General features: G+C 56.1%; 101 protein-coding genes, 1 tRNA gene and 2 pseudogenes (2 of these 104 running past the window's edge). 66 read left to right on the top strand and 38 right to left on the bottom strand.

Going from position 1 to position 115,343, the window contains the following annotated elements:
- On the bottom strand, positions 1–491 hold the 5' portion of the coding sequence (locus RCA23_RS11195) for a TerC family protein (protein WP_044050391.1). It extends 178 nt beyond the left edge of the window; the window shows 491 of its 669 coding nt (coding positions 1–491); it begins with the start codon at positions 489–491; the stop codon falls past the left edge of the window.
- A 33-nt stretch (positions 492–524) separates the two neighbouring features.
- Complete coding sequence (locus RCA23_RS11190) at positions 525–2,126, bottom strand: GMC family oxidoreductase (RefSeq protein WP_044050390.1); 1,602 nt, start codon at positions 2,124–2,126, stop codon at positions 525–527.
- Positions 2,127–2,270: 144 nt separating this feature from the next.
- On the opposite strand from RCA23_RS11190, the gene RCA23_RS11185 reads away from it, so the two are divergent.
- Complete coding sequence (locus RCA23_RS11185) at positions 2,271–3,026, top strand: IclR family transcriptional regulator (RefSeq protein WP_044050389.1); 756 nt, start codon at positions 2,271–2,273, stop codon at positions 3,024–3,026.
- A gap of 37 nt (positions 3,027–3,063) precedes the next feature.
- Here RCA23_RS11185 and RCA23_RS11180 read toward each other — a convergent pair whose 3' ends face one another.
- On the bottom strand, positions 3,064–4,122 hold the full coding sequence (locus tag RCA23_RS11180) for a LacI family DNA-binding transcriptional regulator (protein WP_236631353.1): 1,059 nt from the start codon (positions 4,120–4,122) through the stop codon (positions 3,064–3,066).
- Between the two features lie 62 nt (positions 4,123–4,184).
- On the opposite strand from RCA23_RS11180, the gene hisD reads away from it, so the two are divergent.
- Genes hisD through comE form a run of 5 tightly spaced genes read left to right on the top strand, consistent with a single transcriptional unit; the run spans position 4,185 to position 8,319 of the window.
- Positions 4,185–5,492, top strand: coding sequence for a histidinol dehydrogenase (gene hisD / locus RCA23_RS11175; protein ID WP_044050388.1), 1,308 nt, complete (start codon positions 4,185–4,187; stop codon positions 5,490–5,492).
- A 3-nt stretch (positions 5,493–5,495) separates the two neighbouring features.
- On the top strand, positions 5,496–6,254 hold the full coding sequence (locus tag RCA23_RS11170; RefSeq protein WP_044050387.1) for an SDR family NAD(P)-dependent oxidoreductase: 759 nt from the start codon (positions 5,496–5,498) through the stop codon (positions 6,252–6,254).
- On the top strand, positions 6,251–7,246 hold the full coding sequence (locus tag RCA23_RS11165; protein ID WP_044050386.1) for an alcohol dehydrogenase catalytic domain-containing protein: 996 nt from the start codon (positions 6,251–6,253) through the stop codon (positions 7,244–7,246). Before RCA23_RS11170 ends, RCA23_RS11165 begins: the two co-directional genes overlap by 4 nt.
- 10 nt (positions 7,247–7,256) lie before the next feature.
- Positions 7,257–7,754 carry a sulfopyruvate decarboxylase subunit alpha gene (gene comD, locus RCA23_RS11160; RefSeq protein WP_044050385.1) on the top strand — a complete coding sequence of 166 codons (498 nt, stop codon included), beginning with the start codon at positions 7,257–7,259 and terminating at the stop codon, positions 7,752–7,754.
- Between the two features lies 1 nt (position 7,755).
- Positions 7,756–8,319, top strand: coding sequence for a sulfopyruvate decarboxylase subunit beta (gene comE, locus RCA23_RS11155; RefSeq protein ID WP_044050384.1), 564 nt, complete (start codon positions 7,756–7,758; stop codon positions 8,317–8,319).
- Between the two features lie 235 nt (positions 8,320–8,554).
- Here comE and RCA23_RS11150 read toward each other — a convergent pair.
- From RCA23_RS11150 to RCA23_RS11130, 5 genes are all read right to left on the bottom strand, one after another.
- A tRNA-Glu gene (locus RCA23_RS11150) sits at positions 8,555–8,629 on the bottom strand.
- A gap of 98 nt (positions 8,630–8,727) precedes the next feature.
- Positions 8,728–10,464, bottom strand: coding sequence for a single-stranded-DNA-specific exonuclease RecJ (recJ, locus tag RCA23_RS11145; protein WP_044050383.1), 1,737 nt, complete (start codon positions 10,462–10,464; stop codon positions 8,728–8,730).
- 1 nt (position 10,465) lies between these two features.
- Positions 10,466–11,431: a class II fructose-bisphosphatase gene (gene glpX, locus RCA23_RS11140; protein WP_044050382.1), complete on the bottom strand. Its 966-nt coding sequence runs from the start codon at positions 11,429–11,431 to the stop codon at positions 10,466–10,468.
- 132 nt (positions 11,432–11,563) lie between these two features.
- Complete coding sequence (locus tag RCA23_RS11135) at positions 11,564–12,853, bottom strand: homoserine dehydrogenase (protein WP_044050381.1); 1,290 nt, start codon at positions 12,851–12,853, stop codon at positions 11,564–11,566.
- Between the two features lie 119 nt (positions 12,854–12,972).
- The gene (locus RCA23_RS11130) at positions 12,973–13,227 is read right to left on the bottom strand and encodes a hypothetical protein (protein WP_044050380.1); all 255 of its coding nucleotides are present in this window, start codon (positions 13,225–13,227) and stop codon (positions 12,973–12,975) included.
- Positions 13,228–13,306: 79 nt separating this feature from the next.
- On the opposite strand from RCA23_RS11130, the gene RCA23_RS11125 reads away from it, so the two are divergent.
- Positions 13,307–13,906, top strand: coding sequence for a TetR/AcrR family transcriptional regulator (locus tag RCA23_RS11125; RefSeq protein ID WP_044050379.1), 600 nt, complete (start codon positions 13,307–13,309; stop codon positions 13,904–13,906).
- On the opposite strand, the gene RCA23_RS11120 is transcribed toward RCA23_RS11125, so the two are convergent.
- Together RCA23_RS11120 and RCA23_RS11115 are read right to left on the bottom strand one after the other, a co-directional pair.
- Positions 13,890–14,801 (bottom strand): pirin family protein, encoded by a 912-nt coding sequence (locus tag RCA23_RS11120; protein ID WP_044050378.1) that lies wholly within the window; start codon positions 14,799–14,801, stop codon positions 13,890–13,892. The genes RCA23_RS11125 and RCA23_RS11120 overlap by 17 nt on opposite strands.
- A gap of 56 nt (positions 14,802–14,857) precedes the next feature.
- Positions 14,858–16,003 (bottom strand): reductive dehalogenase, encoded by a 1,146-nt coding sequence (locus tag RCA23_RS11115; protein ID WP_044051509.1) that lies wholly within the window; start codon positions 16,001–16,003, stop codon positions 14,858–14,860.
- 107 nt (positions 16,004–16,110) lie between these two features.
- Between RCA23_RS11115 and RCA23_RS11110 the strand changes: the two genes are divergently transcribed.
- The 18 genes and pseudogenes from RCA23_RS11110 to ribD all read left to right on the top strand — a co-directional run bounded on the left by RCA23_RS11110 (position 16,111) and on the right by ribD (position 35,881).
- Positions 16,111–17,055, top strand: coding sequence for an NAD(P)-dependent oxidoreductase (locus tag RCA23_RS11110; protein WP_044050377.1), 945 nt, complete (start codon positions 16,111–16,113; stop codon positions 17,053–17,055).
- Between the two features lie 89 nt (positions 17,056–17,144).
- On the top strand, positions 17,145–17,642 hold the full coding sequence (locus RCA23_RS11105; RefSeq protein ID WP_044050376.1) for a hypothetical protein: 498 nt from the start codon (positions 17,145–17,147) through the stop codon (positions 17,640–17,642).
- A 78-nt stretch (positions 17,643–17,720) separates the two neighbouring features.
- Positions 17,721–19,157 carry a Glu/Leu/Phe/Val family dehydrogenase gene (locus RCA23_RS11100; RefSeq protein ID WP_044050375.1) on the top strand — a complete coding sequence of 479 codons (1,437 nt, stop codon included), beginning with the start codon at positions 17,721–17,723 and terminating at the stop codon, positions 19,155–19,157.
- Positions 19,158–19,241: 84 nt separating this feature from the next.
- Complete coding sequence (locus RCA23_RS16045; protein ID WP_052377146.1) at positions 19,242–20,099, top strand: phosphoethanolamine transferase domain-containing protein; 858 nt, start codon at positions 19,242–19,244, stop codon at positions 20,097–20,099.
- Positions 20,039–20,743 (top strand): annotated as a pseudogene (locus RCA23_RS16040) (sulfatase-like hydrolase/transferase); the annotation flags it as partial. The gene RCA23_RS16045 and the pseudogene RCA23_RS16040, both read left to right, overlap by 61 nt.
- 112 nt (positions 20,744–20,855) lie before the next feature.
- Positions 20,856–21,386 (top strand): phosphatase PAP2 family protein, encoded by a 531-nt coding sequence (locus RCA23_RS11090; RefSeq protein ID WP_052377144.1) that lies wholly within the window; start codon positions 20,856–20,858, stop codon positions 21,384–21,386.
- Between the two features lie 89 nt (positions 21,387–21,475).
- The gene (locus RCA23_RS11085) at positions 21,476–22,219 is read left to right on the top strand and encodes a CDP-alcohol phosphatidyltransferase family protein (protein WP_044050374.1); all 744 of its coding nucleotides are present in this window, start codon (positions 21,476–21,478) and stop codon (positions 22,217–22,219) included.
- Between the two features lie 3 nt (positions 22,220–22,222).
- Positions 22,223–23,833: a phosphoethanolamine transferase gene (locus tag RCA23_RS11080; RefSeq protein WP_236631352.1), complete on the top strand. Its 1,611-nt coding sequence runs from the start codon at positions 22,223–22,225 to the stop codon at positions 23,831–23,833.
- Complete coding sequence (locus RCA23_RS11075) at positions 23,830–24,219, top strand: diacylglycerol kinase (protein WP_044050373.1); 390 nt, start codon at positions 23,830–23,832, stop codon at positions 24,217–24,219. Before RCA23_RS11080 ends, RCA23_RS11075 begins: the two co-directional genes overlap by 4 nt.
- Before the next feature lie 4 nt (positions 24,220–24,223).
- The gene (locus RCA23_RS11070) at positions 24,224–24,916 is read left to right on the top strand and encodes a phosphatidylserine decarboxylase (RefSeq protein WP_044050372.1); all 693 of its coding nucleotides are present in this window, start codon (positions 24,224–24,226) and stop codon (positions 24,914–24,916) included.
- A 112-nt stretch (positions 24,917–25,028) separates the two neighbouring features.
- Complete coding sequence (locus RCA23_RS11065) at positions 25,029–26,282, top strand: sarcosine oxidase subunit beta family protein (protein WP_044050371.1); 1,254 nt, start codon at positions 25,029–25,031, stop codon at positions 26,280–26,282.
- Positions 26,283–26,342: 60 nt separating this feature from the next.
- A complete protein-coding gene (locus RCA23_RS11060) occupies positions 26,343–26,606 on the top strand; it encodes a sarcosine oxidase subunit delta (protein WP_044050370.1) in 264 nt (87 codons plus the stop codon).
- The gene (locus tag RCA23_RS11055) at positions 26,603–29,539 is read left to right on the top strand and encodes a sarcosine oxidase subunit alpha family protein (RefSeq protein ID WP_044050369.1); all 2,937 of its coding nucleotides are present in this window, start codon (positions 26,603–26,605) and stop codon (positions 29,537–29,539) included. The genes RCA23_RS11060 and RCA23_RS11055 overlap by 4 nt, the downstream gene beginning before the upstream one ends.
- Complete coding sequence (locus RCA23_RS11050) at positions 29,532–30,083, top strand: sarcosine oxidase subunit gamma (RefSeq protein ID WP_044050368.1); 552 nt, start codon at positions 29,532–29,534, stop codon at positions 30,081–30,083. The genes RCA23_RS11055 and RCA23_RS11050 overlap by 8 nt, the downstream gene beginning before the upstream one ends.
- 8 nt (positions 30,084–30,091) lie before the next feature.
- The gene (dnaG, locus tag RCA23_RS11045; protein WP_044050367.1) at positions 30,092–32,038 is read left to right on the top strand and encodes a DNA primase; all 1,947 of its coding nucleotides are present in this window, start codon (positions 30,092–30,094) and stop codon (positions 32,036–32,038) included.
- A gap of 116 nt (positions 32,039–32,154) precedes the next feature.
- Positions 32,155–34,125 carry an RNA polymerase sigma factor RpoD gene (gene rpoD, locus RCA23_RS11040; RefSeq protein WP_044050366.1) on the top strand — a complete coding sequence of 657 codons (1,971 nt, stop codon included), beginning with the start codon at positions 32,155–32,157 and terminating at the stop codon, positions 34,123–34,125.
- A 197-nt stretch (positions 34,126–34,322) separates the two neighbouring features.
- Positions 34,323–34,790, top strand: coding sequence for a transcriptional regulator NrdR (nrdR, locus tag RCA23_RS11035; protein ID WP_044050365.1), 468 nt, complete (start codon positions 34,323–34,325; stop codon positions 34,788–34,790).
- 23 nt (positions 34,791–34,813) lie between these two features.
- Entirely contained in the window at positions 34,814–35,881 is a 1,068-nt protein-coding gene (gene ribD / locus RCA23_RS11030) for a bifunctional diaminohydroxyphosphoribosylaminopyrimidine deaminase/5-amino-6-(5-phosphoribosylamino)uracil reductase RibD (RefSeq protein ID WP_044051507.1), read from the top strand.
- Here ribD and RCA23_RS11025 read toward each other — a convergent pair.
- The 3 genes from RCA23_RS11025 to RCA23_RS11015 form a co-directional block, all read right to left on the bottom strand.
- Positions 35,878–37,890: a capsule polysaccharide biogenesis protein gene (locus RCA23_RS11025; protein WP_044050364.1), complete on the bottom strand. Its 2,013-nt coding sequence runs from the start codon at positions 37,888–37,890 to the stop codon at positions 35,878–35,880. The two genes, ribD and RCA23_RS11025, sit on opposite strands and share 4 nt — an antisense overlap.
- A 1-nt stretch (position 37,891) precedes the next feature.
- Positions 37,892–39,028 (bottom strand): polysaccharide biosynthesis/export family protein, encoded by a 1,137-nt coding sequence (locus RCA23_RS11020; RefSeq protein WP_169701397.1) that lies wholly within the window; start codon positions 39,026–39,028, stop codon positions 37,892–37,894.
- A gap of 100 nt (positions 39,029–39,128) precedes the next feature.
- Positions 39,129–40,430 (bottom strand): capsule polysaccharide biogenesis protein, encoded by a 1,302-nt coding sequence (locus tag RCA23_RS11015; protein WP_052377142.1) that lies wholly within the window; start codon positions 40,428–40,430, stop codon positions 39,129–39,131.
- Between the two features lie 158 nt (positions 40,431–40,588).
- Between RCA23_RS11015 and RCA23_RS11010 the strand changes: the two genes are divergently transcribed.
- Genes RCA23_RS11010 through RCA23_RS16035 form a run of 5 tightly spaced genes read left to right on the top strand, consistent with a single transcriptional unit; the run spans position 40,589 to position 44,137 of the window.
- Positions 40,589–41,176, top strand: coding sequence for a riboflavin synthase (locus RCA23_RS11010; RefSeq protein WP_044050363.1), 588 nt, complete (start codon positions 40,589–40,591; stop codon positions 41,174–41,176).
- Positions 41,177–41,179: 3 nt separating this feature from the next.
- Positions 41,180–42,316, top strand: coding sequence for a 3,4-dihydroxy-2-butanone-4-phosphate synthase (gene ribB, locus RCA23_RS11005; RefSeq protein WP_044050362.1), 1,137 nt, complete (start codon positions 41,180–41,182; stop codon positions 42,314–42,316).
- Positions 42,316–42,837, top strand: a complete 522-nt coding sequence (locus RCA23_RS11000) for a 6,7-dimethyl-8-ribityllumazine synthase (protein WP_044050361.1) — start codon at positions 42,316–42,318, stop codon at positions 42,835–42,837. Before ribB ends, RCA23_RS11000 begins: the two co-directional genes overlap by 1 nt.
- The gene (gene nusB / locus RCA23_RS10995) at positions 42,834–43,313 is read left to right on the top strand and encodes a transcription antitermination factor NusB (RefSeq protein WP_044050360.1); all 480 of its coding nucleotides are present in this window, start codon (positions 42,834–42,836) and stop codon (positions 43,311–43,313) included. Before RCA23_RS11000 ends, nusB begins: the two co-directional genes overlap by 4 nt.
- The gene (locus tag RCA23_RS16035) at positions 43,310–44,137 is read left to right on the top strand and encodes an alpha/beta hydrolase (protein WP_052377141.1); all 828 of its coding nucleotides are present in this window, start codon (positions 43,310–43,312) and stop codon (positions 44,135–44,137) included. Before nusB ends, RCA23_RS16035 begins: the two co-directional genes overlap by 4 nt.
- A gap of 17 nt (positions 44,138–44,154) precedes the next feature.
- On the opposite strand, the gene gshB is transcribed toward RCA23_RS16035, so the two are convergent.
- The 3 genes from gshB to rsmI form a co-directional block, all read right to left on the bottom strand.
- A complete protein-coding gene (gene gshB / locus RCA23_RS10985) occupies positions 44,155–45,093 on the bottom strand; it encodes a glutathione synthase (RefSeq protein WP_044050359.1) in 939 nt (312 codons plus the stop codon).
- A gap of 98 nt (positions 45,094–45,191) precedes the next feature.
- Positions 45,192–45,560 (bottom strand): YraN family protein, encoded by a 369-nt coding sequence (locus tag RCA23_RS10980; RefSeq protein WP_044050358.1) that lies wholly within the window; start codon positions 45,558–45,560, stop codon positions 45,192–45,194.
- A 4-nt stretch (positions 45,561–45,564) separates the two neighbouring features.
- Positions 45,565–46,434: a 16S rRNA (cytidine(1402)-2'-O)-methyltransferase gene (rsmI, locus tag RCA23_RS10975; RefSeq protein ID WP_044050357.1), complete on the bottom strand. Its 870-nt coding sequence runs from the start codon at positions 46,432–46,434 to the stop codon at positions 45,565–45,567.
- A gap of 74 nt (positions 46,435–46,508) precedes the next feature.
- Here rsmI and RCA23_RS10970 point away from each other — a divergent pair, with 74 nt between their 5' ends.
- The 3 genes from RCA23_RS10970 to murJ are packed head-to-tail and all read left to right on the top strand — an operon-like array spanning position 46,509 to position 52,002.
- Positions 46,509–47,699 carry a penicillin-binding protein activator gene (locus tag RCA23_RS10970; protein WP_044050356.1) on the top strand — a complete coding sequence of 397 codons (1,191 nt, stop codon included), beginning with the start codon at positions 46,509–46,511 and terminating at the stop codon, positions 47,697–47,699.
- 2 nt (positions 47,700–47,701) lie between these two features.
- Positions 47,702–50,470 (top strand): [protein-PII] uridylyltransferase, encoded by a 2,769-nt coding sequence (locus tag RCA23_RS10965; RefSeq protein ID WP_236631351.1) that lies wholly within the window; start codon positions 47,702–47,704, stop codon positions 50,468–50,470.
- A complete protein-coding gene (gene murJ / locus RCA23_RS10960) occupies positions 50,467–52,002 on the top strand; it encodes a murein biosynthesis integral membrane protein MurJ (protein WP_044050354.1) in 1,536 nt (511 codons plus the stop codon). The genes RCA23_RS10965 and murJ overlap by 4 nt, the downstream gene beginning before the upstream one ends.
- Positions 52,003–52,013: 11 nt before the next feature.
- Here murJ and RCA23_RS10955 read toward each other — a convergent pair whose 3' ends face one another.
- Entirely contained in the window at positions 52,014–52,688 is a 675-nt protein-coding gene (locus RCA23_RS10955) for a rhomboid family intramembrane serine protease (protein ID WP_044050353.1), read from the bottom strand.
- Between the two features lie 73 nt (positions 52,689–52,761).
- Between RCA23_RS10955 and trpS the strand changes: the two genes are divergently transcribed.
- From trpS to RCA23_RS10905, 10 genes are all read left to right on the top strand, one after another.
- Entirely contained in the window at positions 52,762–53,778 is a 1,017-nt protein-coding gene (gene trpS, locus RCA23_RS10950) for a tryptophan--tRNA ligase (protein WP_044050352.1), read from the top strand.
- Positions 53,779–53,934: 156 nt separating this feature from the next.
- Positions 53,935–54,390: a universal stress protein gene (locus tag RCA23_RS10945; protein WP_044050351.1), complete on the top strand. Its 456-nt coding sequence runs from the start codon at positions 53,935–53,937 to the stop codon at positions 54,388–54,390.
- A gap of 88 nt (positions 54,391–54,478) precedes the next feature.
- Entirely contained in the window at positions 54,479–55,042 is a 564-nt protein-coding gene (locus RCA23_RS10940) for a NifU family protein (RefSeq protein ID WP_044050350.1), read from the top strand.
- Positions 55,032–55,463 carry a GNAT family N-acetyltransferase gene (locus RCA23_RS10935; RefSeq protein WP_169701396.1) on the top strand — a complete coding sequence of 144 codons (432 nt, stop codon included), beginning with the start codon at positions 55,032–55,034 and terminating at the stop codon, positions 55,461–55,463. The genes RCA23_RS10940 and RCA23_RS10935 overlap by 11 nt, the downstream gene beginning before the upstream one ends.
- 186 nt (positions 55,464–55,649) lie before the next feature.
- On the top strand, positions 55,650–56,648 hold the full coding sequence (locus RCA23_RS10930; protein WP_044050348.1) for a BMP family lipoprotein: 999 nt from the start codon (positions 55,650–55,652) through the stop codon (positions 56,646–56,648).
- A 75-nt stretch (positions 56,649–56,723) separates the two neighbouring features.
- Positions 56,724–58,259: an ABC transporter ATP-binding protein gene (locus RCA23_RS10925; RefSeq protein ID WP_044050347.1), complete on the top strand. Its 1,536-nt coding sequence runs from the start codon at positions 56,724–56,726 to the stop codon at positions 58,257–58,259.
- 40 nt (positions 58,260–58,299) lie between these two features.
- A complete protein-coding gene (locus RCA23_RS10920) occupies positions 58,300–59,361 on the top strand; it encodes an ABC transporter permease (RefSeq protein WP_044050346.1) in 1,062 nt (353 codons plus the stop codon).
- Positions 59,362–59,365: 4 nt separating this feature from the next.
- Positions 59,366–60,505 carry an ABC transporter permease gene (locus RCA23_RS10915; protein ID WP_044050345.1) on the top strand — a complete coding sequence of 380 codons (1,140 nt, stop codon included), beginning with the start codon at positions 59,366–59,368 and terminating at the stop codon, positions 60,503–60,505.
- A 108-nt stretch (positions 60,506–60,613) separates the two neighbouring features.
- Positions 60,614–61,531 carry a sulfite exporter TauE/SafE family protein gene (locus RCA23_RS10910; RefSeq protein WP_044050344.1) on the top strand — a complete coding sequence of 306 codons (918 nt, stop codon included), beginning with the start codon at positions 60,614–60,616 and terminating at the stop codon, positions 61,529–61,531.
- Complete coding sequence (locus RCA23_RS10905; protein ID WP_044050343.1) at positions 61,531–62,298, top strand: TIGR02186 family protein; 768 nt, start codon at positions 61,531–61,533, stop codon at positions 62,296–62,298. Before RCA23_RS10910 ends, RCA23_RS10905 begins: the two co-directional genes overlap by 1 nt.
- A 20-nt stretch (positions 62,299–62,318) precedes the next feature.
- Here RCA23_RS10905 and RCA23_RS10900 read toward each other — a convergent pair.
- The 5 genes and pseudogenes from RCA23_RS10900 to cobU all read right to left on the bottom strand — a co-directional run.
- Positions 62,319–63,811 (bottom strand): annotated as a pseudogene (locus tag RCA23_RS10900) (YifB family Mg chelatase-like AAA ATPase); the annotation flags it as partial.
- Positions 63,812–63,882: 71 nt separating this feature from the next.
- Entirely contained in the window at positions 63,883–64,317 is a 435-nt protein-coding gene (locus RCA23_RS16920; protein ID WP_347721359.1) for a glutathione S-transferase family protein, read from the bottom strand.
- A gap of 15 nt (positions 64,318–64,332) precedes the next feature.
- Positions 64,333–64,758 (bottom strand): glutathione S-transferase N-terminal domain-containing protein, encoded by a 426-nt coding sequence (locus RCA23_RS16915; RefSeq protein WP_347721358.1) that lies wholly within the window; start codon positions 64,756–64,758, stop codon positions 64,333–64,335.
- Positions 64,759–64,821: 63 nt separating this feature from the next.
- On the bottom strand, positions 64,822–65,394 hold the full coding sequence (locus RCA23_RS10890) for a histidine phosphatase family protein (RefSeq protein ID WP_044050342.1): 573 nt from the start codon (positions 65,392–65,394) through the stop codon (positions 64,822–64,824).
- On the bottom strand, positions 65,391–65,924 hold the full coding sequence (cobU, locus tag RCA23_RS10885; RefSeq protein ID WP_044050341.1) for a bifunctional adenosylcobinamide kinase/adenosylcobinamide-phosphate guanylyltransferase: 534 nt from the start codon (positions 65,922–65,924) through the stop codon (positions 65,391–65,393). Before cobU ends, RCA23_RS10890 begins: the two co-directional genes overlap by 4 nt.
- 89 nt (positions 65,925–66,013) lie before the next feature.
- Between cobU and RCA23_RS10880 the strand changes: the two genes are divergently transcribed.
- Genes RCA23_RS10880 through RCA23_RS10860 form a run of 5 tightly spaced genes read left to right on the top strand, consistent with a single transcriptional unit; the run spans position 66,014 to position 71,654 of the window.
- Entirely contained in the window at positions 66,014–66,892 is an 879-nt protein-coding gene (locus RCA23_RS10880; RefSeq protein WP_044050340.1) for an RNA polymerase factor sigma-32, read from the top strand.
- 56 nt (positions 66,893–66,948) lie between these two features.
- Positions 66,949–68,139, top strand: a complete 1,191-nt coding sequence (coaBC, locus tag RCA23_RS10875) for a bifunctional phosphopantothenoylcysteine decarboxylase/phosphopantothenate--cysteine ligase CoaBC (protein ID WP_044050339.1) — start codon at positions 66,949–66,951, stop codon at positions 68,137–68,139.
- A 14-nt stretch (positions 68,140–68,153) separates the two neighbouring features.
- On the top strand, positions 68,154–68,597 hold the full coding sequence (dut, locus tag RCA23_RS10870) for a dUTP diphosphatase (RefSeq protein WP_044051503.1): 444 nt from the start codon (positions 68,154–68,156) through the stop codon (positions 68,595–68,597).
- On the top strand, positions 68,594–69,643 hold the full coding sequence (locus RCA23_RS10865; protein ID WP_044050338.1) for a HesA/MoeB/ThiF family protein: 1,050 nt from the start codon (positions 68,594–68,596) through the stop codon (positions 69,641–69,643). The genes dut and RCA23_RS10865 overlap by 4 nt, the downstream gene beginning before the upstream one ends.
- Position 69,644: 1 nt before the next feature.
- Positions 69,645–71,654, top strand: coding sequence for a M3 family metallopeptidase (locus RCA23_RS10860; RefSeq protein WP_044050337.1), 2,010 nt, complete (start codon positions 69,645–69,647; stop codon positions 71,652–71,654).
- 1 nt (position 71,655) lies between these two features.
- Here RCA23_RS10860 and RCA23_RS10855 read toward each other — a convergent pair whose 3' ends face one another.
- From RCA23_RS10855 to panC, 3 genes are read right to left on the bottom strand one after another with little or no spacing between them, the layout of a single operon-like run.
- The gene (locus RCA23_RS10855; RefSeq protein ID WP_052377280.1) at positions 71,656–72,165 is read right to left on the bottom strand and encodes an SH3 domain-containing protein; all 510 of its coding nucleotides are present in this window, start codon (positions 72,163–72,165) and stop codon (positions 71,656–71,658) included.
- Positions 72,166–72,204: 39 nt separating this feature from the next.
- Positions 72,205–73,017: a 3-methyl-2-oxobutanoate hydroxymethyltransferase gene (panB, locus tag RCA23_RS10850; RefSeq protein WP_044050336.1), complete on the bottom strand. Its 813-nt coding sequence runs from the start codon at positions 73,015–73,017 to the stop codon at positions 72,205–72,207.
- Positions 73,014–73,868, bottom strand: coding sequence for a pantoate--beta-alanine ligase (gene panC / locus RCA23_RS10845; RefSeq protein ID WP_044050335.1), 855 nt, complete (start codon positions 73,866–73,868; stop codon positions 73,014–73,016). Before panC ends, panB begins: the two co-directional genes overlap by 4 nt.
- Positions 73,869–74,076: 208 nt before the next feature.
- Here panC and RCA23_RS10840 point away from each other — a divergent pair, with 208 nt between their 5' ends.
- Positions 74,077–76,575 carry a GcvT family protein gene (locus RCA23_RS10840; protein ID WP_044050333.1) on the top strand — a complete coding sequence of 833 codons (2,499 nt, stop codon included), beginning with the start codon at positions 74,077–74,079 and terminating at the stop codon, positions 76,573–76,575.
- 52 nt (positions 76,576–76,627) lie between these two features.
- Here the strand turns inward: RCA23_RS10840 and RCA23_RS10835 are convergent, their stop codons facing one another.
- The 8 genes from RCA23_RS10835 to xdhA all read right to left on the bottom strand — a co-directional run bounded on the left by RCA23_RS10835 (position 76,628) and on the right by xdhA (position 87,044).
- On the bottom strand, positions 76,628–77,707 hold the full coding sequence (locus RCA23_RS10835; RefSeq protein WP_044050332.1) for an NAD(P)/FAD-dependent oxidoreductase: 1,080 nt from the start codon (positions 77,705–77,707) through the stop codon (positions 76,628–76,630).
- Positions 77,708–77,790: 83 nt separating this feature from the next.
- Positions 77,791–78,870, bottom strand: coding sequence for a BMP family ABC transporter substrate-binding protein (locus tag RCA23_RS10830; protein WP_044050331.1), 1,080 nt, complete (start codon positions 78,868–78,870; stop codon positions 77,791–77,793).
- A gap of 27 nt (positions 78,871–78,897) precedes the next feature.
- Positions 78,898–79,830, bottom strand: a complete 933-nt coding sequence (locus RCA23_RS10825) for an ABC transporter permease subunit (RefSeq protein ID WP_044051501.1) — start codon at positions 79,828–79,830, stop codon at positions 78,898–78,900.
- A 49-nt stretch (positions 79,831–79,879) separates the two neighbouring features.
- A complete protein-coding gene (locus RCA23_RS10820) occupies positions 79,880–80,965 on the bottom strand; it encodes an ABC transporter permease (RefSeq protein WP_044050330.1) in 1,086 nt (361 codons plus the stop codon).
- A complete protein-coding gene (locus RCA23_RS10815; RefSeq protein ID WP_044050329.1) occupies positions 80,952–82,457 on the bottom strand; it encodes an ABC transporter ATP-binding protein in 1,506 nt (501 codons plus the stop codon). Before RCA23_RS10815 ends, RCA23_RS10820 begins: the two co-directional genes overlap by 14 nt.
- Complete coding sequence (gene xdhC, locus RCA23_RS10810) at positions 82,454–83,374, bottom strand: xanthine dehydrogenase accessory protein XdhC (protein ID WP_044050328.1); 921 nt, start codon at positions 83,372–83,374, stop codon at positions 82,454–82,456. The genes RCA23_RS10815 and xdhC overlap by 4 nt, the downstream gene beginning before the upstream one ends.
- Positions 83,371–85,674: a xanthine dehydrogenase molybdopterin binding subunit gene (xdhB, locus tag RCA23_RS10805; protein ID WP_044050327.1), complete on the bottom strand. Its 2,304-nt coding sequence runs from the start codon at positions 85,672–85,674 to the stop codon at positions 83,371–83,373. The genes xdhC and xdhB overlap by 4 nt, the downstream gene beginning before the upstream one ends.
- The gene (gene xdhA / locus RCA23_RS10800; protein ID WP_044050326.1) at positions 85,671–87,044 is read right to left on the bottom strand and encodes a xanthine dehydrogenase small subunit; all 1,374 of its coding nucleotides are present in this window, start codon (positions 87,042–87,044) and stop codon (positions 85,671–85,673) included. Before xdhA ends, xdhB begins: the two co-directional genes overlap by 4 nt.
- A gap of 357 nt (positions 87,045–87,401) precedes the next feature.
- Between xdhA and dnaE the strand changes: the two genes are divergently transcribed.
- Complete coding sequence (gene dnaE, locus RCA23_RS10795; protein WP_044050325.1) at positions 87,402–90,902, top strand: DNA polymerase III subunit alpha; 3,501 nt, start codon at positions 87,402–87,404, stop codon at positions 90,900–90,902.
- 38 nt (positions 90,903–90,940) lie between these two features.
- Here dnaE and RCA23_RS10790 read toward each other — a convergent pair whose 3' ends face one another.
- Positions 90,941–91,138 (bottom strand): SlyX family protein, encoded by a 198-nt coding sequence (locus RCA23_RS10790; protein ID WP_044051500.1) that lies wholly within the window; start codon positions 91,136–91,138, stop codon positions 90,941–90,943.
- 132 nt (positions 91,139–91,270) lie between these two features.
- Between RCA23_RS10790 and hisS the strand changes: the two genes are divergently transcribed.
- From hisS to hisG, 3 genes are read left to right on the top strand one after another with little or no spacing between them, the layout of a single operon-like run.
- Positions 91,271–92,770 (top strand): histidine--tRNA ligase, encoded by a 1,500-nt coding sequence (gene hisS, locus RCA23_RS10785; RefSeq protein WP_044050324.1) that lies wholly within the window; start codon positions 91,271–91,273, stop codon positions 92,768–92,770.
- On the top strand, positions 92,767–93,813 hold the full coding sequence (locus RCA23_RS10780; RefSeq protein ID WP_044050323.1) for an ATP phosphoribosyltransferase regulatory subunit: 1,047 nt from the start codon (positions 92,767–92,769) through the stop codon (positions 93,811–93,813). Before hisS ends, RCA23_RS10780 begins: the two co-directional genes overlap by 4 nt.
- Positions 93,807–94,484 carry an ATP phosphoribosyltransferase gene (hisG, locus tag RCA23_RS10775; protein ID WP_044050322.1) on the top strand — a complete coding sequence of 226 codons (678 nt, stop codon included), beginning with the start codon at positions 93,807–93,809 and terminating at the stop codon, positions 94,482–94,484. Before RCA23_RS10780 ends, hisG begins: the two co-directional genes overlap by 7 nt.
- A gap of 3 nt (positions 94,485–94,487) precedes the next feature.
- Here hisG and RCA23_RS10770 read toward each other — a convergent pair whose 3' ends face one another.
- Positions 94,488–94,919, bottom strand: coding sequence for a DUF1489 family protein (locus tag RCA23_RS10770; protein WP_044050321.1), 432 nt, complete (start codon positions 94,917–94,919; stop codon positions 94,488–94,490).
- A 126-nt stretch (positions 94,920–95,045) separates the two neighbouring features.
- Here RCA23_RS10770 and RCA23_RS10765 point away from each other — a divergent pair, with 126 nt between their 5' ends.
- From RCA23_RS10765 to RCA23_RS10740, 6 genes are all read left to right on the top strand, one after another.
- Positions 95,046–97,307, top strand: coding sequence for an adenosylcobalamin-dependent ribonucleoside-diphosphate reductase (locus RCA23_RS10765; RefSeq protein ID WP_044050320.1), 2,262 nt, complete (start codon positions 95,046–95,048; stop codon positions 97,305–97,307).
- 115 nt (positions 97,308–97,422) lie between these two features.
- The gene (locus tag RCA23_RS10760) at positions 97,423–97,794 is read left to right on the top strand and encodes a thiol-disulfide oxidoreductase DCC family protein (protein WP_044050319.1); all 372 of its coding nucleotides are present in this window, start codon (positions 97,423–97,425) and stop codon (positions 97,792–97,794) included.
- 133 nt (positions 97,795–97,927) lie between these two features.
- A complete protein-coding gene (locus RCA23_RS10755; RefSeq protein WP_052377139.1) occupies positions 97,928–99,895 on the top strand; it encodes a DEAD/DEAH box helicase in 1,968 nt (655 codons plus the stop codon).
- 378 nt (positions 99,896–100,273) lie between these two features.
- Positions 100,274–100,894 carry a 30S ribosomal protein S4 gene (gene rpsD, locus RCA23_RS10750; protein WP_044051498.1) on the top strand — a complete coding sequence of 207 codons (621 nt, stop codon included), beginning with the start codon at positions 100,274–100,276 and terminating at the stop codon, positions 100,892–100,894.
- A gap of 198 nt (positions 100,895–101,092) precedes the next feature.
- A complete protein-coding gene (gene hisC, locus RCA23_RS10745; RefSeq protein WP_044050318.1) occupies positions 101,093–102,178 on the top strand; it encodes a histidinol-phosphate transaminase in 1,086 nt (361 codons plus the stop codon).
- Positions 102,175–103,080: a prephenate/arogenate dehydrogenase family protein gene (locus RCA23_RS10740; protein WP_044050317.1), complete on the top strand. Its 906-nt coding sequence runs from the start codon at positions 102,175–102,177 to the stop codon at positions 103,078–103,080. Before hisC ends, RCA23_RS10740 begins: the two co-directional genes overlap by 4 nt.
- A 47-nt stretch (positions 103,081–103,127) precedes the next feature.
- Here the strand turns inward: RCA23_RS10740 and RCA23_RS16030 are convergent, their stop codons facing one another.
- Positions 103,128–104,012: a pentapeptide repeat-containing protein gene (locus tag RCA23_RS16030; protein ID WP_169701394.1), complete on the bottom strand. Its 885-nt coding sequence runs from the start codon at positions 104,010–104,012 to the stop codon at positions 103,128–103,130.
- 726 nt (positions 104,013–104,738) lie between these two features.
- Between RCA23_RS16030 and RCA23_RS10730 the strand changes: the two genes are divergently transcribed.
- The 3 genes from RCA23_RS10730 (at position 104,739) to RCA23_RS10720 (ending at position 108,762) form a co-directional block, all read left to right on the top strand.
- On the top strand, positions 104,739–105,269 hold the full coding sequence (locus RCA23_RS10730; RefSeq protein WP_044050316.1) for a gamma-glutamylcyclotransferase: 531 nt from the start codon (positions 104,739–104,741) through the stop codon (positions 105,267–105,269).
- Positions 105,270–105,336: 67 nt separating this feature from the next.
- Complete coding sequence (locus RCA23_RS10725) at positions 105,337–106,509, top strand: hypothetical protein (RefSeq protein ID WP_044050315.1); 1,173 nt, start codon at positions 105,337–105,339, stop codon at positions 106,507–106,509.
- A gap of 9 nt (positions 106,510–106,518) precedes the next feature.
- A complete protein-coding gene (locus tag RCA23_RS10720) occupies positions 106,519–108,762 on the top strand; it encodes a peptidoglycan -binding protein (protein WP_044050314.1) in 2,244 nt (747 codons plus the stop codon).
- A 43-nt stretch (positions 108,763–108,805) separates the two neighbouring features.
- Here the strand turns inward: RCA23_RS10720 and clpA are convergent, their stop codons facing one another.
- Both clpA and gloB read right to left on the bottom strand, forming a co-directional pair.
- Positions 108,806–111,136, bottom strand: coding sequence for an ATP-dependent Clp protease ATP-binding subunit ClpA (gene clpA, locus RCA23_RS10715; RefSeq protein ID WP_044050313.1), 2,331 nt, complete (start codon positions 111,134–111,136; stop codon positions 108,806–108,808).
- A 138-nt stretch (positions 111,137–111,274) separates the two neighbouring features.
- The gene (gene gloB / locus RCA23_RS10710) at positions 111,275–112,072 is read right to left on the bottom strand and encodes a hydroxyacylglutathione hydrolase (RefSeq protein ID WP_044050312.1); all 798 of its coding nucleotides are present in this window, start codon (positions 112,070–112,072) and stop codon (positions 111,275–111,277) included.
- A gap of 61 nt (positions 112,073–112,133) precedes the next feature.
- Between gloB and RCA23_RS10705 the strand changes: the two genes are divergently transcribed.
- The 4 genes from RCA23_RS10705 to RCA23_RS10690 all read left to right on the top strand — a co-directional run.
- Positions 112,134–112,895, top strand: a complete 762-nt coding sequence (locus RCA23_RS10705) for a class I SAM-dependent methyltransferase (protein WP_044050311.1) — start codon at positions 112,134–112,136, stop codon at positions 112,893–112,895.
- A 230-nt stretch (positions 112,896–113,125) separates the two neighbouring features.
- Positions 113,126–113,686: a F0F1 ATP synthase subunit delta gene (locus RCA23_RS10700; RefSeq protein WP_044051496.1), complete on the top strand. Its 561-nt coding sequence runs from the start codon at positions 113,126–113,128 to the stop codon at positions 113,684–113,686.
- Positions 113,687–115,222, top strand: a complete 1,536-nt coding sequence (gene atpA, locus RCA23_RS10695; protein WP_044050310.1) for a F0F1 ATP synthase subunit alpha — start codon at positions 113,687–113,689, stop codon at positions 115,220–115,222.
- A gap of 12 nt (positions 115,223–115,234) precedes the next feature.
- Positions 115,235–115,343 carry the 5' end (the start) of a F0F1 ATP synthase subunit gamma gene (locus RCA23_RS10690; RefSeq protein ID WP_044050309.1) on the top strand. It continues 761 nt past the right edge of the window, so only the first 109 of its 870 coding nucleotides appear in the window; its start codon is at positions 115,235–115,237; its stop codon lies beyond the right edge, outside the window.

Genomic DNA, 115,343 nt, shown 5'->3' with positions numbered 1-115,343 from the left:
AATGCCATGAGTACGATCGCCAATCCCAGACCAAAAATCAAGATTTGTTTGTCGCCATCGGCAATTGCCGCCACGGCGAGAACATTGTCGAGCGACATGGAGACATCTGCAATCGTGATTGAGATCAGGGCGCCGGCCATGGTTTTTCGTGGCGCTCCTGTGTAGCCCTGCTCAAGATCACCGGCGGTCAGCATCGCCTCCTGCGCATCTCGCTCGAGACCCTCGCGGATTTCTTGAAACAGACGCCAGCATACCCAAAAAAGCAGCACGGAGCCAATGAACAATATGCCGGGTATACCGAGAAGGGTTGTTGCGATCACGGCAAATACAATCCGCAGGACAGCCGCAATCACCATACCGTACAAAATAGCGCGTTTGCGCAATTCTGGAGAGAGGCCAGCCGCAGCCATACCGATGATCAAAGCATTGTCACCTGACAGGATCAAATCCGCGATTATGATTTGACCATAGGCCATTGCAGTATCAAACATTCTGGGCTTCCTTAGTTAGATGAATAGAGCGGCTCAACGGGCGTCCTCCAAAATCATATCCGACAGTTTTTCACCAATCATGATCGCCGGAGCATTTGTGTTGCCAGAGGTGATCGTGGGCATGATGGAGCAATCAGCGACGCGCAGACCTTTTAGGCCCCGCACTTTCAAACGTACATCGACAACGGCCAAGTCATCCTGACCCATTTTGCAGGTGCCCGTTGGATGATAGATTGTCACGCTATTGTCGCGGGCCCAATTCAATGTTGCGTCATAATCGTCCATGCCGATCTTTGACCCGGGGATAAATTCTTCGATGATATGTGATTTCAATGGCTCAAACTGCGCAATGCGGCGCGCTATTTGGATGCCCTTCACGATGGTGTCTTGATCGAGTTTTGTGGCCAAGTAATTGGGGTGAATGGCTGGGTGATCCCGCCAATCTGCGGATTTTAACTCGAGATGACCCGTGCTTTCCGGGCGCAATTGCAGCACGGAGGCGGTGAAGGCCGAAAACGTATGTGGCCCATCAGCTGGCGCAGAGGCGCTGAACGGTTGGATATGAAACTGAATATCTGGTGTTGCCAGCATCGGATCTGTTTTCAAAAAACCGGTGCCAAGACTGGCGGCCATAGTCATTGGTCCGGTTTGGCTTATGGCGTATTGCAAGGCGATCAGGCCCTGTTTGAAAATATTATTGGTCTCGATGTTTATGGTTGAAAGATTTGTTTTGAAAACCGGCCGTGCTTGCAGATGATCTTGCAGATTTTTTCCAACGCCTGGCAGATCGCAGATCGGCTCGATCCCCTTTGCCTTCAGTTCCTGTGCGTCGCCAATGCCTGAGAGCATGAGAATTTGCGGTGAACCGATGGCGCCCGCGCTCAAGATCACTTCCCGGCGGGCGCGGATGGTTTGGCTTTGGCCTTTGATATTGGCAACAACGCCCTTGGCCTCACCCTTTTCAACCAGCAGTCTCTCGACCTGCGCATGGGTGATAATGGTGAGGTTTTTGCGATTGCGCGCGGGTTTTAGATAGGCCACCGCGCTGGAGCAGCGCCGCCCTTTGTCCAGGGTCAGTTGGAAATACCCCACCCCTTCTTGATCTGAACTGTTGTAATCGGGATTACGTTTATATCCAGCGCCGACGGCGGCATCGAGCCATTTGTCTACGATTTCGCGCTTCAAACGGGTCGGGGATACGGACAGCGGACCGTCTGTGCCCCGCTCTGAATTCTCGGTGCCATCGCCCTTCCAAGTTTCTGCGCGTTTGAAATAGGGCAGAACGTCTTCCCACGCCCAGCCAGTGTTGCCGAGTTGCCGCCAATGATTAAAATCTTCGGCTTGCCCGCGCACATAGAGTAGGCCGTTGATCGAGCTGCAGCCCCCTAACACCCGACCCCGCGGCCAGGGAATATCCCGGCCATTCAGTCCCGGATCGCTTTCCGTACGATAGCGCCAATCTGTTTTGGGGTTGTCCATCGTTTTGAAATAACCGACCGGGATGTGGATCCATGGATTGATGTCACGTCCACCTGCTTCCAGCAAAGCCACTGAGTATTTTGGATCTGCCGACAGCCGATTTGCCAGCGCACAGCCGGCTGATCCCGCTCCAACGATTACAAAGTCAAATACCAAGTTCGCTCCATTAATTAAAAAATGAGACTTTTATTCCCGTTTTTATAACATTTATGTTACTATGCAGGAAAGATGAGATTCGGCAACATAATTTTGCATGAATAATGCGCAAAATGTGGGTCGAGAAATTGAAGTGAGAGAACAATGGAAGGTCGCATTCCTACGAATTTACGCACCTTGCTGATCCTAGAGGTTTTGGGGACGTCGGATCGTGCGCTATCGCCCACTGAGATTAACCAATCTATCGGCCTGCCCAAGCAAACCATCCACCGCCTCTGCGCCAAGCTGGAACAAGAGGGGTTTTTGGCTCGCGAAGAGGATGGCAAGAAACTGCGCCCAACGCGGCGCTCGCGGCTTATGGCGTCAGGTCTGCTGTATGCCTCCCGCTTTCACATCGCACGTCACCAGGTGATGCAGCGTGTGGCGGATGAAGTTGGTGAGACTGTCAACTTCGTGATCCCCGATAGTGAAGGGATGATTTATGTCGACCGGGTCGAAACTGACTGGCCTTTTCGGGTGCAATTGCCTGTGGGCACCCATGTGCCGTTTCACTGCACGGCCAGCGGCAAAACCTTTCTGGCCAGCCTGGCCCCCAAGGCCCGTCAGGCGATGGTGCGCAGTTTGCATCTCAAGGAATTAACGCCCAACACGCTGCGCACGGAAGATGCGCTTTTGACGGAACTCAAGCAGGTGGCGAAAAATGGCTATGCGTTTGACCGAGAGGAATTTTTCACCGGTATGGTGGCGATGGCCGTGCCAATTCTGGACGAACGCAGACGCTATGTGGCCTCTTTGGCCTTTCACGGCCCAGTTCAGAGGTTGACCTATGAAGAGGCCTGGTCAAAGCGGCAGGTGCTCATTGATGGCGCGCGATTGATGCGTGACGTCTTGTTTGAATGATGCACAGACCGGGTCGGCCGGGAGACATCGATCGTGCCTAGATCCGCGCAAGGGTGCCGCGGTCGATGATGGTTGTCATCAGCTCGTGCCGTAGGTTTTGCCCGGGCTCTTGATTGAGCAAGGCCAGCAAGACCTCTGCTGCCTTACGGCCCATTGAGTGCTGCGGCACGCGCACGGTTGTCAGGCTAGGCGTGGTGACTTGCGCCAAGGAAATATCGTCAAATCCGGTGATTGAAATGTCTTCTGGTACGCGCAATCCCATCTTGCGGGCTTGCAGCAAGGCGCCGACCGCCAACACATCACTGCCGCAAATCACTGCTGAGGCTTTTTCTGGCCCGGTCAGAAGCTGCGCGAAAGCGGCGCCGGCCTCCTCGAAACTATATTTACACTCTTCAAGACCCAATAATTGCGCATCGCTTTGACTTGCGATTGCTTGTTTGATGCCTACAACGCGGGCGGTGGCGCGATCATTGCCCTCTCTTAGGCCGCAAATCACCGCCAATTTCCGGTGCCCATGGGCCAAAACATGCGCCGCGATATCATGGCCCGATTTTTGATTGTCAAAGCCGACGCTTGGCGAGTGGCCTGTTTTTGGGCAGCACCATGCCAAGACATGCGGCACGGCGTGTTGTGTTAAAAAAGCCTGGGTTTTTTCGGGCCGCGCCGCCCCAATCAGCAACAACCCATCGGCGCCCTGTGACAGCAAAGAGCGAATGGCGTCGAACTCCTGGTCCGGGTCATAGTTTGAGCTGCCAACCAGCAGGGTCACCCCGGCAGCACTGAGTGTCTCTTGAAAGGCTTGCAGGCCGCTGGCGAACATCGCGTTGTCCATCGTCGGAATGATTGCACCAATGGTATTGGTGCGATTGCGTGCCAAAGCACGACCGCCGAAATGGGGCACATAGCCGAGCGTCTCAATGGCATTTTGAATCCGCTGTCGGGTGGGTTCCGCGACTTTTTGGGGCGAATTGATGCAACGTGAAATGGACGCCGTCGACACGCCGGCCAATGCGGCCACGTCTTCGAGGCTTGGGCGATTGCTGTCGCGCATGATAATTTCCCATTTGTTGCTCTTGATGAATGTAAGCGCTTGCATACCGCAATGCAAGCGCTTACACAATGAGTCGAAAACACAAATAGCTTTCAAGGATGTTTACAATGGCTCGGGTCTATCTCAAGAAATCTACAAAAACCGCTTCGACTGGCGGCGATGATGTGCGCGCAACGGTCATGGGAATTCTCAACGATATCGAAACGGGGGGCGACGCCGCCGCGCTTGACTATGCGGCGAAGTTTGATGGGTATGATGGAAATTTGATTTTAACTGAGGCAGAAATCCAAGCGGCTTGCGATTTGGTGCCAGAAAAGTTGAAGCGAGATATTCAGTTTGCCCATGCCAATGTGAAACGCTTCGCCGAGGCGCAACGCGGTACGATCACAGATTTTGAGACAGAAATTGTGCCGGGCTTGATTGCCGGGCAAAAGAGCATCCCTTGCAATGCGGCTGGCTGCTATATCCCCGGCGGGCGTTACAGCCATATCGCCAGTGCGATTATGACTGTAACCACAGCGAAGGTTGCCGGTTGCCAGCATATCACAGCTTGTTCGCCTCCTGCCAAAGACGCAGGCATTGCGCCAGCAATTATCTATGCGGCCCACCACTGCGGTGCCGATAAAATTTTGGCCATGGGCGGGGTTCAGGGCGTGGCCTCGATGACCTTTGGACTGTTTGGTCTGCCTGAGGCGGATATCATTGTCGGGCCGGGCAATCAGTTTGTGGCAGAGGCCAAGCGCATATTGTTCGGCCGTGTCGGTATTGATATGATCGCGGGTCCAACCGATAGTTTGGTGATCGCTGACGGCACTGCGGATGCTGCGATTGTCGCCGCCGATTTGGTCGGGCAGGCGGAACACGGGTATAATTCACCCGTGTGGCTGGTGACGGATAATGAACCTTTGGCGCAAAAAGTCCTGGAAATTGTTCCGGGTCTAATTGCGGATTTGCCCGAGCTTAATCGGATCAATGCGGAAGCGGCTTGGCGGGATTATGCGGAGGTTATTCTGTGCGAAGATCGCGAAGAAATGGCGGCCACCTCCGACGAATATGCGCCTGAGCATTTGACCGTTCAAGCCGATGATCTGGATTGGTGGTTGGATCGGTTGAGCTGCTATGGCTCTTTGTTCCTCGGTGAGGAAACCACGGTTGCCTATGGCGATAAGGCCTCTGGTCCAAACCATTGCTTGCCTACCTCGCGTTCGGCCAAATACACCGGCGGCCTGTCTGTCCATAAATACATGAAATTGGTCACTTGGCAGCGCGCCACCCGCGATGGAGCCAAAGACGTGGCGATTGCCACTGCACGCATTTCCCGGCTCGAGGGCATGGAAGGCCATGCGCGCACCGCGGATATTCGTTTGGCGAAATATTATCCGGGTGAAAACTTTGATCTGTCAGCGCAGGGCTAACCGATGAGATCTGCGTCATTGTTCAACGTTGAGGGTAAAATTGCCGTTGTGACCGGTGCGTCCAGTGGTTTGGGGCAGGGGGCGGCCAGCCTGCTTGCAGCGCATGGGGCGCAAGTGATTGCGATTGCCCGCAGCGCCGATACTCTTGCCTCTTGGTCTGAACAGACCCCGGGCGAAACTGCCATTCTGGCTGCTGACTTGTCGGATCGCTCTTGTCTGGCCGATGTTGCGGCCCAAGCGGCCAAACCTTTTGGTGCGCCGGATATTTTGATCAATGCCGCAGGGATCAACACCCGCCGGCCCGCCGATGAGATGACGGATGCCGATTGGGATGTGACGCAAAACCTCAATGTTGCCGCGCCCTTCTTTTTAGCCAAATCCATGGTGCCGGGGATGCGGGAGAAGGGATGGGGGCGGATCATCAACTTTGCCTCGCTGCAATCGCGCCGCGCTTTTGCCAATGGCATCAGTTATGGGGCGTCCAAAGGGGCTGTTGAGCAGATGACCCGTGCGATGGCCGAAGCCTGGTCTGCGCATGGTGTCACAGCCAATGCCCTCGCGCCGGGTTTCTTTCATACGGAATTGACGGCACCCGTTTTTGCAGACCCGGATCTTGCGGCCCGAAATGCCGCACAGACGTGCATCGGGCGCAATGGTCAGGTTCGTGATATGGATGGGCCCATGATGTTTCTTTGTTCTGCCGCCTCAGACTATGTGACAGGGCAGGTTCTATTTGTAGATGGAGGGTATACGGCAAAATGAAGGCTTTAGTGAACACGGGCGTAGAGACGCTCACCTATATGGATCAGGCAGATCCAATCGCCAAAGCTGGCGAAGAGCTTGTCCGCATCCAATATTCAGGCATTTGCGGATCAGATATGCATGCATTTCTGGGCCATGATGCGCGCAGGCCTACGCCGATCATTTTGGGGCATGAAGCCTCTGGGACGATTGTGGGCGGGCCGCGCGATGGCACGTTGGTCACCATCAACCCGCTCAATGGCTGTGGCACATGCCATGCCTGCCGATCGGGAAAGCCCAATATTTGTCTGGGGCGCCAAATCATTTCCATGCCACCACGTCCGGGTGCCTTTGCAGAAATGGTGGCCATTCCAAGCGAAAATCTATTGGTGGTGCCACGGGCGGAGCTTTTGCAATCGGCGGCTTTGACAGAACCTTTGGCCTGTAGCTGGCATGCCGCACGCCTTGGCCTGCGCTTGCAAGATGACCCGGTTGAGACCCTAAGCTGTGTGGTCCTCGGCGGAGGAGCCATCGGGCTTGGCGCGGCGCTCTGCCTGCGGGCGATGGGCGTTCAAGACATCACTTTGATTGAGGTCAACCCGCTGCGTCTGGCCACATTGAAGGGTATGGACGGGTTTAAAGCCAGCGATGGCAAGGATGCCGATGCCCCAAAAGATGGCAGTGCTGATTTGGTGATTGACGGCGTTGGCTATGCGGCCACCCGGGCGGCGGCCTGTGAATTGGCCAAGCCGGGCGGGGTGATCTCGCATATTGGCTTGGGCTCGGGTGAAGGTGGCGTCGATGTGCGCCGTATGACTCTGCATGAGATCACTTTGATTGGCTGCTATACCTATACCCCCAAGGACTTCCAGGAGACCGGTGAGGCGATTTTTGCCGGTAAAATGGGACTTTTGGATTGGGTCGAAACCAGGCATTTATCAGAGGGGCAAGGCGCCTTTGATGATATCCGCAGTGGCAACACCCCTGCGCCTAAAATTATTCTAATCCCCTGAAAGGAGCATCATGTCCGTGAGTGAGAAAATAGTGGCTGATTTCGTTGCAAATGGCATCGAATTTGTCACGACCGTACCGTGCAAGCAGCTTGGCGGTGTGATTGATGCGGTTGAAAAAGAACCCAGCATCTATCACATTCCTTCGAATAAAGAAGATGAGGGCATGGGCCTTTGTGCAGGCGCTTTCATGGGGGGCAAACGTCCAGCCATCATCATGCAAAATACGGCCATTGGTGTCACAGTGAACACATTGGTGACACTGACCCAGTTTTACCGCATGCCTCTGCCAATGCTCATCTCTTATCGGGGTGAATTGAAAGAGCCTGTGGCGTGCCAGGTGGAAATGGCTGTGCATACCAAAGCTCTGCTCAACCAATTGAACATCCCAACCTATCATTTCCACAAGCCGGGCGATGAGGAAGAGTTGGATGCGATTTTGAAATACACCTTCATGTGCAACAAACCCGTGGCAATTTTGACTGATGCGACGTTCTGGGGAGGTTACTAATATGATCCGTTCTGAAATCATCCGCGACATCGCCCCAATTTTGCGCGACCAATTGGTTGTTTGTAACATCGGTCTGCCCAGCCAAGAGCTGCATATGATCGACGACCAAGCCAGCAATTTCTATATGCTTGGCACCATGGGACTGTCATCATCCATCGGTCTTGGGGTTGCGCTGGCGCAAGATAAAACCGTGATCTCCATTGACGGTGACGGTTCTGTTCTGACCAATTTCGGCACATTGCCCACGATTGCAAATAACGTGGCCGACAATTTCATTCTTTTGATCATCGACAATGGCAGCTACGGCTCCACGGGGGATCAGCCCACCTATGCGGGCGGGAAAACCTCTTTGGCGGCTGTGGCGAAGGCCTGTGGCTGTGAGACGGTGATCGAATGCCAGGCCGAAGAAACTGGCGCGGTGCTCAAAGCGGCGATTGAGTCGCAGAAAATGACTGTGATCGTGTCCAAATGTGAGAGCGGCAATATCAAAGTGCCGGTTATCACAAAAGATCCGGTTGTCATCCGAGACCGTTTCATGACCGAGATTGCACGCCGCAACGCTTAGGTGCGGCACTACAATTAGGTTTGAGGCCCGCCAAGCAATTGGCGGGTCTTTTTATGAGATTTTCTATATGGCATTTGCCTGGTGTTGCCAGCCGAACTCTTGATGAAGGGATGGGATGCCCGGGCGCGAGGTTCGGAATTTTTCAGGAAATGGCATGGCTGCGGAGCATTTTCCGAGCGATAGTGCCCGCCGCAAGCTTGCGGTTTCATTTGGGTCGCACTGCACAGAAAGCCAATGGCATCCCGTAGGGGAATCGAACCCCTCTTTTCAGGTTGAAAACCTGACGTCCTAACCGATAGACGAACGGGACACTGCTGATAGGCCGCTATTTATGGAAAGCTGCAGCGGGTGGCAAGTCGATTCTTTACTTTTTATCGATGTTTTTGCGTTCCCAGTTTTGGCAGGGTGTTAGGCGGGGCTGGCGTCTTCGATGCGCAGTTGTGGACGTGAGCGCCCCCCCCAAGTGTTGATCTCCAAACGCCCAGCGATGTGCATTTTTCCACCCTGGGCCGCGGTGAGCGCGGGGCCGAGAGGGCCATCAAATGCGCCAAAGCAAATTGCGTCTAATTTTGTCCCGAACCCATCGCTGAGGGTGATTTTCAGATGCGACTCTCCCACCGGCTTTGCAAAGGCGATGGTGCAATCGGGAAAAGCAAATCGCGGCGCAGAGGCACCCGCGCCGAAGGGGCCGGCTTGCTCAAGCTGCTCAATCAACTCAACCGTGGCGCCGCCTGGCATCAATGTGCCGTCAATTTTGAGATCTGCCGGACCCAGTGCGCCAGCGCCTTGGGCATCGAGCAATTGCCCCAACCGCTCCATGGCCGGTTCGAGTTGCGCACGGGTGAGCGATAGGCCCGCCGCCATTTTGTGACCGCCTCCCGACGTGATTAACCCTTCGCGCGCCAATTTATGGATCGCGGCACCCAGATCAATCCCGCTGACAGAGCGGCCGCTGCCTTTGCCACTGTCGCCATCAAAGCCAATGACCACGGCGGGGCGGTTGGTTTTTTCTTTCAGCCGCGCGGCAACAATACCGACCACGCCAGGATGCCAGCCCTCTTCTGCGGCCCAAGCCAGCGGTAAGTCCAGTCCGCGCGCTTCTGCCTGCTCCAGCGCCGCCAGTCTCACCATGGCCTCAACGCTGCGCCGTTCGGTGTTCAGCTCTTCCAATTTTTCCGCCATGACAGCCGCCTCATGCGGGTTGCTGCAGGCCAAAAGTCGAGCCCCTAAATCGGCTTTGCCAATTCGCCCACCGGCATTGATTCGCGGTCCCAAGACATAGCCAAGATGATAGGCGCTTGGCGCAGCATTCAGACCCGCTGCATCCGACAGGGCGTTTAGTCCCACGCGTTTGCGCTGGCCCATGACTTTCAAACCCTGCCGCACAAAGGCCCGGTTTACCCCGATCAAGGGCGCGACATCGGCCACTGTCGCCAAGGCGACAAGGTCGAGCGAATTGATCAAATTGGGCGGGGTTTGACCATTTGCCCGCATCATCCGGGCCACTTGGGTCAGAACCATAAAGACCACGGCCGCCGCGCAAAGATGGGCCAAATCGCCCGTCTCATCCTGCCGGTTAGGATTCACCACGGCCCGCGCCTCGGGCAGGGTCTCTGCGCCCAAATGGTGATCCAAAACCACCACATCTGCGGCCCGCGCCGCTTCAAGTGCCTCATAGGCTAGGGTGCCGCAGTCCACGCAGATGATCAGATCATGGCTCTCTGCCAAAGCTGCCATCGCTTGGGGATTGGGCCCATAACCCTCGGTGATCCGATCGGGCACATAGAGGGTGGGTTGAATGGCAAATTGTTGGAGAAAATCAATTAACAAGGCCGCAGACGTGCCGCCATCGACGTCATAATCGGCAAAAATAGCAATTTTTTGTTGATTTTGAATGGCTGTGAGCAGAATCTCTGCGGCTGTGGCGCAATCTTTGAGACAGAGCGGATCGCTCATACTGGCGCGGAGGGTCGGGTTTAGGAAATCGGCGACCTCGGTCGGAGCTACCCCCAAACGGGCCATCACATAGCACAGAGGCAGTGGCAAATCGCTCTGTTGATGGAGCGTCAAAGCGTCTCGTTCAATCGCGAGAGCGGGCCCGAGCCACCGGCGATTTGAGATTGACTTTTCGACGCCCAGATACATTCTAATGTGACGGCGCGCGGTAGGTCATGCGCCGCACTGAGCCGGTTTTGGACCGCATCAAAATGGTTTCTGTGGTCAAAAATCCCGGTTCGCGTTTGATGCCTGCAAGGATGGAGCCATCCGTAACACCTGTGGCGGCGAAAATGACATCCTGCGTCACCATTTCATCGCGGCTGTAAATCCGGTCCAGATCGGTTATTCCAGCCTTGGCGGCCCGGCCGCGCTCATCATCATTGCGGAAGGTCAACCGGCCCCACATTTGCCCGCCCATACATTTCAAGGCGGCGGCGGCCAAAACTCCCTCGGGCGCGCCACCGAGCCCCATATACATATCAATGCCGGTCGTGTCTGATTCCGCGCAGTGAATAACGCCAGCAACATCGCCGTCGGTGATGAGGCGAATGGCGCAGCCCGTGGTGCGCAACTCGGCAATCATCGCCTCATGGCGTGGACGCTCAAGGACGCAGACAGTGATATTTTCCGGCATGCAGTTTTTTGCAGCCGCCAGCGCCATAACCCGTGTTGCTGGCTCCATGGTCAAGGAAACGACATTCTCCGGCAAGCCTGGCCCCACCGCAAGTTTTTCCATGTAAACATCTGGAGCATGCAGCATGGAGCCGCGCGGCCCCATGGCGATCACCGTCAAAGCGTTGGGCATGTCTTTCGCGGTCAATGTCGTTCCTTCGAGAGGATCAAGCGCGATATCAACCGCAGGCCCGTTGCCCGAGCCGACTTCCTCACCAATATAGAGCATCGGCGCCTCATCGCGCTCACCCTCGCCAATGACAACCACACCTGCGATATCCAAAAGATTCAACTGTGTGCGCATGGCGTTGACAGCGGCCTGGTCTGCCGCTTTTTCATCGCCGCGACCAATCAGTTTGGCAGAGGCCAGCGCGGCTTGTTCGGCGACACGGGCCAGTCCTAAAGAAAGAGCGCGATCACGAAATTCTGTGGCATCAGACATATGAGTTTCCTTTATACATTTTGCCTGCCCTAATGCAGGGATGCCGGTCGTGGCAAGACTGTGCGCGCTAACAGGTCTGCAGTTCTGAGCAATTGGCGCTCAAAGCCCGTGTTCGAGCTCGGGCAGGCCCCATCACACCGCTTCAATGCGCAGAGCAACCGGCTGGCCCTCAACAACCTGCGTCTTGGTGAAATCTTCTAAAATCTGATCAATCGCTGCGCGGGTTGTCTTATGGGTGACGATGAGCACAGGGGCTTGCTCGGCATCATGGCCATATTGGCGCATTCGATCGATGGAAACTCCCGCTTCGCCCATAACAGCGGCCACTTTGGCCAAGGCACCGGGCTTGTCGAGCAATTGCAGGCGCAAATAAAACGGCGCGGTTGTTGCCGTCATGGCCGGTTGAGATTTTACCAATCCTGTCGCCGCCTGCCCAAAGGTATTGAGCCTAAGACCTCGCGCGAGATCCACCACATCTGACATGACGGCAGAGGCCGTTGGCCCCTCGCCAGCGCCTGCCCCGCGCAGCACGATTTGCCCCACATCGCCGCCCTCTAGGATCACCATATTGGTGCCCCCTTGGAGTTGGCCTAAGGGCGAATTGGCCGGAACCAAACAGGGCGTCATGCGTTGCTCAAGCCCGCGGCCGGTCTGTTGTGCGACACCCAAAAGTTTGACGCGATACCCCATATCGGCAGCGGCATGAATGTCCTCAATGGTGATGGCTCCAATACCTTCGATCACAACAGATGCAAAATCTACCTCTGTGCCAAAGGCAATGGCGGCGAGAATTGCCAATTTATGCGCCGCATCAATGCCGCCCACATCAAGGTTTGGATCTGCTTCGAGATATCCTAGGCCATCGGCCTCGGCAAAGACCTCTTCATAGGTCATACCGGCATCTTCCATACGCGTGAGGATATAGTTGCAGCTGCCGTTCATGACCCCCAGAACGCGTTGAATCTCATTACCCGCCAGGCCCTCGGTCAGTGCTTTCACCACGGGAATGCCGCCAGCAACGGCGGCTTCATAGCGGATCACACGCCCGGCAGCTTCTGCACTGAGGGCCAGTGAATGCCCATGTTCTGCCAACATGGCTTTGTTGGCCGTGATCACATCTTTGCCAGCGGCAATGGCGGCCTGTGTGGCCTGTTTGGCGGGGCCTGTACTGCCGCCGATCAATTCGACAAAGACATCCACATCATCCCGTTTGGCCAAGACGACCGGATCATCTTCCCAAGCATAGCCTGACAGATCGACTCCGCGGTCTTTACCACGCGATTGGGCGCAGACGGCAGACACTGTGACGGCGCGGCCAGTGCGCTGCGTGATCAAGGCTGCATTTTTTTGGATCATTTTCAAAACGCCGACGCCAACAGTGCCGAGCCCTGCAATACCAAGTCTAAGAGGAGCCGCGGTCATGGTTACTTCCTTCCGGTCACGAAATTGTCGTCCGTGTCTAGTCGTAAAACCCCGAAACCGCAACGGGGGCGGGCGTGGAACTCAGTCAATTTAACAGATATTTTCGGGTCGGCTTGGGCTTACTCGCCCGTCAGATCCCGTCTGCGCAGCGCCTTTGCCCTTTGGTCCAATTGTGCCTGCCCGGAAAGCTCTTCGGCGGGCTGGGAGTTCATATCTGTGCCGACAGCGGCGCGTAAGTCGCTGGCTGAGAGAAACGTGGGGTAGGCACCGGCCTGTTGTGCGGTCGGTTGAGTCTCATTGAGCTGAGGAACAGAGGCGCAACCGGCCAGCACAGCTGCGAGGCAGAGATGAGATATGGAATCGCGTCCTGTCATGAGAGTGACGTAGCGCGCAAAGTGATCTGCAGCAAGCAATGATCATTGATCTGAACGCTGGTTCAGTTAATATCTCCACATGGCGCGCAAAACTGGTTCACATTCGGAAATTACTGGACCAAAAATCAAGCAATCCGCGCTTGAGCTTTTCGCGCGCTACGGCTTTGCAGCTGTGACCATGCGCCAAATTGCGGCGCGGGTGGGGGTGCAGGCGGGCGCTATTTATAATTACACCCCCGATAAACAAGCGCTTTTATTTGATCTTTTGCACGGTCATATGGCTGATCTTTTGGCCCGCTGGGCCGAAGAACAAGTGCCGAGCCATCCGGTTGCGGCTCTCGATCATTTTGTGGCTTTCCATCTGGATTTTCACATCCAGCGCCCGGAGTTGGTTTTCATCTCCTACATGGAGCTGCGCAATCTCACCGAGGAGAACTTCAAGGCGATTGAAGAAAAACGCAGCCGCTATGAAAAGATTGTTTATGACATGATTCTAAAGGGCGTGCTGTCGGGAGATTTTCAGGTCCCCGACGCCAAAATCACCAGTTTTGCTTTGATAGCCATGCTCACTGGGGTGGTGGATTGGTTCCGCGAGGATGGTCGATTGTCCAGCGAAGAGTTGACGCGCCAATATTGTGCTTTGGCGCGCCAAACTTTGGGGGTTAATGCGCTGGCTTGATAAAGGTGCCGTTGCGCAATTCACTGAAGGCTTGCATCAGCTCTTCGCGGGTGTTCATGACGATTGGACCGTGCCAGGCGACGGGCTCATCAATTGGAGCGCCCGAGATTAGCAAAAACCGCACGCCCTCTGCGCCGGCTTGTAGGCTGACCTCATCGCCATTGCCAAAGCGGATCAATGTGCGATTGCCCGAAAGATCACGGATATTCACCTCTTGGCCGGCCACTTCTTTTTCCAGCAGCACGCCTGTGGGTTTCGCCGCATCCACAAAGGCCGCGGCACCCTCGAAGACATAGGCAAAGGCCCGACGATACGTATCTATTTTAAAGGTCTTTTGAACCCCTGGTGGCACATATATGTCGAGATATTGCGGATCGGCGGCTATCCCGTCGACCGGACCTTTTTTACCCCAATATTCACCGACAATCACCTTCACGCGCGTGCCATCATCGTCAATGACCTCGGGAATTTCCTTGCCGGCCACATCTTGATATCTCGGGTCCGTCATCTTCAAACTGCCGGGTAAATTTCCCCAAAGTTGGAAGCCATGCATCTGTCCGTTGCGATTGCCCTGGGGCATTTCTTGATGCATGATCCCCCGGCCCGCGGTCATCCATTGCACATCGCCAGCGCCGAGCGTGCCTTTATTTCCAAGGCTATCGCCGTGTTCCACACTGCCCGAGAGCACATAGGTGATGGTTTCAATGCCGCGGTGCGGATGCCACGGAAAGCCCTTTTCAAAATCTTCCGTCAATTCATTGCGAAAATCGTCAAAGAGCAAAAACGGATCCATTTCCGAGGGATCTTGAAATCCAAAAGCGCGGTGCAGTTTGACGCCGGCCCCTTCCAAGGTGGGGGTGGCTTGCCGTGTTTCAAGTGTGGGGCGTAGTGACATGAGCTTATCCTTTTTGGCTTAGTTGAGAGATAAGCCACAGCGATGTGAAATCAATATCACGGTCGTGACCACCATTGCGCGGGTTTCAACCGTCCCTGGCGCCAGCGGTCCAGCCAGAGCGCTAGACCTCGCGCCGGTGAGAGTGCTAATTTGAGCCAAAGCCTTTGCGGCCAGCTCCTGAAGTCGCGGTTGAAGGGGCAAACGCGCATGCAAATCGCACAATCACTGCTGAGTTTGGTCCAAAACGAAAAGCATTTCTCCGCATCAGAGGTCCATTTTTTGACACCTTGAATGGCAGACGGGCCGCCACCAAATTTGGGTGGGTCCAGCGGGAGGGCTTTGACCGGGCAGGCGTCGGCACATTTGGTGCAGATATCGCAAAATTTCGCGACCCCCGGTCGTTTCGGCCGGTCCGTCGCCAGAGGCATATTGGTAAAAATTTTTGAAAACCGCAGCCTCGGCCCGAACTGCGGTGTGATAACCAATTGATTTCTGGCGTATTCGCCCAAGCCCGCTTGCACTGCCATGGGGATGACCAGGCCGGTGTCGTTCATGGAGGCCACGGCCTGATAGCCCAGATTGCGAATATAGGCCGCCAGCTGCATGACAATGGCCGCCTCATGGCTGTATTCGCGCCCCGTGGCGGCACCTCCAAGGGCGGAGGGGTAACTGCGGACCAATTCGAGATCCATCTCGTGGCCGAGCACCACCACATGCGTTAGCCCCTCTGGCAGGCCAAGGGGCGCTGTGGACATGTCACGCACATCGACCCGATCCTCATAAAGCCAGCGGGGATCCAGATCGGTCACGCCGCAGAGATCTGCACCAAAGAAAACTGCCGCTTTTTTGACATTGGCGCTGGCGGCGCTTGGGGTTTCAAAATGTACTTTTTCCCCAGCCACGGGCGTGTCATTGCTGATGGGGGCTTGGAAGCCTTCGCGCCTGCCGTCGGCGGCGAAACGATCTGTCATAATGTCCGAAATCAACCAACTGGCATTGCGCAGGGCAAAATCTTTTTGCGTGAATCCGTCGCCCCGGCGGGGGGTGGCTTCCATGCGATAGCTCGCAAAAAAGGCCTGTGACGCCGCACTGCGGACGGTATCGTCCCAAAATGCGCGGGAGAACACATCATTGCGTTGCGAAAATCTTTTGAATTGCGGTGTGGTTTCGATGCCAGCGGCAAGATCGTCTGGGTTTTCCATGAAAACACACTGCAAAATCACCAGCCGGATGACAAGCGTCGCAAATGAGGGCGACATGTCGCCAATGGTTGCTTTTCTACGGTCAAAGTTCATTTGGGAGAGAAGACATGAAAGTTGGATTTATTGGCTTGGGCAATGTTGGGGGCAAATTGGCGGGCAGTTTGCTGCGCAACGGCATGGATCTCAGCGTTCATGATCTTAACGATAGCTTTGTGGCAGATTTTGTGTCGCGTGGGGCCAAAGACGGGTCAAGCCCAGCGCAATTGATGCAGGACTGTGATGCCGTCATTACCTGCCTGCCCAGCCCTGCCGCCTGTGATGCGGTGGTCAGTGAGATGTTGCCGCATGTCGGGCCCGGCAAGATTTGGATGGAGATGTCAACGACAGATGCCAGTGAGGTGAAGCGGCTTGGGGCTTTGGTTTTGGCCGCGGGCGGTGAAGCGGTGGATTGCCCCGTGTCAGGCGGCTGCCATCGGGCCGACACGGGCAATATTTCTATCTATGCCGGCTGCACCCGTGCGACCTTTGACAAGGTTCTGCCAATCCTAACCCATATGGGGCGGCGCATTTTGCATGTGGGAGAGATTGGCAATTCCAGTACTTTGAAAGTGATGACTAATTACCTCGCCACAGCCAATTTGATCACGGTTTGCGAAGCACTGACCGTGATGAAAGCCGCTGGAATGGACCTTGGCATGACCTATGAGGCCATCGCGATGTCCTCTGGCACCTCCTTTGTGCATGAAACCGAAAGCCAGTTGATCCTTTCGGGATCGCGCGATGTGAATTTCACAATGGATTTGGTGCAAAAGGACATTGGCCTATTTCAAAAGATTGCCGATGATCACGGCGTGCCTTTGGAAATTTCTCCGATGATCATTGATATCATGAGCGATGGGCAAAAACGCTATGGCGTCCGTGCGCAATCGGATCGGATCATTGAGCGTCTGGAGGAGGCTACCGGATTGAGCATTCAAGCTCCTGGCTTTCCGCAAGAACTTATTGATGATGAACCCGAAGAGCGCGGCTATGAGGTGGTGGTGCGCCGCTAAGGCAAAGTTTAACCTTCCATCTTGGCGCGTTTCAAGGCAGGTAGACCGCGAGGCGCCCGCCTCAAAGGTGAAATTTGAGGAAGGCCGAAATGTCAGATTCTGTAATCGCGCGACTCAAAGCCTCGACGGTGCGTCGCGGCTTTGCCCTTTTTGTCATGATGCTGCTCGGATTTTTGCTTTTATACCTGACGGCCACCATTGATGCGGGATTTGTGCATAAGGCGTTCTTGGTTGGGATTGCTGCGGCAGTGCTGTGGATGGCGCGCGTTATGCAAAGGGGCACCAAGGGCCATATTGAGCTGCGCGCCTCGGGGCTCTATTTTGAAGACGGCCGCGTTTTGGCCGCGTTGGATGACATTTTGCGCGTCGAGCGCGGCGTGTTCGCATTCAAACCCTCCAATGGCTTCGTTGTGACCTTGCAAAACAAGACAGAGCGGGCCTGGATCCCAGGCCTCTATTGGAAATTCGGCACGCGGGTCGGTATCGGCGGGGTGACGGCGCCGTCTGAGGCGAAATTTATGTCGGACAGTTTAGCGGTTTTGCTCGAAGAGCGCGCAGATTCTCCCTTAATGAACATGAAATTATGAGAAAATAGGCGTTTTATTTCACATGAGCCGCCGTAAGCTGAGGGCAGTATATTTCAACTGCTATTCAGGATAGGTTTCATGAAGGACGCCAACGCATCTGAGCCAAGTTTTCGCGACAGTGTAGATATAATGTTCAATCGCGCCGTGGCGCTTTTGGATTTATCGCCGGGATTGGCGGAAAAGATTAGGGTCTGTAATGCCACCTATACGGTGCGCTTTGGGGTGCGCCTGCGCGGCCAGATGACCACATTCACAGGCTACCGCGCCGTGCATTCGGAACATATGGAGCCGGTTAAAGGTGGCATTCGGTATGCGTTGGGCGTTAACCAAGATGAGGTGGAGGCGCTTGCCGCTTTGATGACCTATAAATGTGCTTTGGTTGATGCACCTTATGGCGGCTCGAAGGGCGGCCTGCGGATTGATCCTTTGGCCTATGATGAGCATGAATTAGAGCAAATCACCCGACGCTTTGCCTATGAGCTGATCAAACGTGATTTGATCCACCCGTCGCAAAACGTGCCGGCTCCGGATATGGGCACGGGCGAGCGGGAAATGGCATGGATTGCTGATCAATATCAGCGGATGCATACAACGGACATTAATGCCCGGGCCTGCGTCACTGGCAAGCCGGTGAGCGGCGGCGGGATTGAAGGGCGCACGGAAGCGACTGGCCGCGGCGTGCAATATGCCTTGCAAGAGTTCTTCCGTCATCCTGAAGATCTCGCAGCGGCTGGGCTGTCAGGGGAGCTCGAGTCCAAGGCCATTATTGTGCAAGGGCTTGGCAACGTGGGGTATCACGCAGCGAAATTTTTAAGTGAAGAAGATGGTGCGCGGATCACCGGGGTGATTGAGCGGGACGGAGCGGTGCAAAACCCCGATGGCCTGGATATTGAGGCGCTCAAGACCTGGATCGCCGAACATGGCGGGGTGAAGGGGTTTGAAGGCGGCAGCTATACCGCCGACGGGGCCAGCGTTTTGGAGGCAGATTGTGATATCTTAATCCCCGCGGCCTTAGAGGGGGTTATCCACCGTGATAACGCCAATCGGGTGCAGGCGCGTTTGATCGTCGAGGCGGCGAATGGGCCAGTGACGGCCGGGGCGGATGCGATCCTGCGTGAGCGGGGCGTGGTGATTATCCCGGATATGTACGCCAACGCGGGCGGCGTGACGGTGTCTTATTTCGAATGGGTGAAAAACCTTAGCCATATTCGCTTTGGCCGCATGGAACGCCGCCGCGAGGAATCGCGCAACCAGCTTATCGTCAATGAGTTGGAGCGGTTGAGCAAATCCAGCAACGTCAATTGGCAGCTGACTCCGAATTTTAAGGAGAAATATCTGAAAGGCGCCAGTGAATTAGAACTGGTGCGCTCTGGCCTCGATGACACGATGCGCGGCGCATACAACGACATGGCAGAGGTGTGGCGGCGGCGTGCCGATGTGCCAGATCTGCGAACCGCTGCCTATCTGGTCAGCATCCAAAAGGTCGCCGCATCGTACAAAAACAAGGGATTGTAGCTCAATTGACAGTGCCGCGACCGAAAAGGTAGTTAGCAGTTGGGGTTGCGATCATGCGCAGCTGCCTTTCGGAGATGTATAGTTGTGCGCGATTGGTTTAAAAACATACTAACCAGACATGTTGGGTTGGTGAGTTTTACGGCTGCTGTTTGTGTGTTCACTTTGGCAGCATTTCAAGCGCCTTTGCTCTCCTATGCGTTGCGGTTCAGTGATCTGCATACGGTTGAGGGCTGGGTGCAAATCTTATCGTTGCAAGTGCTGCAATTTTGCCTTTTCGCCGCCCTTGCCTGCATTCTGGCTACCATTGCGCTTTGGCTGATGAAGACGGTGGTCGCAGTGTTGTTCATCGTTAATGCGGTTGCGCTCTATTTTATGCTGACCTACGGAATTGAAATTGATCGTACCATGGTCGGGAATATCTTAAACACTGACCAACGCGAAACCGCTGAGCTCTTGCATCTGTCGCTTTTGCCTTATGTGCTGTTTCTGGGAATAATTCCGGCTGTTGTGGTCTTAGCAATCAAAGTGCAGGCTCCCAAGCGCATTTGGCGCCTAGCCTTGGCGCTTGGGGCGATTGGCGTGTTGGCCGCATGGAGCATCGTAACCTCTTTCACAATGCTTTGGTATGACCGACATGCATCGCGCATGGGCAGTAAAATTCTGCCTTGGTCCTATGTTGTAAACGTCGCGCGGCACTTCAATCGCGTCGCTATGGACAACCGCGAACAAGTTCTATTGCCCGATGCATATTTTGTGACTGCGCCCTCAGCGCCTAAAGATGTTGTGGTCTTGGTCATTGGAGAAGCCGCCCGCGCAGACCGTTTTCCGCTCTTGGATATGCGCGGCAGACAAACCCGTTTACTGCCCGCTATGATCTCGCGGTTTTTCCTGCTGGTCTGGCGTGTTCGACGAATACTATTTCGTCTACAGCCTGTATCTTAACCCACGAAGGGCGCCACGCATCAGCGCGTACGGTCTTTGAGCCGCTCCCAAACTACCTCAAGCGCCAGGGCATTGCGACAATTTTTCGGTCCAACAACTCTGGTCCGCCGCCGATTGATGTGGACCTGTACCAAAATCGGGCTGACATTCTGGAGGCTTGTGCGGCTGCGCCTTGTCCCGAAGGCGGATCTGATGCGCTCTTGAATTGGCAATTGGGAGATTTGATTGAACAGGCACAGAGCGCGCGTGTTTTTGTGACCCTGCACCAAACTGGCAGTCATGGCCCGGCATATTATAGCAAATATCCGAAGGAGTTTGAGTATTTTACCCCGGTCTGTGATACAGTTCAGGTGTCGCGCTGTTCGCAAGAGGCCTTGGACAACGCCTATGACAACACGATCCGCTATACGGACAGTCTGATTGCTGATTTGATCGCGCAGCTTGATGCCCTAGGCGATGTAAATGCGGCATTGATCTACGTGTCCGATCACGGTCAATCTCTGGGTGAAAACGGTTTTTATTTGCATGGTGCACCCAACGCAATTGCGCCTAAAGCGCAACGCGAAGTGCCGTTTTTTGTGTGGATGTCCGAGGGTTTTGCCCAAGCGCGCAACCTGACGCCTCAATCGATCCTTCGTCAGTAGACCCACCCCCATGACTTTCCATTTCACAGTGTCATGGGCGCCTTCGGTTTGCGCAGTGAGATATACAAACCCGAGTTTGACATATTCAACAATTATGAGCAGTAGGCAGCCTATGACATTCAAAGAACTTTTGTCCCAACCGCTAAAGGTTATCTACCGCCATACTGTGGTGATATGCATGGTGGTGTTGATCATTCTTGCGGCGACCTTCTATCCCAGCGATATGAAAAACGATTATGCAGTCTCAAAAGGTGGGCATGAGCGACCCGCGATTGTGGCGTTTGAAGATTATGGGCGTCACATTAACACGCTTCTACCCTTTGTGCTCGCCCTGGTCTTGAAAGACAAAGAGGGCTGGAAGCAATTGGGCATGATAACGGTTGCCGGGATTTTGGCGTCACATGGTCCGAAGCGGCTACTCAATGATGTTGAAATCATGGGCACGCGGTTGGGTCAAAGGCCCAATTCGACAACCAGCAAACATAATATGCCATCGGGGCATTCAACGCTTGCGGGGGCTTGCGCTTATTTTGTAATGCGCCGGTACAGTATTTGGTTTGGTGTCATTGTGATCCCGGTTTTGCTACTAACAATGTACGCGCGGGTTATGTTGGACAAGCATACGATTTCTGCTACAATATAGGGTGCTGGAACTGGACTTTTGGTGGCGGCATTGTTTTCGACAAAACTGTCTGGTTTTCGCCGTCAAATAGCGCGATTCTTTGGGGTCACATGAAATCTTCGTCTTCCGCTCCAAGAGAGCCACTTTCTAAGATGTTACCGAATATCGTAACGATTTTCGGCATTTGCGTTGGGTTGACGGCGGTGCGTTCTGCGCTGCAGGGCAACGTCAGCGTGGCATTGTATTTGTTGGTTCTGGCAATGATTTTGGATGCCGCCGATGGCCGGCTGGCGCGGGCTTTGAAAAGTGAGAGTAAAATTGGAGCCGAATTGGACACATTGGCCGATTTTTTCAATTTCGGGATCGCGACGCCTCTGGTAATCTATTTTACCATCTTTGTGGACTCGGATGCTGCGAGATTTGGGTGGATCGCAGTCATGATCTTTTCGATCTGCTGCGCCCTGCGCTTGGCGCGCTTTAATGTCAGCCAATCGGATGGGGCTAAATCGGTTGATTTTGTAGGAGTGCCTGCGCCCGCATTGGCCTGCTTGGGATTGTCGCCGCTGTTTTTGGTCATGGCCGGGGTGGATGTCGCTGGCCGTTATGTCGAGGTGGCCATCATATTTGTCGTGATCTGTGCGGGTCTTGCGGTGGGCACATTTCCAACCATGTCATTGAAGGGCACAACCTTCCCCGCCTCCATGCGGTTGCCGGTGATTTTGCTGGCGGTTGCCTTTGTGATTAGCCTGTTTGTTTTCCCTTGGTATACGCTTCTGTTTTCTAATGCTATTTACTTGGTGATGATCCCCGTTTATTGGTTCTCAAAACGCGCAAAAACGGCCAAAAGGACTTGAGCAATGATACCGATCAGGGCGATGCATCCTTTGATGCTGGTGGTCGTTGCTGTTGCAACGCTCTTTGCTATTTATAACCAGAGGTTTTGGGGCCTATGGGCTGAAGTTTTCGAAGGCAATTATCCCAGTGGGTTGATGTTTGCGGCGGCATTCTTTTCTTTGTGTTGCGCTTTGCTCGGTGGACTGGCTTTTCGGTCGGTCCTGCGTCCGCTGATCGCGGGGCTTTTTGTGGTCTCTGCTGTGACGTCTTATTACATGGATGAGCTCGGGGTCGTGATTGACCGGGAAATGATCCAAAACGTCGTCAGCACAACCTGGACAGAAGGCAAACATCTCGTCACACCCCCCTTTGTTTTCTGGATTGTCATAGCGGGAATTGTGCCGGCACTCGTTGTGCTAGCGGTGCCGCTGTCACGGCGCAGGCTCTGGCGGACCCTATGGCAAAATGCTTTGTTTTCGACGCTCTGCGTGATCGGATTTGTTGGGCTTTTGTTGAGTGATATGAAAGACTATGCGTCGATTTTGCGGAACCGCGGAGATCTAAAGGCAAGCTTTCAGCCCTTGGCCCCCGTGGTCGAATCCGTGCGCTTCGTGGCGATGCTCAGTCGATCTAGGACATTGCCCTTTGTCGCCATCGGCTTGGATGCGGTGCGGAAAAAGGCTGGCAATGTCTATGATCTTCCGACGGTGACCGTTGTGGTGGTGGGCGAGACCGCAAGGGCACAGAACTTTAGCCTTGGGGGATACGGACGCGACACCAATCCCCGTTTGGCCGCAGAAGATATTTTGTATTTTGAGAACGTCTCCAGTTGTGGCACCTCAACGGCCGTCTCCCTTCCCTGCATGTTTTCGCGATACGGTCGAAGGGACTATTCGCATGAGCTAGGTGTTTCGCATGAGAATGTTTTGGACGTGATCCAACGCTCAGGGATGCGGGTGGAATGGATTGAAAACAACACGGGTGACAAGGGGGTGGCGGCGCGCATTGGCTATAGGCAAGTCACCTATGCCGAAGATCCCGAGTTTTGCGGCGAAGGGGAATGTATCGATGGCATTTTGGTCAAGGAAGTGGCGAAGCTTTTGCCAAAGATTGACCAAGACACCGTCCTTGTTTTGCATCAAATCGGCAGCCATGGGCCGTCTTACTATCTGCGCTACCCGGAGGCTTTTGAGCGGTTCAAACCGGCCTGTCGCACTGCAAATTTCAGCGCCTGTACTCAGGAAGAGGTGGTCAACGCCTATGATAATACCATTCTTTATACGGACAAAGTCTTGCAGGACTTGATCGCGCTGCTCTCGGCGCAAGACGATTTGGCCACCGCGATGCTTTATGTATCCGACCATGGAGAATCTTTGGGAGAAAATGGCCTCTATCTACATGGCACGCCCTATTTTATGGCCCCCGATGAACAAACCAAGGTCCCGATGCTGTTTTGGCAGTCACAGGCCTTTGCTGACAGCGTGGGGATTGATGATGGGTGTTTGAAATCGAAGGCCTCCGCTGCCTATTTCCACGATCATCTGTTTCATTCATTGTTGGGGCTGACAGCGGTCGAGACCGCCGAGCGCAACCCTGAACTTGATATTTTTGCCGACTGTGGGAGAAACGGATGAGCGATAAGCCACAAAAACCAGACAAAATTCATGGCATTGCCCATTTGTTCGCTGCCGCGCGCTATTCTATGGCAGGGGGGCAGCGTCTTTGGGGGGAAACTGCGTTTCGCCATCAGCTTTTGGCAGGCCTATGTATTGTTGCGATTTTGATTTGGATTGGGGCAGAAATGTCGCATATTGTCATGTCCATCATATTGGTCGGGCTCACGATTGCGGCCGAAGCGCTCAACACGGCGATTGAAGAAATTGTCGATCTGGTGTCACCGGAGTGGTCACTTGCCGCAAAACATGCCAAAGACCTCGGGTCATTCGCGGTTTTCTCTATGCTTTGTCTGAATGGGATTTTTGCGCTTTTCGTGATCTTAACAACTTTGAATTGGATTTAATCTGATGAATATGATGAAAGTCGTCTCTGTCCCGATGCACCCTGAAGGACGCAAATTTGTTGCGGTATTTGCCGCCGTGACGGCTGCGCTTTGGCTGGTCTGGGAGCCGCTATTTTGGCTTGGCTTAGGGTTGACCACTTGGTGCTACTACTTTTTCCGCGATCCGGTGCGCTCTGTAGCTCAAAGACCGGGGCTTATCCTGTCCCCGGCTGATGGGGTGGTGTCTTTGATCACCAAGACCGTCCCGCCCGCGGATATGCAACTGGGCGATAAGCCTTTGACTCGCGTGTCTGTGTTCATGAATGTCTTCAACTGTCATGTGAACCGCGCACCCATGGCCGGCTCTGTGGTGGCGATTTGCTATCACCATGGCAAGTTTCTCAACGCATCTTTGGACAAGGCGAGCGAGCACAATGAGCGTAACTCCATCACCATTGAATCTGCTGATAAAACTCGAATTGGGGTGACACAGATCGCCGGACTCGTGGCGCGCCGTATTGTCTGTTTTACAAAGGTGGGCGAGAGCTTGGGCGTGGGCGAGCGGTTTGGCTTGATCCGTTTTGGCAGCCGTTTGGACATCTTCCTGCCCGAGGGCGTGGAGCCTGCTGTTGGTCTGGGACAGACAGCGGTGGCCGGTGAAACTATTTTGGCACGCTTGAACGTGCCCGCAGAAGACTGGCCCATTAAACCGATTTAAGCGGCCGGTACCTAGCGTGCCGGGATCAGAGCCGTGAACCTTTGCATTCCCCCTTGCCAAAGCCCAGATATTTTTATTCACTGACGTGTGTTTCAATTAGCAGGTTTAAGCCATGCGCTTTTCAGCTCTGAAAGTTCTCACCCAAGGGTTGACCGGTAACCGTGGTTGGCGGGCGCATTGGCGCGATCCTGAGCCGGCGGAGGCCTATGACATTGTGATCATTGGCGGCGGTGGGCATGGCCTATCAACAGCATACTACCTGGCAAAAGAACATGGGCTGAGGCGCATTGCCGTGCTGGAGAAAGGCTATATTGGTGGCGGCAATATTGGACGGAATACAACCATCGTTCGGGCCAATTACTTCTTGCCTGGGAACTCGGAATTTTATTCGCATTCCCTGAAGCTTTGGGAAGGGCTGGAGGCGGATCTCAATTACAATGTTATGCATTCCCAGCGTGGGCAAATTGGCCTGTTTCACAGCGATGGGCAAAGGGACGCGGCCATTCGCCGGGCCAATTCCATCCGAAACCAAGGCGATGATGCGGAGTTGTTGTCCGTGGCGCAACTGCGCAAGATGGTGCCTTACTTGGACTATGATCAGGGGCGCTTCCCTATTTATGGCGGCCTGTTGCAGCGGCGCGCGGGCACGGCGCGGCATGATGCGGTGGCCTGGGGCTATGCGCGCGGGGCCGATCAGCTTGGTGTGGATTTGATCCAAAATTGCGAGGTGACGGGCATCGACATCGTGCAGGGGGTGGTGCAAGGCGTACAAACCAGCCGCGGTGCCATACGCGCAAAGAAAGTGGCGATGGTGGTCGCGGGGCGCTCTAGCCAGGTGGCGGCCATGGCGGGCATGCGCCTTCCCATCGAAAGCCACGTGCTGCAGGCTTTTGTGACCGAGGGGCTGAAACCCTGTATTGATCATGTGATCAGCTTCGGCATGGGGCATTTTTATATCAGCCAATCGGACAAAGGCGGTTTGGTCTTTGGCGGGGATCTGGATATGTATGCCAGCTATGCTGCCCGCGGTAATCTGCCAATGGTGGAGCATGTGGCGGAAGCTGGGATGACGCTTATGCCGATGATCGGCAAGGCGCGGATGCTGCGCAGCTGGGGCGGCATCATGGATATGACCCCCGATGGCTCACCCATTATCGATAAAACCCATATTGAGGGTTTATATTTGAATGCGGGCTGGTGCTATGGTGGGTTTAAGGCTGTGCCGGCTTCGGGCCATTGTTTTGCGCATCTTTTGGCCACAGATCGCCCGCATAGCGCCGCTGCGCGCTTCCGCCTGGATAGATTCCGCAGTGGGCGCGGCTTGATGGATGAAGAGGGCACCGGTGCCCAGCATAATTTGCATTAGGATCGCACAGATGTTTTTTGATGATGATGTGTCTGTCAACAGCGCCAAAGGAGGCCGCTTATGCGCATAGACTGTCCTCTTTGCGGCATGCGAGATCGGCGTGAGTTTTATTATTCCGGCCATGCCACCGCACTTGCGCGGCCCGCGCCCGATGCGGGGTCGGAGGTCTGGGATGACTATCTGCACAATCGCGAAAATCCCGCGGGGGCAACCGAGGACCTTTGGCATCATGAATTTGGCTGCGGTGCTTGGCTTGCGGTGCGCCGAGATACGGTGTCACATGCGGTTTTGTCGGCGCGTTTGGTCAAAGGAGATCAGCTGTGAGAGTGGCCGGTAAAGGATTGATTGACCGAAATCGCGTGCTGAGGTTTACTTTTGGCGGTCAGAGCTTTGAGGGCTTTGCGGGCGACAGTTTGGCCAGCGCCCTTTTGGCCAATGACCAAAGGCTTATTGGCCGATCTTTCAAGTATCACCGCCCAAGAGGGATTGTGACGGCCGGGTCGGAGGAGCCGAATGCTCTGGTGACATTGGAGCGCGGTTTCGCCCGCGAGCCGAACAGCCGCGCCACAATGCAGCCGCTCTATGACGGGCTTGTGGCCAAGCCGCAAAATGCTTGGCCGTCCTTGAAATTTGATGCTTTAGCGGTGAATGACATTTTGGCACCCTTTTTGTCGGCGGGATTTTATTACAAAACCTTCATGTGGCCGCGTAAATTTTGGGAATGGGTCTATGAGCCCGCCATCCGGCAGGCCGCGGGGCTCGGGGCTTTGTCGAAGCGTTACGATCATGAGCTTTATGAAAAAGCCTATGCGCATTGCGATGTTTTGATCATCGGCGCCGGACCCGCTGGGCTTATGGCGGCTTTGACGGCCGGACGGGCGGGTTTGGATGTCATTCTGGCCGATGAACATGACCAGTTGGGCGGCCGGCTCTTGTCGGAAATGGAGCATATTGACGGGATGCCGGCTGCGGCTTGGGTGCAGGCGGCAGTGGCGGAATTGGCTGGTTTTGCGAATGTGCGGATCATGGCGAATACCACAGTGACCGGCGCCTATGACCAAGGGGTCTTTGGTGCTTTGGAGCGTGTTGGGCTGGGGGTGGAGGCGCTGCCGGAGGGATTGCCGCGCGAAACCTTTTGGCGCATTTACACAAAGGGAGCGATCCTATGCGCGGGCGCTTTGGAGCGGCAAATCGCCTTTGCAAATAATGATCGCCCCGGCATCATGGCAGCAGGCGCCATGCGCAGCTACCTCAACCGCTTTGGGGTAAGCCCCGGCCAAAGGGTGGCGATCTTTGGCAATAACGCCGATGCGCATCGCACGGCGCGAGATTTTGCTCAGGCGGGTGTTGAGGTTGTGGCCATGATTGACAGCCGCGCCGAGGCGCAATCCTTGGGCGATTACCCTCTTTATACTGGCGCAGTGGTGACCGGCAGCCGGGGGCGGTTGGGTTTGAAAAGCATTGATATTCGGCAAAGCGATGGATCTGTCAAAAGGATTGACTGCGATGCGCTGGGCGTTTCGGGCGGCTGGAATCCGTCGGTCCATTTAACGTGTCACATGAACGGTCGGCCGGTTTGGGATCGGGCTTTGGCAAGTTTTACACCGCAGCCGGGCGCTGTTCCCGGGCTGGTGGCGGCGGGCGCTGCTGCCGGTGAGATGAGCACGCAAGGCGCATTGGCGCAGGGGCAGGCGGAGGCGCTCACTTTGGCCAAGGCGCTGGGCAAAAGGGTCAAGCCGAGCACCTTGCCTGTTGCCGATGCCACCCCCTATGAGATCACGCCGTTTTGGGATGTGGGCGGAACCGGGCGCGCGTGGCTTGATTTTCAAAATGATGTGACGGTGAAAGATATCAAACAGGCTGTGCAGGAGAACTTCCGCTCGGTCGAACATATGAAACGCTATACCACGCAAGGCATGGCCACAGATCAGGGCAAAAATTCCAATGTCGCGGCGCTGGCGGTTTTGGCTGATGCCACCGGCCGAGGTATTCCTGAAACCGGCACAACCACCTTCCGCCCGCCCTATGTCCCTGTCGCCCTGGCAGCGCTCGGGGCGGGTGGCCATGGAAAAGGCTTTGCGCCAGAACGGCTGTTGACCTCTGACCGGATCAGCCGAGAACGTGGCGCGCCGATGGTGGAGGCGGGCCTGTGGGATCGGCCCAGCTATTTCCCGCTCGAAGGTGAGACTCATTGGCGGCAAGCCTGTGACCGCGAGGTGCAGATGGTTCGCAATACAGTGGGAATTTGCGATGTCTCAACGCTGGGCAAAATCGATATCCAAGGCCCGGATGCCGCGGCTTTCTTGGATATTCTGTACACCAACTCTTTTGCCAGCCTCAAACAGGGCCGGGTACGCTATGGGGTGATGTTGCGCGAAGATGGTCACGTGATGGATGATGGCACTTGCGCCAGACTTGGCGCAGATCACTACCTCATGACCACGACCACCGCCGCGGCTGGACAGGTGATGCGGCATATGGATTTCGTCCATCAAGGGCTGCGGCCGGATTTGGACGTGAGTTTCACATCTGTCACAGAGCATTGGGCGCAATTTGCTGTGGCAGGTCCAGAGGCGCGCGCCTTGCTCAACGGCATATTGGATCGCAAGATCAGCAATAAAACCCTGCCGTATATGGGGTATAAAGCTGTGCAATTGGGCGGGATTGCCGCGCGGTTGTTTCGGATCTCTTTTTCTGGCGAACATGCCTATGAATTGGCGGTGCCTGCGCGCTATGGTGAAAGCCTCTTTCAGCTTTTGCTTGCGCGGGCTGAGGCGCTGGGCGGCGGGGCCTATGGTCTCGAAGCGCTCAATGTCTTGCGGATTGAAAAGGGCTTTATCACCCATGCGGAAATTCATGGGCGCACCACTGCGTTTGACATTGGCCTCGCGCGGATGGTGTCGGAGGCAAAGGATTGTATCGGCAAAACTATGGCGGCCCGGCCCGGGCTTGTGGGACCCGAGCGCGATCAGCTCGTGGGCTTACGGCCCATAGGTGAGGTGAAGCAGATTATCCCTGGCGCGCATCTTTTTGCGCCTGAGGCGGAGGCCGTTTCCGAGAATGACGAGGGCTATGTGACCTCCATGTGCTATTCTCCGACGTTAGGGTCGGTCATTGCACAGGCGTTTCTGCGCGATGGGCGCAATCGCCATGGCCAGCAGATCAAGATGGTGGAGCATTTGAGTGGTGTTACAACGCTCTGTGAGGTCTGCGCGCCCGTATTTTTTGATCCTGAGGGGGGGCGGCTTCGTGGTTGAGCTTTATGAAACATCGCCCGCGGGCGCGGGGCTGCCTTTAGAGATCGGCACGGTTTCGGTCCGGGAAGTGCAAACACCGCTGCATCTGCTGGCGCCCTACAGGGGGCAGGCTGTTCAGGCGGCCGCGGCTTTCAACACGCAAATGGGATTGGAATGGCCCGGTCCCAATGAGCTGAAGCGCAAAGGCGGGGTCTATGCGCTTTGGTTTGATCACGCGCATATTGCAGTGATGGGAACCACGCCCTCAACCCGCTTGGCCCGTCATGCGGCGGTGACCGATGTTGGGGATGGTTGGACGGTTTTGGAGCTAAATGGTGCGGAAGTGCGCGATGTTTTGGCCCGCCTCACACCTTTGGATCTGCGGGTGAAACAGTTTAAAACCGGCATGAGCCAGCGCAGCTCGCTGATGCATATGCAGGCGGTGATCTCTTGCCATGGCAAGTCGCGGTTTCGGGTGATGGTGTTTCGCTCCATGACACAAACCCTGCTGCATGATTTGACCACCGCAATGGAATCAGTGGCCGCGCGCGCGCATTTGGTTTAGAACACCTCATGTCATTACCACCGGGATTTTTGGACGAATTGCGCAGCCGGGCTTCGATCTCTCAGGTCGTTGGGCGCAAGGTCATGTGGGACAGTCGCAAATCCAATCAAGGCAAGGGCGATATGTGGGCACCTTGCCCGTTTCATCACGAGAAAACCGCAAGCTTTCATGTGGATGATCAAAAAGGATATTATTATTGCTTTGGCTGTCACGCCAAGGGGGATGCTTTGGGCTTTATAAAAGAGACTGAGAATGTCTCTTTTATGGAGGCCGTGGAGATTTTGGCCGGTGAGGTTGGTATGCCCATGCCCGAGCGCGACCCGCAGGCCCAGCAAAAAGCAGACCGCAGAACGCAATTGGCCGAGGTCATGGAACAGGCGCTGCAATTTTTTCGATTGCAGCTCAACACCTCCGCCGGGGCAGATGCGCGGGCCTATTTGAGCGGTCGCGCCTTGTCACAACAGGCATTGGATCGGTTTGAGATCGGCTATGCGCCCGACGCCTGGCAGGGGCTTTGGGATCATCTCACGGCGAAGACTGTCAGTGAAGAGCTCATCCTAGCGGCAGGGCTGGCCAAACCCTCCAATAAGGGCAAACGCCCCTATGACACATTTCGCAATCGCATTATTTTTCCAATTCGTGATCCGCAAAAGCGCTGCATTGGCTTTGGGGGCCGGGCAATGGATCCCAACGATCAGGCCAAATATCTCAATTCACCGGAGACCGAGCTTTTTGACAAGGGCCGATCGCTCTACAATCATGGCCCGGCGCGGGAGGCTTCCGGCAAGGGGCAAAGCTTGATTGTCGCTGAGGGTTATATGGATGTTATCGCCCTGGCAGAGGCAGGATTTGGCGCCTCCGTTGCGCCATTGGGCACAGCGATAACGCAGACGCAGCTGCAGCTGATGTGGCGTATCTCTGATGAGCCGATCATCGCTCTTGATGGCGATACGGCCGGCATTCGCGCCGCACAGCGCGTCATGGACTTGGCGCTGCCGCTGTTAGAGGCTGGGAAGTCTTTGCGCTTTGTGGTGATGCCTGATGGTCAGGACCCGGATGATTTGCTGCGTGCCGGCGGGCCGGGCGCCATGCAGGCGCTTTTGGATGCGGCGCGCCCGATGGTGGATCTGTTGTGGGAGCGTGCAACCTATGGCAAGAATTTCGACAGTCCGGAACGCAAGGCGGCATTAGACAAAACCCTCCGCGAGCAGCTCAAGCTGATCAAAGATCCCTCTATTCGCGGTCATTATGGCCAGGCGATCAAGGACAAGCGCTGGCAGTTGTTCCGTCCAAAGGCTGTGGCGAAATCGGCGCGCAGCTTCAATGCCCAGACCGGCTATAGGCCGATCACACCGCAGGCGAGCACGCGCAGCTCGGCCTTGGCCAATGGCTCTGAACCCAGTCATCTATTGCGTCATTCGGTCATTTTGGCCAGTTTGCTCAACTGCCCGCAAGCTCTGCCTGCGGTCGAGGGGGCGTTGGAGGATTTGCAGTTTGAAAAGCCACTGCACCGCGACCTCCAGCAATTTTTGCTGCAATTTTCCGGAGCGCCAGAGCTGCTCTGGTCGGAGGCGGAGCAATTTTTTGGACCGCCGCAACTTGAAAGTTTGATGCAGCTTCCCCATGTCCGCATTGCGCCCTCAGTGCGCAACAGCGCCGATGTATCTTTTGTGATAACATGTCTGCGGCAAGAATTTGCTCAGATTTTTGCTTTAGATGCGCATGGGCGCGAGGTGGCGGAGGCCGTTTTGGATGTCTCCGATGTTGATGATGAGGGGCTGACCTGGCGGATCAGTGAGTCGGCCAAACATTTGCAAGCGACAACCCAGGGCGCGCAGGAAGATAACACAGAATATAAGACCGCCAAAAATGGTCTGAAAGTAAAGTTAGAGGAACAAAATACATTGGATGATCTGCTGCAGCAGATTAATTATTCGAAACCGAACCGACCTTAAGCTCGGTGGGGGTGGGAACTGGGGGGCGAATCAGGCTAAATAGCGAAGCGAATCAGTTTCAAAACTGATTCGTTTTTACGTTTAGTGAGAGTCCCAAGGACAAGGAGCCACAGCGCATGGCCGCCAAGGATAACGACGACCGCAAGCAAGATGCCGACGCCAAAGAACCGATGATCGATATGAGCCAAACGGCTGTCAAAAAGATGATCGGTGATGCGCGAGAACGGGGCTATATCACTTATGATCAACTAAACACAGTTTTGCCGCCCGATCAGGTGTCGTCAGATCAAATCGAAGATGTCATGTCGATGCTCTCCGAAATGGGCATTCAGGTGACCGAAGAGCATGAATCTGAGGAAGATGAAGACAAAGGTCCCACCGATTTGGTGGCTTCCAATCAAAACCGCGATGTGGCGCTAGCTGGGGCCAATAACGAAAAACTAGACCGGACGGATGATCCGGTGCGTATGTATCTGCGTGAAATGGGCTCGGTGGAGCTCTTGAGCCGCGAGGGCGAGATTGCCATTGCCAAGCGGATTGAAGCGGGCCGCAATACAATGATTTTAGGGCTCTGCGAGAGCCCGTTGACATTTCAAGCGATCACCATCTGGCGCGACGAATTGCTGAGTGAAGATATTTTGCTGCGCGATGTGATTGATCTGGAAACCACCTTTGGTCACCACATGGGTGAAGAGGAAGAGACCCCTGTTGTAGCGGCGCCAGTGGACACGGAAAGCTCAGCCAGCACCGGCCCTGAGCTGGATGCGGATGGCAACCCCATCATTGCCGATGATGACGACGATGACGAAGGGGCCAATCTGTCGCTGGCCGCTATGGAAGCGGCTCTAAAGCCTAAAGTGTTGGAGACGCTGGACCTGATTGCCTCTGATTACATCCTTCTATCCGAGATGCAGGATGTGCGTATCTCGGCCACTTTGAACGAGGATGAGAGTTTCTCCGATGGGGCCGAGGCCAAATATCAAAAGCTCCGCTCTGAAATTGTTGAGCTGGTGAATGAATTGCACCTGCACAACAACCGGATTGAGGCGCTGATTGACCAGCTCTACGGCATTAATCGCCGGGTGATGTCGATTGACAGCTCCATGGTGAAACTCGCAGACCAAGCGCGGATCAACCGCCGTGAGTTCATCGATGCCTATCGTGGTCGCGAGCTGGATCCCAACTGGTTGACCGATATGGGCGAGAAAACGGGCCGGGGCTGGACCATGTTCATGGAGCGTAGTGTCGACAAAGTTGAAGAGCTCCGCGCAGAGATGGCGCAGGTTGGCCAATATGTTGGGCTCGATATCTCCGAATTCCGCCGCATTGTGCAACAGGTGCAAAAAGGTGAGAAAGAGGCCCGTCAGGCCAAGAAAGAAATGGTTGAGGCCAATCTGCGTTTGGTGATTTCCATTGCCAAAAAATACACAAATCGCGGGCTGCAGTTTTTGGATTTGATCCAAGAGGGCAATATTGGCCTCATGAAAGCGGTCGATAAGTTTGAATATCGCCGCGGCTATAAGTTCTCCACCTACGCCACATGGTGGATCCGCCAAGCGATCACCCGCTCTATTGCAGACCAGGCGCGCACCATCCGTATTCCTGTGCATATGATCGAAACGATCAACAAGCTGGTGCGTACCGGGCGCCAAATGCTGCATGAAATTGGCCGTGAACCCACGCCAGAGGAATTGGCAGCCAAGCTGCAAATGCCTTTGGAAAAAGTGCGCAAGGTCATGAAAATTGCCAAAGAGCCAATTTCCTTGGAGACGCCAATTGGCGATGAGGAAGATTCGCAGCTGGGTGATTTTATTGAGGATAAAAACGCTGTTTTGCCACTCGACAGCGCGATTCAAGAAAACTTGAAGGAAACCACAACTCGGGTCTTGGCCAGCTTGACGCCACGCGAAGAGCGGGTGCTGCGGATGCGCTTTGGCATCGGGATGAATACAGATCACACTTTGGAAGAAGTGGGACAACAATTCAGCGTGACCCGCGAACGTATTCGCCAGATTGAAGCCAAAGCCCTGCGCAAGCTCAAACACCCAAGCCGCAGTCGTAAATTGCGGAGCTTTCTCGATCAATAGGTCGGGTCAATATTTAAAACGCTACGAAAAAGGCCTCGCTCTGCGGGGCCTTTTTCATTCTGGCGGTGGTAATATGGGGCAGCCACCCCAAAATGCAGTGGGCTAAAATCTCCTCTACCCAAACCGTGGTGAAATGTTATAAGGATTGTGGAAGTTTAAGCGCTCGGCGCTACCGGAAAACTAAGAGGGGATGGCACATGCGTTGCCCGTTTTGTGGAAATGTTGACACTCAGGTAAAAGACTCGCGCCCAGCCGAGGATCATGTCGCCATTCGGCGGCGTCGGTTTTGCCCGGCCTGCGGCGGGCGGTTTACCACCTATGAGCGCGTGCAATTGCGTGATTTGGTGGTCATCAAATCAAATGGTCGCAGAGAAGATTTTGACCGGATCAAGCTTGAGCGCTCCATTCGTATTGCGCTGCAAAAACGCCCGGTTGAGCCCGAGCGGATGGATCAAATGATCTCTGGCATCGTGCGCCGGCTGGAAAGCATGGGGGATACAGATATCCCGTCCACATCCATCGGTGAGATTGTCATGGAATCTTTGGCGCGGATTGATACGGTCGCCTTTGTGCGCTTTGCCAGCGTCTATAAGAATTTCCAAGCTGCAGATGATTTTGACAAATTCGTCTCCGAGCTGCGGCCAAACCTGCCGCCTGAGGAGTGAGTGCCGCACGCGACGCGCGCTTTATGGCGTTGGCCCTGAGTTTGGGCCAGCGCGGTCAAGGGTGTGTTTGGCCCAATCCGGCAGTGGGATGCGTCATTGTCCAAGGCGCGCGCATTGTCGGTCGCGGCTGGACCCAGCCAGGCGGCAGACCTCATGCAGAAACCATGGCTTTGGCACAGGCCGGTGCCTTGTCGAAGCGGGCCACCGTCTTTGTCACCCTAGAGCCCTGTGCCCATCATGGCGCCACGCCGCCCTGTGCTGAGGCCTTGATTGCTGCAGGGATTGCGCGCTGCGTCGTGGCGATTTCGGACCCAGATCCCCGGGTCAGCGGCAAGGGAATTGCTAAGCTCCAAGCGGCGGGAATTGAGGTCAGCGCTGGCTGCCAAGCGCAAGAGGCTTTGCTGGCGCATCGCGGATTTTTTAGCCGGTTGCAGAATGGGCGACCGCGGGTGACGTTGAAATTGGCCACATCTTTGGATGGGCGCATTGCCACGGCCAGCGGCGAAAGCCAGTGGATCACCGGGGCTGAGGCGCGGCGCGATGTGCATGGTTTGCGTGCCTGTCATGACGCGGTATTGGTCGGTGGCGGCACGGCGCGCGCGGACAATCCGAGCCTCACCCTGCGCGGTTTGGGCCTCGATCGGCAGCCCGTCCGTATTGTGGCCTCACGTCATTTGGATTTTGATGCGCCAGCTTTGCAGGCCAGTCGCGATGTTGCGCCGCTCTGGCTGTGTCATGGGCCTCAGGCCCGTGCGCGCGGCGCTTGGCAAAATCAGTGCGACGCGCTCGTGCAGGTTCCACTCGCAGCTGACGGGCAGCTTGATTTGTCAGTGCTCATGCAGGCCTTGGGAGAAAAGGGGCTGACATCGGTGTTGTGTGAGGGCGGCGGGCAATTGGCTGCCTCATTGCTGCGGGCCGGATTGGTCGATGATGTGATCCTCTATACGGCCGGCTTGGCACTTGGGGCCGACGGGCTGGCCGGTTTGGGCGATCTGGCCCTGTCGCATTTGCATACGGCTCCGCGCTTTGAGCTCATCTCAGCGCGCAAAATTGGCTCAGATATCCGTCAAGATTGGCGCCGCCTGTCTTAGCGCATGTTGCGCCAAAGATGGGCTTGGCTGGCAAAAACGCCTTGAATTTTGGCCAATGGCCGCAAATAGCAAGCTTGCGGAAGATCTGCCGCCGCCGCCAGCCGTTCGATAACGACCTCAGGCGGGCAGGGCAATTTGCTCATCGGGTCGAAATATCTCGGATATTCAATCAGGCAGGCATGGATTAAGCCAAGAATGTCAGGCCGGGCTTGCCGTCGTGGCACCTCACGCCGGTCGTGGGTTAAACCCCAGCATGAATAAAAGGGCCGACCTAGGCAGGTTATGGCCTTGCCCCGGATCAATGCCTCAAACCCCAACAGAGATGTCATCGTCCAAACTTCATCCACCTGATTTATTAAGGAGATCGGGTCGCAATCCGCCGCTATAATATCGCAATAATGTGTCGCCTCTGACAGCGCGCCGGGCCGCAAACCCGCCTCGACATCAGGATGGGGCTTATAGATCACAATGGCATCAGGATTTTGTTCGCGCGTGCTGCGCAGCAGAGCCAGATTTGTGCAAATATCACGCGTTCCGAGGCGAATTGAGGCGTCATCTTCCACTTGCCCCGGCACCAATATTCGGCGGCCCGGTGGCAATGACAAGGCCGCTGATGGGCGTGGGTTATACTTTGAAATGCTGCCGGTGATGAGCCGATTTTGCAGCTCTGCCGCGCGCTGCCGCTCCTGCTCGGACAGATTCAGGCTGTTGGCAATCATTGTCTCTAGATCGCTTGGGCGGCTCGGATCAAAGTAAATGCCCGCGCGGTCCAGCACCAAGGAGAGCGGGGGCACCAATTGCGCTCCAATCCCTTTTGATCTCAAAAACCCATCTTCGAGGTGATGAACCCCATCTTGGTGCGGGCTGGCGCCCCAAGCCATAGCGGGGAGATGTGAGTCGGGTTTTGGTTGAAACCGAAGCGGGTGATGGCGGCCAAAAAACTTCTGCAATGGCTGGCGCTTCCACAGGCTAATACCCCGCGCTTCCCATCCGGCATGATCGTCGCGCCAGGCGCCGGTTTCTGCCTCCAGTTGATCCAAGACATGCTCCAAACTGCAAAGCGTATCTCGGCACGGGTCATACCACTTCGGGTATAGAATCATGGCCCCGGCAAATAGTTGCGCGGGTGTGAGAGAGCGGCCGCGCCGATGTATTGGCTGCATATCCTGGGTGAGCCCCCATCCAGCGTAGAACGGTTGTCCGAAGATCACCGGCCGGTGCCCCGCCCAGATGGCTTCAAATCCCATTTGTGAGGTGACCGTGTAGACGGCCCGGGCTGCGGCAAAGAGATCCTGGGGGGCAATCGCATGGGTCAGAAGTTCCATGTCGTCATCCAAAGCCTCCGCGCTGAAATGGCCCGCGCGGTATCCAAGCTGCGTTTCTGGATGGGTTTTAATGACGATATGGGCGGTGGGATGCTCCGCCCTTGCGGCTGCCAACATCTGTTGAAATGTTTGTGCGTTTGCAGCGCCCTTCTCAATCGATGCATCACCGCGTGTTTGATCAATCACCAAGACAAATCCCGGCTTGGGGCAGAGCGCGTCACGTGGCACACCGCTGTATTTTGTGAGCTTATGTTTGGCAATCCGTGCCATAGCCGCCGCGCTGCGCTCAAGAAGCGCGGGGCACTCCAGGGAATAGGTATTGAGGAGATCTTCCAAAGCGCTGGGGCGGCTGGCATCGAAGTGACATGCTTGCGGATCAATGAGCAAGCCCAAAGGGGCATGCCCGCTGCGGCCCGGCAGCACTGAGCGGAGAAATGCATCTTCGATGTGCAACAATTGTGCGCCCGTGACGGCTGCCACCCAAGCGCCGCGTTTGGCCGAAACGCCATTGCCCCAGGCTAAAATTTGATCAGAGGGACCTGGCCAGCCCAAGCGTGGTGCATGACCCGCAAGGTCGAGAATGCGGTTGATCCGCCTTTGTGTGAAGGCCCCCAAGGCAAAAGAAAAAGCCTGCCGCGCGATCGGCGCGGCAGGCTTTGGCTCCGGATCACGATGCGGAGCCAAATTACAGGTCTCTGAGGTCGCTGATCGTATTGGCAAAGCTTGTGGTTGTCGACAAACCGCCCATGATACCGCGGAGTGTTTTGTTCCACGTCGAAAGTGGCGCCTCTGTGATATACACGGTGTCCTGGTCGCGGATTGTAAAATCTCGGGCGAGGAACAGCGCGTCTGGTTCGGTCAAGTTCAACACATAGATGAGATGTTGCTCGCCTTTGATCTCGGCGTCACCAACCACGCGGCGGGCGATGGACTGATCCTCTTTCCGCAAGACAAAAACGCCCTTGGGGTCGGCCTGATATGCGCTTAGCCCGCCTGCACGTGACAGCGCCTCAAGCGCTGAAATTTCCCGCTGATCGAAAGCCACTTGAGATTGCCGCCCGGCGGCACCCATGATGACGAAGCTGCGTCGATCGGCTTCGATAAGGATCCGGTCGCCATCGCGCAGGGCAATATCCAGCTCCGGCCGATCGTAAAGGTCATCGAGCCAAACTTCGCTGCGCAGCTTTCCACGAATGACCGTCACACGCACCAGTTCGGGTTTGACATCCAGCCCCCCGGAGCTGGCCAGCATGGTCGATAGGGTGCGGGTTTGATGTAGGATTGGATAGATGCCTTGTCCGCCGACGGACCCAATGATGGATACGGTGGCCCCTGCTCCGGCGGAACGGCGTACTTCAACCTGTGGATCGGGCGTTTGGTCTTGCAATGCTTGCGTGACGATGTGGCGAATTTCCTCGGGCGTTTGTCCTGCGACCTTAATGCGCCCGGCATAGGGCACAAAAATATGACCGCTGCCATCCACTTGTAACTCGCTCAAGGTGGCCGCACTCGCCATACCCGAGGACAAAAGACCATCCTCGACATTTTCCCAAACTGTGAGGTTCAAAGTGTCACCTGGGCGGATCAACTCGGCGTTCAGCGGCTTGGTTTGCAAAAAGCTTTTGGTAAAGCCCGATGATGTAGGTACTTTTGTTTCATAAACCACCTCTGGCGTCACAGGAACAATGTGTGCTGTGGGGTTTTCGCCGCGTGTGCTTGCTGTCACCTCATATTTATTTGGGCCGGATCGGGGCAGGATGGTACAGGAGGACATCATCCCAAAACAGGCGGCAATTAAAATTATCTTATTGATTTTTATCATAATTATTCTCACTGCTATAGCCTCACGCGGCCAGTATTATTTTTATAAATTAGACTCATCGTTAAAATTAATAAAAAACTAGCAACCGGGTCATTTTGCGTCAATTGACCTCGCGATTGTTCTTATTTGTTCTGCCTGAAACTGATGCGGAATTGCCATATTCGAAGGAGTCGAAAGGATCGAGTTCTGATAAGAGCATATCGATCACTTGCCGCAGCAACTGTCGGCGCCCCCGCGTGGAATAAAACCCGCCATGGATCTGGGAGGTTTCCAGCAAGTAGCGCCGGTAGTCGAGGTAGGAGGCATTGTCGGGGTAGGGCGGTTTTGCAAAAAACGCTTCCAGCGGTAGATCTGAGACAAATTGCGGCTTGTCGTAAACCGCCTTGCCGAAGGCTTTAAGTGGCAGACCCCGCCAAAGTGCCTGTTGGCCGGCTGTGGAATTGACGGTCACAGCGCTGCGCGCGTGATCAAGCAGCTGCGCCAATTTTCCACCGGGCACGTAATCGACACGGTCTGCAATTTTATAACGCGCGGCCAAAGCCGAGATGTCGCGTGCCAGAGCGCGCCGGCCGCTTTCCAAGGGATGCGCTTTGAACACCAAGCGGTGATGACGCGGCGCACCGGCTGCGAAAGCCTTGACGACGTATTGTAGAAATTCTGGCATCGATGCGAAAGGTGAATGCATCAGAAACGCGCTGTCATGCTCCAGCTGCATTAAGACCAAGTGATAGGCTTGACCACTGTTCTTTATGCGGCGTGTCGTGATCTGGCGCTTTAAGATTTCAATTGGGTGGCAGAGCACCCGGCGCACATAGGTGCGAAACTCCTGCGCCACGGTATCTGCCCGGTGGCTTTTGAAGTTGGGATAGGCACGATTGTTTAGCAATATGTGCAAATGATAGACAAAGTTGTAGAACGCATGTTGCCGGATATCGCCCCAATGGGCCGGAGCTTCGGTGAGGTCGATTCTGGCTTTGCGCAGAACCTTTTGCATCTGCGCAACAGTCATCCCCATCAGACGGGAATTCCCATTTGCGCCGCCGCGCTCATAATTAACCCAATAGGGGCGCAAGTAACCTTCTTCAAAAACGTGCACCCGCAAGTCCAAGGCCCTGGCCAGCTTTATGGCCTCAGCATGCACGGGGCGCGTGTCGCCATACAACACGATGTCAGTGATGGATTTCTCCGCGATGATCTTGCGTAATGCGGCAGGCCAAGTCTCTAAGCTTTCGGTATGAGCGATGAAACGTGCCTTATTGTCCCAAAAAAATGCGTCACCGCCATTGAAACCGACCCGCCAAGCGGCAGCGCCTGTTTGTTCCAAAAGCTGCCCCAACTGGCGGAAGAATGGACCATGCGGGCCCTGTAACAGCAGGAAATTGCGCCCGAATCCATCTGCCATTTTGAAATACCCCGCTAAGTGCCGTTTGAAATGGGACGGCTTTTTTGAAAAAATATCTTCGGGTTGTTCTTAATTGCGAATTGTCGCAGTTTCAATTCCAACGGTGACCCTTGCCCCAAGCGGGGTCTGAGGGTAGGGACAGCGCAAAGGGGACCATCATGTTTACGGGTATCATTACTGATATTGGCACCATCCGATCTGTAACGCAGCGGGGGGATTTGCGGATTGAGATTGCCACGGGCTATGATGTGACCTCGGTGGATATGGGCGCTTCTATTGCCTGTGATGGCGTGTGCCTGACGGTGGTGGAAAAAACCTCTGACAGCTTCTGTGTCGATGTGTCCGCCGAGAGCGCGGGATTAACCACTATCGGTGACTGGAAAACCGGCCGGCCGGTCAACTTGGAGCGGGCCTTGAAAGTGGGCGATGAGCTGGGCGGGCATATCGTTTCGGGTCATGTGGATGGTGTGGCTGAGATTGTCGCTCTGCGCGATGAGGGAGACAGCACGCGGGTGACCCTGCGCGCGCCAGAGGCGCTGGCGAAATTCATTGCCCCCAAGGGATCAGTTGCATTGAACGGCACCTCGTTGACTGTGAATGAAGTGAATGGAACCGACTTCGGGATCAACTTTATTCCACATACGAAGGCTGTCACCACTTGGGGTTCTGCGGCAGTGGGCGACCGCGTGAACTTGGAAATTGATACTTTGGCGCGCTACGTTGCGCGCTTGCAAGATTGGAGTTAGGGCATGAGTGATCTGTTACCATTCGAAACACCGGGCGCCGTAGAACGCGATTTGGCTGAGGTGATCTCGCCCATTGAGCAGATTATTGATGATGCGCGCAACGGGCGGATGTTTGTTCTGGTGGATCACGAAGACCGTGAGAACGAAGGTGATTTGGTCATCCCCGCGCAGATGGCAACGCCAGAGGCGATCAACTTCATGGCCCGCTATGGGCGGGGTTTGATTTGCTTGGCCATGACCAGCGAACGAACCGATGCTTTGGGTCTGCAATTGATGTCGAGTTATAATTCCTCGCGCCATGAAACGGCTTTTACGATTTCAATCGAAGCGCGCGAGGGTGTGACCACTGGTATTTCCGCCCATGACCGCGCCCATACGGTTGCGGTTGCGATTGATGCTGGCAAAACTGCCGCAGATATCGCCACGCCCGGTCATGTGTTTCCCCTGCGTGCCCGTGATGGCGGCGTCTTGGTGCGCGCGGGCCATACGGAGGCGGCCGTTGATATCTCACGTTTGGCTGGATTGAACCCGTCTGGGGTGATTTGCGAGATTATGAACGAAGATGGCAGCATGGCGCGTTTGCCCGATCTCATTGGCTTTGCACAGCTGCACGGTCTTAAAATTGGCACCATCTCCGATTTAATTTCCTACCGGCGCCGTCATGATAACCTTGTTCGCGTGAAAGGCGAGGAGCTTATCCAATCCGAGTTCGGTGGTGAGTGGCAGATGCGGATTTTCAACGATGAAACCCAAGGGGCAGAGCATATTGCTCTGATTAAAGGGGATATTAGCAGCGACGCCCCCGTTTTGGTGCGGATGCACTCCCTAGATCCGATGTTGGACATGATTGGAACGGGTCCCGAGGGGCGGGCCTTCGAATTTTCGCAATCCATGAAAATCATCGCCGAAGAGGGGCGCGGCGTCCTGGTATTGTTGCGCGATCTGCATATGAAAATTAGCGCTTCAGATGATGGCAGCCCGCAAACTCTGCGGCAATATGGTGTAGGGGCGCAAATTCTGTCTTCTCTGGGGCTGTCGCAGCTCACACTTTTGACCAACTCACCGGAGCCCAAGATTGTTGGACTTGAGGCTTACGGCTTGGAAATTCTTGGCACACAAAAAATTTCGGGATCGAACTAATGGCCGCAGCAGAGCAGCATCACACGCTTGACCGCCCATCGTTTGACGCGCCAGTTAAATTGCTCATCGTGGTGGCACCATATTACAAAGATATTGCCGATCAAATGGTGGCCGGTGCTCAGGCCGAGATTGAAGCTGTGGATGGCCAGTGGGAGCTGGTCGAAGTGCCCGGCGCGCTTGAGGTGCCCACCGCCATTGCAATCGCACATCGGCGGGCAGAGTTTGACGGCTATGTCGCCTTGGGCTGCGTGATCCGAGGTGAAACAACCCATTATGAGACGGTTTGCAACGACAGCAGCCGCGCGCTGCAGCTTTTGGGCCTGCAGGGCGCCTGTATTGGCAACGGAATTTTGACGGTTGAAAACCGTAAACAAGCCGAAGTGCGCGCTGAGACCGCCGGCCAAAACAAAGGCGGCGGAGCCGCCGCCGCGGCCCTGCATTTGATCGCTTTGACACGCAAATGGGGGCAGCCCCAAGGAAAAATTGGATTTTTATCCACTGAGGAGACGGCAAAAGCATGAGCGGTTCTAATTTATCAGGCAATCAAAAGCGCCGTATGAAATCGGCCAGTCGCCTGTATGCGGTGCAGGCCTTGTTCCAGATGGAAGCTTCGAAATTGCCAATTGATGTGGTGTCAAAAGAGTTTGAAGAGCACCGAATGGGTGTTGAGCTTGATGGGGTGCAGCTCGCAGATGGCGATATTGCCCATTTCAATCAGGTGATTGCCGGAGCGGTGAACAATCAAGCTCGGATCGATCAGATGACGGATCGGGCCTTGGTTGCCAAATGGCCCATTGCCCGGCTGGACCCGACATTGCGGGCCCTGTTCCGCGCGGCGGGGGCGGAGTTTGTCGAGGGAGACACGCCGCCAAAAGTGGCGATTGTGGAATATGTTGACGTGGCCTTGGCCTTTTCCCCCGATGGCAAAGAGCGCGGGTTTGTGAATGCGGTTCTGGACCATATGGCCCGCGAGGCACGGCCGGAGGACTTTGCATGAGCGTCATGCCAACTCTCGATTGGGTGAACGATCCTGTGACCAAGCTGCGCGCGGGTTACGCGGCAGAGCGGGCCAGTATTTCGCATTTTTCTGCAGATACAGTCGACATTGACGAGGTTCCTTTTGCCAGCGGCACGGGCCTGTGTTTCACGCCGCAAGAGCTGCATGACGGCGCAGATATCCTCTATTTTCATGGGGGTGGCTGGATCGTTGGCAGCCCTTGGACGCATCAAACTCTGTGTTCATGGATGGCAAAACTGACCGGGCGGCGGGTCTTCGCGGCCCCATATGATTTGGCCCCTGAGCATAAATTTCCCGCGCAAGCGGATCAAGCAGCTGAAATCGCGGAGAAATTTGCGGCCGGGCGTGATCAGATCGTGCTGGCCGGTGACAGCGCCGGCGGAGCTATGGTGCTTTGGGCCGCAGGCGGAATGGCGTCGCGTTACAAAATACAAGGGCTTGTCAGCCTTTACGGGGCATTTGGCGGGCTTGAAGGCCCATCTCATGACGCATTTGGCGCGAATTCTGAAGGGCTGAATGATGCCGCGCTCCGGGTGATGTATGGGCATTTGGGCTGTGAAGATATGTTGGAATTTCGGGCCCGCTTGTCAAAGGCAGGCGCGCCCTTGCTCTTGGTGAAAGCTGAATGCGACCCGATTGCCGATGACAATGATTGGTTGGCTGCACATACCCAACACCCGATCACGCATTTATTGGCCAAAGATCAACCACATGCCTTTTTACAAGCCTGCGGCAATGACACATCTGCCGAGGCCGTTATGGGGCAAATCGGGGATTGGATCCGAGGCTTGGTGAAGGTCTAAGCGTCTTAGATCAGTGATCACAGACGCGCTTCAATCGCGTCCCAAATCAACCCAGCCACATTTGTCCCATCGAAGCGTTGCAATTCTTGCAGGCCCGTGGGGGAGGTGACGTTGATTTCAGTCAGATAATCGCCGATCACGTCGATCCCGACAAAAATCTGGCCGTGCTCGCGCAGTAAGGGCCCAATGGCGGCACAAATTTCGAGGTCCCGCTCGGTTAGGCCGATTTTTTCGGGCCGGCCGCCAACATGCATGTTTGAGCGGGTCTCGCCGGCCGCGGGGACGCGGTTGATCGCACCCACCGCCTCACCATCCACCAAAATGACCCTCTTGTCGCCATTGCTGACGGCGGGCAGGAATTTTTGGATGATCAGAGGCTCGGAATTTATCCCGGTGAAGAGCTCATGCAATGAGGCGATGTTGCGATCGTCTGGAGTGAGACGAAACACGCCGGCGCCACCGTTTCCATAAAGCGGTTTGACAATCACATCACCATGTTGCGCGCGGAACGCTTTGAGCGTGTCCAAGTCTCGTGCAATTGTGGTCGGAGGGATCAGCTCCGGAAATTGTAACATCAGGAGCTTTTCAGGGTAATTGCGCACCCAAAACGGATCATTCACGACCAAAGTATCTGATTTCAAAAGGTCCAACAAATGCGTGGTTGTGATGTATCCCATGTCGAAAGGCGGATCCTGGCGCAACCAAACCACGTCAAACGCGTGAAGATCCAAATGCTCTAGCGGGCCAAGATCCACATGGTTGCCGTGCTCGCGCCGAAGTCGCATTTTTTGCCCCTTGGCCGTGACTTTGCCATTTTCAAAGGCGAGCCGGTCGGGCGTATGGTAGTAAATCTCGTGGCCGCGCGCCTGGGCTTCCATCGCCAAATGAAAACTGCTGTCTGCATCAATGTTGACCGATTCCATCGGGTCCATTTGAAAAGCGATTTTTTTTGACATGTGAGTCCCTCAGACAAGTTCCCAGATCGGGTTAGAACTCATTAATGACCCACTCGTGGTTTGGCAATTTGTTTCTGTCGCGGCCCTTAGGCAAAACCCTATTGGATCATGGCATTTTCCATCACTTGAATATGGCCTTGCCCATCAACCAAGGCCACATCAAAGCGCATTTCTGTGGCCAAAGAGCGGCCGGTATTTGCAAGATATTCTGTGGCGGCTTGGTAGAGGCGTTTTTGCTGCCTGTGGCTTAGGTTGCGCCGCGCCGCATCATGGCTCCGGCTCTTTTTCACTTCGGTGAAGATCAACCCATCGCCATCGGCAAAAATAAGATCTATTTCGCCCGCGTCGCCGCGCCAGCGATGGGCCAGCACATGGTGCGCGCGCCCAGCATATTCGGCGATCACGGAGTGTTCAGCGGCCAGTCCGGCCAGATGGTTGGTTGTACCTTGCGCAGCTTTGTAAAACATCGCGTTACTCTTCGGTTTGCACAGCCTGTAATTTGAGGGCCAATTGGTAGATATCGCGCCGCGGCAGGCCATAAGCGCCAGCCACAGCGTCTGCTGCATCTTTCACGCGAAGATTTAACATTGCATGAACAAGCGCCGCCTCAAGATCGCTTTTGTCAACTTTGGCCTCTTGTCCCGCGCCAATCAGCACTACAATTTCGCCGCGGGCGGGGGTTTCAGCGTAGAATGCGCGGAGGCTCTCAACTGGCCCGCTTTGGACGTCTTCAAACTTCTTGGTTAATTCGCGGCAGACCGCCACAGGCCGCGCCGTTCCGCCGGTCGTTTCGATATCGGCCAGAAGCGCGGCCAGCCGTTTGGGGGATTCATACAGAACAACGGTTGCGCGCAGAGCCATAAGTTCCGCCAGCTGCTTTTGGCGGGCCACTTGTTGCGGTGCCAAAAAACCGGCGAAGTGAAATTGATCCGTCGGCAGGCCGGCCACAGTCAGAGCGGCGATACAGGCCGCAGGTCCCGGCGCCGATAGGATGGTTAACCCCTCGCGCCGGGCATCGGCGACCAGTTGATAGCCGGGATCGGCGATCAACGGCGTGCCGGCTTCTGAAACATAGGCAACGGACTTACCCTCCACGACATGCTGGAGCAGTTTCTGGCGGTCCTTGGCCTGGCTGTGATCGTGATAGGCAATGATTCGCCGCCCGGCCAAGGGCACGCCATGAATGTCCAGCAATTTTCGGGCTGTCCGGGTATCTTCGGCGGCCAATACATCCGCAGAGGCTAAAATATCAAGCGCGCGCAGCGTAATATCGCGCGCTGAGCCTAAAGGTGTTGCCACAAGGTATAAGCCGGGCTCCAACTTAATCAAATTATGATTCACCTCTGGACCCCTTTGCGGATTGCAATAAACTGCACTTAACACAGGTCTACCAATCTCTGAAGGGCGCTTTGACTATGAATTTTCTAATCCCATCAATGTCGCATCTTCGCGGCGCGGCTGTATTGGCGCTCTGTGCTTCGATGCTTCTGTCGGCTTGTGTTGCGCCCTCTGGCGGGCCAATGTCAGGCGGTGGCCTCCGGCTTGATGGCAGCAAGACGGTGCAGGTCGCGGTTCTCTTGCCGCTCACAGCGACGAATGAGCGGGTGCAGGAATTGGCGCTTTTTGCAGAGCAAGCGGCGCGCATGGCCATGGCGGATCTTAAAGGCCGGGTTGAAATGCAGATGCAAGTCTATGACACGGCCGGGCTTGAGCCGCAGGCGGCCGAAATGGCTCAGCTTGCGGTACAAGAAGGCGCGCAGGTGATTGTCGGTCCGCTTTTTGCGGGCGCAGCCAATGCGGCGGGTCTGGCGGTTGCCGGCAGCGGCGTGAGTGTTTTGTCCCTATCGAATAATGTCGAGATTGCCGGTGGCAATGTCTATGTCTTGGGTCATACGTTTCAGAACACGGCCGAGCATTTGGCTGCTTATGCATATGAGCAAGGAAAAACACGGGCGCTTTTGGTACATGCCAACACGGTGCCGGGGCAGGCTGGGCGCGATGCCCTCGAGCGGGCCTTGGAAGAGCAAGGCAGTTTCGTGGCCGGTGTAGAGGGGTATGAATTTACGCAACAGGACTTGGTGGATGCGATGAGCCGAGTGGCTGAACGCAATGAAGTCATAGACGCCGATATCGTGTTTCTAACCGCCGATTATGACGGCGGGTTGCCTTTGATCGCGCAATTGCTGCCAGAGGCGGGAGTGGATCCGCAGCTGGTGCAATATGCCGGTTTGGCGCAGTGGGACGCTTTGCCCTCCGCCTTTCATTTACCGGCTATTCAGGGGGGATGGTTCGCCATGCCAAGCCCTGTGCGCAGCGAACAATTCAATGCGCGCTTTCAAACCGTCTATGGCCGCGCGCCGCATCCATTGGCGGCCATTGCCTATGATGGCGTGGCGGCAGTGGGCGCCTCAGTGGCCACGGGCAACCGAGATGCTTTGAACCGGCGGGGATTGACCTTAAGCAGCGGTTTTCAGGGCGCGGCAGGCATTTTCCGCTTGCGCGATGATGGCACGGTTGAACGCGGCTTGGCGGTGGCCACCATTGAAGGCAATAAAGTCGTTGTGTTGTCGCCAGCTCCGGGCAGCTTTTCCAATATCGGATTTTAGGCTTGGAACTGTCCAAGCTTCGCGCGCCCTCGGATCTCATTGTCGAGGCGTCTGACATCTTTGATCGCGAGGATGTTGCCGCCCAGATTGACCGCGCGGTGGCAGATCTCAGTGATGCGGCGGCGATCCGCGGGGCTGTGGTGGGCATTCTGCGCCAGAGCCGTGCTGCAGGGCTGGAGCGGATTTCGGCGGCCTTCAAGGCGGCGCCTTTCGCGTCGCAGGCCGCGACGATGAGCTATTGCTATTTGACCGATTGTGCGGTGGCGGCAGCCTATGATGCGGCACTGCGCTATATGCATCCCCGGCAAGTTGCGACCACCTCTGAGCAATTGGCGATTGTGGCTGTGGGGGGCTATGGTCGGGGCGGCATGGCGCCATTCTCAGATGTCGATTTGCTCTTCGTTATCCCCTATAAGATGACCGCTTGGGCCGAAAGTGTGATTGAAAGTTTGCTCTATGTGCTTTGGGATCTGCGCCTTAAAGTGGGTCATGCCAGCCGCACGATCCGGGATTGTCTGCGCCTGGCCCGGGAAGACTACACTATTCGCACATCTTTGGTTGAGATGCGGTTCTTACTTGGTGACCAAGAGGTGTTCCAGCAGCTTCAAACCCAGCTTCGAGAAAAGCTCTTTAAAGATACCGCAGGCGAATTTACCGAAGCCAAGCTTGCGGAACGGGATGCGCGCCATCTCAAGCAGGGCGGCCAGCGCTATATGGTGGAGCCGAATGTCAAAGAGGGCAAGGGCGGGCTGCGCGATCTGCAATCACTTTATTGGATCGAAAAATACATCAACGGGGTATTTCATGCCGAGCAATTGGTTGAAGCCGGCGTGTTCAGCGCCGAGGAATTCGCCACATTTGAGGCCGCGCAGAATTTTCTTTGGGCGGTGCGTTGTCATCTTCATTTGATTGCCAATCGCGCGATGGACCAGTTGACCTTTGAGTTGCAGGTCGAGGTTGCCGAGGCGATGGGCTATCGCGACCGCGGCGGGCGGCGCGCGGTGGAGCATTTCATGCAGGCCTATTTTCGCCATGCGACAAAAGTGGGGGAATTGACTCGCATTTTCCTGACCGCTCTTGAGGCTGCGCAGGTGAAGAAGGAGCCTGTTTTGCTGCGTGTGTTGCGCCGAAAGCCAAAGTTGAAGCCGGGTTTTTCTGTGTTGCAAAACCGGCTGGCCATTGCCGATCCGGATGCGTTCTTACAAGATAAAATGAACCTGCTTCGGGTTTTTGAAGAGGCTATGCGCACGGGCCTTTTGATCCATCCGAATGCCATGCGGCTTTTGTCGGCGAACCTGCATTTGATAGATGGATCAATGCGCAAGTCGGATGAGGCTATTCGTATCTTTATCGACATTCTGCTGAAACATGGCAATCCTGAGCGGGGATTGCGCCGCATGAATGAGCTGGGCGTTTTGGCGGCATTTATTCCGGATTTTGAACCGATTGTCGCGATGATGCAGTTCAACATGTATCACTCCTACACGGTTGATGAGCACACCATTCAAACGATCAGCCATCTGGCTGCGATTGAGCGTGGGGAATTGATAGAGGAGCTGCCGGTCGCCAGCGGAATATTGGCCGAGGGTCTGAACCGAAAAGTGCTCTATGTGGCCCTTCTGCTGCATGATATTGGCAAGGGGCGGCCCGAAGATCATTCGGTGCTCGGTGCGAAAATCGCCCGTGAAGTTGCGCCGCGTTTGGGGCTCAAGCCGCGTGAGGTGGAGACGGTCGAGTGGCTCGTCCGGCATCATCTTTTGATGTCCGATATGGCGCAAAAACGTGATATTGCAGATCCGCGCACGGTGCGTGATTTCGCCAAGGCGGTGCAATCGGTTAAGCGCCTGGATCTTCTGACGGTTTTAACCGTCTGTGACATTTCAGGTGTGGGCCCCGGGGTGTGGAACAACTGGAAAGCCGTGCTGATCCGAGCGTTGTACCGGCAAACGAAAAAGGCTCTGGAGACCGGGCTGGAAGATCTCAACCGAGAAAACCGCGGCACCGAGGCGAAGAAAAACCTGCGTAAGGCGCTGCCCGATTGGTCCAAAGCGGCGCTGCGGCATGAGACGAACCGCCATTACCCGCCTTATTGGCAAGGTCTGCATGTCACGGCGCATCAAATTTTTGCCCGGCTGCTTCTGGATATTCCAGAAGACGAAATCCGTATGGATTTGCAGCCCGATGAAGATCGCGACGCAACGCGAATTTGCTTTGCGATGGGGGATCACCCGGGGGTGTTTAGCCGGATTTGTGGCGCTTTGGCCTTGAGCGGGGCGAATGTGGTCGACGCGCGCACCTTCACCAGCAAAGACGGCTACGCCACCGCGGTTTTTTGGGTGCAGGATGCGGAAGGTCACCCCTATGAGGACCTGCGACTTGGACGGTTGGAAAAGATGATTAACGAGACCTTGCAAGGCACGCTTGTGGCCCGTGAGGCCATCCAATCGCGTGATAAAATCAAGAAACGTGAGCGGGCGTTTCAAGTGCCCACCTCGATCAGTTTCGACAATGAAGGCTCTGAAATATACACAATCATTGAGGTTGATACACGCGACCGCCTCGGACTGCTTTATGACCTGACCCGCACGCTGGCCGCGGCCAATGTGAATATTTCCAGCGCGGTGATTGCCACCTATGGTGAACAGGTGGTCGATACATTCTACGTCAAAGACATGTTCGGGCTGAAGCTGCATTCCAAGGCCAAGCGGGACAGTTTGGAGCAAAAACTGCGGGATGCTTTGAAGCAAGGCGCGACGAGGGCGCTATCATGACGATGATGCGGGGGGTCTTTACGGTCGGGTTTTGGACCTTGGTGTCGCGTGTCATGGGGTTTTTGCGCGATGTTTTGATTGCGGGCGCTCTTGGGGCCTCTCCGGTGGCAGAGGCGTTTTTCCTGGCCTTTTCTCTGCCCAATCTGTTTCGTAGGTTTTTCGCCGAAGGGGCGTTTAATATCGCCTTCGTACCGATGTTTTCAAAGAAGCTGGCCTCGGGTGATGGGCCGCTGGAGTTTGCTCGGGACGCGTTCTCGATGTTGGCACTTGTGCTTATCGTGCTGAACGCGCTTGCGATGCTGGCAATGCCCTATTTGGTTTGGGCCATGGCAAGCGGTTTTGTCGGCGATGCACGCTTTGATCTAACTGTGGTGTTTGGCCGAATTGCCTTTCCCTACATTCTTTTCATCTCGCTCGCCGCCTTGATTTCGGGTGTGCTCAATTCAGCGGGGCGGTTTGTGGCAGCTGCGGCTGCGCCTGTTTTACTGAATATTTGCTTTATTTTGGCGCTGTTTGCGGCGCAGTGGTTGGGCTGGGATATCGGTTTAACCCTGGCGTGGAGCGTGCCTTTGGCGGGGATTGCGCAACTGGCCGTGCTCTGGGTTGCGGCGCTCCGGGCGGGGTTTCGGCTGTTGCCGCGCTGGCCGAAAATGACGCCCGAGCTCAAGCGTTTGGCGATGATCGCAGCCCCTGCCGCGCTGGCCGGCGGGGTTGTGCAGGTCAACTTGCTGGTGGGTCGGCAGATTGCCAGTTATTTTGAAGGAGCCAATGCCTGGCTCTATTATGCTGATCGGTTGTATCAGCTGCCACTGGGTGTGGTGGGGGTTGCCATTGGCATTGTGCTCCTGCCGGATCTGTCACGGAGGTTGCGTATTGGCGATGAGGCGGGCGGGCAAGAGGCCTTCAACCGCGCAGCCGAGCTGTCTTTGCTTTTGACCATTCCTTGCACGGTGGCCTTGGTTGTGATCCCTTCGGCATTGGTCTCGGTATTGTTCGAGCGAGGGGCATTTGTGGCCAGTGATACCCAAGCCACAGCCCTGGCCACTGCGATTTACGGATTGGGCTTGCCGGCCTTTGTGTTGCAAAAGCTCTATCAGCCGGTGTTTTTCGCCCGGGAAGACACAAGGTCGCCATTTAACTTTGCCCTTGTTGCATTGGTGGTTAATGCCGTGGTGGCAATCGGCTTGAGCCGATATATCGGGTTTACGGCGGCAGCCTATGGGGCAACTTGTGCCGGCTGGGCCATGCTGGTTTGCCTGTGGTGGGGGGCGCGGCGTTTTGGTGCGGCGGCAAGCTGGGATGCGCAGTTGCGCAAAAGGTCGTTCCGCATTCTTTTGGCCAGCCTGGTGATGGGCGCAGTGGTTTGGATCACGGCCCGCGCTTTGGAACCCGTCTTGCAAATGGCCGGTCTACGGCTGCTGGGTCTGGCAGTGATTTTAGGGGTGGCGGGGCTCAGCTACGCGCTGGCCGGTCGCCTACTTGGGGCCTTTAGCCTTGCGCAATTGCGGCAAATGATCCGCCGGGCGGACTGATTGGCAATGGATCAATGACGCCGAAACTTCGCCACCAGGCTGGCAAGCCCGCCCGGCTGGATCAACGCGGCGGAGATAAAGCCCGCCACGGCGGCACATAGCTCCGCCACCCAAAGCGTCTGCCCGCTGCTGAACAAGGAAAAGCTGATGTTGATTGCCATCAAAAGCCCGAGCATGCGAAAGGCGCGCAATTGGTGGCTGAGCAGGCCCTCCGCACGGCTAAATAGCACGAAGCTAAAGCCGCCGATCAACCCATAGGCCGGCGGGTGGCCGCCAAAGAGCGGATATGTGCTTGAGGTGAACTGGGCGTATCCAAGGGCGGCGCATACCGAAGAGATGCCGAAAATCGCGAACACAGCCGTGTTGCCCAGGATCTCGCCCACGAATTTTCCCAGGGCCAAAATCAATACCGAGGCCAAAATGGACTGCATAACGGCGTCATGAACGAAGGGATAGGTGAGCATGCGCCAAAATAATTCGGGCTGCCAAATACCAGCCGATACGGCCCGTTCAAACCCCTCAGGGAGGAAGGCAAATTGCCTTATGAGGCCGATGCGGGCATCAAATTGACCCCAAAGCTGCGCCTCGGCGCCGGCGATATAGGCCTCGCCGATGACCACCGCCAAAAACAGGACAATCACCGCGGGCGGTAGGGGATTGACGGCGGGGGGAGGGGAGTCGGACATGCTGTGCTTCCTTGACGGCTTCGACCTTGCTCATTATGCGATGTGAAGACTGAATTCTAGAGCCGAGGCCCTCATGACCGAAAAGTTTATTCCGCGCGTATTTTCAGGAATCCAACCCTCAGGTGGGCTGACTTTGGGCAATTACTTGGGCGCGATGAAGCGATTTGTGGATATGCAAGAGAATGGCGGATTTGAAACTGTCTATTGCATGGTTGATTTGCATGCGATCACAGTCTGGCAAGATCCAGCGGACCTGCGCCGCAACACGCGCGAGCTCTGCGCCGGCTTCATAGCCGCTGGCATTAATCCTGAAAAATCAATCTTGTTCAATCAAAGCCAGGTACCAGAACATGCGCAGCTGGGCTGGATTTTCAACTGCGTGGCGCGCATGGGCTGGATGAAGCGCATGACACAGTGGAAAGACAAGGCGGGCAAGAATAGTGAGAATGCCTCGCTTGGTCTTTTTGGCTACCCGGCTTTGATGGCGGCGGATATATTGATCTACCACGCCACCCATGTTCCCGTGGGCGAAGATCAAAAGCAGCATCTCGAGCTGACACGCGATATTGCGACGAAGTTTAACAATGATTTTGGTGTGGATTTCTTCCCAATTCCCGAACCGGTGATTGAGGGGGCGGCGACGCGGGTTATGAGCCTGCGCGATGGGACAAAGAAAATGTCCAAGTCTGATCCCAGCGATATGAGCCGTTTGAATATGACCGATGATGCGGATGCTTTGGCCAAGAAAATCAAAAAGGCGAAAACCGATGCCGAAGCATTGCCGGAAACGCTCGAGGGGTTGGACGGCCGGCCAGAGGCGCGCAACTTGGTAAATATCTACGCTGCGCTGAATGAGATGACACCGCAGGCGGTGATTGATGAATTTGCCGGGCAGCAATTTGGCGCATTCAAACCAAAGCTTGCAGATTTGGCCGTCTCAAAGCTGGCGCCGATCTCCGGCGAAATGTCGCGCCTGATGCAAGAACCCGATGAGATTGACCGTATTTTGGCCCGCGGCGCTGAACGTGGCCGGGCTTTGGCCGCTCCGATCTTGCAACAAACCTACGATATCGTCGGGATGTTGCGCTAGGGCTCTGAATTTGCGCCCTGGTGTGTGCCCGCGGGGTTCGGGGCTTTGGGCTGCAAACCGCCTGGGGCAATAGGTTAAATATTTTATAGCTGTCGCAATTTGGCGTTGCGGGCGGGCGCGGCTCCGGGCATGATGCGGATCGAATGGAGGCCTGTGATGCGTAAATTTATGGTTGTGCTGGACAATTCCACCGAATGTTTGAACGCGATGCGCTTTGCGGCCATGCGGGCGCAAAACACCGGTGCGCGGGTGGAAATTCTCGCGGTGATTCCACCTGAGGAGTTCAATCATTGGATCGGTGTCGGAGAAATTATGCGCGAAGAGGCCCGAGCGCGGATTGAGGCGCATTACGAGGTCTTTGCCAAGTGGATGCGCGAGAAACACGGGGTTGATCCCGAGCTGGTGATTCGCGAGGGCGAGATCGTGCCGGAAATTTTGTCGCAAATTCGCGATGATGACGAGGTGGATATCCTAGTGTTGGGCGCGGCGACAGATCGGAAAGGGCCAGGGCCCTTGGTAACCCAATTGTCAAAATCTTCCGGCAGTTTGGACGTGCCGATTGTGATTGTGCCGGGGTCTTTAAGCAAAGAACAATTAGAAGCTTTGAGCTAGTGTAGCCCATAGTTAGAATAATTCTAAAAACTTGACATTGAACGGTCCGCAGCACATATTTGCGGCACGATAACCGGAAGGCAGCTTCATGTTCATTCAAACCGAGAGTACCCCAAACCCTGCAACGCTCAAATTTTTGCCTGGGCAATCTGTCATGGACATGGGCACGGCGGATTTCCCATCGGCCGAGAGCGCCTCTGCCAGCCCCTTGGCGCAGCGATTGTTTGCAGTTGCCGGCACGACGGGCGTGTTTTTGGGCTCTGATTTTGTCACGGTGACCAAAACGGATGACATGGAGTGGGATCATATCAAGCCGGCTTTGTTGGGTGCGATTATGGAGCATTTCCAATCTGGCGCGCCTATGCTGACAGACGGTCAATCTGGCGCAGTCGCGCAGGGCGATTATGATGCCGCCGATGAATCCATTGTGGTGCAGATCAAAGAGCTTTTGGACACACGCGTGCGCCCGGCGGTGGCGCAAGATGGCGGCGATATCACCTTTCACGGTTTTGATCGGGGCATCGTTTACCTGCATATGAAAGGCGCTTGTGCCGGTTGCCCCTCGTCCACTCTGACGCTGAAAATGGGCATAGAGAATTTGCTGCGCCATTATATCCCGGAAGTGGTCGAAGTGCGCCCTGTTGCCGCCTAACACGCCTGTTTTGGCCGCAGATCTCGCGCGGATTCACCGCTCTGCCTTTGTCAATGCGCGCCCGTGGTCCGCAGATGAGTTTCAACATCTTATGGCGCAGCCCGGCGTGCATGTGCGGGCGGTTCCAGGCTGTTTTGCGATGGGACGTTTGGTGCTTGATGAGCTTGAAATCCTTACTGTTGCCTGCGCCGTAGAGGCGCAAAGGCGGGGTTTGGCGCGGCAAGTGATGCTGTCGCTTTGTGAGGCGTCGGCAGTTTTGGGCGCGCGCTCCGTGTTTTTGGAAGTGGCCGCGGACAATGTGCCGGCCCTTGGGCTCTATAAAAGCTTAGAATTTGAGCAGGTTGGCCGCCGATCAGGCTATTATCAGCGGCGCGACGGCACGCAATGCGACGCGCTGATCCTTCGTAAATCACTGACTTAAATTGTTTTATATTTGAACTCCTCGGGGAGCTTTCAGGTTTCAACTGTGATTTTCTTAATAAAAGGATAAATTTATATTGACGCTCCCTTGGCAGAACGGGCTTATTTGGTCATGATCGAAGGATCTGCTTGCTTTTGACCCGTAGGATTCTGTCTGCTGGGTTGTCGCTATTTATGGGAGACTCTTATGAGCTTTATGAAAACTATTCTTGGCAGCGCTGCTGCTGTGGCTTTGAGCGCCACTGCTGCATTGGCTGACCCTGCTATCATCTTTGATCTTGGCGGTAAATTTGACAAATCTTTCAACGAGGCCGCGTTCCAGGGCGCGCAGCGCTGGGCGGATGAAACCGGCGGATCGTTCCGCGAGATTGAGCTGCAAAATGAGGCCCAGCGCGAGCAAGCCTTGCGGCGCTTTGCGGAAGCTGGCTCTAATCCGATCGTCATGGCTGGCTTTGCCTTCGCCGATGCGCTGGGTAAAGTCGCGCCAGATTATCCGGACACAAAGTTTGCGGTGATTGATGTGAACTGGTTGAGCATGCCCAACGTGCGCGGCATTGGATTTAACGAGCATGAAGGCTCCTACCTTGTCGGTATGCTGGCCGCACAGGCTTCTAAAACGGGCACTGTCGGCTTTGTTGGTGGCATGGATATCCCACTGATCCGTCGCTTTGGCTGCGGCTTTGCGCAGGGCGTGAAGGCGGTTAATGCCGATGCAACAATCATTGCCAATATGACCGGCACAACCCCGGCCGCTTGGAATGATCCGGTAAAAGGCTCTGAGCTGACCAAAGCGCAGATCAGCCAAGGTGCGGATGTGGTCTTTGCTGCGGCTGGTGGTACCGGCGTTGGCGTTTTGCAAACCGCGGCGGATGAGGGCATTTTGTCCATCGGTGTAGACAGCAATCAAAACTACATGCACCCCGGCAAGGTTCTGACCTCCATGCTGAAGCGCGTGGACAATGCGGTTTACGAAGCCTTCAGCCAAGGCGATGCGCTGGAAACAGGCAATTTCCAAATGGGCGTGGCCAATGGTGGCGTCGGCTACGCTCTGGATGAGTTCAACGCATCTTTGGTGTCTGCAGATATGCAAAGCGCTGTAGAGGCGGCGGCGGCGGCCATCACTGCGGGCTCATTGTCCGTGCATGACTATACCTCCGACGAAACCTGCCCAGCCTTGTCCTTCTAAAGGACCTGCGAACAGGCCAAGATTGAGAGGCCGCGCCATTGAGTTGGCGCGGCCTTTGTTGACAAAGGGATTTTGATGAGCCAGCCAGCGATTGAATTACAGGGCATTTCCAAGGCCTTTGGGCCTGTGCAGGCCAATAAAGACATCTCAATCCGTGTCATGCCTGGAACCATTCATGGTATTATCGGCGAGAATGGTGCTGGCAAATCAACCCTTATGTCGATCCTTTACGGGTTTTACAAAGCAGACGCGGGCGAGATTTTTATCTCAGGCAAGAAAACGGCGATCCCGGACAGCCAAGCTGCGATTTCTGCCGGGATCGGCATGGTGTTCCAACATTTTAAACTGGTTGAGAATTTCACCGTTCTTGAAAATATCGTCCTTGGTGCGGAAAGCGGAGCCTTCTTAGCGCCCTCCCTGCGCAAGGCGCGGGCGGAATTGGCGGAATTGGCTGCGGAATATGAGCTGAACGTAGACCCAGATGCGGTGATTGAGGAGATTGGCGTGGGTATGCAGCAGCGGGTTGAGATCCTCAAAGCGCTGTACCGCCGGGCCAATATATTGATCCTCGATGAACCCACCGGCGTATTGACCCCAACGGAAGCCGATCAGCTGTTTCGTATTTTGGGGCGGCTGCGCGAAGAGGGCAAAACCATCATTCTCATCACCCATAAGCTGCGGGAGATTATGGATATCACCGATACGGTGAGCGTGATGCGGCGCGGTGAGATGACGGCGACGGTGAAGACCTCACAAACAAGCCCTGAAAATTTGGCGGAACTGATGGTTGGGCGGAAGGTTTTGCTGCGGGTGGATAAAACGCCAGCGCAGCCCAAACATCAAGTGCTGGAGATCAGCGGTCTGAATGTGGTGGATGATGCTGGGGTCGCGCGGCTGAAGGATGTGAGCCTCTCACTGTGTGCCGGTGAAATTCTGGGCATCGCCGGGGTGGCGGGCAATGGGCAGTCTGAATTGCTGGAAGTTTTGGGTGGCTATCAAACCGCCACAGGTTCGGTGAAAGTCAACGGTGCCGCCTTGGATTTGACAGGCGCAGACAGTGACGGGCAATCCCGGCGGGCCAATGGCATCGCCCATGTGCCCGAGGATCGTCAGCGCGAAGGTCTGATCATGGACTTTATGGCCTGGGAAAATGCTGTTTTTGGCTACCATCGTGACCCGGCGCATCAGGCCAATCGGTTTTTTATGGACAATGCGGCGATTAAGGCGGAAACTGCCGCGAAAATGCAGCGCTTCGATGTGCGCCCGCACAATCCCAATTTGACAGCCCAGAATTTCTCTGGCGGCAATCAACAAAAAATTGTTCTTGCGCGTGAGATTGAGCGCAACCCGGATTTGCTTTTGATCGGACAACCCACACGCGGCGTCGACATCGGTGCGATTGAGTTTATCCATCAACAAATTGTTGCGCTGCGCGATCAGGGCAAGGCGATCTTGCTGGTGTCTGTGGAGCTGGATGAAATTCTCTCGCTCTCTGACCGCATTGCGGTGATGTTTGATGGCCAGATCATGGGTGAACGTGATCCGGCAGATACCAATGAAAAAGAGCTTGGCCTTTTAATGGCCGGTGTGACAGGGGAGGCCTCGGCGTGAGTTTGAACCGACAGGCCGTGCAAAACTGTGGAGCGCAATTATGGGTGTAATGCCAAAATGGGCGGATGTGGTTCTTGTCCCTCTGATTTCGCTGATCATCGCGGCGCTTCTGTCGGCGTTACTGATCCTGGCGATCGGTGAAAGCCCAGTCGCCGCGCTTAAGCTCATGATTGAGGGCACGTTGCTGCGATCTTCGGGCTGGGGCTATATGCTCTATTATACCACCAATTTCATCTTCACGGGGCTTGCGGTCTCCGTGGCTTTTCATGCCGCGATGGGCGGGCTTGGTGTGGCGCTGGTGTGTCTGTTCATCCCATGGCCCCATTGGAGCTTTGCCATCATCGGGGCTTCGCTTGGTGCGGCCTTCTTCGGTATGATTTGGGCGGGACTTCCGGCCTATCTGCAGGCCAAACGCGGCAGCCACATTGTTATCACAACAATCATGTTCAATTTCATTGCAGCCGGGGTTTTGAACTTTTTCTTGGTCGGCGCGTTAAAGCCGAAGGGCAGCATGGACCCGGCCACAGCAAACTTTCCAGCCGCCACCCATTTGCCAACCTTTGAGGATATGGCGGGGCTTTTGGGCTTCGAAAAAATGTTTCGCGCCGCCCCTGCGAATGTCAGTTTTTTCCTTGCGCTGGTGGCCTGTGTGTTGGTTTGGTTTTTGATTTGGCGCACGCCTTTGGGCTATGAAATTCGCGCGATGGGTAAATCAGAACCGGCGGCGCGCTATGCGGGCATTGGATCGGTGAAAATCATTATGGTGGCCATGATGATCTCGGGCGCTTTGTCCGGCATGATGGCCATCAACACAACACAGGGCGAAAGTGAGCGGTTGATTTTGAACTTCACCGAAGGGGCCGGCTTTATCGGAATCGCCGTGGCCTTGATGGGGCGCAGTCACCCGCTTGGGGTGTTTCTCGCGGCATTGCTATTCGGCTTTTTGTACCAAGGCGGCGCGGAATTGGCGCTGTGGACAAAAATTCCGCGCGAGTTGATCGTGGTGATCCAGGCCTTGGTGATCTTGTTCACCGGCGCCTTGACCTTAATGGTGCGCCGCCCACTTGAGCGCTTGTTTTTAAGCCTGCGGCGGGGGGGATAGAACAATGGATTTTCTCACGCTCTTGCAAGTGTTAGACAGCTCCCTGCGTTTGGCCACGCCATTGCTTTTGGCCTGTCTGGCCGGATTGTTTTCGGAGCGCGCTGGGATTTTTGACATTGGTCTTGAAGGGAAAATGCTGGCGGCGGCCTTTCTGTCGGCGGCGATTGCCGCGACAACCGGATCTGTCTGGTTGGGACTCTTGGCTGGGGTTGGTGCCTCGCTCTTGCTCTCGGCCATTCATGGCCTGGCCTCTATCACCCTACGCGGCGATCAGATCATTTCTGGTGTCGCGATTAACTTTTTGGCTGCAGGACTAACGGTGGTGATTTCGCAAGATTGGTTTGGCCAAGGCGGGCGCACACCGCCGCTCCTTTCTGGAGGACGTTTTGAACCTCTCAACCTGCCGGGCGCTGTGCCGGCGAAAGAGATTTCAGAGGCCGGACCTGTCATGCAGCTTTATTCGGAGCTTCTCTCGGGGCATTCCTTGCTGGTCTATGTGGCGCTATTGATGGTGCCTTTGACGTGGTTTGTGTTGTACAAAACCCGCTTTGGCTTGCGCTTGCGGGCTGTCGGGGAAAACCCGGCTGCTGTGGACACGGCGGGGATTTCTGTTGTGGGCCTGCGTTACGCCGCTGTCGGTATTTGCGGCGTTTTATGTGGCATTGCCGGAGCCTATATGGCCACGGCGCTGCAAGCTGGTTTCGTGAAAGATATGTCCGCCGGCCGCGGGTTCATTGCCTTGGCTGCTTTGATCTTCGCCAAATGGCGGCCTTGGTATGCGCTTGGCGCGTGTTTGTTGTTTGGATTTTTCTTTGCCGTGGACAACCGTTTCCAAAACATTCTCCTGCCCGCTTGGGCGATGAGTGGGGTGCTTTTTGCGCTTGGGCTGGGCCTTTTCGCCTATGTGCGCCACAAAACCTTGCTCGATCGCATCGTTTTGGGTGGTTTGGGCTTGGGGCTTGCGCTTGTGGCGGCCTTGATCACCCTGAGCAGCTGGAGCGCAGGACTGGGCAGTATGATCAAGATCCCCGTGGTTTTCATCCAATCTCTGCCCTATGTGCTGACCGTCGTGGTCCTTGCAGGCTTCGTCGGCAAAGCCATTCCGCCCCGGTCGGGCGGGGTGGCCTACGTCAAAGAGAAATAAGGCCAAATTTCAGATGATGATAAGGCCACACGGGCGTTTTTAGCGCAGATTTCACGCCGAGCCTCTCCACCCCCTTGCCCGAGACCAGCGTTAGGGCTATGCGGCGCCATGTATATCTATCTGCCCATTGCTGAAGTCTCTGTGAATGCCTTTGTCCTGTTGGGGCTCGGCGGGTTGGTGGGGATTCTTTCGGGCATGTTCGGCGTTGGCGGTGGCTTTTTGATGACACCGCTTTTGTTTTTCATCGGCATCCCCCCTGCGGTGGCCGTTGCCACAGAAGCCAATCAAATCGTGGCCTCCTCCTTCTCTGGCGTTTTGGCGCATGTGAAACGCAAAACGGTGGATTTCAAAATGGGCGGGGTGCTGCTCATTGGCGGGTTGGTCGGTGCGGCGCTTGGTGTGGTTGTGTTCAATTACCTCAAAAGTTTGGGCCAGGTCGATCTCTTGGTCAAATTGTGCTACGTGCTGTTTTTGGGTGTCGTTGGCAGCTTGATGTTTGCCGAAAGCCTGCGGGCGCTGCGCAAATCGAAACAGGTGGCCGTGTCCAAGCCGCGCAAAAAACGCGGTTTGGTGCATAGTCTACCGTTTAAAATGCGGTTCCGTGTGTCGGGTCTGTATATTTCTATAATCCCACCCATCGTTGTTGGCGTCGCCGTAGGTGTCTTGGCCGCGATCATGGGCGTGGGCGGCGGTTTCGTCATGGTTCCGGCGATGATTTACCTGCTGGGCATGCCGACAAAAGTCGTGGTGGGCACATCGCTGTTTCAGATCATCTTTGTCACAGCATTTACCACTATGCTGCATGCCACCACCAATTACACAGTGGATATGGTTCTGGCGGTATTGCTCTTGATTGGCGGGGTCATTGGCGCGCAATTCGGTACTATGATCGGCGCCAAGCTCAAAGCTGAACAGCTGCGAATCCTTCTCGCGCTGATGGTGCTTTTGGTCTGCGGCAAGCTGGCTTTGGACCTGATCGTAGAGCCGGCAGAACTGTTTAGCCTCGGCGTTGCGGGAGGCCATTGATGCAAGGGTTTTTCGCAAGGTTGCTTTTTGCTCTGCTGGCCCTCTCTGGCCCGGTCTCGGCGCAGGATATTGTTCTGGGCATGTCGAAAAACGAAATCGGGATCACTGCGTTTTTCAATGGGTCGGAAATCTTGATCTTCGGTGCTTTGAAACATGAAACCGCAGCCAGTTCGGCCGGTGATCTCGATGTTGTTGTCACCATCGCCAGCCCACGCAATCCCGTCACCGTGCGCCGTAAGGACAAACGTTTGGGCATTTGGGTCAATGTAGAGGCTTTTGATGTCGATCTGGCGCCCAGTTTTTATGCGGTGGCCACCACCGGACCTTTTGACCGCGTGGTCAGCGAGGCATCAGATCTGTGGCATCAAATCTCTGTACGCCAGTTGATCCGAGCGGTGGCCGTTCCTCCCAGCACGAACAACAAAGATCAATTTACCGAAGCTCTGGTGCGCGTACGCGAAGAGCAGGGGCTGTATCAAATGCTGCCGGGCTCGGTGCAGCTGCAAGAGCAAACCTTGTTCTCAACCTCTGTTTCACTGCCGTCAAATTTGGTGGAAGGTGCCTATTCGGCGCGTATTTTCGTGATGCGCGACGGCGAGGTTGTGTCGCAGTATCAGACCGCAATCGATGTGCATAAGGTTGGCATCGAGCGTTGGCTGTATAATTTGGCCCATGAGCGTCCGGTGGTTTATGGCCTGCTGTCATTGGCCATTGCCATTTTCTCTGGCTGGGCGGCAGCGGCGGCTTTTCGACTGTTGCGCGGCTGAGATCGGATTTGTCCCGTAGGCAGGCGAAAGCTGCCCGCTTCTGCAATATGGGCCCGTTCCACCGCCTCACTGCCGGCCAAATCCGCAATGGTGCGCGCGACCCGCATCACACGATGATAGCCCCGCGCTGTTAGGCCAAAACGTTCCGCAATTTCGAGCAAGAGCGCCTGACCGTCTAGGCTGGGCGTTGCGAACTTTTGCAATACGGACCCTTCGGCATCTGCATTGACCGTACAGTGCAAAGTTTCGGCATATCGCGTGGCTTGCCGGTCACGGGCGGCAGCGATGCGCCGCGCCACCTCGGCACTTGGCTCGCTGTCACAAGGCAGCTCAAGATCGCTGTAGGCGACAGGCGGCACATCAACCCGCAGGTCAAACCGATCCAGCAGCGGGCCAGATATGCGGCCCAGATAGTCAGCGCCGCATTCCGGGGCGCGGGCGCAGGCCCTTGCGGGATCAGACATATAGCCACAACGGCAGGGATTGGCGGCAGCAATAAGCATGAAGCGACTTGGATATTTCACATGGGCATTGGCACGCGCGACCATCACTTCACCCGTTTCAATCGGTTGGCGCAGGGTTTCCAAGACGTGGCGCGGAAATTCCGGAAACTCATCCATAAACAGGACCCCATTGTGCGCCAAGGAGACCTCCCCCGGTTTTGCACTGCGACCTCCGCCGATGATCGCGGCCATGGAGGCGGTGCTATGGGGTTCGCGAAACGGGCGCTCGCGAGAGATTCCCCCCTCATCAAGTAATCCGGCTAGGGAGTGAATCATGGAGGTTTCGAGCGCTTCGGCAGGGCTGAGCGGCGGTAGGAGGCCGGGCAGGCGCGCCGCCAGCATGGATTTTCCAGATCCCGGTGGGCCCACCATCAGCATGTGATGCCGCCCGGCCGCTGCAATTTCCAAGGCGCGTTTGGCCCGTTCTTGGCCCTTGACGTCGGACAGATCTTTGGCGGATTGCCCGGTCGTCACCTCGCCCAGTTGCGCTAGTTTAAGAAGGTTTTGCCCGGTGAGGTGGTGCAGGACAGCGGCAAGGTTGGGCGCGGCGAAGACCGCGGCGGCCTCAACCCAAGCGGCTTCGGCGCCCGAGGCTTTGGGGCAAATCAAGCTGCGCTCGTCACTGGCAGCGGTGAGCGCCGCGGGCAGGCAGCCGGCGACCTGTACCAGATCGCCCCCAAAGCCAGCTCACCCATGAGAACGCAGGCACCAATCTCCTCCTGCGGGATCATGCCCAGGGCTGAGAGGAGGGCCACCGCAATGGGAAGGTCGAAATGTGAACCCTCCTTGGGCATATCGGCCGGTGACAGGTTCACCGTGATCCGCTTGGAGGGGAGGGCAATCGAGAGGGCGTCAAGCGCGGCTCTGACCCGCTCGCGTGCCTCACTAACAGCTTTATTGGCCAGCCCGACGATTTGAAAACTGGGCAGACCAGGCGCCACGGCGCATTGCACCTCAACCGGTCGGGCCTCCACCCCATGAAATGCAACTGTATAGGTAACGGCCACCATCGGCTTGGCCCTGTGTGGTTACGGGTTAAGCGAGCATAGGTCATCATGGTTTACGAAAGGTGAACGGCGCCTTAGGCTTTGGCGGTCGAGTATAGCACCATAAACTCCGGCCAGGCGGCGGGATCAACCAGAGTCTTGTCGCGGCAAAACGGATTGCAAAAGCCAAAAACGCGGCCATCAATGCGTAAAAAATCGGTCACCGCATCACCCGAATAAGGGCAGGTTTCGTTTTCAGACGGCCCTTGGGCGACTGCGGCCGCTATGGTGCGTGGGCCGGGCCAAGGCACAGAGGCGCAGGGCATGTTGTAGGGAAAGGGATCGTAGTGTTTCGTAAGTCCCATAGCGCGCCACTGGCGAAAATCTTGATGGGCCAAATGTTTGTCAACATACTGCTGCGCTTGCTGTGAGACAGGCAGCTTATAACAGGCAATTCGTGCCGCAACCGGGGCGAAAAACACATCGGCAAGTGAATAGGCGCCAAAGAGCCAATCTTGATCGCCGGACATCTTGAAAGCATAGTTCTATAGGGTTTCTAGGTAAGCGAGATCGGCGTACAGATTTTCCGAAACTTCAAACTCTTCCCAAGCGTTTTGCAGGTTCATTGGGCAGTGAGTGCGTAGGGCAGAAAAGCCGCTGTGCATTTGGGCCACAAGACTGCGTGCCGCGCCGCGCCGTGCTGGATCTTCTGGCCATAGACCGGCCTTTGGATGGGCCTGCGCAAGTGTTTCCGCTATGGCGAGCGTATCAAAAATCATGTGCCTTTTGGGCGTTTTCAAAACTGGAACTTGACGCGCGGGCGCGAAGGGGGCGAGATCGGCCTCTAACGTTCCGCTGTAAAGCCCCAGAATATGGCTTTTGAAGGGGATGCCGAAAGATTTGAGCATCAACCATCCGCGAAGAGACCAACTGCTGAACGTGCGGTCGCCGATATAGAGATCATAGGTCATTCTGGGGTCCAATAAGGCGACAAAAATAAGATTTATTATTTAAAATATGTAGTTAAAAGACCCCTATGGCAAGTGGTTGATGCAAATCACCTGCCACTCGCCCTGGTCTTCGCGCAAATGGGTGACGCTGAAATTGTCGATTTTATGAGCCAGGCAGGCGTAGGCGCTGCTGTCCAGGGCGCGTTGCACCTGGGTGAGGATGATGCCGAAATGCGCCACGGCGATGATGCTGTTATGGGCCGCAGTCAACCGGTCGACCACCGGGCGGGCGCGGGCGGCGGCCATGTTCCAGCTTTCGCCATTTGGGGCCATAATATCACCGGGTTTTTCCCAAAAATCGCGGCTCAATTGGGGATCGGTCTGTGCAACATCTGACCAATGCCGCCCATCCCAATCGCCAAAATGAAACTCCCGGAGATCGGCTTCATGCGGCAGTCGGGTGCGCCCGCCGGCAAGGGCATCGGCGGTGGTGACAGAGCGGGTCAGATCAGAGGACACCACCACAGCCTCAGGCGGCAGATACGCGCTTAGGCGGTCGATCAACGCGCGGTCAGACAGATCGGCCGGCACGTCGCGCCAGCCGGTGAAATTTTTCTCATGGGTCGGGCCGTGCCTTATCCAAAACCAATCGCTCATGGCGTGGCCTTGAGGGTTTGCGCGATGCCAGCGGTGACAAAGATCACCTCCTGGGCCAGGCGGGCGAGATCTTGATTGAGGTGGCCTTGGTGTTTGACAAAAGCCCGCGCCATTGCATTGTCTGGCGTGATGCCTTGACCAACTTCATTGCTGACCACAATTACAGGGCAGGGGGCCTGGGTGAGAGCTGTGCAAAGCGCGGCACAAGCGGTTTGAATATCCCGCTCGGCCATCATGAGATTGCTCAGCCAAAGCGTGACGCAATCGAGGAGCACGATTTCGTCCGGCTGTGCTGCCGCCAGAGCCTCCATGAGATCCAGCGGCGCCTCAACAGTGGTCCAATCGGACCCGCGTTGCAGGCGGTGCTGCGCGATTTTTGCACCCATTTCATCATCCCAAGCCTGGGCTGTTGCGATATAGCGCCGGGGCCGGCCGGTCGCGGCAATCAACTGTTCGGCAACTCGTGATTTGCCAGAATTTGCGCCGCCGAGCACCAGGCGTAGGGCTGGAGTTTTGTTTTCTGCAGGCATTATGTCCCCAAGAGTGATCCAACCTGCATGTACCTGCGTAAGAAGAGAATAACAAGTTTTTCATCTTTTACTGATTGGGAGGCGAACCCATGCCTTTAGACGGCCGCACAGAGAATTTTCTACCGCGCACTGCAATGAAAGCGGAGATGCTTGACGCTGAAACGGAGTTGAAATTGGCCTACGCTTGGCGTGACGAACGCTGCGAGCAAAGCCTGCACCGTTTGATCAATGCCTATATGCGGCTGGCGATTTCGCAAGCTGCGAAGTTCAAACGCTATGGCGCGCCGATGGGAGATTTGATCCAAGAGGCCGGTCTCGGCCTGATGAAAGCGGCAGAGAAATTTGATCCCGATCGCGGCGTGCGGTTCTCAACCTATGCGGTGTGGTGGATCAAAGCCTCTGTGCAAGAATATGTGATGCGCAATTGGTCAATGGTCCGTACGGGATCGACCAGCCCGCAAAAGTCTTTGTTTTTTAACATGCGGCGCATTCAGGCGCGGATTGAGCGCGATGCCAATAACGCCGGCCAAACGCTGGATCGGCATCAATTGCAGCAGCTGATTGCGCAGGATTTGGGCGTGCCACTGCATGATGTGGAGATGATGGATGGCCGTTTGTCGGGCTCCGATTTTTCGCTTAATGCAACGCAATCGACCGAAGACGAAGGTCGCGAGTGGATTGATGCGCTGGAAGATGACAGCGCGCAGGCCGCTGAAATCGTAGAGATTGACCATGACCAAGAGGCGCTGCGCAAATGGTTGCTGCAAGCGATGAGCGTGCTCAATGATCGTGAAAGATATATCGTGCGGGAGCGGAAATTGATTGAGGTGCCGCGCACTTTGGAGAGCCTGGGCGAAGAATTGGGTCTGTCAAAAGAGCGGATCAGACAGGTGGAAGCGGCCGCGTTTAAAAAGATGCGTCTGGCTCTGGAAGATCAGGCCCCCGAGGCAGGCGCATTTTTCCAGTGAGCTTTTTGGCAGTGCCAGACCTTGCAGAGCGAGGTCTGGCTGCGTAACTGTAAGCTATGAACGAAAAACACATTCTCTTAATCATCTCTGGTGGTATTGCCGCGGTCAAAACCCCAGATTTGATTCGCAGGTTGATTGCACAGGGCGCGCGCGTCACGCCGGTCTTGACGCAATCGGGCGCGCAATTCGTCACGCCCCTGTCAATTGCGGCCCTTGCGCGGTCCAAGGTCTATACTGAGTTGTTCGACCTGACCGAAGAAGCGCAGATGGGACATATAGAGCTGTCGCGTGCGGCGGATCTTGTTCTTGTGGCGCCGGCCACGGCACACATCATGGCCAAAATGGCGCAGGGAATGGCCGATGATCTGGCCACAACTCTGCTTTTGGCGACAGATACCGCTGTGATGATTGCCCCTTCCATGAATGTGCGCATGTGGCAGCACCCCGCCACGCAGCGCAATTTGAAGCAATTGCAAGAGGATGGGGTGCAGATCATCGGCCCCAATGACGGAGAAATGGCCTGTGGCGAATACGGCCCCGGTCGCATGGCAGAAGTGGATGAGATTTTGGCGCAGGTCGCGGGCTTTTTTTGCAGCGGTCCACTTGAGGGCCGTCATGTGCTGGTCACCTCTGGGCCGACCCATGAGCCGATTGATCCGGTGCGCTACATCGCCAATCGCTCCTCCGGCGCACAGGGTGCGGCTCTCGCAGAGGCCCTGCGCGATCTGGGCGCGCGGGTCAGCTTTGTTACAGGTCCGGCGCGCGTGCCGCCGCCCTCTGGCGTTGACGTGTATCCGGTACAAACAGCGCAGGAGATGTTGGCCGCGGTTGAGAGGCTTTTGCCTGTGGATGCGGCAGTTTTTGCTGCAGCCGTGGCGGATTGGCGCATTGCAGGCACCCATGATCAAAAGATCAAAAAGAAATCCTCTGGCGATTTGCCGGTTTTAAAGTTTGCTGAAAATCCAGATATTCTGGCGCGCGTTTCAGCGCATGAGATGAGGCCGCAATTGGTTGTGGGCTTTGCAGCAGAGACCGAAAATGTGATTGAAAACGCAACAGAAAAGCGTTTGCGCAAGGGCTGCGATTGGATTGTCGCTAATGATGTGGCTCCTGAGACCGGCATCATGGGCGGTGCATGCAACAAGGTCACTGTCATAGGCGCGGCCGGAGCCGAAACCTGGGATGAGATGCCCAAGAGCGACGTCGCGCGCCAGCTGGCGCTCCGCATCGCGGATGCATTGACGTGAACCCAGTGATTGAGATGACCTGGGAGGCGGGGGCCGATGTGAGCTTTGGCCTGCCGGCCTATGCCACCACGGGCGCCGCTGGCGCTGATCTTCGGGCTAATTTCCCCGACCGCGCAGATGTCACCCTGCAGCCTGGCGGGCGGGCCTTGATCGGCACCGGGCTGCGCCTGGCCATACCTACGGGCTATGAGGTGCAAATTCGCCCGCGATCTGGGCTTGCTCTGAAATTCGGGATCACCTTGGCAAATGCTCCCGGTACGATCGACAGTGACTATAGAGGCCCGCTTGGGGTGATTTTGCTCAATACAGGCACTGAGGCTTTTGCCGTCCGACATGGGGACCGCATTGCGCAAATGATTGTGGCGCCCGTGGTTCAGGCCGAATTTGCCGAGGTGTCAAAGCTCGACACGACGCCCCGTGGTGCAGGTGGCTTTGGCTCCACAGGGCGCCGCTCATGATACTGGTTGGCACCGTTTGTGCGGTACTTTGGGGGATTGGCTGGGCTATGGGCGCGCCGAACCGGCAACGATGGGGTATGATTGCAGCGGTGTTTGTGGGGGTGATTTTAGCCCATCTGATTTTGCCCGCGGCTCATCCGTTGCGGCAAAACACAGGAGGCTCCTGGGAGCTTTGGGCCATCATCGCGGCTTTTGTGGCGATTATTTGGATCTATCGGCTGGGCCTGCGCAGATTGCGCTCCCGCGCGGCGCCGCCAGTGCGCCCCGCAGATGACGCGATGTCTGAAGCCGAGTTGGAGCGCTATGCGCGTCATATCGTCATGCCCGAGATTGGCGGGGCAGGGCAGATGCGTCTGCGCGGCGCCAAGGTCTTGGTGATCGGTGCGGGCGGGCTTGGCGCGCCGGCGCTGCAATATTTGGCGGCTGCCGGGGTTGGAACCATCGGTGTTGTGGATGATGACACAGTGGCGGCCAGCAACTTGCAGCGGCAAGTTATTCACCGTGATGCAGATATTGGCCGCGCCAAGGTCACCTCTGCGGCGCGGGCCATTGGCGAGCTAAATCCCTATGTGGCTGTCAACAGTTACAACCATCGCCTCACTGGCGAGAGTGTTGAAGAGCTGATTGGTCAATATGATATTGTGCTGGATGGCACGGATAATTTCGAGACGCGCTATGTGGTGAACGCAGCCTGCGTGGCGCGCGCAAAACCCTTGGTCAGCGGAGCCTTGAGCCAATGGGAAGGGCAGCTGGCGCTGTTTGATCCGGCGCGCTCTGGTCCGTGCTATCAATGTGTGTTTCCCAGCGCGCCCAAGCCGGAGTTGGCCCCCAGCTGTGCGCAGGCCGGGGTCTTTGCGGCCCTGCCGGGGATTGTTGGCAGCCTCATGGCGGCTGAGGCGCTGAAATATCTCTTGGGCGCGGGCAGGCCATTGCGTGGCCAGATGGCAATTTACAATGTGCTCGACGCGCAAAACCGTGTGATAAAAACCAAACCGCGGGCCGATTGCCCGATTTGCGGTGCAAATTCTTCGGATGGAAAGTCTTGATATGAACCTGCTTGACCCCTGGAACACCCCTTTTGGCCTCGCGCCTTTTGATGCCATATCAAACGCCGATTTTGCCCCCGCTATGTATGCAGCACTGGCGCAAGCGCGCTCAGGAATGCAGGCCATTGCGAAGCGCTCAGACGCGCCCAGCTTTGAAAACACCATTGAGGCGCAGGAAGTGGCCGAAGAGCCGCTCAATCAGCTCGCCGCCGCGTTTTACACCTTAGCCAGCACCGATAGCACGCCATTGCGCGAAGAGCTGCAACGGGATTTCGCGCCGAAGCTGTCGGCCTATGCCTCTGCTGTCACTTCGGATGTCGCCCTATTTGCGCGGATCGAAGATCTTTGGTCGCGCCGTGCCTCTTTGGGACTGTCGCCCGAGCAAGAGCGGGTTTTGATGTTGACGCGCCGGGACTTCATTCGGGCCGGGGCCAAGCTAACCGGGGCAGAGGCCGCGCGCATGGCTGAGATCAAATCACGGCTTGCCAGCCTGGGCACGTCCTTCATGCAAAATCTACTGGCCGATGAAAGGGATTGGACCCTGCCATTGCAGACGGATGATCTCGCGGGCCTGCCTGATTTTGTGTTGCAGGCCGCAAAAGCGGCGGGGCAGGAGAAGGGCCTGGATGGGCCTGTGGTTACCCTATCGCGGTCTTTGATCGTGCCGTTTTTGGAATTTTCCGACCGCCGCGACCTGCGCGAGACGGCTTATAAAGCCTGGGCCGCGCGGGGCGCCAATGGGGGTGAGACGGACAATCGGGAGATTGTCCGCGAAACCCTGCGGCTGCGGCAAGAGCAGGCGGCCTTGCTTGGCTATAAGAGTTTTGCAGAGTTTAAATTGGAAACTCAGATGGCCAAGACACCGGCCCGTGTGCGTGACCTTCTGATGCAGGTCTGGCATCCGGCCAAGGCGCGGGCAGAGGCGGATGGGGCGATCTTGATCCAAATGATGGCCGAAGATGGGCTGAATGGCCCCCTTATGGCTTGGGACTGGCGTTACTATGCGCAAAAGCGCCGCCGGGCGGATCACGATCTAGATGAGGCGGAGTTGAAGCCCTATTTGCAATTGGATCAAATGATTGCAGCAGCTTTTGACTGTGCGCAGCGCCTGTTCGGCCTGACGTTTCAAGAGCTGTCTTTGCCCTTGCATCACAAGGATGCCAGGGTTTGGGAGGTATGCCGCGACGGCGCGCATGTCGCCTTGTTCATTGGCGATTACTTTGCCCGGAGCGGCAAAAGATCGGGCGCTTGGTGCAGCGCGTTGCAAAGCCAGCGCAAGAGGCCAAGCCCGCGCGCGCCCATTGTGATCAATGTTTGCAACTTTGCCAAACCCTCCGGCGGGGCACCTGCGCTTTTGTCATTCGACGATGCGCGCACCTTGTTCCATGAATTTGGCCATGCGCTGCATCAGATGTTGAGCGACGTCAGCTATTCGGCCGTTTCTGGCACCTCAGTGGCGCGCGACTTTGTTGAACTGCCAAGCCAGCTATATGAGCATTGGCTTGAAGTGCCTGAAGTTTTGCAAAAATTTGCCATTCATGCGCGAACCGGCGCGGCGATGCCGGATGACCTGCTCAAACGTATGCTCGGGGCTGCGACATTTGATATGGGATTTCAAACCGTGGAATATATAGCCTCTGCGCTTGTGGATTTAAGTTTCCATGAAACTGCAGCTCCCCAAGATCCTATGGCGCGGCAAGCTGAAGTATTGGCAGATATTGGCATGCCGGCGGCGATTGGGATGCGCCATGCGACACCGCAATTTGCCCATGTTTTCGCAGGCGATGGCTATTCGAGCGGATATTATAGCTATATGTGGTCAGAGGTGATGGATGCGGATGCTTTTGCATCCTTTGAGGAGGCGGGTGGGCCGTTTGATTTGGAACGGGCACGCGCTTTGCAGGACAATATATTGTCGCGGGGTGGCAGCGCGGATGCACAAGAGCTTTATGTGGCATTTCGTGGAAAATTGCCGGATGCAACCGCCTTGCTGCACAATCGTGGATTATAGCCTAGTCGAAGGCCTCTGTCTTTGTGACACCCCAAAGCGCGGTTTTGGGGGCCCAGCCTTTGTAGCCTGCTGACGACAGCCGGCACCAATTGGGTTTGCAGGACAAAAGCTGCGCCAGCACGTTGCGTTCAAGTCGGGCGGTGACCAAGGACTCATCTGCCGGTTGATTGCGCAGATCCACATAGTCCTGCACGATCATGACGGTGCGGCCCCCCGACAGCAGCGAATAATGGATCCAGCCGCCCGCGCCCTCAAAATCCAGCACTTTGCGCCAATGGCCATGTTCGGCCACGACCTGCAGCGGCATGTTGCGCAGCTTCAAGATCCAATCAATGCGGTGGGTGAGCGAGGGTCCGCGCCGCACATTGCCTTCACTGGCCTTTAAGGAGACGTAGCGCGGTATGGGCAATTTTGTTACGCTGCCTTTTTGCGGCGCGTTGGCCATCACCGGCCCGGCGCAGAGTGCGATGCAAAAAAAGATGCAGGCAAGTTTTTGCCATCCCCTTGTCATCCGCATAGGCGTTGGTGTCCAGATGCCGTGTCTCATTGTCTAGCGATAAATATGATCTTCACCGGGGAAGCTGCGCGCGCGCACCTCTTCGGCATAATCTGCAACTGACTTTTCGATTTGTGCGCCAAGATCGCCGTAGAGTTTGACGAATTTTGGCGCGACGCCCGGGTTCAAACCGAGCATGTCTTCCAAGACCAAAATTTGCCCGTCACAATCCACCGAGGCGCCAATGCCGATGGTGGGAATGGGGATCTGCCGAGTAATTTTCGCCGCCAAAGGCTCGACCATACCCTCCAATACAATGGCAAAAGCTCCCGCGTCGCTGACGGCTTGTGCATCCTGTTCATGGCCACTCCAGCTGTCTTCGACCCGGCCCTGTGTCTTGAATCCCCCCATGGTGTGGCTTGATTGTGGGGTGAGGCCGATATGGGCCATGACGGGAATCCCGCGCTCAACCAGAAATTTGATGGTTTGCGCCATGCGCTGTCCGCCTTCGAGCTTCACCGCTCCGCAGCCAGTTTCCTTCATGATCCGGGCGGCATTGCGAAAGGCCACCTCTGGGCTTTCTTCATAGGTGCCAAAGGGCATATCCACCACGATCAACGCGCGCTTCGTGCCGGTCACGACGGCCTTGCCATGCATGATCATAAGATCCAGCGGCACGCCTAGGGTGCTTTCCATCCCATGCATGACCATGCCCAAACTGTCCCCGACCAAGATAAAATCCGCGTAGCGATCTACAATCGCGGCTGTATGGGCGTGATAGCTGGTGAGGCTGACAATCGGCGTGCCGCCTTTACGGCTGCTGATCTGGGGGCAAGTGATGCGTTTGATAGGGGTTTGCGTGCTCATGAGCTGTCCTTTCCGGGGGTGATCACCCGCTGATCAATCAATAGCACATCGCCAAAGGCCACCGCCAGCAAGATCACGGCGGGGCGATGCAATGGGCCTGAGAGCGCTGTGAGATCCTCGCTGTCACGGATTTCGACCGATTTGATGTCACAGAGGGATTCGCGCGCGAGATGTTGGCTCACCTGTGTCACATAGGCTTCAGCGCTGGGCAACGGATGGTGTTCGGCGTGGGTTAGGGCGGCATTGAGAATTGGTGCTGCGGCGCGCTGGGCTGGGCTCAGGCGGACATTGCGCGATGACATGGCCAGCCCATCGGTCTCCCGTGCTGTTGGATGGCCAATGATGCGCACGGGCATGTCCAAATCACGAACCATTTTTCGGATGAACGCCAGCTGTTGATAATCTTTTTCCCCGAATACAGCGACGTCGGGTTGGGTGATGTTGAACAATTTGCTCACGACTGTGGCGACGCCTTGGAAATGCCCGGGCCGCAAAGCGCCCTGCAATATGCCGGAAAGACTGGGCACATCGACAATGGCATCGGCGCCGGGCAGGTACATTTCCTCCGGGCTGGGGGTGAAGACGGCCGCAACACCCTCGGCCCTCAATAGGTCCAAATCGCGCTCCAAATCGCGCGGATAGCGGCTGAGATCTTCATTGGGGCCAAATTGGGTGGGGTTCACAAAAATTGTAGCCACAACCGCATCAGCGTGTTGCGCAGCCCGGCGCATCAGCTGCAAATGCCCCTCGTGCAAAAAACCCATGGTCGGAACCAAGCCGATGGTTTGACCCGCCGCGCGCAGCCGGGTGATTTCTTGGCGTATGCGAATTTTAGATGGGCAAATCTGCATCTTGCACCCCGCTGCTCTTTGCCTGCATTTACCCCGCCACATGAGGCGCCGCAAGAGCGCTTCGCAGCGACCAAATGGCCGATGGGTGTGGTATTTTGATGTGAAAAATATCGTGAGGTCGGTTTTTGCAACTGGGAGGTCGGCACGACTTCCCTTTTTGCGCCGTCATAGGGCAATCTATGCGCAACGTGAAAAGGAGTCGTGCGCGATGAAGACACAAGTAAAAGCATTGGTTGTCGGTGGTGGAGCAGTTGGAACATCCATTGCCTACCATTTGGGAAAACGCGGTTGGGAGACCATGCTGATCGAGCGTGATGAGCTGACCTCCGGCTCGACCTGGCATGCAGCGGGGCTTTTGCCACTGTTCAATATGTCTTATGCAACCACGCATATCCACAAGTACTCAGTTGATTTTTATAAATCCCTTGAAGAGGAAACTGGCTTGAATGCGGGTTTTGCTGTGGTTGGCAATCTCCGGATGGCGCAAACAGAAGAGCGGATGGATGAATATCGCCTCTATGCGTCAACGGCAGAAACCTGCGGCGTGCCCTATGTGTTCATGTCACCTGATGAAATCAAAGCCAAATGGCCGCTCATTCGCACAGAGGATCTTAAAGGTGCGCTTTATCATCATACGGATGGCTATATTAACCCGGCTGATGTGACCATGGCGATGGCCAAGGGCGCGCGGCAATTGGGGGTCAGCATTGAGCGTAAGTGGCAGGCGGATGGCTTTCATTGGACCGGCAGCCATTGGGAGGTGACCTGCACCAAAATGATGGAGAAGGGCGGCAACCTCGTGCCTTCTGACGAGCAAATTGTGATCACTGCGGAGCATGTGGTCACCGCATCGGGCAATCACGCGCAGCGCACTGCAAAAATGCTTGGGATCAAAATTCCAGCTATTCCGGTTGAACATCAATTTGTCGTATTGGAGCAAGATCCGGCACTGGTCGCCTATCGCGCGGAGGGCAACCCTGAGCACCCGGTGATCCGCGACGCGGATGCGCAAAGCTATGTGCGCGAGGAGCGCGGTGGTTGGATCCTTGGGGTTTATGAAAAAGAGGCGCCGGCGCGATTTGAACACGGGGTGCCAGAGAGCTTCCGAGCCGATCTATTCCCGCTCGCTTTGGAGCGGATTGAAGAGCAATATATGGCGATGATTCACCGGGTGCCCTCCTGCGAGGAAAGCGGGCTCAAAGATGATTTCAACGGGCCAATTTGCTATACGCCCGATGGCAACCCTCTGGTGGGCCCGGCGCCCGGCCTGCGCAATATGTGGCTGGCGGAAGGCTTTAGCTTTGGCATCACTGCGGCTGGCGGCACGGGCTATTATATGGCGCAGATGATGGTGGATGGGGAGGCTGAGATCGATATGGCCAGCCTAGACCCCAAACGCTACGGCAATTGGATGACCACCGAATTTGCCATGCGCAAAAACGAAGAATGCTATGATCATGTCTATGTTCTGCATCACCCCGATGAGGAACGCCCGGCTGCGCGGCCTCTGCGCACAGCGCCGGCCTATGATCGGCAAAAGGCTCGCGGGGCACAGTTTGGCTGGGTAAACGGGTGGGAGCGGCCCAATTATTTTGGTCCGCTGAATGCGCCGGAAGATTTTGACGAAAAATCCCGCAGCTTCCGCCGCGGAGCCTGGTGGCAATATGCGGTCGAAGAGGCTCGCGCCATCCGCGAAGGGGTTGGGCTTGTGGATGCCACAGCCTTTACGAAACATATCGTCAAAGGCCCGGGCGCTACGGCCTTTCTCGATTGGTTCACCTGCAATAAATTGCCGCGCGTGGGCCGCATCAACCTGACCTATGCTCTGACGGCCCATGGCACCACGCGCACGGAATATACCATCGTGCGCCTATCGGAGCAGGAATATTATCTGGTCTCAGCTGGGGCATGGAGTGCCTATGACCAAGATTATCTGAAAAAGGCGATTGAGGACAAAGAGGCTGACTTTGGCCGTATTGAACTGCAAGACGTCACCACCCAATGGGGGGTTTTTGCCCTAGCCGGTCCAAAGGCGCGGGATGTATTGCGCGATGTGATTAATGATCCCGATCCTGCCACAGCGCTCTCCAATAAGCGGTTCCCCTGGCTTTCGGCACGGCAAATTGAGCTGGGCATGTGCCCGGTGAATGCGATCCGTGTGGCCTATACTGGCGAGCTGGGTTGGGAGCTGCATCATCCGATGGAGATGCAGAACTACCTGTTTGATCTGCTTGAAAAAGCCGGTGAAAAACATGGTATGAAATTGGTGGGCGCGCGGGCGCAAAACTGGCTGCGGCAGGAAAAATCCTATCGCGCTTTTGGCACAGAGCTGGGCCGCGATGCCACCCCGCTTGAGGCTGATCTGCCACGCTTTGTGGATCTATCAAAAGAGTTTCATGGCAAAGCGGCGATGGAGGCGCTTGGCGTACGGGTTAAGTGTTGCACGCTTTTGATTGACGGGCCCGAGGATGCGGATCCATGGGGCCGCGAGGCTCTGTATCATGGCGAAACTCGCGTGGGCCGCCTCACCTCTGGTGGCTATTCGGTGCATTTCGAGAAATCTATCGGCATGGGCTACCTGCCGCCAGAACTTGCCGTGCCAGGCACGAAATTGCAGGTGAAAATGCAAGACCGTCTCTGGGATTGCGAAGTGGTGCAAGACAGCCCCTATGATCCGAGCAATGCCACCATTCGGATGGATGGGTAAAGTTCAAAAGGGGTGGGCTCTTGCCCCCCCTTTTTTCAACGGTTCGGGAAGGTTAGGGCGCAAAACGCGCCGGGCTCAGCTGCGCCACAATCTCAGCGCTCAGCTGCGGTCTGCGGCCGAGCGCGGTGTCGGCCACCAGCTGCGATGCAGCGGGGGCCGTGAAGAACCCATATCCGCCTTGCCCCACGGCCCAGATGAAACTCTCCTCCTGCGGTGCAGCTCCAAGAACCAGATTTCGATCAGGTGCAAATGTGCGCAGGCCGGCCCAAGACGAAATAGGCCGCGTCACCTCTTCGGTCACATAGTCTTGATAGCGCGCCAGAGCTTCAGCCAGATCCATATCATGTGGCCAAGAATCCATAGGCACGCTTGGGGTTTCTTCTGCCAGAGATACGATCAATGCGCCCGCATCGGCCTTGGCAAACCAGCGTTCACCGGGGCCAAACAGCATGGGCCAGGCCGAAGGGTCATGCCCGCCGGGGGCGGCCAATCGCGCGACACTGCGGCGCATCGGCGTCAGGCCAAGGCGCGCAAGACCCGCGAGCGCGGCGATTTCATCGCCCCAGGCTCCGGCCGCGTTGATCAACTGGCGCGCCGTGAATGTCTGCTCTTGGCAGGTCACCCGCCATCCGTTGGAAATTTTTTCAATGGCCTGAACACATTGATCGGTTTCAATCACCCCGCCATTGCTGCGTAAGAGTTTGGCAAAGCGCTGTAGCATCAGATCCGTGTCAATATCTTGCGCGGTGGTGCTGCAGGCCGCGCGCAGCACGTCTTGGGTATTGAGGATCGGCACGCGTGCCTGGGCCTCTGCCATCGAGATTTCGGTCAGGCCCATATGCTGCCGGTCAGCTTCAAATTGCGTTTCTTCACCGCGCAGGCATAACAGCATAAAGCCGCGTGGGCTGAGCACGCCCTCCAGCACATCCTCCCAATCGGCGCGCCCGGCTTTTGCAAGCGAGATGGTGGAAGGGCTGCCGTAATTTTCCTCATAGAGTGCAGCCGATCGACCGGAGCTGTGATAGGCCAAATGCGCCTCACGTTCCAAGACCCTGCAGCTCCCGTGCTCGGACAAGCGGGCCGCTGCTGAAATGCCAGCAATGCCGCCGCCAATGGTAATGAAATCCTCCATAGGGCAATCATGCACAGTTGCGCGCGTTTCAAAAGCAAAAAGGGGACCAGAGGCCCCCTTTTCAAATCTGCATAGGTTTTTGTTTAGTTTGGCACGTCGCCTTCAATGCCTTCAAGATAGAAATTCATGCCAGCCAAACTGTCATCGCCGTAATCAGAAGCGGTTTCACCTGCGGCCAACCAAGCCGAGCCATCTTGCTTGTTCAACGGGCCCGTGAAGGCATGGTAGGAGCCATCTGCTAGGCTGTCGCGCAGAGCTTCGGCGGAGGCCTTTACATCGGCCGGAACGGCGTTTGAAATTTCACCAATGCCAACCATGCCAGCACCAATGCCATCCCATGTGCTTGTGGAGGTCCAAGTGCCATCCATAACCGCTTGGGTGCGGGCGATGTAGTAAGGGGCCCAGTCGTCGATGATGGAGGACACGCGTGGCATTGGACCATAGGCGGCCATATCAGAGGCCTGACCAAATGTGATCACATTTCCAGCGGCCTGAGCGGCGGCTTGCGGTGCAGTGGAATCTGTGTGTTGCAAGACCACATCTGCACCTTGCTCGATCAGAACTTTTGCCGCATCTGCCTCTTTGGTTGGGTCAAACCAAGTATAGGCCCAAACGATTTTAAATTGGACGTCTGGGTTTACTTTTTTGGCATGGATATAGGCCGAGTTGATGCCGCGGATCACTTCTGGAATTGGGAAGGAGCCGATGTAGCCAATGATATTGGATTTGGTCATATGGCCCGCAATATGGCCCTGAACTGCACGGCCTTCATAAAAGCGCGCGGAATATACAGAGACATTGTCCGCTTGCTTATAGCCTGTGGCATGTTCAAATTTCACATTGGGAAATTTGGCCGCAACATTGATGGTTGGATCCATATATCCAAAGGAGGTGGTGAAGATCAGATCTGCGCCCTTCAGCGCCATATCGGTCATGACACGCTCGGAATCTGGACCTTCTGGCACGCTTTCCACATACATCGTTTCGACTTTATCACCAAAAGCCTCCACAACGGCTTTGCGGCCTTGGTCGTGCTCATAGGTCCAACCGCCGTCACCGACCGGGCCGACATAGACGAAGCCGACCTTGGTTTTTTCGGCCAGCGCGCCTGTGGCCGCTGTCATTGCCAGCGCAGCGCTGGCTAGGATTGTTTTAATGTTCATTAGGTTTCCCCCTGTTTATAAATGACCTCAGCGTGAGGCATGGAACGCACGGCCAAGGGCCGCAGGTGCATTGAGTGCAGCTTTGTTGCGATGCGCAGACATCACAACCAACACAATGATGGTAATCAGATAGGGTGACATAGACAAATACTCAACTGGAATTGAGACACCGGCGGCCTGCAGATTGAGCTGCAAAACGGCAACGCCGCCGAAAAGATAGGCACCCAGAAGAACGCGCGCTGGTTTCCAGCTCGCAAAAACAACAATCGCCAAGGCAATCCAGCCGGCCCCGGCTGTCATACCTTCGGTCCATTGCGGCACGCGCACCAGTGAGAGAGACGCCCCCCCCAACCCGGCGCAGGCCCCGCCAAACATAATGGCCATAATGCGCACTTTCACGACCTTATAGCCCAAAGCATGGGCCGCATCATGGCTTTCGCCGACAGCCCGCAGGATCAATCCGCCGCGGGTGTATTTCAAGAACCACCAAACCCCAGCAACCAAACCCAAGGCTGCATAGACGGTGATGTCATGTGAAAACAAAATCGGGCCCAGAATGGGAAGATCGCTGATGACAGGCAGATCCAGCTTCACACTCGCCGGGGGCTTAATTCCAATGTAGCTTTGCCCCATAAGCGCCGAAAGCCCGAGGCCGAAGAGAGTCAGCGCCAGCCCCGTGGCGACTTGGTTTGACAGAAAAAATTGCGTCAAAAGTGCAAAAACCAAAGAGAGGGCCGCCCCGCCCAGGGCGGCGCAGAGAAAGCCAATGATGGGCGATCCTGTGCCCACGGCCGCGGCAAAACCGGCAATGGCCCCGATGATCATCATGCCTTCGACCCCAAGGTTCAAAACCCCGGATTTTTCGACCACCAATTCGCCAATGGCGGCCAATAATATTGGTGTTGCGGCCACCATGAGCGAGGCGACCAAGAGCGTCGGGCTAATTGAGCTTAAATCCATGACAGATATGTCCTGTTTGAAATCAAGTTTGGGTGGCGTCCAAAGGGCGTCATAGGCGGCTCCCTGCACGTGTTAATTTAAGTTTGAAATTTGTCAGCATATCGAGAGCAAGCAGGAAAAACAGCAACATGCCCTGAAAGGCCTGGATTGCCGCTGAGGGCAGGCCAAGGCTGGATTGGGCAATCTCCCCGCCGATATAGGTCAGGGCCATTAACAGTCCGGCCAAGAGGATGCCAATCGGGTTGAGCCGGCCCAAAAACGCCACAATAATTGCGGTGAATCCGTAGCCGACATTGAAATCAATGCTGATCTGCCCACTGGGCCCGGAGACCTCGAACATGCCCGCCATCCCCGCCAAAGCGCCGCTGAAACCCAAGCAATACACCACCAGCCGCTTTGGATTGACCCCGGCAAATTTGGCCGCTTTTGGGCTTTCACCGGTCAAGCGGATGTGAAAGCCCATTTGATGCCGCGCCAGCACGACATAGGCGAAAATCACGGCAATGAAGGCGAACATAACGCCCATGTGAATGCCGGTTCCGGTCCAAAGCTCCCCATTATGGGCGCTGGCGTATTGCTGCAAGTTGCGTGATCCGGGAAAGCCAAAGCCTTCGGGATTTTTCAACATTCCCAGCGACATAGAGGCCAAAAGCTGCTCTGCAACGTAGACCAGCATGAGGCTCACCAAAATCTCATTGGTGCCAAACCTTGTTTTCAAAATCGCAGGAATCATGGCCCAGACAAAGCCGCCCAATGCGCCAAAGAAGATCATCGCGGGAAAAATCAGGGGGCTTTGCGCCGGGTAGACGGCCAGGGCCGCGCCGGCGCCACAAATCGCACCGATGATATATTGTCCCTCGGCTCCAATGTTCCAAATCCCAGCGCGAAACCCCATCGACAGGCCGATGGCAATCATAATCAAAGGTGCGCCTTTAACCAAAAGCTGCGGGCGATAATACCAAGCAAATTCGGAGAAAAGCGGATCATAGAAAATGGTACGGATGGCCTCAAAAGGATCCTTGCCCAAGGCCGCAAACATGATGCCGCCGCCGATCATCGTGGCAAAAACGGCCATAACCGGAGCCAAATAGGCCCAAGTTTTTGACGGATTAGGGCGTTTTTCAAGCCGCAGCATCGGCGCCTCCCAGCAATAGGCCAATTTCATCCAAGCTTAGGCCCGACATCGGACGCGCGGCGGATAGGTGGCCGGCATTCAGCGCGGCGAAATTGGTTGAAATTTCCATAAGCTCATCCAAATCTTGGCTGATGACGATCACCCCTGCGCCTTTGGCTGCCAAATCCAGCAAGGCTTGGCGAATGGCGGCGGCTGCCGCTGCATCAACGCCCCAAGTGGGTTGGTTGACAATCAACACAGAGGGATTTTGCAAGACCTCGCGGCCGATGACGAATTTTTGCAAATTGCCGCCCGACAGGGACCGCGCCGCAGACTGTGCACTGGGGGTGCGCACATCGAAACTTTCAATCACCTCCTCCGCAAAGGCGCGGGCGCGTGGCCAGTCTAGAAAGCCTGAGCGGCTCAGCTCCTTGCGCACCATCCCGGTGAGCATGGCATTTTCCGTTAGGCTCATATCGGGCGCGGCCGCATGTCCCAAACGCTCCTCCGGGGCGGCCAAAAGTCCCAAAGCGCGCCGTGCATTGGGGGCAAGATGCCCGATGCCCAGCGTGTTCAGTTTGATCCGGCCCGGCGCGCCGAGCATTTCACCTGAGAGGCAGGCAAGCAGCTCGTCTTGACCATTGCCCGCAACACCGCCTATGCCCAAGACCTCACCTTTACGCAGGGCAAAAGATATATTTTTAAGGCTTGTGCCAAAGGTTGTTTGCGGTGCCAGTGAAAGATCGGTCACCTCAAGCACGACATCGCCGAGCGTGCCGTGCTGCGGTTTGGCTGAGTTCAGCGTGCCGCCAACCATCATCTCTGCCAGCTCACGTGCGGATTTTTCCCGCGGATCGCAGGTGGCAATTTTGCGCCCTGCGCGCAAAATCGTTGCGGTCTCGCACAGATCGCGAATTTCTTCGAGTTTGTGGGAAATGTAGAGAATAGAGGTGCCTTCGGCCTTGAGCTTGCGCAGTGTCGCAAAGAGGGTTTGGACCTCTTGCGGGGTCAAAACGCTGGTCGGCTCATCCATGATGAGCAGCTTGGGGTCTTGCAGAAGACAGCGAATGATCTCGACCCTTTGACGCTCCCCGGCCGAGAGATCCCCCACCAGCCGTTCCGGATCCAACGGCAGGCCATAGGCCTCGGAGACCTCGGTAATCCGGGCCGAGAGGGCGCTGGATTTTGGCGGGTTTTCCATGCCGAGGGCGATATTTTCCGCCACATTCAAGGCTTCAAAAAGGCTGAAATGTTGAAACACCATGGCCACGCCGGCGGCCCGCGCCGCGCGGGGCTCTTCGGGGGCATAGGGCGCATCAAAAAGCTGCATATGTCCAGAATCGGGCCGCACCAGCCCGTAGATCATCTTGACCAAGGTTGATTTACCGGCACCATTCTCGCCCAAGAGCGCGTGAATTTCTCCGGTGCCGATGTCAAACCCCACATCCTGATTGGCAATGACGCCGGGGTAGGCCTTTGTCAGCCCGTTAAGGTGTAAAAGTGTCTTACTCATGAAAGAGCACTCCTGTGTCGCGTTTTGGCGTTCATGTTGTGCAACAATAGGGCTTGGGTCACCCCAATCGCAATCGAAATTGGCTGTTTTCCAAGGTTTGGATCACCAATTGGGCAAGTTATCTTTGAAATTTGAGTTGGTGCATGTCCCAAGGCCAGCAAGCGCCGCTGAAACCGCGCCCATTTGCTGGCGGATCCAATCAAACCACAAAAATCGAATCCGCGCAGCAAAGCGGCATGGCACAGCGAAAGATCCAGACTATGAGCATAGGTGAATATCAAATGCTGTGCGTGACGCGGTGCATGGGCCATCAGCGGCGCCGGGTTTTCGGCAGGGACAAGGGTCACAGTCTCGGGCGGCGTCCTGGGAAAGCGCTCAGGGCTGGTATCAATCCAAGTCACCTCAAGCTCTGGCATTTGGGAGGCGATATGCACAACCGCCCGGCCCACATGTCCCGCGCCCCAGATCCACAAGGGTTGCGCAGCCGGGGTCAGCGTCTCCGCCAGCCAGCCTGCGGTGCAGATCAGCGCCGCGGGGTCCGCCGAGCCGTTACGCCGAGCCTTTTGCAACTGTGCAATGGGCAGAGGCATGGCCATGTCCCCTTCGATGCGGCGGATGAAGACATCGGTTGCATCAATGGGCTTGGTGAAGTGCTCCGTCACCAACGTCACATGTCCACCACAACATTGCCCCAGCTCAGGCCCAAGAGGATAGCGCCGCAGGCCTGGTTGTGGCGCTTGCGAGGCTTGATACTCCAAAGCACCGCCGCCAATACTGCCGCTTTGTCCTCCGGGCCAAAGCAACATTGCTGCGCCGATTTCCCGCGGCGAAGAGCCTTTTATGTCGGCAATCACAACTCGGGTCACTGCGCCATGGGCGGCGATGGCCGCATTGATGTGGTGAAGATCAAAACTCATGACGCAGATCCTCGCGCCCTGGCCATGGCGTTGAACACTTCCTCCGAAGTGGCCGGCGCTTGCAAGTCGGGATAATGCGGCCCGCAGGCCGCGACCGCATTCGATAGCGCCAGAAAGGCGGAAATCCCATGCATGAAGGGCGGCTCACCCACGGCTTTTGAGCGGTAAATGGTTTTTTGCGCGTTCCGCCCCGGCCATAGATCCACATTGAAAACTTCTGGCCGGTCAGAACAGGCCGGAATTTTATAGGTGGAGGGCGCATGGGTTTTGAGCTGCCCCGATGCGTCCCAAACCAACTCCTCCGTCGTCAACCAACCCGCGCCCTGTACAAAGCCGCCTTCGATCTGGCCGATGTCCAAGGCCGGGTTCAGTGATGCCCCACAGTCGTGAAGAATATCGCAGCGTAGGATACGGTTTTCACCCGTGAGCGTGTCAATCACCACCTCTGTCACCGCCGCGCCATAGGCGAAATACAAAAACGGCCGTCCCGCGCCCTTGATGCGATCCCATGCAATCTCGGGTGTTTTGTAAAATCCCGTGGCCGAGAGCGATATACGCGCCTCATAGGCCGAGGCGATCACCTCTTGCCATGTGAGCACGAGACCTGGCGCGGTGACCTGTCCCTCCGCGAAGGTGATCTCTTCGGGCTTTACGCCATGTTGAGCGGCCACATGGTCTTTGAGCCGGCCAATCAGCGTGTCACAGGCCGCTTGCACGGCCATACCGTTGAGATCAGCCCCAGAGCTGGCAGCGGTCGCAGAGCTATTGGGCACTTTGCTGGTGTCCGTGGCCGAGGCGCGAATAACTGCCTGCTGCGCTCCTAAGCTGCGTGCGGCCACCTGTGTCAGTTTCTGAAATAGGCCTTGGCCCATCTCTGTGCCGCCATGGTTGATCAAAACAGATCCATCGGTGTAGATTTGCACCAAGGCGCCGGCTTGGTTGAGATGGGTCAGCGTGAAGGATATTCCAAATTTCACGGGACTAAAGGCAATGCCGCGTTTCAAAAGCGCATGGCTGGCATTCCAGCGTGCAACCTCAGCTTTGCGCGCGTGGTAGTCACAGCGCTGCAACAGGCTTTCGGTCATGTCCCCCAGGATGAAATCGGTCACATCCATCTGATAGGGGGTGACGGACGGGCGCGCGGCGGGCTTTGAGCTCATTTCGGGATAATAGTTGCGCCGGCGCACCTCTGCGGGATCGCAAGACAGGCTATGGGCGATATGATCCATCACCCGCTCAATGCCCACCATCCCCTGCGGGCCACCAAAGCCGCGAAAGGCCGTGGCGCTTTGGGTGTTGGTTTTGAGCCGGTGCGAGGTAATTTTCACATGCGGCAGATCATAGGCATTATCCGCGTGCAACATCGCCCGATCTGCCACCGGCAAAGACAGATCCAGCGCCCAGCCGCAGCGGAAATAATGGGTAAACTCCAGTGCCTGGACCCGGCCGCTGTCATCAAAGCCGACGTCATAGTCAATGCGGCAGTCATGGCGTTTTCCTGTAATGATGAAATCATCATCACGGTCATAGCGCATTTTGCAAGGCCGTCCGGTGAAAGAGGCCGCCAGCGCGCAGGCGACAGCCAGCGCATTGCCTTGGCTTTCTTTGCCGCCAAACCCGCCTCCCATGCGCCGCACTTCCACGCGCACCGCATGCTGTGCAATATTCAGCGCCTCTGCCACCTTATGTTGAATTTCCGTTGGGTGCTGGGTTGAAGAATGGATCACCATATCCCCGTGATCGCCGGGCAGGGCCAGGGCGGCTTGCCCTTCGAGATAAAAATGTTCCTGCCCGCCGAGGTTAATTTGGCCCTGCAACCGGTGGATCACGCCCTTCATCGCGCTTTGGGGCGTGCCTTTTGTATAGATCCGCGGCCCATCTTCAAAGCGGTTTTCGGCGGCCAGAGCCTGCTCTATCGTCAATATGGCCGGCTCATCTGTGATCTCAATCTTGGCCAAACGCGCGGCGCGGCGGGCCAGATGGTGGCTCTCGGCCACGACCAAAAAGATCGGCTGCCCAGCATAATGCACATGGCCATCGGCGAGGAGAGGCTCGTCATGGGCGGAGGGGGAGACGTCATTGGCATGGGGAAGATCCTTGGCCTCCAGCACCAAATGCACCCCGGGGCAGGCACGCACGGCACTCAGATCCACCGACCTAATCTGTCCCGCGGCGCAGGACGACAGGCCAAAGGCCAGATGAAGCGTGCCCTGTGGGGTTGGGATATCGTCTACATAGCGCGCGCTGCCACTGACATGCTGGCGCGCTGCGTCATGCGGGAGGCTGGCCGCGGCGCTCATGGGTGCACCTCGCGAATGTTGACGGGGGTCTCTTGCAGATCGTGAAAATAACGGATCAGCATATTGCCCGCCGCTTGCGCCCGATAGCCCGCGCTGGCGCGCATGTCGCTCAAAGGGGTGAAGTCTTCGGCCATAGCGGATTTTGCCTGGTGGACTGTCTCCAAGCTCCAGGGTTGGCCGCATAAAGCTGCCTCGGTTTTGCGTGCTCTTGCGGGGGTGGCTGCCATACCTCCAAAGGCAATCTGGGCCTGTGTGATCACACCGGCCTCTTGCTCCAAGTTAAAGCAGCCGCAGACCGCGGAAATATCCTGATCAAACCTTTTGGACAGTTTATAGCAGCGCAGCCTGTCCTGTGCCTTGGGCAGTTCGATGCTCTCCACAAATTCCCCCGGCCGCCGGTCTTGCTGTTGATAGGCGATAAAGAAATCTTCCAAATTAACTGTGCGGCGCTCATCTGCCCGGCGCAGAACCAAGCGCGCGCCCATGGCAATAAGCGCTGGTGAGCCATCCCCGATCGGCGAGCCATTGGCGATATTGCCACCGATCGTCGCCGCATTGCGCACTTGCGGGCTGCCGTAGCGACTGAGGAGCTGATGCAGCGAGGCGGATATCGGCCTTATGGCCTGCATCAAATTGGTGATTGTGACTGCCGCGCCGATGCGCAGACTGTCCTTCTCATCGTGGATTTGGCGCAGATCCTCTGCGTGGCTGACAAAGGCTATGGGCCCGAGCTCTTGCATTTTTTTCGTCACCCAGAGTCCCACATCGGTGCCGCCCGCGATGAGGGTGGCTTCTGGATTTCGGGCATACCACTGGGCCAATTCATCGGAGGAGCGCGGGCAAAAAATATCATCGCGGCTTTGAAGGGCAGGGGCCTCTGGCCGTTCAGCCATCCAAGAGGGCACCGGGGCGTGAGCTGCGGCCTGAGCCGCGCGAATGATGGGCGCGTAGCCTGTGCATCGACATAGGTTGCCCGCAAGAGCCGTATCGAAATCCGTCTCGCCCGTGGCATGTGCTGCGGCCATGGTTGTCACAAATCCCGGGGTGCAAAAGCCACATTGCGCCCCGTGGTGCGTGATCATGGCCTGCTGCACCGGATGCAACGCGCCGTCAGGTCCGGGCAGCCCCTCCACCGTGCGCACGCTGCAGCCTTGCAGCTGGGGCAAAAACAATATGCAGGCATTCATAGGGCGGGGCACGCCATCCTGTCCCGTGACGATGACGGTGCAGGCACCGCAATCCCCTTCGTTACAGCCTTCTTTGGTGCCGCAGAGATCCGCCTCAAGGCGTAAATAATCTAAAAGAGTTTCACTGCCGGTTTTGGGTGCGACAGACACCGACTTCCCGTTGAGGAGAAACGACATGTTCATTTGAAAGAGTCGTGCCACTGTCTGTTAATTTTTCGCGCCAAGGTCCGATGCGGCGTAAAACCAAATTGGGCGCTCTGTGAGTAACTCTGAATTTTGTGAGTCTGGCAAGAAAAAATAATGGCTACTGCATATTGCACGCTTGGGTGGAAAAGACGGCACCGCCTGCCGGGGGGCAGGCAGGCGCAGCCCGGTGTTGCCACCGGGCAAAGTCAATCGGTTTGGCGATTGGGTTATGCAGAGGTCGTTTGGAGATAATTTTCCGCAGATGTCCCCTTGCTGGGAGCGCCCGAGGTGGCAGATTGGCCTGCGGGGCGTTTTACTCTGGATGCCGGGGCATTGGCAGTTTATCCATGAGATATGCGCGAGAATCCAAAATTCATCCATCTTCGAGTTCACAGCGAATATTCACTGCTCGAGGGGGCCGTACGGCTCAAGAAATTGCCTGATTTGGCGGTGTCTATGGGCATGCCGGCCATTGCGGTGACGGATACCAACAATATGTTTTGCGCCCTGGAGTTTTCGGAAGCGGCGTCCAAGGCGGGTATTCAGCCAATCATCGGCTGCCAGGTGGATATGGCCTATGACCCCGCACCTGCGACTGAAAAGCCGCGCGCTCCGGCCGCCTTGGTGCTTTTGGCGCAAAATGAGCGCGGGTATGAAAACCTCATGGCGCTCAACTCCTGCCTCTATCTGGACAGCGACGGAACGCTGCCGCAGGTGCAAATGGCGCAGCTGGCCGCCCATGCGGAGGGTGTGATCTGCCTGACCGGCGGGCCCAATGGGCCTTTGGGGAAATTGCTGCAAAATGGTCAGACCGCCAAGGCGCAGGCTTTACTTGAAGGTTTGGCACAGGCCTTTGGAGATCGGCTTTATGTGGAGCTGCAACGTCATCCCAGCGAGGATGGGCGTATGCCCGACGCTGAAACGCTCAGCGAACGTGGCTTGGTTGAAATGGCCTATGCGATGGATTTGCCGTTGGTGGCCACCAACGATGTGTATTTCCCCAGGCCGGAAATCTACGAGGCCCATGATGCGTTGATCTGCATTGCGGAAGGCTCTTATGTGGATCAACAAGGTCCGAGACGACGCCTCACCCCACAGCATTACCTCAAATCCCCGGCAGAAATGGCTGTGCTCTTTGCGGATTTGCCGGAGGCCTTGGAGAATACAGTCGAAATCGCCCGCCGCTGCGCGTTCAAAGCCTATAAGCGCGATCCAATTTTGCCGAAATTTGCCGATGATGAGGTGCAAGAACTGCGGCTACAAGCCAATGAGGGGCTGGCGCGCCGTTTGGCTGTGATCCCCCATGCGGTTTCGCCTGAGGACTATCAAAAGCGGCTCGATTTCGAGCTGGACATCATCGAGGGCATGGGATTCCCCGGCTATTTCTTGATCGTGGCGGATTTTATCGGTTGGACCAAAGCGCAAAACATCCCGGTAGGGCCGGGGCGCGGTTCAGGCGCGGGCTCGCTCGTGGCCTATGCCTTGACGATCACGGATCTGGATCCTCTGCGCTATGGCTTGCTGTTTGAGCGATTTTTGAACCCGGAACGGGTCTCAATGCCCGATTTTGACATCGATTTTTGCATGGATCGTCGTGAAGAGGTGATCCGCTATGTCCAACAAAAATATGGCCGTGACCGGGTGGGGCAAATCATCACCTTTGGGGCCTTATTGTCGAAAGCGGCTGTGCGCGACATTGGGCGGGTGCTGCAAATGCCCTATGGGCAGGTAGACCGCTTGTCTAAAATGATCCCGGTTGAAGGGGTTAAACCGGTGAGTATCGAAAAGGCGCTGGCCGATGAGCCGCGTCTGCGCGAGGAAGCACGGGCGGAAGAGGTTGTAGATCGACTGTTGACCTATGGCCAGCAAGTGGAAGGGCTGCTGCGGAATGCCTCAACCCATGCGGCGGGCGTGGTGATTGGCGATCGGCCATTGGATCAATTGGTGCCGCTTTATCAAGATCCGCGCTCGGACATGCCGGCAACGCAGTTTAATATGAAATGGGTCGAGCAGGCCGGCCTGGTTAAATTCGATTTTTTGGGCCTCAAAACGCTAACCGTTATTCAAAATGCGGTGGATTTAATCAATCGCTCGCGTCCGCTCCATCAATCGGCCGATGGGCGCGCGCTCTATACGCCGCCGCCCGGAATGGAGGGCGATATCAGCGCCATTCCTTTGGACGATGCGGCCTCCTATGCACTCTATTCCGCGGCGAAAACCGTGGCGGTTTTTCAGGTGGAATCCAGCGGAATGATGGATGCGCTGAAGCGTATGAAGCCCAACTGCATTGAAGACATCGTGGCCTTGGTGGCGCTCTATCGGCCGGGGCCGATGGAAAATATCCCAAAATATTGTGAGGTCAAAAACGGATTAAGCGAGCGTGAGCTGCTGCATCCTTCGGTCGATCATATCTTGGATGAGACGCAGGGCATTATTGTTTACCAAGAGCAGGTGATGGAAATTGCGCGTCAAATGGCGGGCTATTCTCTGGGGGGCGCCGATTTGTTGCGCCGCGCCATGGGCAAAAAAATTCAAGAGGCGATGGACGCGGAACGGCCCAAGTTTTTGGCCGGCGCGGCGGACAATGGGGTGGATGAAAAAACCGCCAAAGCGACCTGGGATCTGCTCGATAAATTCGCCAACTATGGCTTTAACAAATCCCATGCGGCCGCCTATGCGGTGGTGAGCTATCAGACCGCTTGGCTCAAGGCCAATCATCCGGTTGAGTTTATGGCCGGGGTTATGAATTGTGATCTGCATCTCACAGATAAGCTGGCGATCTATTTTGATGAAGTGCGCAAAGGGCTCAGTCTCCCCTACATCCCTCCTTGTGTGAATCGCTCGCAAGCACGGTTTGACGTGGCTGAGGGCGCTTTGGTCTATGGGCTTGGCGCGTTGAAAAATGTCGGTGTTGAGGCGATGGGGCTGATTACCAACGGCCGCGGCGATCGGCCCTTTAGCACCGTGTTTGATTTTGCCCGGCGTGTGGATCTCAAACGTGTGGGCAAAAGACCGCTTGAGATGCTCGCGCGGGCTGGGGCGTTTGATCAATTGGACCGTAATCGGCACAGGGTCTTTGACAGTTTGGATGATCTTGTCGCCTATTCGGCGGCAGTGCATGAGCAGCGCAATTCGAGCCAAGTTAGCCTTTTTGGCGAGGCCGGTGAGGATCTGCCTGAACCGCGCCTATCTCCCGTGCCCAATTGGTTGCCTGCGGTGCAATTGGCAGAAGAATTTAAGGCGATTGGCTTTTACCTGTCCGGTCACCCGCTGGATGACTATATGTCCTCGCTCAAACGCTCTGGGGTCATTACGCTTGACCAGCTGAGTGAAAAAGCCAAGGAGGGCCCGCTTGTTGCCAAATTGGCCGGTATTGTCGCCGGGCGACAGGAGCGTAAATCTGCGCGGGGCAATCGATTTGCCTTTGTGCAGCTGAGCGATACAACCGGCGCTTTTGAGGCCACCATGTTTAGCGATACGCTTGAGACCTCCCGCGAATATCTTGAGGCGGGCTCGAAGATTGTCTTGAGCGTTGAGGCGACGATGGAGGCCGAGCAGCTGAAATTGCTGTGCCGCTCGGTACAGCCCATGGATGGGGCGGTGGCCCAGGCGGGCGGTTCTGGCTTGCGGATCTATCTTGATACGCCCCTTGCGATTGAGCCTGTCGCCACGGTTCTGCGAGAGGCGGCGCGCGCCACCAAGCTGGGCGCCAAGGGTCCGATTTCCTTTTGTCTGCTCGATGACAGCCTGCCCGGCGAGGTTGACATGGACCTCGGCCAAAACTTCCCCGTAACGCCGCAAATCAAAGGCGCTTTGAAAAGCCTTGAAGGCGTATTGATGGTGGAAGATTTATAGAGCGCTGCCGGGGGCTTTGGCCTCAATATTCTTGGGCATTAATAATGCGGTGGGCGTTCATCACCAAGAATGACGCCACCGCCGCCATCGGCTTCACGATCCCGCGCGCGCTGGGCCAAAAGATCGACAATCCCCGTCAGGCGGCGCAATTCCGCATCCTGTGTGGCGACAACGTCGGAGAGCTCTTCGACAGTGCGAGTCAGATAGGCGATTTGTTCTTCAAGTGCTTGTGTCATGCCTGCCATGTGCGCGATCTCACCTCTTGGATCAAGCATCTTTTTGCGCGCCAGGTCACGGCGCAGGTCAACTCGCATGTTGCCCCCCGGCGCTGGGGCGGTTAAATGCAGGCCAAGACATAGGGGTTGATCATGGCCAAACAGAAAAAAGCACCCAAACCAAAGGCGCTGCCGCCGAAAGGGTTTCGCGATTACTTTGGCGCAGATGTGTCCGAGCGGGCGGAGATGCTGCGGCGCATAGCGGATGTGTATCATCTTTATGGGTTTGAGCAGCTGGAAAGCAGCGCTCTGGAAACAGTGGAGGCTTTGGGTAAATTTCTGCCCGATGTGGATCGCCCGAATGAAGGTGTCTTTGCCTGGCAAGAGGATGACGATTGGCTGGCGCTGCGTTATGATTTGACAGCGCCCCTGGCGCGGGTCTATGCCCAACACCGCAATGAGCTGCCCAGCCCCTATCGCCGCTTTGCCATGGGGCCGGTTTGGCGCAATGAAAAACCGGGGCCAGGCCGGTTTCGTCAGTTTTATCAATGTGATGCGGATACGGTCGGATCGGCCAGCATGGCCGCTGATGCAGAGATTTGCACCATGCTTTCTGACACGTTGGAAAAAGTGGGCATTGCCCGCGGCGATTACATCATCCGGGTGAACAATCGCAAAGTGCTCAATGGTGTGATGGAAGTGGCCGGTATTTTGGACCCTTCGGATCCAGAAAAATTTACCGATGAGCGCGGGATTGTGCTTCGGGCGATCGACAAGCTGGATCGTTTGGGGCTGGAGGGTGTGCGGGCGCTGCTGGGCGCGGGCCGCAAAGATGACAGCGGCGATTTCACCCAAGGTGCTGGGCTTGCCGCAGCGCAAGCTGAGGTGGTCATGGGGTTCATGCAGGCACTGGGCGCCACCCCTGCGGACACCTTGAGCAATTTACGCCGCCTGGTCACAGGCTCGGCCATAGGTGAAGCCGGCGTCGATGAGCTGCAACAGATCTCGGAGCTGGTCACAACCCAGGGCTACGGCGCGGATCGCATCGTGCTAGACCCGTCGGTTGTGCGCGGGTTGGGCTATTACACGGGTCCGGTCTATGAGGCGGAATTGACCTTTGAAATCAAGGATGAAAAGGGCCGGCCCAGGCAATTTGGTTCGGTTGCAGGGGGCGGGCGTTATGACGATTTGGTCAAGCGTTTCACCGGGCAAGAAGTGCCAGCAACAGGTGTTTCCATTGGGGTCGACCGCCTCTTGGCGGCGCTGCGGATGAAGGGGCAATTGCAAAGCGCGCAGTCCGGTCCCGTGGTCATCACTGTGATGGACAGGGCGCGTATGGGCGACTATCAGGCGATGGCAACGCAATTACGCGCCGCGGGAATTCGCGCCGAAGTTTATCTCGGCAATCCCAAGAATTTTGGCAATCAGCTGAAATATGCAGACAATCGCAACAGCCCCATCGCCATCATCGAAGGCGGTGATGAGCAAGCGGCTGGGATTGTGCAGATTAAGGATTTGATCCTGGGCGCGCAATTGGCCAAAGAGGCCAGCTTAGAAGAATGGAAGGCTCGGCCAAGTCAAATTGAAGCGCCCCGCGCGCAGCTTGTGGAAAAGGTGCGTGAGATGCTGGCGGCACAGGGCGCGGCACAATGAGCCAGCTTCGTGCAGAGACTGCACGCCTTTTGGGGGTCTTTGAGGCTACTGGCGCGGTACGAGTGGAGGCCGATATTCTGCAACCGGCCGATGTGTTGCTGGACCTCTATGGTGAAGATATCCGTGCGCGCGCCTATGTGACCTCAGATCCTTTGCGCGGTGAGCAGATGCTGCGGCCAGATTTCACCGTTCCGGTGGTCCAACGCCATATGGCCGTGAGCGCCGAGCCCGCCCGATATACATATGCCGGGCCGGTGTTTCGCTATCAAGACAGCGCGACTGGCCGCGCGGCGCAGAGCGAGCAGGTGGGTTATGAAGTGTTTGACCGTAGCGCGCCTGAGGCGATTGAGGCCGAAGTCTTCGGACTGTTTCACCGTATTCTTGCGCCCCTGGATCTGACCGCCTCAACGGGGGATGTCGGGCTCTTGCGGGCGGCAATTGACGGGCTGACCACTTCCGATGCGCGAAAGGCGGCGTTGCGGCGTCACATTTGGCGGCCTTTGCGGTTTCAGTCCTTGCTGGCGCGGTTTTCGCAGCCTGTCGCACCGAAAGTTTTGGGGGCAGGCGGGCAGCAGATTGGTCTGCGCAGCGCTCAGGATGTGCAGGAACGATTGGCCCAATTGCAAGAGGAGGCCGCAGCGCCGCCCATTCCGCCCGCTGAGATTGAGGCTTTGACCGATCTTTTGTCGATCCGGGGCAAATTGCCGGAGGCTTTGGAGCTTTTGCAAGCGCTCACCCGCCGTTTGCCCTCGATTGGCCCTGCGGTGGCGCATATGGCCGCCCGGATCAAAGCGCTGGATGCGGCTGGGGTGGATGTGGCGCAGATCGGGTTTGAGGCGGCCTATGGGCTAACGGCCATGGAATATTACGATGGGTTTGTGTTCGGCTTTTATGCCGCAGAGCCCGGCTGGCCCGCCATCGCCTCCGGTGGGCGCTATGATGCTTTGACCCGCGTGCTAGGACAGGGACGGGCGGTGCCGGCGGTTGGGGGCATTATTCGGCCTGAATACAGCCTGCGGGCCGAGGCGGGGAGCGCATCATGATAAAGCTTGGCGTGCCCTCCAAGGGGCGGTTGATGAAAGAGACTTTTGAATGGTTCGCAGAGCGGGGTGTTCAGCTGTCGAAATCTGGCTCGGATCGCGAATATGTCGGCCGGGTTGAGGGGGTTGATGGGGTTGAGCTTGTGTTGCTCTCTGCTGGAGAGATCCCGCGCGAATTGGCCGCTGGCCGCATTCACCTTGGGGTGACCGGTACGGATTTGGTTCATGAGAAACTGGCCAATTGGGCAGATGCAGTCGCGCCTGTCGCCCAGATGGGCTTTGGCTTTGCCGATCTCATTATTGCCGTGCCAGCCTGCTGGCGTGATGTGACCTGTCTGCACGATCTTGATGCGGTTGCGGCTCGGTTCCGCGCTGACCATGGCTTTCGCTTGCGGATTGCCACCAAATATCACCGTTTGGTACGCCAGTTTTTGACCCTGCAGGGTGTGGCCGATTACCAATTGGTGGACAGTCAGGGCGCGACTGAAGGGGCCGTGAAGAATGAGACCGCCGAAGCCATTGCAGATATCACCAGCACTGGCGCTACGATTGCGGCCAATCACCTGCGGATTTTGGAGGATGGTTTGGTCTTGAAATCTCAAGCGACCCTCTGGAAATCGCGCAACGCTGGCGGCGACTGCGGGCCTTTGATCCGGAAAATTGGCGCTCAATAGCGGTCATAAAATACCGATAGAGGCCAAAGCCGCCTGCATCTCGGCCGGCAGCGCGTCATCACTGGGGCGCGCTTTGGCCAAATCAGGAGGCGCGTCATTTGGTTGCAGGTAGCGCCAGCCTTGAAAAGCCCGCTTGGGCGTTGCGGCCACAGCGATCAGCTCTGGATCTGTGACAATCGCGCAGCGGCGAATGCCGTCTGAACCTATGGCCTCATCGAGGCGGATCAGCTTTTGGCGACATAAAATTGCACCCTTGATAATCCAATAGATTGAACCGCCTGCGAGCAGCTCTTCACCGCGTTTGGGCCACATGCGGGTGACATGGCGCGGCAGGCCATCGCGGGTCTGCGCCATGGGGCTGGACTGCCACGCGCGCAGACCCTCAATCGACTCCGTGCCCACGCTGAGCTTTACTAAGTTTATGTGTTTCGGCAACTCGTCACCCTATATATTGTGTGTCAACTGCAAAAGATCAGATTCGAGCCCGGGATACAAGTTGACCTTTGAACCCGTGAAGGCTAGTTTCAAATCTTCTCTTTGCGCTTATATATGGAACGGTACATGACACGCTTTGCAGCTCCAATCGCCGAACAAATCTGGGATATGAAATACCGCTTCAAACAAGCGGATGGTACGCCCATTGATAAGACCGTCGAAGACAGCTGGCAGCGCATCGCGCGCTCTTTGGCCGCGGTCGAGACCGCACCCGCCGAATGGGAGCCGAAGTTCTACGACGTTTTGGCCGATTTCAAATTTTTGCCGGCCGGGCGCATCACTGCTGGGGCTGGCACAGAGCGGAGTGTGACTTTGTTCAATTGCTTTGTCATGGGCACAATTCCCGACAGTATGGGCGGGATTTTTGACATGTTGAAAGAGGCCGCGCTGACCATGCAGCAAGGCGGCGGCATCGGATATGATTTCTCGACCATTCGTCCCAAAGGGGCAAAGGTAAAGGGCGTTGCTGCGGATGCCTCGGGCCCCCTCTCCTTTATGGATGTTTGGGATGCTATGTGCCGCACGATTATGTCGGCAGGCAGCCGGCGCGGCGCGATGATGGCGACTATGCGCTGTGATCACCCGGATATTTTGGATTTTATTACCGCAAAACGCGATCCTGCGCGTTTGCGGATGTTTAATGTCTCGGTTTTGGTCACGGATGCCTTTATGGCGGCGGTCAAGGCCGATGAGCCTTGGGATTTGGTTTTTGAGGGGGAGGTCTATCACAGTCTGCGGGCGGTGGAACTTTGGGATCAAATCATGAATTCCACCTTTGAGTTCGCCGAACCAGGTGTGATCTTTATCGATCGGATCAATCAGGCCAATAACCTCAATTATTGCGAAACCATCGCGGCCACCAATCCTTGCGGTGAGCAACCCTTGCCGCCCTATGGTGCCTGTCTGCTGGGATCGATCAATATGGCGCGTTTGGTCTCTGATCCTTTTGGTGCTCAGGCCAAGCTGGATGAGGCGGTCTTGTCCGATTTGGTCGCAACCGCAGTTCGGATGATGGATAATGTGGTGGATGCCAGCCGTTTCCCACTGGAGGCGCAACAGCGCGAGGCTGAGGCTAAGCGCCGGATTGGCCTTGGGGTGACCGGGCTGGCCGATGCTTTGCTCATGGTTGGGCTGCGTTATGGATCCGTAGAAGCGGCGGCGCAGACTGAGGCCTGGATGCATCAAATTGCCCGTGCGGCCTATTTGGCCTCTGTTGATTTGGCAAAAGAAAAGGGGGCGTTTCCGCTGTTTGACGCTGAGGGCTATTTGGCCAGTGGCGCGATGGAGCAGATGGACGCTGATGTGCGCGATGCCATTGCCAAGCATGGCATTCGCAACGCACTTCTGACCAGCATCGCGCCGACCGGCACGATCAGCCTTTACGCCGGCAATGTGTCTTCTGGGATTGAGCCGGTCTTTGCCTATGCCTACACGCGCAAAGTTCTGCAAAAAGATGGCACGCGCACCGAAGAAGAAGTGATCGACTATGCCGTGCAAATGTGGCGTGACAAGATGGGCGACGCAGAGCTTCCCGATTATTTCGTCAATGCGCAAACCCTGGAGCCTCTTGAGCATGTCCGGATGCAGGCTGCGGCGCAGAAATGGATCGACAGCTCGATATCTAAAACGATCAACTGCCCCGAAGATATCAGCTTTGAGGCTTTCAAAGACGTTTACATGGCCGCTTGGGATCAAGGCTGCAAAGGCTGCACCACCTATCGGCCCAATGCGGTCACAGGATCTGTTTTATCTGTGTCAGAGGAGGGCGAAAAAGCGCCCGAGGCCGATACAGGCGCCGATGTGGTCTATATCAGCGAGCCTTTGAGCCGCCCCGAGGCGCTGGAAGGGCAAACCTATAAGGTGAAATGGCCAGACAGCGAGCATGCGCTTTACATCACGGTGAATGATCTGCTGCTCAACGGGCATCGCCGGCCGTTTGAAGTGTTCATCAATTCCAAGAATATGGAGCATTTCGCCTGGACCGTGGCGCTCACGCGGATGATCTCGGCAGTGTTCCGGCGCGGCGGTGACGTGAGCTTTGTGGTGGAAGAGTTGAAAGCGGTTTTCGACCCGCGAGGCGGCGCTTGGGTGGACGGGAAATATATCCCTTCGATTCTGGCCGCTATCGGCGGGGTGATCGAGCATCACATGGTGGTCACGGGCTTTTTGTCCGGTGAAGGCATGGGGCTCAAATCTGACCCGCAAGCCGAAGTGGTGAATCTAGAGCAATCTCGGGGCGCCGCCTGTTCAAGCTGCGGGCAATTTGATCTGCGTATGGTCGAAGGCTGCATGACCTGCGGCAGCTGCGGCTATTCGAAATGCGGCTGAATTGAACAGGCCCGGCCTGCGGATCTTTCGCGAGGTCGGCTCTTTGTTGCCGCTGGACCTGCTCGTGCGATGCCCTATTTGTCATGAGCGGAGTGTAGCGAGCGAGCAGAGACCCATGGCCCAACTAGAAGTTCTTTATAATGCTGAATGCCCGATTTGTCGTCGGGAGATAGAGCATTACAAACGCCTCTCCGGCGATGATTTGGCCTATGTTGAAATTACTGCGCAAACGGCCGCAGATTGGGGCCTCAGTGAAGATCAAGCGGCCAAACAGCTGCACGTCCGGCGCGGCGCGCAGATCTCAGTCGGGGTCGAGGCCTTTGTGGCGATTTGGCGGCAACTGCCTTATTTTTGGATCTTGGCGCCGATTGTCAATTTCAAACCCATCAAGGCCGTCTCCTCTGTGATCTATCGCCGGTTTCTCGCCCCCTTACTATTTGCGGCGCATAAGCGCCGCAGGCGGCGCGGCGGGGCTGCGGGCTCCTAAATTTGCGCCTGCCCTATACTTCCGATGCAAAAACGCCTATCCGCGCTCTATTGAGGTGCCGCTGAGGCGCCCAATTGGGGTTGGTCGGTCCATGGGGGGCTGCAGCGCCCGCATGACATAGGAAGATATTCTCGTGAAACAAGCTCTAGCTGACGCGCTGAAAAAGCGCGGCTACGACACTTTGACTCCCGTTCAATTGGCCGTCACCGCGCCAGAACTGGCACAGGCGGACCTGCTGGTCTCGGCGCAAACCGGATCTGGTAAGACGGTCGGCTTTGGTCTGGCCATTGGCGATAGTCTTTTGGGAAGCAATGAGGTGTTTGACCGCGCGTCGCACCCTTTGGCTTTGGTCATTGCCCCAACCCGTGAGCTGGCCTTGCAAGTCAAGCGCGAGCTGCAATGGCTTTATGGCGAAGCGCAGGTGACAATGGCCTCTTGCGTGGGCGGTATGGATATGCGCGATGAGCGCCGGGCTTTGGCCCGCGGGGCGCATATTGTTGTGGCCACGCCAGGGCGTCTGCGCGATCACATCATGCGCGGGTCGATTGATTTATCTGAGCTGCGGGCGGTGGTGCTCGATGAGGCGGATGAAATGCTCGACTTGGGCTTCAAGGAAGATCTGGAGTTCATCCTTGGTCACGCGCCTGAGATGCGCCGCACTTTGATGTTTTCCGCCACTGTACCAAAATCCATCGCCACTTTGGCAAAATCCTACCAAAGAGACGCACAGCGCGTGTCGACCGTTGCGGAGAAGTCCCAGCACACGGATATCGAGTACCGCGCCTTAAACGTGGCAGCGCGGGATATGGAAAATGCAATCATCAACGTCTTGCGCTTTTATGAAGCCCCAAATGCTTTGGTCTTTGCCAATACGCGGGTCATGGTCAATCGTTTGACCACGCGCCTGTCGAACCGTGGTTTTTCTGTGGTCAGCCTTTCGGGGGAATTGAGCCAGGCGGAACGCTCTCATGCCTTGCAGGCCATGCGAGATGGCCGGGCGCGGATCTGTGTGGCCACCGATGTGGCGGCGCGGGGGATTGACCTTCCGAATTTGGATTTGGTGGTGCATGCGGAATTGCCGAGCAATTTTGAAACTTTGATGCATCGGTCAGGCCGTACGGGCCGGGCCGGGCGCAAAGGGATTTCTGCACTGATTGTGCCACCCTCCGTGCGCCGCAAGGCCGAGCGCATTTTGCAAGGTGCGAAGGTGAAAGCGGAATGGACCGTGCCGCCCTCCGCCGAAGAGGTGACCGCAAAGGATCGGGCCCGGCTTTTGGAAGATCCCGCCTGGCATGAGGAAATTTCAGCAACCGATCAGGTGGTGGTTGATGAGCTTTTGTCCCATTTCTCCCCAGCCCAGGTGGCCGCGGCGTTTTTGCGGGTCTATACGGCCAAGCAATCGGCCCCCGAAGAGCTCTTAGCGGTGGATGCGCGCGAGGCCAAAGAGGCCAAGCCACGCAGAGTTGCAGATTTTGGCCCAACTGTCTGGTTCTCCATTCCCGGTGGCCGTGCCTCTGGCACATTGCCCGGTCGTCTTCTGCCGATGATTTGTAACGCCGGTGGGTTGACCAAACATGATATTGGCGCAATCAAAATTCATCCCGATGCCTCATTCTTTGAAGTTAAACTCTCCAGTGTTGAGGGGTTCAAGAAAGCCTTGGGCCCGAATATGACCGTTGAAGATGATGCGGTTGTGAGCGAACTTAAAGCGCCACCGGCTGATGTGTCCTATGAGCGATCCAGCGCGCCAAAACCTCGGGCAGATAAAAAACGGCCGATCGAAAAGCCCAGCGGACCGATAGATTGGAACGATGCGCCATCACCCAAAACGCGTAAGCCCAAAACGGGTGACGGCAAACCAAAATTTAAATCCAAAACCGCAGCGCAAAGCCGCCCCGACGGGGTAGTTGAGAGTTTTAAGAAAAAAACTGGAAGCGGGAAACCGGGCGGGGGCAAACCCTCTGTGGGAAAATCGGGTGGCAAGCCCGGCTCAAAGCCGGCAGCAAAAGCAGGCGCGGGCAAGCCCAAAGGGGGCAAGCCAAGCGCCCGCCCGGATAAGCATAAGTTTGATCCTGGCAAGCCGAAGCGTAAGTCATCCTAAATCTCTGCTTTGTGGGCGCTGGAAAAAATCCACAAGAGGGATTCACAAGGCGAATCACCTCTGTTACGACTGTAAGCAAGCAGCGCAAGACTGAGCAGTAATCTGGCCGGGACAGACGCCACCAATGGGATTTTAGGATCTCACAGAGACGTGGACGCAGTGCCCCGCACGTCCCATAGGCTCATCAGAGCCATGGATGACAGAGGAACGTCGCAAGGCGTTCCTCTTTGGCCTTGACATCGCCATGTAGGACTGGCATCCGCGCCCCATTGGTGTTGGTGGCCCCCGCAAGGGGATGCCTGTCGGGGTTCGCCCAAAGGACAACGCCCTTCATAGTGGCCCATGTTGGGCTTCGACTTTATCGAAGGAGATCAGCCGGTGACAAAACGTACCGCTGCCAAATACAAAATTGACCGCCGGATGGGCGAAAACATCTGGGGTCGTCCTAAATCACCTGTCAATCGTCGTGAATATGGCCCCGGCCAGCACGGTCAGCGCCGCAAAGGCAAACTGTCGGATTTCGGCACACAGCTGCGCGCAAAGCAAAAGCTGAAAGGCTACTACGGCGATTTGACCGAGAAGCAATTCCGCCGCATCTATGCCGAAGCTGAGCGTCTCAAAGGCGACACGGGTGAGCAGTTGATCGGCCTTCTGGAGCGTCGGTTGGATGCTGTTGTTTACCGCGCCAAATTCGTGGCGACAGTCTTTGCAGCCCGCCAATTTGTAAACCACGGCCACGTGCGGGTGAACGGCAAGAAAGTGAACATTGCCTCTTACCGCGTGTCTGAAGGGGATGTGATCGAGGTGCGTGATCGCTCCAAGCAGATGGCCGTTTTGCTCGAAGCCACACAATTGGCCGAACGCGATGTGCCAGATTACATCGATGCAGATCACAGCAAGATGACCGCGACTTTCGTGCGCACTCCAGGTCTTGGCGATGTGCCATATCCTGTGATGATGGAACCGAACCTCGTGGTGGAATTCTACGCGAAGAACTAATCTTCGCCAGATCAAGTTTCAAAAAGCCGCGACGGGAAACCGCCGCGGCTTTTTTATTTGGGGCTTTATGTCCAGTTTACACCGCCCCGTATTTCGCCACAGTGGCAGGCGGGACTGGATTGGTTGGGCATTGGTCATTCAAAAACCGCTGGAAATGCTTGAGATTGACGTTAGAAGGACGGCAGAAGGGAATATCACATGACACAGCCACAACCTCAGCCTGGGATTTTGGATATTCAGCTTTATGTCGGCGGGAAATCTTCTGTGCAGGGTGTGCGGGACATTCTCAAACTGTCGTCGAATGAAAATCCCAACGGTCCACCCGCTTCGGCGCAACAGGCGCTTGCAGAGGCGGCCAGCACCTTGCATCGCTATCCTTCCTCTGATCACAGCGGGCTTCGTGCGGCTTTGGCCGAGCTGCATGGCCTGGAGGCGCAGCGGATCATCTGCGGCTGTGGGTCGGATGAGCTGATCAGCTTTCTGTGCCAGGCCTATGCCGGCCCCGAGGTGGAGGTCATTCACACCGAGCATGGGTTTTTAATGTACCGTCTTTATGCCATGGCGGCCGGTGCGCGGCTTGTCTGCGTGCCAGAGGCCGAGCGCCATGTGGACGTTGAGGCGATTTTATCCGCCATCACCCCGCGCACCGGGATGATCTTCATTGCCAATCCGGGCAATCCCACGGGGACAAAAATCTCTGACGAGGATCTTGCGGAGTTGATTGCGAAAACGCCAAAGACTGTGGTGATCGTGCTTGATGGGGCCTATGCCGATTATGTCGAGGGTTGGGACGGTGGCGCGCGGTTTGTTGAGGCGCATGACAATGTGGTCATGCTGCGCACCCTGTCGAAAATGTACGGGCTGGGGGGATTGCGCGTGGGCTGGGGCTATGGGCCGCAACATATCATTGACGTGCTCAACCGCGTTCGCGGACCGTTCAATATTTCCGCGCCAGCATTGGCCGCCGGTGAAGCGGCGGTGCGTGATCATGACTTCGTCATTCAACATCGGGCGCAAAACAATGCGGCCCGCGCCTATTTGGCCGAGGAGCTCGCCGCGCTGGGCGTCGCCTCTGACCCGTCTGACGCGAATTTCCTTCTGGCCCGTTTCGCCAGCCAAGAGCAGGCGGAAGCCTGCGATGACCATCTGCAAAGCCTGGGCATTCTTGTGCGCCGGGTGGGCAGCTATGGCTTGCCGGAGTGTTTGCGCATCACCGTGCCGGATATGGCGGGATGTGCGCGGGTGTTGCAGGCGGTGCGGAGCTTTTTGGAGAAAACCCCATGAGCTATGATCGCGTGGCCTTTGTGGGCTTAGGGTTGATTGCCTCTTCGATGTTCTGGGCCATGCGCCGGGCGGGCATGGGCGCGCATGTGACAGGCTATGCTCGCTCAGAACAAACCCGCGCCACGGCGCGCGAGATTGGCCTGTGCGATACGGTCTGCGACGATCTGGCCAGTGCGGTGCGTGCGGCGGATCTGGTGGTGCTTTGCTTGCCGGTGGGCGCGATGGGCGAGGTGATGGCCGAGCTGGCGCCGCATATCAAACCCGGCGCCACGGTGACGGATGTGGGTTCAGTGAAGCGCGCGGTGATTGAGGCGGTGGCGCCGCATATTGCGCCGGGCGTGCATTTCGTGCCGGGCCACCCGCTGGCCGGCACTGAGCATTCCGGCCCAAGGGCGGGCTTTGCGGAGCTGTTTGACAACCGCTGGTGCCTTTTGACCCCCAATGGCGCCGATACCGCTGCCGTGGCGCAGCTGTCGGACTATTGGCAGGCGCTGGGGGCGAAGGTCGAGGAAATGGATCCGGACCACCACGATTTGGTGCTGGCAGTGACCAGCCATGCACCGCATTTAATCGCCTATACGATGGTGGGCGTGGCCGATGATCTGCACCGGGTGACCAATTCGGAGGTGATCAACTTCTCCGCCACCGGCTTTCGCGACTTTACCCGCATTGCCGCCAGTGATCCGACCATGTGGCGCGATGTGTTTTTGACCAATAAGGATGCGACCTTGGAGATCCTCGGCCGCTTCACCGAAGAGCTCTTCGCGCTGCAGCGGGCGATCCGCACCGGCGATGGTGAGATGCTGCATGACTATTTCACCCGCACTCGCGCCATCCGCCGGGGCATCATCGATGCGGGCCAAGACACGGATGCCCCCGATTTTGGCCGCAAGAAAAGATAAAGCTCCAAGAAACGCTAAAGCCCGCTGCGATCCTTGGGGCCCAGGCCCTAGCGCAGCCGGAACCGCGTGCGCAGCCCAAGACCCAGAAAGAACAAAAACACAAAGCCCAGCAGGGTTTCACTCACAGTGAGCAGAACGGTCACAAACGTGGGATCGGCCAAAAGATCACTGGGAAACCGCCGATAAAACCCAAAGACGGCAAAAATATTCGCAAAAGACAGGCCCATGGCGCTGAGCAAAAGCTCGACCCTGTCCATGCACAGATGCAGCTGGTCTCGGGCCATGAAATGAAGCGCGTAAAATAGGCTCCAAAAGTACCATACCCCCACCATCCCAGCCATCGGCCCCCAATAGCTGTGGCCATAATCTGACACAAGATGATACAGCCAATAGGTGGCGCGGGTGTACCAAGGGGAGAGGCGGCCCGTGAGCTCCATCTCCCTGCGAAAGAACATATGCTCATCCTCCACCTTGCCCAAGGCCCCGCATTTGATCCGCAACTGCTCATAGGCGCGTTTGTCGTCCTCTAAGAGATCCCGAGATTGAGCCGCCTGCACCTTGGGATCCATTGGTTTATCGGCCATCTGAACCGTATCATCGGCGCGTTTGTCGTTCTCTTGGAGACACTCACATTGAGCAGTCTTTCTTCCGGCGTTTGGTAGTTTAACGCCCGTCCAATCGGTATTTTCATGCATCTTGCGACCGAAAAAACTGGGGGGATGTTTGCAAAATTCAGTAGCGTTAAAGCTCAATGGTGCGGCAGAAGGGTCGGGCCGGGCATCATCGAAGGATGCTCCGTCGCAAAATGTCGCTTTGTCAAAATTAATCCGGCCATCGACAGTTGCATTGCTAAAATCAGCTTTGCCCTTGAATATTGCGTCTTCGAAAGTGTTGGATCCGTTAAATATTGATGCATGAAAGTTAGCCGTCATCTTAAATATGGCCTTGCTGAAGCTAGACCACTCAATTTTAGTGAAATTAAAAGATGCACCCTCGATAAAACGGCATTCGTAAAATTCAGTGGATGGCCCAAAAATGGCAGCTGTTGCGTTTAGGCGGTGCTTAAAAATGCAATTATAGACTTCTAGGTTAGCTGCGAATTGTGCATTGTTCAAAAAGAAGGATCGTTTAAATGTTGTGTTTCCGATGACAACGCGAAACGCGAAATAGAACCCATCCAATTCAAGGGGTGTTTTGATTTCTGTGAGGCCTTCAGTCAAAACAATTGCGCCATGCCTTTCCAATTCTATGGGGAGGTCTGGTATTCGAGTTTGAATGTTACGAATTTCCGCGTCTGAAAGGTCCGCAATATCTGCGAATCTTGGATTTTCCATTTGGCTATGATAATCAACAAAAATGACCCCAACAGATATTTCTGATACCCATTCCAAAGCCGTATATTTTCCTTATGACTTCTTGAAATCCTCGCCAATCTCAACCATGGGGTGTCCTCTTCTGCCGCCGTCATGCCCGCCTCCAAAATCGCTTTTCAAAATCTGCTTTTGGCTCAATGCCCTATGCCATATCTCCCTATCATATCCGTAGGTGGCGCTCTATCAAGAGCAGAAGGCGCGCGGGATGTTCGCGGGGTATTTTATTGGCGCGCAATAGGGCGTATAGGCTGCGTAATCTGAGGCCGGCCGGAGGAGGTAGCGAAAATGTGGGTGTTTGGCTATGGCTCTTTGCTGTGGAACCCCGGGTTTGAACCCATCGAGCAGATGCGCGCGGACCTGCGGGGTTATCGGCGCTCCTTTTGCATGCTCTCCATCCATCATCGCGGCACGCCCGAGGATCCGGGCTTGGTTCTTGCGCTGGATAAGGCAGAGGCGACGGATCTTTGCGCCGGGCTGGCCCTACGGGTGGATGAGCATGAGGCCGAGCATGTGCTGCAAGAGCTGCGCGCGCGGGAGTTGATTTCATCGGCCTATATGGAAAGATGGGTGGATCTGCCCTTGGCCGATGGGCGGCGCGAACGGGCCGTGACCTATGTGGTGGACCGCGATCATGCGCAATATTGCTGCTATGGGCTGGATCAGCAGGCCGAGATCATCGCGCGGGCCGTGGGAGGCCGTGGGTCAAACCCGGAATATCTGTTTAAAACCGCCGATATGTTACGCGATCTGGGCATCCCGGATCCGCAACTGGATTATTTGGCACAGAAAGTCGCAAATTTAACTAAATCTGCATAACCGCTTGGCTTAAAGGGCGGTGCGCAGTAAACTTATAGACTTAGAATTTAAGGGCAGGACCACAGATATGGATCATATCCGCCGAGATCAAACGCCTCAGTTCTCGCAGCCGCTTAGTCAAATCCTCACCATGCTAGCCATTGTCGGCGGGGTCGTGGGCTTGGGCTATTTGGCCTATCCCAGCGTTGGGCCTACCTTTTGGGCCAATCCCTATCTCAACGCCTTTATCCTCTTTGTGTTTCTCATTGGCGTGGCCACTTGTTTTCATCAGGTTTTGTCGCTGATCTATTCGGTGCAATGGATCGAAGGCTTTGCCAGCCAGCGAGATGGCCATGAGGACGCCAAGCCGCCGCAATTGCTTTTGCCCCTGGCCAGCCTGCTGCGCGGGCGCGGCGCGCGCACGCAGCTCGGCTCCGCCTCATCGCGGTCTATTTTGGAATCGGTCTCCACGCGCATTGATGAGCAGCGCGAATTAACGCGCTATATCACCAATATGCTGATCCTGATTGGCCTGTTGGGCACGTTTTATGGTCTGGCCACCACTGTGCCGGCCTTGGTGGCCACGATCCAATCGTTGACCCCGGGCGAGAATGAAAGCGCGGTGGATATTTTCTCGCGTCTACAGCTGGGTCTTGAAGGGCAGCTGGACGGGATGGGCGTGGCCTTTGCCTCCTCATTATTGGGTCTGGCCGGCTCGCTGATTGTCGGGTTGCTTGAGGTGTTTTCTGGCCGGGGGCAGAACCGGTTTTATGGCGAATTGGAAGAATGGTTGTCGACCATCACCCGGGTGGGGTTCTCGGGCGGCGAGGGCGAAGAGGGCGCGCAAAACACCATGCTCGGCGCGATGATGGAACAGATGTCTGAGCAGATGGACGGTATGGCGCGGATGTATGCGCAAACCGGGCAGGATCAGGCCCATGTACAGTCGCACTTGATGGCGATGACGGCGAGCTTGGAGAAGCTCACGCAAAAGCTCGATCAGGGGCAGACCGAAGCCCTTGAACGCGTGGCGGCCAGTCAAGAGCGGATGATCGCGCGGATGGGCGAAGGCGGCGGCGGTGACGGGATGGATGCGGAGAGCCGGATGCGTCTGCGTTCGATCGATGTGCAGATGCTGCGCGTGCTTGAGGAAGTCTCAAGTGGGCGGCAAGAAAGCCTGTCCGAAATCCGCAGTGATCTGGCCAATCTGACAAAGGCGATCAGAGCCCTGTCCAATCCCGCAAGCCGCGACCAGAGCTAGGCGCGCGCGATGGCACTTTCCCGACGCACTGGCGCAAGGTTCCAAGCCTCTATCTGGCCGGGGTTTGTCGATGCGATGACTGGCCTATTGCTGGTCTTGATGTTTGTGCTCACGATCTTTGCGGTGATGCAATTTGTGTTGCAGCAAACCATCAAAGGGCAGGGGGTGATGCTCGACGAGCTCAACGTCGATATCGCCCAGAAAAACGCGCAATTGGAAGATTTGGAAGGTCAGATCCTCGCTCTCGGCGATGCTTTGGGTTTGGAGCGCGCCGCGGCCTCCGAGCTCACCCTTCAGGTCGCAAAACTTGACGATCAGCTTGCCGCTGCGCAGGCTCAGGGCGAAAGGCAATTGGGCCTTATTGCGACGTTGACCGCCGAGCGCGATGCCCGGGCTGCAGACCTCAAAGCGGCCACCGAAAGGATCAATGATTTCGAGACGCAAGTGGCCAATCTCTTGGCGCTGCAACAGCGGGCGGAAGGAGAGATTGAGCGGTTCAAACTGCAAGTGTCGCAACTGCAAACGCAGCAGTCCCAGTCTGAAGACACGATCTTAGACTTCGAAACGCAAGTGGCGTCGCTTTTGCGTGAACAAAGCCAATCGGAAGGGCAGATCACGGAGCTGGAAGCGCAATTGACCCTGCTTCTGGCCCAATCCTTGGAAGACACAGCCCGTATTGCAGATGTAGAGGCGCAAATCAGTGCTTTGCAGGACGAAAAATCCACAGCCGAGGCTACGATCGCAGATTTCGAGACCCGCGTGCAGCAATTGATCGAGAAAGAGGCGCTACGTCGTGAGGAACTGGCCGCATTGGATGAGGATAAGGCCAGTTTGCAGCAATCATTGCTGGCGGCGCAGGCGACAATTGCAGCACAGACCGAGCAGGCTGCGCTGGCGGAACGACAACGCGAACTCATGGATGAGATGCTGGCTGATCTGCGCCGGGATTCCCAGGATACAAATATCAACCTTGCCAATACCCTGGCGCTTTTGGCGACGCAGCAAGAACGGGCGTCCCAGCTTGAACAGGACAACCAAGAGCTCAGTCGCCGCGCTGAAGAATTGACAAGCGCCTTGAATGACGAAGAGCTCAATCGCGTGTCCGCGGCTTTTTTGCGGGAACGTTTGGAGGCCGCGGAAGCCGCTTTGAGCCAGAAAGAACTCGAACAATTGTCCATGGCCGCGGCGGCTGAAAAACTGCGGGCGGATCTGGAACAAAGTGAAGCGGCGATATCTTCTTTGACTTTGGAGTTAAACGATCAGCGCAAAAAAGCCGAGGAAACCCTAGCGCTTTTGGCCGCGGCGCAGAGCGTTGAAAAAACACTCGGTGAGAAGTTGGCGACAGCTTTGGTGGCACTTGAGGCCGCTGAAGCCGAAGCGCAGAATGCGGATACAGATGATCTGCGTTCGGCGCTGTCCAAAGCCATCGCCGCACGGCAAACTGCGGAGCAGCAATTGACCTCGGCCGAGCAGAAGGCGGCCTTATTGGCAACGGCACAGGCGGAGCTGCAGGAGGCAAAGGCTATTTCGACGGAGGCACAGCGCAAAATGGCGCTGCTGAGCCAGGAGGTGCGCGAATTGCGCGCCCAAATCGGTGGGCTTCAAGCCACGCTGGACGATTACAAGCGTCGTGACGCGGACAATAATGTGAAGATCACCAATCTTGGCAGTGAGTTGAACGTGGCGCTGGCACAGGTCGCAGCGGAATCCAAGCGCAACTTGGCTTTGGAAGCGGCGGAAAAGCAGCGCCTGGAAGAGGAGAAGGCCCGGCTTGAAGCCGAAGCCAAGACCCTGGAGCGCTATAAGTCCGACTTTTTTGGCAGTCTGCGCGGTCTTTTGGAGGATATCGACGGGGTCAGCATCGTTGGGGACCGTTTTGTCTTCTCCTCTGAGGTGCTCTTTGCCTCTGGCCGTGCTGAGCTGACGGCGGCTGGCCGCCAAGAGATATCAAAAGTGGCGAATATCTTGAAGGATGTCACCCAAGAAATTCCGCAAAATATTGATTGGGTGTTACAGGTGGATGGTCACACCGATGACCAACCAATCCTTCCGGGCAGTCGCTTTCAAAATAATTGGGAGCTAAGCCAGGCGCGGGCGCTGTCTGTGGTTCTATATCTGATGACCTCCGAGCAAATGCCGCCGCGCCGGCTCTCGGCCAATGGGTTTGGCGAGTATCAGCCCATTAATCCGGCCAATTCGCGCCTAGCACGGGCGCAAAATCGGCGGATTGAGCTGAAATTGACTGAGAAGTAATCTCGATCTCCCCGCAATGGCCCTATTTGCGGGGCGATAGGGCCTACTCGGCGGTCAAAAGCGGAGGTTTCTTGTCTTTATTGGTGATCCGCGGCTTTTGAGGCTCTTCGATTTTCAAATCCAACGCGCCAGCTTTCACACCAACTTTGACCACGCCGCCTTTGGTGAGTTTGCCAAAGAGCAATTCTTCGGCCAATGGCTTTTTGATATGCTCTTGGATCACCCGGCCCAAGGGACGCGCGCCCATTTTGGAATCGTAACCCTTTTCGCCGAGCCAATCGGCGGCCGCTTTGGTAATCTCGATGGACACATTGCGATCCATCAATTGCGCTTCAAGTTGCAGAACAAATTTTTCGACCACCTGCGCGATGACATCGCGGTCTAATGGCGCGAAACTCACCACCGCATCGAGGCGATTGCGGAACTCGGGCGTGAAGGTGCGTTCAATGGCTTGGGTGTCTTCGCCCTCGCGACGTTCGCGCCCAAATCCGATTGCGGCCTTGGACATTTCTGACGCTCCGGCATTGGAGGTCATGATCAACACCACATTGCGGAAATCCGTGGTGCGGCCATTGTGATCTGTCAATTTACCGTGATCCATGACCTGCAGAAGGATGTTGAACACATCCGGGTGTGCTTTTTCGATTTCATCCAACAAGAGCACGCAATGGGGGTCTTGATCGACACTGTCGGTTAACATGCCGCCTTGATCAAAGCCGACATAGCCGGGAGGCGCACCGATCAAGCGGCTGATGGCGTGTTTCTCCATATATTCGGACATGTCAAAGCGGATCAGCTTGACGCCCAGACCATCGGCCAATTGTTTGGCCACTTCGGTTTTGCCGACGCCGGTGGGCCCGGTAAATAGATAATTGCCGATGGGCTTTTCTGGTTCACGCAGACCCGCGCGGGCCAGTTTGATCGCCGAGGCCAAGGCTTCAATCGCCGTATCCTGGCCAAAGACCACCCGTTTTAGACCGGCTTCAAGATCGCGCAAAACTTCCGCATCGTCTTTCGATACGGATTTGGGCGGAATTCGCGCAATTTTTGCGACGACCGCTTCAATCTCTTTCACCCCGATGGTTTTGCGCCGCTTGCTGTCACTCAGCAAATGCTGCGCTGCGCCGGCCTCGTCAATCACATCGATGGCCTTGTCCGGTAATTTGCGATCATTGATATAGCGCGCGGCCAATTCGACAGCGGTTTTGATGGCATCGGAGGTATATTTTACGTCGTGGTGCTCTTCAAAATAGGGTTTCAACCCTTTTAGGATTTTCACGCTGTCTTCCACGGAAGGTTCGGCCACATCAATTTTCTGAAACCGGCGGGCCAGAGCGCGATCTTTTTCAAAATGCTGCCGGAATTCTTTATAAGTTGTTGAGCCCATGCAGCGCAGTTTGCCGCCCTGCAGCGCGGGTTTCAAAAGGTTTGAGGCATCCATTGCCCCACCGGAGGTTGCACCGGCACCGATGACCGTGTGAATTTCGTCGATGAAAAGCACCGCATCATCATGCTCCTCCATCTCCTTCATCACGGCTTTGAGGCGCTCTTCAAAATCGCCCCGATAGCGTGTTCCCGCCAAAAGTGCGCCCATGTCGAGTGAATAGATGGTCGTTTTGGACAGGATCGCTGGGGTTTGGCCCTGGGTAATTTTGCGCGCCAGACCCTCGGCAATGGCTGTTTTGCCGACGCCGGGATCGCCGACCAGAATCGGGTTGTTTTTGCGGCGGCGGCACAGCACCTGGATGCAGCGCTCAACCTCATGGTCGCGGCCAATCAGCGGATCAACATTGCCCTTGGCAGATTTTTCATTGAGATCGATGCAATATTTTGCCAAAGCGCTCTCTTTTTCGGCGGTCTCATGGGGTTCGCCGTCAAACATTTCCGCCTCATCTTCAGCGCCAACGATTGGCCGGCTTTCGATAAAGTCGGGATCTTTGGCCACCCCGTGGGCGATGAAATTCACCGCATCATAGCGGGTCATGTCTTGCTCTTGCAGGAAATAGGCCGCGTTGCTCTCGCGTTCGGCAAATATTGCGACCAAAACATTGGCGCCCGTCACTTCTGTGCGCCCGGAAGATTGCACATGTATGGCGGCCCGTTGGATCACACGCTGAAAGGCGGCGGTTGGAACGGCCTCTGATCCATCCACATCGGTGATCAGTGTGCTGAGGTCGTCCTCAATAAAGTCGACAAGAGCTTTGCGCAGGAGCTTGAGATCGACAGAGCAGGCGCGCATGACTTTTGCAGCATCGGGTTCATCGAGAAGGGCCAGGAGCAAGTGTTCCAAAGTTGCCAATTCATGTTTGCGGGCATTGGCAGCGGCCAGCGCTTCGTGGATGGCGTTTTCTAATGATGCGGAAAATGATGGCACGCGCGTCTCCTACAAAAGTCTGTGATCGTTATGATCGCTGTCCCCCTAAGATTTCGGTTTTCTGAGGCAACCTTCAAGGGGCAATCTGTTATTTAGGCCATAAAAGTTAAATATCGCACTTTTATCACCAGATTTTTCCTAAAACTTATCTTTTCGGGCGCGGATTTCCGTGAAAACCTGCTCGGCGGTGGCGCCTGCCATGCCGACGGCCGCCTGCAGGGCTGGATCGTCGGCGCGCAAAAACGGATTGGTTTGCATCTCAAGAGCCAAGAGGCTTGGCACCGTCGGGCGACCTGCAGCGCGATCTTCGGTGATTTGAGCGGCACGGGCGGCGATGGCCGGATTGTCTTCGTCCAAAGACTGCGTGAAGGCCATATTGGAGGCTGTGTATTCATGCCCTGAGTAAACCCATGTGTCTTGCGGCAGTGCACGGAGCTGCTGCAGGCTGTGCCACATTTGCGCCGCTGACCCCTCAAACAGACGGCCGCAGCCCATAGCCATCAAACTGTCGGCTGTGAACACCGCTTTTGCACTTGGCAAATGCAGCGCTAGGTGACCCAGCGTATGGCCGGAGACGTCATAGATATCCCCTTCAATGCCGCAAAGCGTGAGGCGATCCCCTGGGCTGACGGCCTGATCCAAAGTGGGCAGGCGATGCGCGTCGGCTTTGGCACCGATGACCCGAGCGGGCGCTTGGCTCAAAGGGCCGGTCAAAGCGGCTTGCAGATCGGGAAGCCCATCAATGTGATCCCAATGGTGGTGAGTCAAAAATATGTCGGTGACGTGCACATTCAGCTCGGAAATCTTATCGACCAAAGGCCCCGATTCTGGCACATCGACAACCGCTGCCGTGCCGGAAGCGCTGTTGTGAACAACATAGGCATAATTGTCTGACAGGCAGGGCAGGGTGTAAATTGTGACATTCGAATTTACCATGGAATTCTCACCTTTATTTGGTAACCTCAAGTTGAGTGTAATCCATGGGGACCAAACTGCAATGCATTTAGATGTGCGTGAGCTGCGGGCGTTTTATTATCGGTCCTTTTTGGGGCGCTCGGTTCAGGCAACGATTCGAGAGCAGGTTTTGCGTCTATGGCCGCAAGCGCGGCATGAGGCGGTGCTCGGCTATGGCTTTGCAGCGCCGCTTTTGCGCCCTTATTTGAGCTCGGCGCGGCGGGTGACAGCCTTGATGCCTGCGCGGCAAGGGGTCATGCATTGGCCGCCGGGCCTGCCCAATTGCTCGGTGCTTTGCGAAGAGACCCGCTGGCCGGTGGAAACCGGCTCGATTGACAAGCTCTTGGTGCTGCATGGGCTTGATACGTCAGAACATGCCGCTGCGGTGCTGGAGGAATGTTACCGGGTGCTTGCACCTGCCGGCCGCGCCATTTTTATCGTGCCCAATAGAGCCAGTCTTTGGGCGCGCCGAGAAGGCACGCCCTTCTCCTTTGCGCGCCCCTATACCGCCGGGCAGTTGGAATCTCGGCTGAAATGGCATGGGTTCTTGCCGGAGTATCATGTGACGGCCCTTTACCAGCCGCCTTGGTCTGGACCGTTTTGGCGGCGCATGTCTGGGCCGATTGAGCGCATTGGGCAAACGATCCCGGCTTGGCGCGGGGGGGGTGTTTTGATTCTGGAGGTGAGTAAGCAAGTGCCGCGTCCTCGCCGGCCTGGCTTGGGGCAGATCATCTCGCGGCCCTTGGGGCTTTTGGAGGGGATCAAAGCTGCAGATCCAATTTCTGCGCAATCGGGCAACCTTTGACATCCTGCGGATTCGGTTTTTTGGGCGTCTTGGGCGGAACAAAGGGACGCACCCTTAACAAATGCCCTATTTTTTGAAATTTTTGCGGTGTTTTTGCCCGTCATTAGCGTTGCGGCGTGCGAAATGCTCTGCTAAACGGCGTGAGATTTCGCCGCTATAGATCTATAGCGCGTCCAACGCCTTTGTCTGAAGCTCAAGTTTCGGACGGGCCAGCATCGAGAGGGTTGTCTTTGTCCGAACCAGCATCGATCTCGTCTGGTATTGCAAGCCGCTACGCAACAGCGGTGTTTTCGCTTGCCAAGGACGACAAGAAGTTGAAGCCACTGGAGGCTGATGTAGATGTGCTGGAGAGCGCATTGAGCGAAAGCGCAGATTTGCGCGCTTTGGTGACATCACCTGTTTATACACGCGCAGAAATGGGGCAGGCGATCACAGCCGTGGCCCAGAAAATGAAATTGCAACCAATGATGGTCAATACGCTGTCGTTGATGGCAGCGAAGCGCCGTTTGTTCGTATTGCCCAGCCTTTTGGCAGCACTGCGCGCGCGCATCGCGGAAGATAAAGGCGAGGTGACCGCTGAGGTGACTTCTGCCAAAGCGTTGACCAAAACGCAGGCCACGAAATTGGCCAAAACACTCAAGGCCCAATTGGACCTTGATGTGAAAATCAAAGCGACTGTTGATGAAAGCCTCATCGGCGGTCTTGTTGTTAAAGTGGGCTCGAAGATGATCGACACCTCGATCCGCTCCAAGCTCAATGCCCTTCAGAACACAATGAAAGAGGTCGGATAAATGGCGATCGAAGCTGCAGAAATCTCTGCGATCCTAAAAGACCAGATTAAAAACTTTGGCCAAGAAGCTGAAGTTGCCGAAGTGGGCCGTGTCCTTTCCGTTGGGGATGGTATCGCGCGCGTGTACGGTCTGGACAATGTTCAAGCTGGTGAAATGGTTGAATTCCCCGGCGGCATCCAAGGGATGGCGCTGAACTTGGAATCAGACAACGTTGGTGTTGTTATTTTCGGCTCCGACCGGGACATCAAAGAAGGCGACACGGTCAAGCGGACAAACGCGATTGTGGACGTTCCTGTTGGTCCGGAATTGCTGGGCCGTGTTGTGGACGGTTTGGGCAACCCATTGGACGGCAAAGGTCCGATCAAAACCAAATTGCGCAGCCAAGCGGATGTGAAAGCGCCTGGCATCATCCCGCGTAAATCGGTGCATGAGCCTATGGCAACGGGTTTGAAATCTGTGGACGCCATGATCCCAATTGGACGTGGTCAGCGCGAATTGATCATTGGTGACCGCCAGACCGGTAAAACAGCCGTGGCGCTCGACACGATCTTGAACCAGAAATCATATAATGACGCAGCGGCGGACGATTCCGAAAAACTGTACTGCGTCTATGTGGCGGTCGGTCAAAAGCGTTCGACTGTGGCTCAATTGGTGAAAAAGCTCGAAGAATCTGGCGCGATTGACTATTCAATCGTTGTGGCCGCAACCGCCTCTGACCCTGCACCGATGCAATTCTTGGCACCCTATGCTGCGACCTCCATGGCCGAATATTTCCGCGATAATGGTAAACATGCTTTGATCATCTATGATGATTTGTCCAAGCAAGCGGTCTCTTATCGTCAGATGTCCTTGCTCCTGCGTCGCCCGCCCGGACGTGAAGCCTATCCTGGGGATGTGTTCTATCTTCACTCCAGATTGTTGGAACGCTCTTCAAAGTTGAACGAAGACAATGGATCGGGCTCTTTGACCGCTTTGCCGATCATCGAAACGCAAGGCGGCGACGTTTCTGCCTTTATTCCAACCAACGTGATCTCGATCACAGATGGTCAGATCTTCTTGGAAACAGAATTGTTCTACCAAGGCATCCGCCCTGCGGTGAATACGGGTCTGTCCGTGTCCCGTGTGGGCTCTTCTGCGCAAACCAACGCAATGAAATCTGTGGCAGGTCCGGTGAAACTGGAACTGGCGCAGTATCGTGAGATGGCGGCATTTGCTCAGTTTGGCTCTGACCTTGATGCAGCGACCCAGCAATTGCTGAGCCGTGGCGCGCGTTTGACTGAGCTGATGAAACAGCCGCAGTATGCGCCTTTGACAAATGCTGAAATTGTCTGCGTGATCTACGCCGGCACCAAAGGCTATTTGGATAAGATCGACGTCGCTGACGTAGGGCGTTTCGAAGCGGGGCTTTTGGCGCATCTGCGCGGTAAAGCCAGCGACGTTTTGGCCATGATCACCAAAGAAGATCCGAAGATCAAAGGTGATGCGGAAGCAAAAATCAAAGCTGCGCTGGACGACTTCGCCGCAGATTTCGCATAAGGATACTGGCACATGCCGAACCTTAGTGACCTAAAAAACAGGATCGCGTCGGTCAAATCGACCCGTAAGATCACAAAGGCGATGCAAATGGTCGCCTCCGCCAAACTGCGCCGCGCACAAG

This window comes from Planktomarina temperata RCA23 (genome assembly GCF_000738435.1).
Lineage (GTDB): Bacteria > Pseudomonadota > Alphaproteobacteria > Rhodobacterales > Rhodobacteraceae > Planktomarina > Planktomarina temperata.
This window is presented reverse-complemented; position numbering and strand designations above follow the sequence as displayed.

Excerpts from the sequence above, each read along its gene's own strand:
- RCA23_RS11185 (WP_044050389.1), top strand. The coding sequence starts at position 2,271 with ATGGAAGGTCGCATTCCTACGAATTTACGCACCTTGCTGATCCTAGAG.
- RCA23_RS11180 (WP_236631353.1), bottom strand. The coding sequence starts at position 4,122 with ATGCAAGCGCTTACATTCATCAAGAGCAACAAATGGGAAATTATCATG.
- hisD (WP_044050388.1), top strand. The coding sequence starts at position 4,185 with ATGGCTCGGGTCTATCTCAAGAAATCTACAAAAACCGCTTCGACTGGC.
- RCA23_RS11170 (WP_044050387.1), top strand. The coding sequence starts at position 5,496 with ATGAGATCTGCGTCATTGTTCAACGTTGAGGGTAAAATTGCCGTTGTG.
- RCA23_RS11165 (WP_044050386.1), top strand. The coding sequence starts at position 6,251 with ATGAAGGCTTTAGTGAACACGGGCGTAGAGACGCTCACCTATATGGAT.
- comD (WP_044050385.1), top strand. The coding sequence starts at position 7,257 with ATGTCCGTGAGTGAGAAAATAGTGGCTGATTTCGTTGCAAATGGCATC.
- comE (WP_044050384.1), top strand. The coding sequence starts at position 7,756 with ATGATCCGTTCTGAAATCATCCGCGACATCGCCCCAATTTTGCGCGAC.
- recJ (WP_044050383.1), bottom strand. The coding sequence starts at position 10,464 with ATGTATCTGGGCGTCGAAAAGTCAATCTCAAATCGCCGGTGGCTCGGG.
- glpX (WP_044050382.1), bottom strand. The coding sequence starts at position 11,431 with ATGTCTGATGCCACAGAATTTCGTGATCGCGCTCTTTCTTTAGGACTG.
- RCA23_RS11135 (WP_044050381.1), bottom strand. The coding sequence starts at position 12,853 with ATGACCGCGGCTCCTCTTAGACTTGGTATTGCAGGGCTCGGCACTGTT.
- RCA23_RS11130 (WP_044050380.1), bottom strand. The coding sequence starts at position 13,227 with ATGACAGGACGCGATTCCATATCTCATCTCTGCCTCGCAGCTGTGCTG.
- RCA23_RS11125 (WP_044050379.1), top strand. The coding sequence starts at position 13,307 with ATGGCGCGCAAAACTGGTTCACATTCGGAAATTACTGGACCAAAAATC.
- RCA23_RS11120 (WP_044050378.1), bottom strand. The coding sequence starts at position 14,801 with ATGTCACTACGCCCCACACTTGAAACACGGCAAGCCACCCCCACCTTG.
- RCA23_RS11115 (WP_044051509.1), bottom strand. The coding sequence starts at position 16,003 with ATGGAAAACCCAGACGATCTTGCCGCTGGCATCGAAACCACACCGCAA.
- RCA23_RS11110 (WP_044050377.1), top strand. The coding sequence starts at position 16,111 with ATGAAAGTTGGATTTATTGGCTTGGGCAATGTTGGGGGCAAATTGGCG.
- RCA23_RS11105 (WP_044050376.1), top strand. The coding sequence starts at position 17,145 with ATGTCAGATTCTGTAATCGCGCGACTCAAAGCCTCGACGGTGCGTCGC.
- RCA23_RS11100 (WP_044050375.1), top strand. The coding sequence starts at position 17,721 with ATGAAGGACGCCAACGCATCTGAGCCAAGTTTTCGCGACAGTGTAGAT.
- RCA23_RS11090 (WP_052377144.1), top strand. The coding sequence starts at position 20,856 with ATGACATTCAAAGAACTTTTGTCCCAACCGCTAAAGGTTATCTACCGC.
- RCA23_RS11085 (WP_044050374.1), top strand. The coding sequence starts at position 21,476 with ATGAAATCTTCGTCTTCCGCTCCAAGAGAGCCACTTTCTAAGATGTTA.
- RCA23_RS11080 (WP_236631352.1), top strand. The coding sequence starts at position 22,223 with ATGATACCGATCAGGGCGATGCATCCTTTGATGCTGGTGGTCGTTGCT.
- RCA23_RS11075 (WP_044050373.1), top strand. The coding sequence starts at position 23,830 with ATGAGCGATAAGCCACAAAAACCAGACAAAATTCATGGCATTGCCCAT.
- RCA23_RS11070 (WP_044050372.1), top strand. The coding sequence starts at position 24,224 with ATGAATATGATGAAAGTCGTCTCTGTCCCGATGCACCCTGAAGGACGC.
- RCA23_RS11065 (WP_044050371.1), top strand. The coding sequence starts at position 25,029 with ATGCGCTTTTCAGCTCTGAAAGTTCTCACCCAAGGGTTGACCGGTAAC.
- RCA23_RS11060 (WP_044050370.1), top strand. The coding sequence starts at position 26,343 with ATGCGCATAGACTGTCCTCTTTGCGGCATGCGAGATCGGCGTGAGTTT.
- dnaG (WP_044050367.1), top strand. The coding sequence starts at position 30,092 with ATGTCATTACCACCGGGATTTTTGGACGAATTGCGCAGCCGGGCTTCG.
- rpoD (WP_044050366.1), top strand. The coding sequence starts at position 32,155 with ATGGCCGCCAAGGATAACGACGACCGCAAGCAAGATGCCGACGCCAAA.
- nrdR (WP_044050365.1), top strand. The coding sequence starts at position 34,323 with ATGCGTTGCCCGTTTTGTGGAAATGTTGACACTCAGGTAAAAGACTCG.
- ribD (WP_044051507.1), top strand. The coding sequence starts at position 34,814 with ATGGCGTTGGCCCTGAGTTTGGGCCAGCGCGGTCAAGGGTGTGTTTGG.
- RCA23_RS11020 (WP_169701397.1), bottom strand. The coding sequence starts at position 39,028 with ATGATAAAAATCAATAAGATAATTTTAATTGCCGCCTGTTTTGGGATG.
- RCA23_RS11015 (WP_052377142.1), bottom strand. The coding sequence starts at position 40,430 with ATGGCAGATGGATTCGGGCGCAATTTCCTGCTGTTACAGGGCCCGCAT.
- RCA23_RS11010 (WP_044050363.1), top strand. The coding sequence starts at position 40,589 with ATGTTTACGGGTATCATTACTGATATTGGCACCATCCGATCTGTAACG.
- ribB (WP_044050362.1), top strand. The coding sequence starts at position 41,180 with ATGAGTGATCTGTTACCATTCGAAACACCGGGCGCCGTAGAACGCGAT.
- RCA23_RS11000 (WP_044050361.1), top strand. The coding sequence starts at position 42,316 with ATGGCCGCAGCAGAGCAGCATCACACGCTTGACCGCCCATCGTTTGAC.
- nusB (WP_044050360.1), top strand. The coding sequence starts at position 42,834 with ATGAGCGGTTCTAATTTATCAGGCAATCAAAAGCGCCGTATGAAATCG.
- RCA23_RS16035 (WP_052377141.1), top strand. The coding sequence starts at position 43,310 with ATGAGCGTCATGCCAACTCTCGATTGGGTGAACGATCCTGTGACCAAG.
- gshB (WP_044050359.1), bottom strand. The coding sequence starts at position 45,093 with ATGTCAAAAAAAATCGCTTTTCAAATGGACCCGATGGAATCGGTCAAC.
- RCA23_RS10980 (WP_044050358.1), bottom strand. The coding sequence starts at position 45,560 with ATGTTTTACAAAGCTGCGCAAGGTACAACCAACCATCTGGCCGGACTG.
- RCA23_RS10970 (WP_044050356.1), top strand. The coding sequence starts at position 46,509 with ATGAATTTTCTAATCCCATCAATGTCGCATCTTCGCGGCGCGGCTGTA.
- murJ (WP_044050354.1), top strand. The coding sequence starts at position 50,467 with ATGACGATGATGCGGGGGGTCTTTACGGTCGGGTTTTGGACCTTGGTG.
- RCA23_RS10955 (WP_044050353.1), bottom strand. The coding sequence starts at position 52,688 with ATGTCCGACTCCCCTCCCCCCGCCGTCAATCCCCTACCGCCCGCGGTG.
- trpS (WP_044050352.1), top strand. The coding sequence starts at position 52,762 with ATGACCGAAAAGTTTATTCCGCGCGTATTTTCAGGAATCCAACCCTCA.
- RCA23_RS10945 (WP_044050351.1), top strand. The coding sequence starts at position 53,935 with ATGCGTAAATTTATGGTTGTGCTGGACAATTCCACCGAATGTTTGAAC.
- RCA23_RS10940 (WP_044050350.1), top strand. The coding sequence starts at position 54,479 with ATGTTCATTCAAACCGAGAGTACCCCAAACCCTGCAACGCTCAAATTT.
- RCA23_RS10930 (WP_044050348.1), top strand. The coding sequence starts at position 55,650 with ATGAGCTTTATGAAAACTATTCTTGGCAGCGCTGCTGCTGTGGCTTTG.
- RCA23_RS10925 (WP_044050347.1), top strand. The coding sequence starts at position 56,724 with ATGAGCCAGCCAGCGATTGAATTACAGGGCATTTCCAAGGCCTTTGGG.
- RCA23_RS10920 (WP_044050346.1), top strand. The coding sequence starts at position 58,300 with ATGGGTGTAATGCCAAAATGGGCGGATGTGGTTCTTGTCCCTCTGATT.
- RCA23_RS10915 (WP_044050345.1), top strand. The coding sequence starts at position 59,366 with ATGGATTTTCTCACGCTCTTGCAAGTGTTAGACAGCTCCCTGCGTTTG.
- RCA23_RS10910 (WP_044050344.1), top strand. The coding sequence starts at position 60,614 with ATGTATATCTATCTGCCCATTGCTGAAGTCTCTGTGAATGCCTTTGTC.
- RCA23_RS10905 (WP_044050343.1), top strand. The coding sequence starts at position 61,531 with ATGCAAGGGTTTTTCGCAAGGTTGCTTTTTGCTCTGCTGGCCCTCTCT.
- RCA23_RS16920 (WP_347721359.1), bottom strand. The coding sequence starts at position 64,317 with ATGTCCGGCGATCAAGATTGGCTCTTTGGCGCCTATTCACTTGCCGAT.
- RCA23_RS16915 (WP_347721358.1), bottom strand. The coding sequence starts at position 64,758 with ATGACCTATGATCTCTATATCGGCGACCGCACGTTCAGCAGTTGGTCT.
- RCA23_RS10890 (WP_044050342.1), bottom strand. The coding sequence starts at position 65,394 with ATGAGCGATTGGTTTTGGATAAGGCACGGCCCGACCCATGAGAAAAAT.
- cobU (WP_044050341.1), bottom strand. The coding sequence starts at position 65,924 with ATGCCTGCAGAAAACAAAACTCCAGCCCTACGCCTGGTGCTCGGCGGC.
- RCA23_RS10880 (WP_044050340.1), top strand. The coding sequence starts at position 66,014 with ATGCCTTTAGACGGCCGCACAGAGAATTTTCTACCGCGCACTGCAATG.
- coaBC (WP_044050339.1), top strand. The coding sequence starts at position 66,949 with ATGAACGAAAAACACATTCTCTTAATCATCTCTGGTGGTATTGCCGCG.
- dut (WP_044051503.1), top strand. The coding sequence starts at position 68,154 with ATGACCTGGGAGGCGGGGGCCGATGTGAGCTTTGGCCTGCCGGCCTAT.
- RCA23_RS10865 (WP_044050338.1), top strand. The coding sequence starts at position 68,594 with ATGATACTGGTTGGCACCGTTTGTGCGGTACTTTGGGGGATTGGCTGG.
- RCA23_RS10860 (WP_044050337.1), top strand. The coding sequence starts at position 69,645 with ATGAACCTGCTTGACCCCTGGAACACCCCTTTTGGCCTCGCGCCTTTT.
- RCA23_RS10855 (WP_052377280.1), bottom strand. The coding sequence starts at position 72,165 with ATGACAAGGGGATGGCAAAAACTTGCCTGCATCTTTTTTTGCATCGCA.
- panB (WP_044050336.1), bottom strand. The coding sequence starts at position 73,017 with ATGAGCACGCAAACCCCTATCAAACGCATCACTTGCCCCCAGATCAGC.
- panC (WP_044050335.1), bottom strand. The coding sequence starts at position 73,868 with ATGCAGATTTGCCCATCTAAAATTCGCATACGCCAAGAAATCACCCGG.
- RCA23_RS10840 (WP_044050333.1), top strand. The coding sequence starts at position 74,077 with ATGAAGACACAAGTAAAAGCATTGGTTGTCGGTGGTGGAGCAGTTGGA.
- RCA23_RS10835 (WP_044050332.1), bottom strand. The coding sequence starts at position 77,707 with ATGGAGGATTTCATTACCATTGGCGGCGGCATTGCTGGCATTTCAGCA.
- RCA23_RS10830 (WP_044050331.1), bottom strand. The coding sequence starts at position 78,870 with ATGAACATTAAAACAATCCTAGCCAGCGCTGCGCTGGCAATGACAGCG.
- RCA23_RS10825 (WP_044051501.1), bottom strand. The coding sequence starts at position 79,830 with ATGGATTTAAGCTCAATTAGCCCGACGCTCTTGGTCGCCTCGCTCATG.
- RCA23_RS10820 (WP_044050330.1), bottom strand. The coding sequence starts at position 80,965 with ATGCTGCGGCTTGAAAAACGCCCTAATCCGTCAAAAACTTGGGCCTAT.
- RCA23_RS10815 (WP_044050329.1), bottom strand. The coding sequence starts at position 82,457 with ATGAGTAAGACACTTTTACACCTTAACGGGCTGACAAAGGCCTACCCC.
- xdhC (WP_044050328.1), bottom strand. The coding sequence starts at position 83,374 with ATGAGTTTTGATCTTCACCACATCAATGCGGCCATCGCCGCCCATGGC.
- xdhB (WP_044050327.1), bottom strand. The coding sequence starts at position 85,674 with ATGAGCGCCGCGGCCAGCCTCCCGCATGACGCAGCGCGCCAGCATGTC.
- xdhA (WP_044050326.1), bottom strand. The coding sequence starts at position 87,044 with ATGAACATGTCGTTTCTCCTCAACGGGAAGTCGGTGTCTGTCGCACCC.
- dnaE (WP_044050325.1), top strand. The coding sequence starts at position 87,402 with ATGCGCGAGAATCCAAAATTCATCCATCTTCGAGTTCACAGCGAATAT.
- RCA23_RS10790 (WP_044051500.1), bottom strand. The coding sequence starts at position 91,138 with ATGACACAAGCACTTGAAGAACAAATCGCCTATCTGACTCGCACTGTC.
- hisS (WP_044050324.1), top strand. The coding sequence starts at position 91,271 with ATGGCCAAACAGAAAAAAGCACCCAAACCAAAGGCGCTGCCGCCGAAA.
- RCA23_RS10780 (WP_044050323.1), top strand. The coding sequence starts at position 92,767 with ATGAGCCAGCTTCGTGCAGAGACTGCACGCCTTTTGGGGGTCTTTGAG.
- RCA23_RS10765 (WP_044050320.1), top strand. The coding sequence starts at position 95,046 with ATGACACGCTTTGCAGCTCCAATCGCCGAACAAATCTGGGATATGAAA.
- RCA23_RS10760 (WP_044050319.1), top strand. The coding sequence starts at position 97,423 with ATGGCCCAACTAGAAGTTCTTTATAATGCTGAATGCCCGATTTGTCGT.
- hisC (WP_044050318.1), top strand. The coding sequence starts at position 101,093 with ATGACACAGCCACAACCTCAGCCTGGGATTTTGGATATTCAGCTTTAT.
- RCA23_RS10740 (WP_044050317.1), top strand. The coding sequence starts at position 102,175 with ATGAGCTATGATCGCGTGGCCTTTGTGGGCTTAGGGTTGATTGCCTCT.
- RCA23_RS16030 (WP_169701394.1), bottom strand. The coding sequence starts at position 104,012 with ATGACGGCTAACTTTCATGCATCAATATTTAACGGATCCAACACTTTC.
- RCA23_RS10730 (WP_044050316.1), top strand. The coding sequence starts at position 104,739 with ATGTGGGTGTTTGGCTATGGCTCTTTGCTGTGGAACCCCGGGTTTGAA.
- RCA23_RS10725 (WP_044050315.1), top strand. The coding sequence starts at position 105,337 with ATGGATCATATCCGCCGAGATCAAACGCCTCAGTTCTCGCAGCCGCTT.
- RCA23_RS10720 (WP_044050314.1), top strand. The coding sequence starts at position 106,519 with ATGGCACTTTCCCGACGCACTGGCGCAAGGTTCCAAGCCTCTATCTGG.
- gloB (WP_044050312.1), bottom strand. The coding sequence starts at position 112,072 with ATGGTAAATTCGAATGTCACAATTTACACCCTGCCCTGCCTGTCAGAC.
- RCA23_RS10705 (WP_044050311.1), top strand. The coding sequence starts at position 112,134 with ATGCATTTAGATGTGCGTGAGCTGCGGGCGTTTTATTATCGGTCCTTT.
- atpA (WP_044050310.1), top strand. The coding sequence starts at position 113,687 with ATGGCGATCGAAGCTGCAGAAATCTCTGCGATCCTAAAAGACCAGATT.